97 protein-coding genes, 2 tRNA genes, 3 rRNA genes and 1 pseudogene (2 of these 103 cut by a window edge) are annotated in these 115,343 nt (G+C 56.7%); 49 read left to right on the top strand and 54 right to left on the bottom strand.

The window, feature by feature from the left end; translation table 11 throughout:
* The 4 genes in view from FZF21_RS21120 to yiaK are tightly spaced (at most 45 nt apart) and all read right to left on the bottom strand, a layout consistent with a single transcriptional unit that may run on beyond the window.
* Positions 1-606 carry the 5' end (the start) of an MFS transporter gene (locus FZF21_RS21120; RefSeq protein ID WP_022652031.1) on the bottom strand. 714 nt of this gene lie to the left of the window's left edge, so the window shows 606 of its 1,320 coding nt (coding positions 1-606); its start codon is at positions 604-606; its stop codon lies off the left edge, out of view.
* A 45-nt stretch (positions 607-651) separates the two neighbouring features.
* Positions 652-1,578 carry a DUF4862 family protein gene (locus FZF21_RS21115; RefSeq protein ID WP_048219336.1) on the bottom strand — a complete coding sequence of 309 codons (927 nt, stop codon included), beginning with the start codon at positions 1,576-1,578 and terminating at the stop codon, positions 652-654.
* A gap of 26 nt (positions 1,579-1,604) precedes the next feature.
* Positions 1,605-2,072 (bottom strand): YhcH/YjgK/YiaL family protein, encoded by a 468-nt coding sequence (locus FZF21_RS21110; RefSeq protein WP_015572753.1) that lies wholly within the window; start codon positions 2,070-2,072, stop codon positions 1,605-1,607.
* 10 nt (positions 2,073-2,082) lie between these two features.
* Entirely contained in the window at positions 2,083-3,081 is a 999-nt protein-coding gene (gene yiaK, locus FZF21_RS21105; RefSeq protein WP_015572752.1) for a 3-dehydro-L-gulonate 2-dehydrogenase, read from the bottom strand.
* Between the two features lie 224 nt (positions 3,082-3,305).
* Between yiaK and yiaJ the strand changes: the two genes are divergently transcribed.
* Positions 3,306-4,124, top strand: a complete 819-nt coding sequence (gene yiaJ / locus FZF21_RS21100) for an IclR family transcriptional regulator YiaJ (protein WP_015572751.1) — start codon at positions 3,306-3,308, stop codon at positions 4,122-4,124.
* Positions 4,125-4,127: 3 nt separating this feature from the next.
* Complete coding sequence (locus tag FZF21_RS21095) at positions 4,128-4,583, top strand: 4Fe-4S dicluster domain-containing protein (RefSeq protein WP_023295598.1); 456 nt, start codon at positions 4,128-4,130, stop codon at positions 4,581-4,583.
* Between the two features lie 7 nt (positions 4,584-4,590).
* Here FZF21_RS21095 and avtA read toward each other — a convergent pair whose 3' ends face one another.
* Both avtA and FZF21_RS21085 read right to left on the bottom strand, forming a co-directional pair.
* Positions 4,591-5,844, bottom strand: a complete 1,254-nt coding sequence (avtA, locus tag FZF21_RS21090) for a valine--pyruvate transaminase (protein WP_015572749.1) — start codon at positions 5,842-5,844, stop codon at positions 4,591-4,593.
* 190 nt (positions 5,845-6,034) lie between these two features.
* Positions 6,035-8,065, bottom strand: coding sequence for an alpha-amylase (locus FZF21_RS21085; protein WP_149121151.1), 2,031 nt, complete (start codon positions 8,063-8,065; stop codon positions 6,035-6,037).
* Between the two features lie 314 nt (positions 8,066-8,379).
* Between FZF21_RS21085 and FZF21_RS21080 the strand changes: the two genes are divergently transcribed.
* Positions 8,380-9,204, top strand: coding sequence for a protein bax (locus FZF21_RS21080; RefSeq protein ID WP_023295596.1), 825 nt, complete (start codon positions 8,380-8,382; stop codon positions 9,202-9,204).
* A 35-nt stretch (positions 9,205-9,239) separates the two neighbouring features.
* Here the strand turns inward: FZF21_RS21080 and xylR are convergent, their stop codons facing one another.
* The 4 genes from xylR to xylF form a co-directional block, all read right to left on the bottom strand.
* Positions 9,240-10,418, bottom strand: coding sequence for a D-xylose utilization transcriptional activator XylR (gene xylR / locus FZF21_RS21075; protein WP_003860152.1), 1,179 nt, complete (start codon positions 10,416-10,418; stop codon positions 9,240-9,242).
* Between the two features lie 33 nt (positions 10,419-10,451).
* Positions 10,452-11,633 carry a xylose ABC transporter permease XylH gene (gene xylH / locus FZF21_RS21070; protein ID WP_017693799.1) on the bottom strand — a complete coding sequence of 394 codons (1,182 nt, stop codon included), beginning with the start codon at positions 11,631-11,633 and terminating at the stop codon, positions 10,452-10,454.
* Positions 11,611-13,152, bottom strand: a complete 1,542-nt coding sequence (locus FZF21_RS21065) for a xylose ABC transporter ATP-binding protein (RefSeq protein WP_015572746.1) — start codon at positions 13,150-13,152, stop codon at positions 11,611-11,613. Before FZF21_RS21065 ends, xylH begins: the two co-directional genes overlap by 23 nt.
* Before the next feature lie 72 nt (positions 13,153-13,224).
* Positions 13,225-14,217, bottom strand: coding sequence for a D-xylose ABC transporter substrate-binding protein (gene xylF / locus FZF21_RS21060; RefSeq protein WP_006808602.1), 993 nt, complete (start codon positions 14,215-14,217; stop codon positions 13,225-13,227).
* Between the two features lie 371 nt (positions 14,218-14,588).
* Between xylF and xylA the strand changes: the two genes are divergently transcribed.
* Entirely contained in the window at positions 14,589-15,911 is a 1,323-nt protein-coding gene (gene xylA, locus FZF21_RS21055) for a xylose isomerase (RefSeq protein WP_026080557.1), read from the top strand.
* Between the two features lie 59 nt (positions 15,912-15,970).
* Positions 15,971-17,425 carry a xylulokinase gene (xylB, locus tag FZF21_RS21050; RefSeq protein WP_032669007.1) on the top strand — a complete coding sequence of 485 codons (1,455 nt, stop codon included), beginning with the start codon at positions 15,971-15,973 and terminating at the stop codon, positions 17,423-17,425.
* 52 nt (positions 17,426-17,477) lie between these two features.
* Here xylB and FZF21_RS21045 read toward each other — a convergent pair whose 3' ends face one another.
* On the bottom strand, positions 17,478-18,473 hold the full coding sequence (locus FZF21_RS21045; RefSeq protein WP_047736592.1) for an acyltransferase: 996 nt from the start codon (positions 18,471-18,473) through the stop codon (positions 17,478-17,480).
* Positions 18,474-18,657: 184 nt separating this feature from the next.
* Between FZF21_RS21045 and FZF21_RS21040 the strand changes: the two genes are divergently transcribed.
* The 3 genes from FZF21_RS21040 to glyS all read left to right on the top strand — a co-directional run bounded on the left by FZF21_RS21040 (position 18,658) and on the right by glyS (position 22,114).
* Complete coding sequence (locus tag FZF21_RS21040; protein WP_017693801.1) at positions 18,658-18,963, top strand: YsaB family lipoprotein; 306 nt, start codon at positions 18,658-18,660, stop codon at positions 18,961-18,963.
* A gap of 160 nt (positions 18,964-19,123) precedes the next feature.
* Entirely contained in the window at positions 19,124-20,035 is a 912-nt protein-coding gene (gene glyQ / locus FZF21_RS21035) for a glycine--tRNA ligase subunit alpha (RefSeq protein WP_003860141.1), read from the top strand.
* Positions 20,036-20,044: 9 nt separating this feature from the next.
* Complete coding sequence (gene glyS / locus FZF21_RS21030) at positions 20,045-22,114, top strand: glycine--tRNA ligase subunit beta (protein WP_047736595.1); 2,070 nt, start codon at positions 20,045-20,047, stop codon at positions 22,112-22,114.
* Positions 22,115-22,259: 145 nt separating this feature from the next.
* Here the strand turns inward: glyS and fadA are convergent, their stop codons facing one another.
* Together fadA and fadB are read right to left on the bottom strand one after the other, a co-directional pair.
* Positions 22,260-23,423 carry an acetyl-CoA C-acyltransferase FadA gene (gene fadA / locus FZF21_RS21025; protein WP_000416981.1) on the bottom strand — a complete coding sequence of 388 codons (1,164 nt, stop codon included), beginning with the start codon at positions 23,421-23,423 and terminating at the stop codon, positions 22,260-22,262.
* Positions 23,424-23,432: 9 nt separating this feature from the next.
* The gene (gene fadB / locus FZF21_RS21020) at positions 23,433-25,622 is read right to left on the bottom strand and encodes a fatty acid oxidation complex subunit alpha FadB (RefSeq protein WP_023295588.1); all 2,190 of its coding nucleotides are present in this window, start codon (positions 25,620-25,622) and stop codon (positions 23,433-23,435) included.
* Positions 25,623-25,812: 190 nt separating this feature from the next.
* Here fadB and pepQ point away from each other — a divergent pair, with 190 nt between their 5' ends.
* From pepQ to birA, 11 genes are all read left to right on the top strand, one after another.
* Positions 25,813-27,144 (top strand): Xaa-Pro dipeptidase, encoded by a 1,332-nt coding sequence (pepQ, locus tag FZF21_RS21015; RefSeq protein WP_149121393.1) that lies wholly within the window; start codon positions 25,813-25,815, stop codon positions 27,142-27,144.
* Positions 27,144-27,758 carry an IMPACT family protein gene (locus FZF21_RS21010; RefSeq protein WP_015572737.1) on the top strand — a complete coding sequence of 205 codons (615 nt, stop codon included), beginning with the start codon at positions 27,144-27,146 and terminating at the stop codon, positions 27,756-27,758. The genes pepQ and FZF21_RS21010 overlap by 1 nt, the downstream gene beginning before the upstream one ends.
* A gap of 41 nt (positions 27,759-27,799) precedes the next feature.
* The gene (gene trkH, locus FZF21_RS21005; RefSeq protein WP_006808591.1) at positions 27,800-29,251 is read left to right on the top strand and encodes a Trk system potassium transporter TrkH; all 1,452 of its coding nucleotides are present in this window, start codon (positions 27,800-27,802) and stop codon (positions 29,249-29,251) included.
* 10 nt (positions 29,252-29,261) lie between these two features.
* Positions 29,262-29,807 (top strand): menaquinone-dependent protoporphyrinogen IX dehydrogenase, encoded by a 546-nt coding sequence (hemG, locus tag FZF21_RS21000; protein ID WP_045329192.1) that lies wholly within the window; start codon positions 29,262-29,264, stop codon positions 29,805-29,807.
* 355 nt (positions 29,808-30,162) lie between these two features.
* Positions 30,163-31,704, top strand: a 16S ribosomal RNA gene (locus FZF21_RS20995).
* A 70-nt stretch (positions 31,705-31,774) separates the two neighbouring features.
* A tRNA-Ile gene (locus FZF21_RS20990) sits at positions 31,775-31,851 on the top strand.
* A gap of 36 nt (positions 31,852-31,887) precedes the next feature.
* Positions 31,888-31,963, top strand: a tRNA-Ala gene (locus tag FZF21_RS20985).
* A gap of 180 nt (positions 31,964-32,143) precedes the next feature.
* Positions 32,144-35,048 (top strand): 23S ribosomal RNA (locus FZF21_RS20980).
* A gap of 65 nt (positions 35,049-35,113) precedes the next feature.
* A 5S ribosomal RNA gene (rrf, locus tag FZF21_RS20975) occupies positions 35,114-35,229 on the top strand.
* Together the 16S, 23S and 5S rRNA genes with 2 tRNA genes alongside form the textbook arrangement of a ribosomal RNA operon.
* Before the next feature lie 134 nt (positions 35,230-35,363).
* On the top strand, positions 35,364-36,392 hold the full coding sequence (gene murB, locus FZF21_RS20970) for a UDP-N-acetylmuramate dehydrogenase (RefSeq protein WP_045329254.1): 1,029 nt from the start codon (positions 35,364-35,366) through the stop codon (positions 36,390-36,392).
* Positions 36,389-37,351 (top strand): bifunctional biotin--[acetyl-CoA-carboxylase] ligase/biotin operon repressor BirA, encoded by a 963-nt coding sequence (gene birA / locus FZF21_RS20965; protein ID WP_017384195.1) that lies wholly within the window; start codon positions 36,389-36,391, stop codon positions 37,349-37,351. The genes murB and birA overlap by 4 nt, the downstream gene beginning before the upstream one ends.
* Positions 37,352-37,386: 35 nt before the next feature.
* Here the strand turns inward: birA and bcsG are convergent, their stop codons facing one another.
* The 3 genes from bcsG to bcsE are packed head-to-tail and all read right to left on the bottom strand — an operon-like array spanning position 37,387 to position 40,812.
* Positions 37,387-39,066: a cellulose biosynthesis protein BcsG gene (gene bcsG / locus FZF21_RS20960; protein WP_017693804.1), complete on the bottom strand. Its 1,680-nt coding sequence runs from the start codon at positions 39,064-39,066 to the stop codon at positions 37,387-37,389.
* Complete coding sequence (gene bcsF / locus FZF21_RS20955; protein ID WP_006808586.1) at positions 39,059-39,253, bottom strand: cellulose biosynthesis protein BcsF; 195 nt, start codon at positions 39,251-39,253, stop codon at positions 39,059-39,061. Before bcsF ends, bcsG begins: the two co-directional genes overlap by 8 nt.
* Positions 39,250-40,812 carry a cellulose biosynthesis c-di-GMP-binding protein BcsE gene (gene bcsE / locus FZF21_RS20950; RefSeq protein ID WP_063946323.1) on the bottom strand — a complete coding sequence of 521 codons (1,563 nt, stop codon included), beginning with the start codon at positions 40,810-40,812 and terminating at the stop codon, positions 39,250-39,252. The genes bcsF and bcsE overlap by 4 nt, the downstream gene beginning before the upstream one ends.
* A gap of 174 nt (positions 40,813-40,986) precedes the next feature.
* On the opposite strand from bcsE, the pseudogene bcsR reads away from it, so the two are divergent.
* The 9 genes and pseudogenes from bcsR to FZF21_RS20905 form a co-directional block, all read left to right on the top strand.
* Positions 40,987-41,183 (top strand): annotated as a pseudogene (gene bcsR, locus FZF21_RS20945) (cellulose biosynthesis protein BcsR); the annotation flags it as partial.
* A gap of 3 nt (positions 41,184-41,186) precedes the next feature.
* Entirely contained in the window at positions 41,187-41,939 is a 753-nt protein-coding gene (gene bcsQ, locus FZF21_RS20940) for a cellulose biosynthesis protein BcsQ (RefSeq protein WP_003861177.1), read from the top strand.
* On the top strand, positions 41,936-44,551 hold the full coding sequence (bcsA, locus tag FZF21_RS20935) for a UDP-forming cellulose synthase catalytic subunit (RefSeq protein WP_149121152.1): 2,616 nt from the start codon (positions 41,936-41,938) through the stop codon (positions 44,549-44,551). The genes bcsQ and bcsA overlap by 4 nt, the downstream gene beginning before the upstream one ends.
* Before the next feature lie 10 nt (positions 44,552-44,561).
* Positions 44,562-46,985: a cellulose biosynthesis cyclic di-GMP-binding regulatory protein BcsB gene (gene bcsB, locus FZF21_RS20930; RefSeq protein ID WP_072051080.1), complete on the top strand. Its 2,424-nt coding sequence runs from the start codon at positions 44,562-44,564 to the stop codon at positions 46,983-46,985.
* Positions 46,986-46,991: 6 nt separating this feature from the next.
* Entirely contained in the window at positions 46,992-48,098 is a 1,107-nt protein-coding gene (bcsZ, locus tag FZF21_RS20925; protein ID WP_017384189.1) for a cellulose synthase complex periplasmic endoglucanase BcsZ, read from the top strand.
* Positions 48,080-51,562 (top strand): cellulose synthase complex outer membrane protein BcsC, encoded by a 3,483-nt coding sequence (gene bcsC / locus FZF21_RS20920; protein ID WP_023304597.1) that lies wholly within the window; start codon positions 48,080-48,082, stop codon positions 51,560-51,562. Before bcsZ ends, bcsC begins: the two co-directional genes overlap by 19 nt.
* Positions 51,563-51,682: 120 nt before the next feature.
* The gene (hmsP, locus tag FZF21_RS20915) at positions 51,683-53,689 is read left to right on the top strand and encodes a biofilm formation regulator HmsP (RefSeq protein WP_045329243.1); all 2,007 of its coding nucleotides are present in this window, start codon (positions 51,683-51,685) and stop codon (positions 53,687-53,689) included.
* A gap of 159 nt (positions 53,690-53,848) precedes the next feature.
* Positions 53,849-55,135, top strand: a complete 1,287-nt coding sequence (gene dctA, locus FZF21_RS20910) for a C4-dicarboxylate transporter DctC (RefSeq protein WP_015571524.1) — start codon at positions 53,849-53,851, stop codon at positions 55,133-55,135.
* Between the two features lie 222 nt (positions 55,136-55,357).
* Positions 55,358-56,848 carry a pitrilysin family protein gene (locus tag FZF21_RS20905; protein ID WP_006808577.1) on the top strand — a complete coding sequence of 497 codons (1,491 nt, stop codon included), beginning with the start codon at positions 55,358-55,360 and terminating at the stop codon, positions 56,846-56,848.
* Positions 56,849-56,910: 62 nt separating this feature from the next.
* Here FZF21_RS20905 and FZF21_RS20900 read toward each other — a convergent pair whose 3' ends face one another.
* Positions 56,911-57,840, bottom strand: a complete 930-nt coding sequence (locus tag FZF21_RS20900) for a sugar kinase (RefSeq protein ID WP_017384186.1) — start codon at positions 57,838-57,840, stop codon at positions 56,911-56,913.
* Positions 57,841-58,070: 230 nt separating this feature from the next.
* On the opposite strand from FZF21_RS20900, the gene pdeH reads away from it, so the two are divergent.
* On the top strand, positions 58,071-58,844 hold the full coding sequence (pdeH, locus tag FZF21_RS20895; protein ID WP_017384185.1) for a cyclic-guanylate-specific phosphodiesterase: 774 nt from the start codon (positions 58,071-58,073) through the stop codon (positions 58,842-58,844).
* A gap of 65 nt (positions 58,845-58,909) precedes the next feature.
* Positions 58,910-60,952: an AsmA family protein gene (locus FZF21_RS20890; RefSeq protein ID WP_015571520.1), complete on the top strand. Its 2,043-nt coding sequence runs from the start codon at positions 58,910-58,912 to the stop codon at positions 60,950-60,952.
* A gap of 510 nt (positions 60,953-61,462) precedes the next feature.
* Here FZF21_RS20890 and FZF21_RS20885 read toward each other — a convergent pair.
* The 3 genes from FZF21_RS20885 to FZF21_RS20875 form a co-directional block, all read right to left on the bottom strand.
* Complete coding sequence (locus FZF21_RS20885; RefSeq protein WP_045328534.1) at positions 61,463-62,785, bottom strand: MFS transporter; 1,323 nt, start codon at positions 62,783-62,785, stop codon at positions 61,463-61,465.
* A 260-nt stretch (positions 62,786-63,045) separates the two neighbouring features.
* The gene (gene yhjD, locus FZF21_RS20880; RefSeq protein WP_023295574.1) at positions 63,046-64,071 is read right to left on the bottom strand and encodes an inner membrane protein YhjD; all 1,026 of its coding nucleotides are present in this window, start codon (positions 64,069-64,071) and stop codon (positions 63,046-63,048) included.
* Between the two features lie 50 nt (positions 64,072-64,121).
* Complete coding sequence (locus FZF21_RS20875) at positions 64,122-65,021, bottom strand: LysR family transcriptional regulator (RefSeq protein ID WP_017384184.1); 900 nt, start codon at positions 65,019-65,021, stop codon at positions 64,122-64,124.
* A gap of 119 nt (positions 65,022-65,140) precedes the next feature.
* Here FZF21_RS20875 and FZF21_RS20870 point away from each other — a divergent pair, with 119 nt between their 5' ends.
* Positions 65,141-65,899 carry an SDR family oxidoreductase gene (locus tag FZF21_RS20870; RefSeq protein ID WP_023304593.1) on the top strand — a complete coding sequence of 253 codons (759 nt, stop codon included), beginning with the start codon at positions 65,141-65,143 and terminating at the stop codon, positions 65,897-65,899.
* Positions 65,900-66,073: 174 nt separating this feature from the next.
* A complete protein-coding gene (locus tag FZF21_RS20865; RefSeq protein ID WP_032104620.1) occupies positions 66,074-66,676 on the top strand; it encodes a response regulator transcription factor in 603 nt (200 codons plus the stop codon).
* On the opposite strand, the gene FZF21_RS20860 is transcribed toward FZF21_RS20865, so the two are convergent.
* Together FZF21_RS20860 and FZF21_RS20855 are read right to left on the bottom strand one after the other, a co-directional pair.
* Complete coding sequence (locus tag FZF21_RS20860; RefSeq protein ID WP_015571514.1) at positions 66,655-66,993, bottom strand: lysozyme; 339 nt, start codon at positions 66,991-66,993, stop codon at positions 66,655-66,657. The genes FZF21_RS20865 and FZF21_RS20860 overlap by 22 nt on opposite strands.
* A gap of 77 nt (positions 66,994-67,070) precedes the next feature.
* Positions 67,071-67,604, bottom strand: a complete 534-nt coding sequence (locus FZF21_RS20855; protein ID WP_047736849.1) for a GNAT family protein — start codon at positions 67,602-67,604, stop codon at positions 67,071-67,073.
* Positions 67,605-67,750: 146 nt separating this feature from the next.
* Here FZF21_RS20855 and FZF21_RS20850 point away from each other — a divergent pair, with 146 nt between their 5' ends.
* Positions 67,751-69,337 (top strand): STY4199 family HEPN domain-containing protein, encoded by a 1,587-nt coding sequence (locus FZF21_RS20850; RefSeq protein ID WP_047736852.1) that lies wholly within the window; start codon positions 67,751-67,753, stop codon positions 69,335-69,337.
* Between the two features lie 57 nt (positions 69,338-69,394).
* Here FZF21_RS20850 and FZF21_RS20845 read toward each other — a convergent pair whose 3' ends face one another.
* From FZF21_RS20845 to FZF21_RS20830, 4 genes are all read right to left on the bottom strand, one after another.
* On the bottom strand, positions 69,395-71,044 hold the full coding sequence (locus tag FZF21_RS20845; RefSeq protein ID WP_015571511.1) for an alpha,alpha-trehalase: 1,650 nt from the start codon (positions 71,042-71,044) through the stop codon (positions 69,395-69,397).
* Between the two features lie 241 nt (positions 71,045-71,285).
* Entirely contained in the window at positions 71,286-71,573 is a 288-nt protein-coding gene (locus FZF21_RS20840; RefSeq protein WP_015571509.1) for a hypothetical protein, read from the bottom strand.
* A gap of 171 nt (positions 71,574-71,744) precedes the next feature.
* Entirely contained in the window at positions 71,745-73,097 is a 1,353-nt protein-coding gene (gene gorA / locus FZF21_RS20835) for a glutathione-disulfide reductase (protein WP_017384179.1), read from the bottom strand.
* 70 nt (positions 73,098-73,167) lie between these two features.
* Positions 73,168-74,010 (bottom strand): 23S rRNA (adenine(2030)-N(6))-methyltransferase RlmJ, encoded by an 843-nt coding sequence (locus FZF21_RS20830; protein ID WP_006808562.1) that lies wholly within the window; start codon positions 74,008-74,010, stop codon positions 73,168-73,170.
* A 208-nt stretch (positions 74,011-74,218) separates the two neighbouring features.
* On the opposite strand from FZF21_RS20830, the gene prlC reads away from it, so the two are divergent.
* Together prlC and rsmJ are read left to right on the top strand one after the other, a co-directional pair.
* Positions 74,219-76,261 (top strand): oligopeptidase A, encoded by a 2,043-nt coding sequence (gene prlC / locus FZF21_RS20825; RefSeq protein ID WP_017693817.1) that lies wholly within the window; start codon positions 74,219-74,221, stop codon positions 76,259-76,261.
* Positions 76,262-76,268: 7 nt separating this feature from the next.
* Complete coding sequence (gene rsmJ / locus FZF21_RS20820; protein ID WP_017693818.1) at positions 76,269-77,021, top strand: 16S rRNA (guanine(1516)-N(2))-methyltransferase RsmJ; 753 nt, start codon at positions 76,269-76,271, stop codon at positions 77,019-77,021.
* 91 nt (positions 77,022-77,112) lie between these two features.
* Here rsmJ and uspA read toward each other — a convergent pair whose 3' ends face one another.
* Complete coding sequence (gene uspA, locus FZF21_RS20815; RefSeq protein WP_003861223.1) at positions 77,113-77,550, bottom strand: universal stress protein UspA; 438 nt, start codon at positions 77,548-77,550, stop codon at positions 77,113-77,115.
* Between the two features lie 283 nt (positions 77,551-77,833).
* On the opposite strand from uspA, the gene uspB reads away from it, so the two are divergent.
* On the top strand, positions 77,834-78,169 hold the full coding sequence (gene uspB / locus FZF21_RS20810) for a universal stress protein UspB (RefSeq protein WP_003861224.1): 336 nt from the start codon (positions 77,834-77,836) through the stop codon (positions 78,167-78,169).
* 54 nt (positions 78,170-78,223) lie between these two features.
* Here the strand turns inward: uspB and pitA are convergent, their stop codons facing one another.
* Positions 78,224-79,723 carry an inorganic phosphate transporter PitA gene (gene pitA / locus FZF21_RS20805; protein WP_017384176.1) on the bottom strand — a complete coding sequence of 500 codons (1,500 nt, stop codon included), beginning with the start codon at positions 79,721-79,723 and terminating at the stop codon, positions 78,224-78,226.
* A 228-nt stretch (positions 79,724-79,951) separates the two neighbouring features.
* On the opposite strand from pitA, the gene FZF21_RS20800 reads away from it, so the two are divergent.
* Positions 79,952-81,148 (top strand): NAD(P)/FAD-dependent oxidoreductase, encoded by a 1,197-nt coding sequence (locus FZF21_RS20800; protein ID WP_047736853.1) that lies wholly within the window; start codon positions 79,952-79,954, stop codon positions 81,146-81,148.
* 30 nt (positions 81,149-81,178) lie between these two features.
* Here the strand turns inward: FZF21_RS20800 and FZF21_RS20795 are convergent, their stop codons facing one another.
* Together FZF21_RS20795 and FZF21_RS20790 are read right to left on the bottom strand one after the other, a co-directional pair.
* Positions 81,179-82,123, bottom strand: coding sequence for a hydroxyacid dehydrogenase (locus FZF21_RS20795; RefSeq protein WP_047736856.1), 945 nt, complete (start codon positions 82,121-82,123; stop codon positions 81,179-81,181).
* Positions 82,123-82,815 (bottom strand): ribonuclease activity regulator RraA, encoded by a 693-nt coding sequence (locus FZF21_RS20790; RefSeq protein ID WP_022649701.1) that lies wholly within the window; start codon positions 82,813-82,815, stop codon positions 82,123-82,125. The genes FZF21_RS20795 and FZF21_RS20790 overlap by 1 nt, the downstream gene beginning before the upstream one ends.
* Before the next feature lie 169 nt (positions 82,816-82,984).
* Here FZF21_RS20790 and FZF21_RS20785 point away from each other — a divergent pair, with 169 nt between their 5' ends.
* The gene (locus tag FZF21_RS20785; RefSeq protein WP_032674096.1) at positions 82,985-83,722 is read left to right on the top strand and encodes an IclR family transcriptional regulator; all 738 of its coding nucleotides are present in this window, start codon (positions 82,985-82,987) and stop codon (positions 83,720-83,722) included.
* A 36-nt stretch (positions 83,723-83,758) separates the two neighbouring features.
* Here the strand turns inward: FZF21_RS20785 and FZF21_RS20780 are convergent, their stop codons facing one another.
* Positions 83,759-85,093 (bottom strand): MFS transporter, encoded by a 1,335-nt coding sequence (locus FZF21_RS20780; protein WP_047736860.1) that lies wholly within the window; start codon positions 85,091-85,093, stop codon positions 83,759-83,761.
* A 328-nt stretch (positions 85,094-85,421) separates the two neighbouring features.
* Here FZF21_RS20780 and FZF21_RS20775 point away from each other — a divergent pair, with 328 nt between their 5' ends.
* On the top strand, positions 85,422-86,447 hold the full coding sequence (locus FZF21_RS20775; protein ID WP_015571505.1) for a TerC/Alx family metal homeostasis membrane protein: 1,026 nt from the start codon (positions 85,422-85,424) through the stop codon (positions 86,445-86,447).
* A gap of 83 nt (positions 86,448-86,530) precedes the next feature.
* On the opposite strand, the gene FZF21_RS20770 is transcribed toward FZF21_RS20775, so the two are convergent.
* The 3 genes from FZF21_RS20770 to FZF21_RS20760 form a co-directional block, all read right to left on the bottom strand.
* On the bottom strand, positions 86,531-87,190 hold the full coding sequence (locus tag FZF21_RS20770; RefSeq protein WP_075208012.1) for an HAD family hydrolase: 660 nt from the start codon (positions 87,188-87,190) through the stop codon (positions 86,531-86,533).
* A 106-nt stretch (positions 87,191-87,296) separates the two neighbouring features.
* Positions 87,297-88,091 (bottom strand): SDR family NAD(P)-dependent oxidoreductase, encoded by a 795-nt coding sequence (locus FZF21_RS20765; RefSeq protein WP_017384097.1) that lies wholly within the window; start codon positions 88,089-88,091, stop codon positions 87,297-87,299.
* Positions 88,092-88,123: 32 nt separating this feature from the next.
* Positions 88,124-89,005, bottom strand: a complete 882-nt coding sequence (locus FZF21_RS20760) for a LysR family transcriptional regulator (protein ID WP_032649778.1) — start codon at positions 89,003-89,005, stop codon at positions 88,124-88,126.
* Positions 89,006-89,104: 99 nt separating this feature from the next.
* Here FZF21_RS20760 and FZF21_RS20755 point away from each other — a divergent pair, with 99 nt between their 5' ends.
* The 8 genes from FZF21_RS20755 to arnF all read left to right on the top strand — a co-directional run bounded on the left by FZF21_RS20755 (position 89,105) and on the right by arnF (position 97,281).
* A complete protein-coding gene (locus FZF21_RS20755; RefSeq protein WP_047736862.1) occupies positions 89,105-89,611 on the top strand; it encodes a phenolic acid decarboxylase in 507 nt (168 codons plus the stop codon).
* Positions 89,612-89,935: 324 nt separating this feature from the next.
* On the top strand, positions 89,936-91,075 hold the full coding sequence (gene arnB / locus FZF21_RS20750; RefSeq protein ID WP_023304576.1) for a UDP-4-amino-4-deoxy-L-arabinose aminotransferase: 1,140 nt from the start codon (positions 89,936-89,938) through the stop codon (positions 91,073-91,075).
* 1 nt (position 91,076) lies between these two features.
* Entirely contained in the window at positions 91,077-92,060 is a 984-nt protein-coding gene (arnC, locus tag FZF21_RS20745) for an undecaprenyl-phosphate 4-deoxy-4-formamido-L-arabinose transferase (RefSeq protein ID WP_017693824.1), read from the top strand.
* Positions 92,057-94,039 carry a bifunctional UDP-4-amino-4-deoxy-L-arabinose formyltransferase/UDP-glucuronic acid oxidase ArnA gene (gene arnA, locus FZF21_RS20740; RefSeq protein WP_015571500.1) on the top strand — a complete coding sequence of 661 codons (1,983 nt, stop codon included), beginning with the start codon at positions 92,057-92,059 and terminating at the stop codon, positions 94,037-94,039. The genes arnC and arnA overlap by 4 nt, the downstream gene beginning before the upstream one ends.
* Positions 94,036-94,938: a 4-deoxy-4-formamido-L-arabinose-phosphoundecaprenol deformylase gene (gene arnD / locus FZF21_RS20735; protein ID WP_045142170.1), complete on the top strand. Its 903-nt coding sequence runs from the start codon at positions 94,036-94,038 to the stop codon at positions 94,936-94,938. Before arnA ends, arnD begins: the two co-directional genes overlap by 4 nt.
* Positions 94,935-96,578 carry a lipid IV(A) 4-amino-4-deoxy-L-arabinosyltransferase gene (gene arnT, locus FZF21_RS20730; RefSeq protein WP_015571498.1) on the top strand — a complete coding sequence of 548 codons (1,644 nt, stop codon included), beginning with the start codon at positions 94,935-94,937 and terminating at the stop codon, positions 96,576-96,578. Before arnD ends, arnT begins: the two co-directional genes overlap by 4 nt.
* A complete protein-coding gene (gene arnE / locus FZF21_RS20725; RefSeq protein WP_015571497.1) occupies positions 96,578-96,901 on the top strand; it encodes a 4-amino-4-deoxy-L-arabinose-phosphoundecaprenol flippase subunit ArnE in 324 nt (107 codons plus the stop codon). Before arnT ends, arnE begins: the two co-directional genes overlap by 1 nt.
* Positions 96,898-97,281 carry a 4-amino-4-deoxy-L-arabinose-phosphoundecaprenol flippase subunit ArnF gene (arnF, locus tag FZF21_RS20720; RefSeq protein WP_149121153.1) on the top strand — a complete coding sequence of 128 codons (384 nt, stop codon included), beginning with the start codon at positions 96,898-96,900 and terminating at the stop codon, positions 97,279-97,281. Before arnE ends, arnF begins: the two co-directional genes overlap by 4 nt.
* Here the strand turns inward: arnF and acpT are convergent.
* From acpT to FZF21_RS20620, 20 genes are all read right to left on the bottom strand, one after another.
* Positions 97,253-97,846, bottom strand: coding sequence for a 4'-phosphopantetheinyl transferase AcpT (gene acpT / locus FZF21_RS20715; RefSeq protein ID WP_149121154.1), 594 nt, complete (start codon positions 97,844-97,846; stop codon positions 97,253-97,255). The genes arnF and acpT overlap by 29 nt on opposite strands.
* A 2-nt stretch (positions 97,847-97,848) precedes the next feature.
* Positions 97,849-99,078, bottom strand: a complete 1,230-nt coding sequence (locus FZF21_RS20710) for a beta-ketoacyl-ACP synthase (protein ID WP_017384107.1) — start codon at positions 99,076-99,078, stop codon at positions 97,849-97,851.
* Positions 99,075-99,806: a 3-ketoacyl-ACP reductase FabG2 gene (locus FZF21_RS20705; protein WP_026094333.1), complete on the bottom strand. Its 732-nt coding sequence runs from the start codon at positions 99,804-99,806 to the stop codon at positions 99,075-99,077. The genes FZF21_RS20710 and FZF21_RS20705 overlap by 4 nt, the downstream gene beginning before the upstream one ends.
* Positions 99,800-100,276, bottom strand: a complete 477-nt coding sequence (locus FZF21_RS20700) for a 3-hydroxy-fatty acyl-ACP dehydratase (RefSeq protein WP_094314641.1) — start codon at positions 100,274-100,276, stop codon at positions 99,800-99,802. Before FZF21_RS20700 ends, FZF21_RS20705 begins: the two co-directional genes overlap by 7 nt.
* On the bottom strand, positions 100,273-101,439 hold the full coding sequence (locus tag FZF21_RS20695; RefSeq protein ID WP_017384110.1) for a beta-ketoacyl-[acyl-carrier-protein] synthase family protein: 1,167 nt from the start codon (positions 101,437-101,439) through the stop codon (positions 100,273-100,275). The genes FZF21_RS20700 and FZF21_RS20695 overlap by 4 nt, the downstream gene beginning before the upstream one ends.
* A 1-nt stretch (position 101,440) precedes the next feature.
* Complete coding sequence (locus FZF21_RS20690) at positions 101,441-102,019, bottom strand: DUF3261 domain-containing protein (RefSeq protein ID WP_149121155.1); 579 nt, start codon at positions 102,017-102,019, stop codon at positions 101,441-101,443.
* The gene (locus FZF21_RS20685) at positions 102,016-104,337 is read right to left on the bottom strand and encodes an MMPL family transporter (protein ID WP_149121156.1); all 2,322 of its coding nucleotides are present in this window, start codon (positions 104,335-104,337) and stop codon (positions 102,016-102,018) included. Before FZF21_RS20685 ends, FZF21_RS20690 begins: the two co-directional genes overlap by 4 nt.
* Entirely contained in the window at positions 104,306-104,911 is a 606-nt protein-coding gene (locus FZF21_RS20680; RefSeq protein ID WP_063931884.1) for an outer membrane lipoprotein carrier protein LolA, read from the bottom strand. Before FZF21_RS20680 ends, FZF21_RS20685 begins: the two co-directional genes overlap by 32 nt.
* Entirely contained in the window at positions 104,908-105,330 is a 423-nt protein-coding gene (locus tag FZF21_RS20675) for a thioesterase family protein (RefSeq protein WP_006812302.1), read from the bottom strand. The genes FZF21_RS20680 and FZF21_RS20675 overlap by 4 nt, the downstream gene beginning before the upstream one ends.
* A gap of 3 nt (positions 105,331-105,333) precedes the next feature.
* Entirely contained in the window at positions 105,334-107,025 is a 1,692-nt protein-coding gene (locus FZF21_RS20670) for a glycosyltransferase (RefSeq protein ID WP_149121157.1), read from the bottom strand.
* The gene (locus FZF21_RS20665) at positions 107,016-107,366 is read right to left on the bottom strand and encodes a hydroxymyristoyl-ACP dehydratase (RefSeq protein ID WP_017693835.1); all 351 of its coding nucleotides are present in this window, start codon (positions 107,364-107,366) and stop codon (positions 107,016-107,018) included. The genes FZF21_RS20670 and FZF21_RS20665 overlap by 10 nt, the downstream gene beginning before the upstream one ends.
* Positions 107,353-108,699, bottom strand: a complete 1,347-nt coding sequence (locus FZF21_RS20660; protein WP_064489879.1) for an AMP-binding protein — start codon at positions 108,697-108,699, stop codon at positions 107,353-107,355. The genes FZF21_RS20665 and FZF21_RS20660 overlap by 14 nt, the downstream gene beginning before the upstream one ends.
* The gene (locus FZF21_RS20655) at positions 108,692-109,291 is read right to left on the bottom strand and encodes a hypothetical protein (RefSeq protein WP_017693837.1); all 600 of its coding nucleotides are present in this window, start codon (positions 109,289-109,291) and stop codon (positions 108,692-108,694) included. The genes FZF21_RS20660 and FZF21_RS20655 overlap by 8 nt, the downstream gene beginning before the upstream one ends.
* Positions 109,263-109,514 (bottom strand): acyl carrier protein, encoded by a 252-nt coding sequence (locus tag FZF21_RS20650; protein WP_003861262.1) that lies wholly within the window; start codon positions 109,512-109,514, stop codon positions 109,263-109,265. The genes FZF21_RS20655 and FZF21_RS20650 overlap by 29 nt, the downstream gene beginning before the upstream one ends.
* 11 nt (positions 109,515-109,525) lie before the next feature.
* A complete protein-coding gene (locus FZF21_RS20645; RefSeq protein ID WP_003861263.1) occupies positions 109,526-109,783 on the bottom strand; it encodes a phosphopantetheine-binding protein in 258 nt (85 codons plus the stop codon).
* Positions 109,764-110,579 carry a lysophospholipid acyltransferase family protein gene (locus FZF21_RS20640; RefSeq protein ID WP_032649758.1) on the bottom strand — a complete coding sequence of 272 codons (816 nt, stop codon included), beginning with the start codon at positions 110,577-110,579 and terminating at the stop codon, positions 109,764-109,766. The genes FZF21_RS20645 and FZF21_RS20640 overlap by 20 nt, the downstream gene beginning before the upstream one ends.
* Positions 110,576-111,298, bottom strand: coding sequence for a beta-ketoacyl synthase chain length factor (locus FZF21_RS20635; protein WP_017384119.1), 723 nt, complete (start codon positions 111,296-111,298; stop codon positions 110,576-110,578). Before FZF21_RS20635 ends, FZF21_RS20640 begins: the two co-directional genes overlap by 4 nt.
* Positions 111,299-111,423: 125 nt before the next feature.
* Positions 111,424-112,473 (bottom strand): AI-2E family transporter, encoded by a 1,050-nt coding sequence (locus FZF21_RS20630; protein ID WP_149121158.1) that lies wholly within the window; start codon positions 112,471-112,473, stop codon positions 111,424-111,426.
* 135 nt (positions 112,474-112,608) lie between these two features.
* Positions 112,609-113,166 carry a DcrB family lipoprotein gene (locus tag FZF21_RS20625; protein ID WP_003861272.1) on the bottom strand — a complete coding sequence of 186 codons (558 nt, stop codon included), beginning with the start codon at positions 113,164-113,166 and terminating at the stop codon, positions 112,609-112,611.
* 72 nt (positions 113,167-113,238) lie between these two features.
* Entirely contained in the window at positions 113,239-113,904 is a 666-nt protein-coding gene (locus FZF21_RS20620; protein ID WP_003861274.1) for a 7-cyano-7-deazaguanine/7-aminomethyl-7-deazaguanine transporter, read from the bottom strand.
* A 169-nt stretch (positions 113,905-114,073) separates the two neighbouring features.
* Between FZF21_RS20620 and tusA the strand changes: the two genes are divergently transcribed.
* A complete protein-coding gene (gene tusA / locus FZF21_RS20615) occupies positions 114,074-114,316 on the top strand; it encodes a sulfurtransferase TusA (RefSeq protein WP_017693840.1) in 243 nt (80 codons plus the stop codon).
* 233 nt (positions 114,317-114,549) lie between these two features.
* On the top strand, positions 114,550-115,343 hold the 5' portion of the coding sequence (locus tag FZF21_RS20610; protein WP_047056087.1) for a TRAP transporter substrate-binding protein. Its footprint extends 178 nt past the window's final position; only the first 794 of its 972 coding nucleotides appear in the window; it begins with the start codon at positions 114,550-114,552; the stop codon falls past the right edge of the window.

The raw sequence follows: 115,343 nt of genomic DNA, 5'->3' as shown, positions 1-115,343 counted from the left end.
TGCTTCCTGCGGTCGGTCGTAGACGGTGAACGCCCACAGCACCAGCACAACAACGGACATCAGACCTTCAATAATGAACAGCCAGCGCCAGTCGAGAGCGGTAATAATCCAGCCCGACAGCGGGGCGGTGATGATCCCGGCGATGGGCACGAACATGATCACAATCGCGTTGGCGCGGCCGCGCTCGGCATCCGGGAACCAGTTACTGATCATCGTGAGCACAACGGGCAGCATCCCACCTTCCGCCACGCCGAGTAAGAAGCGCAGCACCAGCAGCTGATACTGGTTGGTCACAAGCCCGGTCAGAACCGAGATCACCGCCCAGGCAACCAGCGACCAGCCGATAAACTTCTTACCGCTGCCGTGCACGGCAATTTTGCCGCCGGGAACTTGCAGGAACAAATAGCCGATAAAAAAGATCCCCCCCGCCAGGCCCGCCATCGTGGCGGAAATGCCCAGCTCTTCATCCATACCGCCGGGCATCGCAAAAGCTATATTTACGCGGTCCATATAGGAAATAATGCAGGCGATAAGAATAGGGGGAATGATCCTTAGCCAGCGCTGGCGCGGAATGTCCGCGTGTAGAGCATTTGAAGAAATATTCATAGTTAATATCTCATTGAAGGTAACCGGAAAATGTATTCTTTATTTTTATTGTGACGCTTTATTCATAGCGCTAATGCCGTCGCGCAAAATAGCGATGCGATGGCTGACGTCAGCATTAGCATTTATTTCCAGTAATTTAATACCGGAGAATTTCAATGTTGCGGCGCTCGCCGCAGTAAACAGCGTTTTTACATGTTCAGTGGACATGAGACTGTCGGCGCAGAACGAAGAAAACGGCGCGTGCAGATCCTGCCATTCTCCATACTCACCGTGAGGGGTCGTGCCCGAAAACATCAGCGCCCCCAGCTTCCCGGCAGCGAGTGCCGCCTGAACATGTTCCAGCGGAAGGGCGGTGTTGCGACCTTCGATGGCCGAACGTGCCCAGTTGATACAGACGCTGATATCGGTCTCTTTCACTACCTCCAGCACCTGCTCTAAGGGCAAGAACCCTTTACGCGGCGCCGGGCCATTCATCGCATCACAGTGTTCCAGCACCAGATCGCAGCCCCAGTCCCAGCTCGCGATTTCCCGTACTGAGCGGGAGAATGCTTCTGTCGCTTGCTCGACAGAATCATTACCCGCCTGCGGTGCGGCCTGCATTTCCAGAGCGATCACTTTCCCGGGAAAGCGGGTATTAACGGCATCAATCTTTTGATGCAGATGGCGGTAATATTCAATACACGCTTTACGCTGTTCTTCGTCCGCGGACGCCAGGCCAAACGCGCCGTTGCTGCCGCGGCGGCGCATGGTTTCCATAACGGCTGTGACAACGATCTGCCAGTCGCCCGGCGTATGACAAAACAGCCATTCATCACCAAACGGATGGAGGTTTTCAAGGCAAGGTTGTTCCAGCCCGCGAATATTTGGCGTGTCGGAAAGTTCCCGCCAGAAGGCGTGTTCTTCCTGCTCCCCTTTCTGGTGAAACGAAGGTGCGCAGGGGTACGCACCAATAATAAAACCGGTGTTGGTCATTTCGCATTCCTGTATTTATCAGAAAATTAATCTAATTCGCTGATGGCCACTTTCACCACAATTTTACGAATTGCGGATCCCTTGTTTTTAATACAGGCAGGACGATGAACATCCTGCGGGAAAAATATGGCGTAACTGCCAGGTATCATTTCGATAAATGACTCATGTTCGCTGTCGTGATAAAAAATAATATCCCGTTGCTCCAGCAATGATTCGCTGATTTTGTTATTCCCGGTATCAATAGCAATACCGATTTTTTCTTCGCCCCAGGCCAGAAACTGGATATCCAGATAGCGGCGATGGACTTCAGGGCGGTTCTCGTGTTGTTCCTTTGTGGTGAGGTCGAGAACCTGGGCAAAAATGTTGCGGCCTTCAATTTCGATCACGCCCGGCGCCAGGGTGGTGAAATCCGTGGTACGCAGAAAATTAAGCGCCTTTTCTATCGCCAGCGGCAGGCGACATGGATTTGGCTGTGCAATATGTCCGAATATCATGACCCACTCCTTACAGAGACTGGATTTTCGCCCACACACTGTCGTCAACCGTGATGCCGTTGCGGCGATTCTCCTCCAGCAGGCGTGTGAACTCATGGCCTGGCAGACGGACGGCGACATTTTCATCAGCGCGTTCTGCGGTGGTGATGAAGTCCATGATGCGCTGTAGTTTGGCATCGCGGGTTGGACCGTCGATCAGGCGATCCACTTCGATGGCGATAAAGATCTGCGATACGCCGTATTCGTCGCTGTTGTCCTGGGTCACTTCCGCGACGGACGCGCCGTCAGAGAGCAGGGTGGCGATCATGTCGAGCACAATCGACAAGCCGGAACCTTTCCAGTAGCCCATGGGCAGAATGCGACGGTTTTTCTCAATCACGCCCGGCTCTCTGGTCAGATTGCCTTCATCGTCAAAGCCGCCGTCGACCGGTAATTCGCGTCCGGCCAGGCGATTCACCTCCAGCATGCCGTAGGAGAACATCGACATCGACATATCGACCATGGTGATTGGATTCGACGGGATAGCGACGATCAGCGGGTTTGTGCCGATGCAGCATTCTTTTGATCCCCACGCGGGCATCACGGCAATAGAGTTGGTCCAGCAGATGCCGATATAGCCTTTCTCCGCCGCCTGCCAGCCGTAGCTGCCGCCGCGCATCCAGTGGTTAGCGTTACGCAGCGCCACCAGGCCGATCCCGTGATCGGACGCCAGCTCGGTAGCACGGTCCATCATCTTCTTCGCCGTCAGGTTGCCGATGGAACGCTGGGCATCCCACTGTTCGATGGCACCTAATGTCGTTACGCGTTTCGGCTGGGCGTCAGGGATGATGTCGCCTGCGTCAAGCTGCTGAATAAATCGCGGGAAGCGGTTGACGCCGTGTGAATAAACGCCGGACTCCGTGGTGCGGGCGAACATCTCGGCGCAGGCGTCTGCGGTATCCGCTTTTACACCGCGATCGAGCAGAACCCGATTGAACGCCGCTTTCAACTCTTCGAAGGTCACTTTCATCCCTGTTCTCCTGTTTTTTTAGGGGCAAGTGCGAGTGCTTTTTTATCGCTAAATTTCACTATACGAAATCTGATTTCAAATATAACGATCAAATTTTGTCAGATCAACGACATTCACGTTTTTCAAAATCGATTAAAATCAAATGGTTGTGTTTTTTCTGTTGAGATCGTGAACTAAACCACACTTTGCGCTACCATCAGGGCGCGATAAACAGGAGCCATTTGATGAGCATAAAAGAGAGCGAAATGACGCAAGAAAAAGAGAGGCCAGCAGGTAGCCAGAGCTTGTTTCGCGGCCTGATGCTGATTGAAATCCTCAGTAACTATCCGAACGGGTGTCCGCTTGCGCATTTATCAGAACTGGCGGGGCTGAATAAAAGCACCGTGCACCGGTTATTGCAGGGGTTGCAGTCGTGCGGGTACGTGACGCCGGCGCCGGCGGCAGGGAGCTATCGTCTGACCACCAAATTTATCGCCGTCGGGCAAAAGGCGCTTTCATCGCTCAATATTATTCACGTGGCGGCGCCGCACCTCGAGGCGCTGAACATTGCCACCGGCGAAACGGTCAACTTCTCCAGCCGTGAAGATGATCACGCGATCCTGATTTATAAGCTTGAGCCGACAACCGGTATGCTGCGCACGCGCGCATATATCGGCCAGCATATGCCGCTCTATTGTTCTGCGATGGGCAAAATCTATATGGCGTTTGGCCATCAGGATTACGTGGCGAGCTACTGGGAAAGCCACCAGGAACAGATCCAACCTTTGACCCGCAACACCATCACCGAACTGAGCGCGATGTATGATGAGCTGGCGGAAATTCGCGATCACAGTATGGCGATGGATAAAGAAGAGAACGAACTGGGTGTGTCATGTATCGCCGTGCCGGTCTTTGATATTCACGGGCGCGTGCCCTATGCCATCTCCATTTCGCTGTCGACGTCGCGCATGAAGCAGGTGGGTGAGAAAAACTTGCTAAAACCGCTGCGTGACACGGCGGAAGCTATCTCGAAAGAACTGGGGTTTAACGTGCGCGAGGCGTAACTGATGAACCGATTTATTCTGACGGATCCAGAAAAATGTATCGGGTGCCGCACCTGTGAGGTGGCGTGCATGATGTCGCATCAAAGCAGCGCCACGCCAGAAGCGCTTACGTCACGGATCCGCGTGGTTAAGGGGGGTACCTTCACCACGGCCGTGGGCTGCCACCAGTGTGAAGATGCGCCCTGCGCGAATGTCTGCCCGACGGGGGCCATTCACCGTGCTGCGGGAGCCTGGCTCGTTGAGCAGGCTCGCTGTATCGGCTGCAAAAGCTGTATGGTGGCGTGCCCGTTCGGGGCAATGCAGGTTCGGGTCGTGGAAGATCGCGTTCAGGCGCTGAAATGTGATTTGTGCGCGCATCGCGAGGGCGGTCCCGCCTGCGTCGAAGCCTGTCCCACCCACGCGCTGCGCTGCATAGACCCCGCCAGATTACGCGCGGAACGGCTGCGTAATCTGGCCTGAGGTTTTATTAACCGGCTTCGCGCCAGGCGTTCTCAATCTCTTCGGCGAGAATTTTCACACCCGCTTCGATTTTTTCCGGGTCCGGGACGTAGTTCATGCGCATGCACTGGTGCGTGTGCGGCCACGGCTTATCCAGCCCCGGGAAGAAGTAATCCCCTGGCACCATCAGTACGCCACGTTTTTTCAGACGCTGATAAAGCAGCTCTGTCGTAATGGGCAGATCCTTAAACCACAGCCACAGGAAAATTGCCCCTTCCGGTTTATGGATCAGGCAGCGTTCTTCCGGTAAGTAGCGGCGAAGGATGGCAATAGTTTCCTGAACGCGCTGAGAGTAAAACGGCTTAATCACCTCATTCGACAGGCGCAGCAGGTCGTTACGCCTGATCATCTCGCACATCATCGCCGGGCCGATGCCGCCAGGAGAAAGGCTAATAATGCCGTTCATGTTGGTAATGGCGGTGATGATTTTCTCGTTAGCAATGATAATGCCGCAGCGGCTGCCCGGCAGGCCCAGCTTGGAGAGGCTCATGCAGAGGATGATATTCGGGTTCCATAGCGGACGCGCTTCGCTGAAGATGATCCCCGGGAACGGTACGCCATAGGCATTATCGATCACCAGCGGGATGCCGTGCTGATTCGCCAGCGCATCCAGCTTCATCAGCTCGTCGTCGGTGATCACGTTGCCCGTCGGGTTGGTGGGACGTGATACGCAGATCATGCCCGTCTCTTCACCGATATGCAGATGTTCAAAATCGACGTGATATTTGAACTGGCCCTCTGGCAGCAACTCGATATTCGGACGTGCGGAAACAAACAGGTCTTCTTCGAGGCCGGCATCGGCATAGCCGATATACTCCGGTGCCAGCGGGAACAGCACTTTTTTCGTGGTGCCGTCGGCGCGGCGTCCGGCGAACAGATTGAATAAGTAGAAAAACGCGCTCTGACTGCCGTTTGTCAGTGCAATATTCTGTGGTTCGATATCCCAACCCAGCGCTTCCCGCAGCATTGCCGCCAGAAGCGTCAGTAGTTCTGTTTTACCCTGAGGGCCGTCGTAATTACATAGCGCATCGGTTGCTTTACCGTTTTCCAGCATCTCTGCCAGCAGCGTCTGGAAGTAGGTGTTCATCTCCGGAATTTGAGCCGGGTTTCCGCCACCAAGCATGATAGCGCCTGGGGTGCGCAGCCCGTCGTTGAGGTCCTCCATCAGGCGGGTAATGCCTGAATGGCGGGTAAATTTGTCGCCGAATAGTGAAAACGTCATAGCAGGTGATCTGTCGGGCTTAATATGAAAGGCAGTAACCATAACGCCAGCACCGTGTTGGTGCAAATCGGCGAATGTGGTCGGATTTGTTGTTTTATGTGGTAGGTTTGTATTTGTGTGGTGAATTGTTCTGGTGAACGCCCCTCACACCGGCCCTCTCCCCCTGGGGAGAGGGTTAGGGTGAGGGGGTCTATTGATTACCCGCCCACACCACCATCACCTTATCGCCCTTGTGCTCGCGCACAAAGCCGTAGCCCTCTTTCATTGACAGCGTTGTTTGCTTGCCTTCACCCACCGCCGGATGACGGGCGCGGAACTGCCCCAGAAGCTGCCAGTGGGCGACAGTTAACGCCTGTTTACCCGTGACGTCCTGCCAGTTCATATCCGAACGGGTTCCCTGTAGCGGATCGGAGCCCGTCGGGCCGAATGGACGCTCTGATTCATCGCCGTAATAGATCTGGACGCTTCCCGGTGCCAGCAGCAGTAACTCAGCGGCGCGCTGGCCCCCTTCACGGAACAGACGCGTATCATGGGAGGAGAGATAGCTCAGCACATTAAAACTTTGCAGCTTTTCTGCCATTTGCTGCCAGGTCAAATCCATATCGGCCAGACAGTCCACCGCTTTCGCCGCCTGCTCCTGATAGTCAAAGTTGATCATCGCATCGAAGCCGTGGCGGTAATAATCGCTCTGCATCACGCCGTGGCCCCAGGATTCACCGGTCATCCAGAATGGCGCATTGTCGAGTTTTTTGTCCGGGTTGGCGGCTTTCCACGCGGCCAGCGCCTGGCTGGCCTGGTTTTTCAGTTGCTGCCAGGCTTCAGGCTCAACGTGCTTAGCGGTATCGACCCGGAAGCCGTCGATGCCGTAGTCACGTACCCACTGGCTGAGCCAGTGGGTCAGGTAATCTCGCGGCGTGAAATTCGTCATCACTTTCGCGTTGGTGTCGGGCTTGTGTTGATAAAAGTTCGGCAAACCTGACGGGATCTTAGATTCCGTTTTCAGATCCGGCAGGAAGGCCAGCGACATGGTCAGATCGTCAAAGCCCGGGTTGTCATAATCACCGATATCGGTACGGATCCATTTTTTACCCCACCATTTTTCCCATGCGGCTTTGTCACTGAAGTTGATGTAATCGTTGAAGCTGTGCCAGCTTTGACCGGCGCCTGGCTTCCAGTCAGTCCAGCGCTCGCCGAGGGTTTTTTTCAGCTCATCGCCCTGCAAATAGAGCGCGCCAAACTGATACTCCTGCATATCTGCAAGCGTCGCATAACCCGCGTGGTTCATGACAATGTCAAACAGGACGCGGATACCGCGCCTGTGCGCGTCGTCGACAAGCTGGCGTAAATCATCTTCGCTGCCCATGTTGGCGTCGAGTTTCGCCCAGTCCTGAGTGTAATAGCCGTGATAGGCGTAGTGGGGGAAATCCCCTTTGGTGCCGCCGCCAACCCAGCCGTGGATTTGCTCCAGCGGTGAGCTTATCCAGAGCGCATTCACGCCCAGTTGCTGAAGGTAATCCAGTTTGCTGGTAAGCCCTTTCAGATCGCCGCCGTGGAAAGTACCAATCTCCTGCATACCGTCTTTATGGCGGCCATAGCTGTTGTCGTTGGTGGGGTCGCCATTTACGAAGCGATCGGTCAGCACGAAATAGACGGTGGCGTTTTGCCAGCTGAATGGCGCGGGTTTGTCCGTCTCGGCGCGCTCAAGCAGCAGCAGGCCATTGCTGTTGGCGGCTGGCTGAAGAATTACTTTGCCGTTTTGAACGGTCGCGGTCTGTTTGCTGTAAAAATCACGCACCACCGTGCCTTCCGGAAAGGTGTTAACGACATCGATCGTGAGCGGTTTGCCGTCCCACTTCGGGCACTGGCGGGTAACGTTTGCGACAGGCTGTGGCGCCGCACTTTGTACCGTCAACATCAGCGTCGGCGTTCCCGAGCGCGTATCAATACGCATCTGATAAACGCCGTCACGGAATAACCGCCACTGCGGTGGGGTCCCTTCGCAGGGTTTGAGCGACAGCATCTCGTTGAGTTTGTTGGCACCTGTCGGCTGCCAGCACGCGTTATCAAGACTCAACGTCAGCGGGCGGGTACCCTTCGCAAGCGTTGCCTGGCTGGTAAAGACGCCGGTACCTTCAGCGCTAAACGCGTTAAATTCCGGCGATGACCAGTCGGCATGCGCGAATGCGGGTAACATCAGAACAGCTAATGCAGTGCGTTTCATTCCATTTTCCTGTCGCGGCATTTTTGACCAGTGTGCCACTCGGCTCAGGGGAAAAACTCCTCCTCTGAGGCTTTCTGCCAGGAGGACGCGAAGGGATGAGTGATCCCGCGCAAAATTAGGCAGTTATCTGCGATATCGCGCACATTTTTCCAGTGCTGGTGATTTAATGAGCATGTTCCGGATGACATAGTTTCGGAATTGGACTATTTGTATACGTGCTCTTGAGGACTATTTTTGGTATGATTTGAGATTCCGCTCTCAAATTTTTGAAGAAAATAAGGTGTTGGAATGTTTATATCCGACCAGGAGACCTAATGATATCGACTCCCATTCGACGATATGGGGCCGCGATACTCATGTTACTCACCATGGCATTTTCAGGTGAGGTGCTTGCAAAGACGCACGCGGATACAACGAGTAAGAAAGCCCACGTAATAAAGACGACAAGCAGTAAGGTTAGCAGTAAACAAGAGTATTCTCGCAATAGTGCAAAGAGTAGTTCACTTCCTGATTTGCGAAAATACCCTTCCGGGACACCAAGGAAAAAAGCGTTTCTCCGGACGGTAATGCCTTACATTAAAAGTCAAAATGCCGCGATTACTGCGGATCGTAACTGGCTGATCTCCAAACAGTACGATAGCCGCTGGTCGCCGTCTGAGCGCACTCGCCTGAAAGACATCGCCAAACGCTATAAAGTGAAGTGGAGCGGGAACACGCGTCGTGTGCCGTGGAACACTCTGTTAGAGCGTGTGGACATTATTCCAGGCAGTATGGTCGCGACAATGGCCGCCGCCGAAAGCGGTTGGGGCACCTCGAAGCTGGCGCGCAACAACAACAATCTGTTTGGCATGAAATGCGCAAAAGGTCGTTGTACTAATGCACCCGGCAAGGTGAAGGGCTATTCACAGTTTGAATCGGTGAAAGATTCCGTGAATGCCTATGTGGTGAACCTGAACACCCATCCGGCCTACTCCTCGTTCCGTAAGTCACGCGCTCAGCTGCGTAAGGCGGATCAGGAAGTAACGGCTACGGCGATGATCCACAAGCTGAAAGGTTATTCCACTCAGGGACAGCGTTATAACAATTACCTGTTCTCCATGTATCAGGATAACCAGCGTCTGATTGCCGCACATATGTAATGAAAAACGCCTTCCCCTGGAAGGCGTTCTTTTTTCTAGAGCAGGACTTCACTGTACCGTTCCCGGTACTCCTTCGGCGTGGTGTCATACTCTTTTCTGAACACCGAATAGAAATACTGAAGCGACGGATAGCCGCACATCTGTGAAATCTCGTTGATCGACAGCGAGGTGGAGATCAGCAGACTGCGCGCTTTCTCCAGCTTTTCCGCATGGATCACGGCGTGAATCGTCTCACCGACTTCCTCTTTGAACCGCTTCTCCAGATTCGAACGTGAAATGCCGACCGAATCGAGCACCTGATCGACCTTAATCCCTTTGCAGGCATGATTGCGAATGTAGTGCATCGCCTGAATCACGGCCGGATCGTTTAAGGAGCGGTAGTCAGTTGAGCGACGCTCGACCACGCGAACGGGCGGAACCAGCAGACGCTGGAGCGGCAGGGATTCGTTGTCTAACAGTCTGTGCAGCAGCTTTGCGGCCTGATAGCCCATCTGACGGGTACCCTGAGCCACGGATGAGAGCGCCACGCGCGACAGATAGCGCGTAAGCTCTTCGTTATCAATACCAATCACGCACAGCTTTTCAGGCACCGGAATATGCAAATGTTCGCACACCTGTAATACGTGGCGGGCGCGGGCGTCCGTCACGGCGATAATCCCTGTCTGGGGTGGCAGCGTTTGCAGCCAGTCAGCCAGGCGATTTTGTGCGTGCTGCCAGTTTTCTGGCGCGGTTTCCAGCCCCTGATAAACGACGCCGCGATATTTCTCCTGGGCAACCAGCTGGCAGAAGGCATATTCACGCTCCATCGCCCAGCGCTTTCCGCTGGTGGCGGGCAATCCGTAAAACGCAAAACGATGTACGCCTTTCTCCTTTAAATGGAGGAAGGCGGTCTCGACCAGAGCATGGTTATCCGTGGCGATATAGTGAACGGGGGGGTAATGTTCCGGTGTATGGTAAGAGCCGCCAACGCCCACGATAGGCACGTCGACGCCACTCAGCAACTGTTCAATCACGGGGTCGTCAAAGTCAGCGATGACCCCATCTCCCAGCCAGTCTTTGATGTTCTCCAGACGGGTACGAAAATCTTCTTCGATGAAAATATCCCATTCGGATTGCGACGCCTGCAAATATTCGCCAACCCCTTCAACCACCTGCCGGTCATAGGCTTTGTTGGCATTGAATAACAACGTAATGCGGTGACGCTTTTCAAACATGGCTCATTTCCCAAATTAGTCACGATAGTGTTATCAGGCGCGCCGCTTGGTGGCAGAGTCCATCCAGACTGCCAGCAAAAGAATGGCACCCTTGACGATATACTGCCAAAACGTCGGCACGTCCATCATACTCATCCCGTTATCCAGCGAAGCCATAATAAATGCGCCCATCACCGCCCCCGCCACGCTGCCAATGCCCCCGGCGAGGCTGGTCCCGCCAATCACGCAGGCGGCGATGGCGTCCAGCTCGGCAATGTTACCCGCAGACGGGGAGCCCGCCCCCAGTCGCGAACTGAGGATCAGCCCCGCGATGGCCACCATCAGGCCGTTGATGGCAAAGACGGCGAGTTTGGTGCGTTCTACGTTGATACCAGATAAACGCGCGGCTTCCAGATTGCCGCCGATGGCATAAATACGGCGACCGAATGCGGTACGTGTGGCCATAAACATCCCACCTAACAGCAACAGCGCCAGCAGCAGAACGGGCGTTGGGACACCGCGATAATCGTTTAACAGCCAGATGGCCCCCAGCACAATCACCGCAGTAAGCGCCTGACGGCCGACAACCGAGGTTGAGGCAGGCGAGGTCAGCCCCAGCGCCTGGCGACGCATGCGTCCTCGCCATTGCCACGCGACAAACGCCATCAGCCCAACCACGCCGATCGTAAAACCGACGCCATCAGAGAGGTAGCTTTGGCCAATCTGGGACATCGAGGCGCTGGTCGGGGAGACGGTGGTGCCGTTGGTGATCCCAATCAGAATGCCGCGGAAGGCCAGCATCCCCGCTAAGGTGACGATAAACGACGGGACTTTACGGTAGGCCACCCACCAGCCATTCCACGCCCCCAGCAGCAGACCCAGCACCAGCGTGACCGCAATCGTCAGCGGCAGCGGCCAGCCTAGCCAGACGTCAAAAATTGCCGCCACGCCGCCGAGCAGACCCATCATCGACCCTACCGACAGGTCAATTTCCGCTGAGATAATCACAAAGACCATCCCCACCGCCAGGATCCCGGTGATGGCGGTCTGACGCAGCAGGTTAGAGACGTTACGTGCGCTTAAATAGGAGCCATCGGTCATCCAGGTAAAGAACAACATGATCACGATAATGGCGGCAATCATTACAAAAACTTGCAGATTCAGCGATTTAAGTCCTGCGAACGCACCGGGCGTCGGAACAGCGACTTTAATATCAGACGGGTTGCTTTTCGACATGGCGTTCGCTCCTTAAGGCAGCTTCCATCACCTGCTCTTGCGTCAGGTTTTGGTTGTTCAGGTTGGCTTTGAGTTTCCCTTCATGCATGACCAGCACGCGGTCGCTCAGCCCCAGCACTTCAGGCAATTCGGACGAGATAACAATGACGGCAATCCCTTGCTGTACAAGCTGGTTGATCAACTTGTAGATTTCATACTTCGCGCCGATATCGATCCCGCGGGTGGGTTCGTCCAGAATTAAAATGCGCGGATTAAGCAGCAGGCAGCGCGCCAGAATCGCTTTCTGCTGGTTGCCGCCGCTCAGGCGTCCTATCGCCAGCTCCGGCGAGGAGGTTTTCACCTTGAGCCGGGCAAGCGACTGGAGAATACACTGCTGTTCTGCGGCATCATCCAGGCTGCTCAGCGCGCCGGAAAACTGGCTGAGCGCCGCCAGCGTGATATTTTTTCCCACCGCCATTACCGGCACGATGCCGTCTTTTTTGCGGTCTTCTGGCACCATGGCAATGCCCTTAGCAATAGCCTGCTGGCAGTTGTCGATTTTTACCGGCTGACCGTCGATATAAATTTTGCCTTCCCAGCGCCCCGGCCAGACGCCAAAGAGACACTGCACGGCCTCGGTTCTTCCCGCACCCACTAAACCCGCAATGCCGAGAATTTCGCCGCGGTGCAGCGAGAAGGAGAGGTTATCCACGCGCTTGATATGGCGGTTAACGGGATGCCACGCCGTCAGGTTTTCCACGCGCAGGAGCTCTTCGCCGATGGTGTGCGGTTCGTTGGGATACAGCGCGGTGAGTTCGCGACCCACCATCATGGTGATGATGTCATCCTCGCTCATGCCTTCTGCTTCACGCGTGCCGATGTGCTGCCCGTCGCGGATGACGCAGATGGTGTCGGAAATGGCTTTCACCTCATTGAGCTTGTGCGAAATATAGATGCAGGCGATACCGTGGTTTTGCAGATCGCGGATGATATTGAGCAGTACGGCGGTTTCCTGTTCGGTGAGTGAGGCGGTTGGTTCGTCGAGGATCAGCAGGCGCACCTGTTTGTTCAGCGCCTTGGCGATCTCGACCAGCTGCTGCTGGCCTAAACCTAAGTCGCCCACGCGCGTATCCGGTGAGATAGCCAGGCTCACCTGAGCCAGCAGTTTTTCGCAGCGCAGCGTCATGGTGTCGTAATCCAGTACGCCGTGGCGTGAGAGTTCGGCACCGAGAAAGATATTTTCCAGCACGGTAAGGTGCTTCACCAGCGCCAGCTCCTGGTGAATGATAGCGATGCCTTTACGTTCGGTATCGCGAATGTGCGTGGCCTGGAGCACCTCACCGGCAAAAACGATTTCGCCCTCGTAGCTGCCGTGCGGGTAGATCCCGCACAACACTTTCATCAGCGTGGATTTTCCCGAGCCATTTTCACCGCACAGCGACATCACTTCGCCGGGATTCAGCCGCAGGCTTACGTTATCGACTGCTTTCACCGCCCCGAAGGCTTTGGTGATGCTTTTCATTTCAAGTAAATAAGACATAACTGCTCCGCATAGCCCAACAGATGAACAGGGCAGGTCAATGCGCCCCTGCCGGGCAGGGGCTGCGCTGGATTACAGTTCACTCTTCTTATGGAAACCGTCTTTCACCACGGTGGCGTCAATATTCTCTTTGTTGACTTCGATAGGGGTAAGCAGGCGAGCAGGTACGTCTTTCAGGCCGTTATTTAACGTCGCGTCTGCTTTAGGTTGCTGGCCATTGCCCAGCTCAACGGCAATTTCGGCGGCCGTATTGGCAAGCTCGGTAATGGGCTTATACACCGTCATGGTCTGGGTACCCGCGATGATGCGTTTTACACCCGCAAGGTCGGCGTCCTGTCCGGAAATAGCGACTTTCCCGGCCAGTCCCTGCGCGCTCAGCGCCTGAATGGCGCCACCCGCAGTGGCATCGTTAGAGGCCACCACCGCATCGATTTTGTTGTTATTTGCGGTCAACGCGTTTTCCATAATTTTCAGCGCGTTTTCCGGTAACCAGCCGTCAGCCCACTGGTCGCCGACGACTTTAATTTTGCCCTCGTCGATATACGGCTTCAGCACTTTCATTTGTCCCTGGCGGAACAGTTTGGCGTTGTTATCCACAGGCGAGCCGCCCATCAGGAAATAATTCCCCTGAGGCACTTTTGCGACCAGGCTTTTAGCCTGTAATTCGCCCACCTTTTCATTGTCGAACGAAATATAATAATCAATATCGGCATTATTAATCATGCGGTCATAAGCCAGGACTTTTATCCCTTCCTGTTTCGCTTCTTTCACCACGTTGCTTAATACCTGGCCGTTATACGGGATAATGACCAGCACATCGACGCCACGGTTGATCATATTCTCGATTTGCGACATTTGCGTCTCTTCGTTGCCGTTAGCGGACTGAACGAACACCTCCGCGCCGAGAGATTCCGCTTTTTTAACAAAGATATCGCGATCTTTTTGCCAGCGCTCCAGGCGTAAGTCATCAATCGCCATGCCGATTTTGACCTCTTTGGCATGTCCGGCAAAGCTTGCAAGCAGGAGAGTAGTGCAGAGCGTTAGGGTCAGGTTCTTTATCTTCATAATTATTAGGCCTTTTTGTAGGGGTATGTGTAGCTGAGATAAAAGAAACGTTCACTGCTGAGACGCAGCAAATTTTTAACGTGGAAAGGCCTGCTGGCAATTACAGATTTTTATCTTCTCATTACGATATTTGGTTTATTTCTGAATTTATGACCGCGATCGGATTTTAAAAAGCGTAACCTATTAATTACATTTGATTCTGGAATGCGCGCCGAAAAATAGTTTGTCTGCACATTATTTTGCGAGCCAGCGCACAATTGCGCATTATCTCAATAGCAGTGTGAAATAACGTAATTGAGCAACCTCCAATGTCTATTCACTATTACTCCAGAAGCAAGACCACGCCGCATACCCTGATTATGGAGCTCAATATGCAAGCTTATTTCGACCAACTCGATCGCGTTCGTTTCGAAGGCACGAAAACGACCAATCCTTTAGCATTTCGTCACTACAACCCGGATGAGCTGGTGCTGGGTAAGCGCATGGAAGATCACTTGCGCTTTGCCGCCTGCTACTGGCACACCTTCTGCTGGAACGGTGCCGATATGTTCGGCGTGGGCTCTTTTGACCGTCCATGGCAACAGCCGGGCGAGGCCATTGAGCTGGCGAAGCGTAAAGCCGACGTCGCGTTCGAGTTCTTCCATAAGCTGAACGTGCCGTACTACTGTTTCCACGATGTGGACGTGTCGCCGGAAGGGGCATCGCTGAAAGAGTATCTGAACAATTTCGCGCAGATGGTCGACGTACTGGCTGAAAAACAGCAGCAAAGCGGCGTGAAGCTGCTCTGGGGTACGGCTAACTGCTTTACCAATCCTCGCTATGGCGCGGGTGCGGCAACCAACCCGGACCCGGAAGTCTTCAGCTGGGCGGCAACCCAGGTCGTGACCGCGATGAACGCCACGCATCAGCTGGGCGGTGAGAACTATGTACTCTGGGGCGGTCGTGAAGGCTATGAAACGCTGCTGAATACCGACCTGCGTCAGGAGCGTGAGCAGATTGGTCGCTTTATGCAGATGGTTGTGGACCACAAACACAAAATCGGTTTCCGCGGCACGCTGCTGATTGAGCCAAAACCACAGGAGCCAACCAAGCATCAGTATGATTATGATGTCGCCACCGTGTATGGCTTCCTGAAGCAGTTTGGTCTGGAAAAAGAGATCAAAGTGAATATTGAGGCTAACCACGCTACCCTGGCGGGCCACTCGTTCCATCACGAAATTGCCTCTGCGATTGCGCTGGGCATCTTCGGCTCTGTCGATGCTAACCGTGGTGATCCACAGCTGGGCTGGGATACCGACCAGTTCCCGAACAGCGTGGAAGAGAATGCGCTGGTGATGTACGAGATCATCAAAGCGGGCGGTTTCACCACCGGCGGCCTGAACTTCGACGCCAAAGTGCGTCGCCAGAGCACCGACAAATACGATCTGTTCTACGGGCATATTGGCGCGATGGACACCATGGCGCTGGCGCTGAAAGTAGCGGCCCGTATGATTGAAGACGGTGAGCTGGATAAGCGCGTGGCGAAGCGCTACAGCGGCTGGAACAGTGAGCTGGGCCAGCAAATTTTGAAAGGTCAGTTATCGCTTGCGGAGATCGCGAAGTACGCTGAACAGCATCAGCTTGCGCCGCAGCATCAGAGCGGCCATCAGGAGCTGCTGGAAAACCTGGTCAATCACTACCTGTTCGATAAATAACAGCATCCAGGCCCGGTAAGCGCAGCGCCACCGGGCATTTTCGTCAAAGGAGCCACCACATGTATATCGGGATCGATCTTGGCACGTCGGGGGTGAAAGCCATCCTGTTAAGCGAGCAGGGCGATGTATTAGCCACGCAGACTGAAAAGTTGCAGGTTTCACGTCCGTATCCGCTTTGGTCGGAACAAGATCCGGAGCAGTGGTGGCAGGCGACAGAGCGTGCGATGAAAGCCTTAGGCGAGCAGCATAGCCTGCGCGACGTGAAAGCGCTGGGCATTGCCGGGCAAATGCATGGCGCAACGTTGCTGGATAGTCAGCATCGCGTTCTGCGCCCGGCTATTCTCTGGAACGATGGCCGCTGTGCGGAAGAGTGCGCGATCCTTGAGGAGCGTGTGCCTGCGTCCCGCGAAATTACGGGCAACCTGATGATGCCCGGTTTTACCGCGCCAAAACTCCTGTGGGTGCAGCGTCATGAGCCTGAGATTTTTCGTCAGGTGGCGAAGGTTCTGTTGCCGAAAGACTACCTGCGTTTTCGCATGACGGGGGATTTTGCCAGCGACATGTCTGACGCCGCGGGCACGATGTGGCTCGACGTGGCGAAACGGGACTGGAGCGAGGCGATGCTGGATGCCTGCCAGCTGACGCGCGACCATATGCCTGCGCTGTTTGAAGGCAGTGAAATCACGGGCGCTTTGCAGCCTTCTGTTGCTGAACGCTGGAACATGCCAGCCGTACCTGTCGTCGCCGGCGGCGGCGATAATGCGGCGGGTGCGGTCGGCGTGGGGATGGTCGAGGCAGGGCAGGCCATGCTCTCGCTCGGCACTTCCGGCGTCTATTTTGCCGTCAGTGACGGGTATCGTAGCAACCCGGGAAGCGCCGTACACAGCTTCTGCCACGCGTTGCCGGGTAAATGGCATTTGATGTCGGTGATGCTGAGCGCGGCTTCCTGCCTTGACTGGGCGGCAAAGCTAACCGGAATGGCGGACGTCCCGGCGCTTATCACAGCGGCACAGCAGGCAGATGATAATGCCGGTGCGGTCTGGTTTTTACCGTACCTTTCCGGCGAGCGGACGCCGCATAACAACCCGGAAGCGAAAGGGGTGTTCTTCGGTCTTACCCATCAGCACGGCCCGGCAGAGCTTGCGCGCGCGGTGCTTGAAGGCGTTGGCTATGCTCTGGCGGACGGAATGGATGTCGTGCATGACTGTGGACTGACGCCATCCAGCATTACGTTAATTGGCGGCGGTGCACGAAGCAGCTACTGGCGGCAAATGCTTTCCGATATCAGCGGGTTGCAGCTGGACTATCGTACGGGAGGCGATGTCGGCCCGGCGCTCGGTGCGGCACGGCTGGCGCAAATTGCGCTGAACCCGGATAAACCACTGCACCAGCTTTTGCCCCAGCTGCCGCTTGAACGGCAGCATCGTCCTGATGCGAAAAATCATGCTCGCTATGCTGAAAGACGAGACGTGTTCCGCAAAATCTATCAGCAGCTTTTGCCGCTAATGTCATAAACAGGAGCCGGGTGGCGCTAACGCTTACCCGGCCTACCAGCCTTCAACCGGGTTAGCTTACAAACCTGCGCGTATCGATTCTTTGCAGCAACATTGACAGCAGCAGGCTGACAACCAGCGTAACGGTAAATATCCAGACAATATCCAGCACCGGCCAGCTTTTAAGCTCAACGCCGCGGGTGCGCAGGGCGTGGATCACCAGCGCGTGAAAACCGTAAATGCCCAGCGAGTGGCGAGAGATAAACCCCAGCACCGGAAGCGGGCGGGCATTCAGGGTGTTTTTAACCAGCGTCAGCAGAGAGATCGCGCAGATAAAGACCATCGGCCCGCAGTAGAGATACCAGGTATCGGCAAAGTTGCCGCGCCATTGCAGCTCATGCAGCGTCCCGCGAGAGATAATAAACACACCGACGAGAAACGCGGCCGCGCATAGCCAGTTTATTCCTCGCTTTTGCGTCTCCATCATGCCAATGGCGCGCCCCAGCATGCCGTACAGCACGTAATAAAACGTATCCCCGGTGATATAAAGGTTAACGGGCAGCCATTCAAAGCCATCAATTTTCTGTGAAACGGTATTCGGGTTGGCCACGATCCCGATTATTACCATCAAGGCCAGCAGCATTTTACCGCTGACGTTTTTTACCTGAATTAACGGTGACACCAGATAGATAACGATTATCGCGAAGAAAAACCACAGATGATAGAACACCGGTTTTTGCAACAAATTGAGCAGGGAACGTTCAGCGTTAATTGAAGTGAACAGGATGATATAGAGCAGCGAAATGGCGCTGTAAAACAGCAGACAGGAGACAATACGGATGAAATGTCTTGGCTGCGCGCTACGCTCGCCAAAAAAGAGAAAACCGGAAATCATAAAGAACAGCGGGACGCTCACGCGGGAGACCGAGTTCAGAATATTGGCGACATCCCAGTTAACAGGGCTGATACTGTGCGCGTTCGTGACATACCAGGTCGTTGTGTGGATCATCACCACCATCAGACAGGCTATTCCCCGCAGGTTATCAATCCAGTTAATTTTTGACTGCATCAGTTCCTCTGTATTCCTGATAAAAAAAGTGTGACTGCGATTGTGTAAAACTTTTCCCTTGGAAAATTCTGAGTTTAGCCAGGCTAACTTGTAGGGAGCTGGCGAGATTCGCAGAATGACGGACTTTAATCTATAAACGTGTTGCTACTAAAAATAACAGCCACTGACCAGGGCGGTAATAAAAATGATGATGAAGCGTGGGGTGTCACTCTTTCTGCTGCTCTTATTAACAGGATGCAGTGCTTCTGAGGAGATACCTGTCCAAAAAGCGCAGCAGGGGAAAATGAGCCCGGAGCGTTCTCTGAATATGGAACAGCTGTGCAGGGATCAGGCGGCTCACCGCTATAATTCCGAAGCACAAAAAATTCATATAAACGGCTTCGAGCGCTTTCAGGGAAGCTATGAACTGAAAGGCTATACGGCGCGTAAAGAGGGCTTTGTCTGCTCTTTTGATGCAGACGGCCAGTTTTTACATCTCTCAATGCGTTAAATTGCTCGTATAAGCAGCAACCAGAGCCTTCGCAGGTTCTGGCTGTAGGGCTTATTCCCCAATTTTCCCTAAACAACCCCGTTTCGTACTGTATATCTTGCAGCCAGCGGGTATACTGATCCCTTCCATTTAAAACCACACGTATCCAGCACGAAATACTATGCAAAAGTTTGATACCAAGACCTTCCAGGGCCTGATCCTGACCTTACAGGATTACTGGGCTCGTCAGGGCTGCACCATTGTTCAACCTTTGGACATGGAAGTTGGCGCAGGCACCTCACACCCGATGACCAGCCTGCGCGCGTTAGGGCCAGAGCCAATGGCGACCGCCTATGTGCAGCCATCCCGTCGTCCGACCGATGGACGTTACGGCGAAAACCCGAACCGTTTGCAGCACTACTATCAGTTCCAGGTGGTGATTAAGCCATCACCCGACAACATTCAGGAACTGTACCTCGGGTCACTGAAAGAGCTGGGTATGGATCCAACCATTCACGACATTCGTTTCGTGGAAGATAACTGGGAAAACCCAACGCTGGGTGCCTGGGGTCTGGGTTGGGAAGTGTGGCTGAACGGCATGGAAGTGACCCAGTTCACTTACTTCCAGCAGGTTGGCGGTCTGGAATGTAAACCGATTACCGGCGAAATCACCTATGGTCTGGAACGTCTGGCCATGTACATTCAGGGCGTAGACAGCGTTTACGACCTGGTCTGGAGCGACGGCCCGCTGGGTAAAACCACCTACGGCGACGTGTTCCATCAGAACGAAGTGGAGCAATCCACCTATAACTTCGAATACGCGGACGTGGACTTCCTGTTCACCTGCTTCGAGCAGTACGAGAAAGAAGCCCAGCAGCTGCTGGCGCTGGAGACTCCGCTGCCGCTGCCTGCCTACGAGCGTATTCTGAAGGCTGCCCACAGCTTCAACCTGCTGGATGCCCGCAAAGCGATCTCCGTGACTGAACGTCAGCGCTACATTCTGCGTATTCGTACCCTGACCAAAGCCGTTGCAGAAGCTTACTACGCGTCCCGTGAAGCCCTTGGCTTCCCGATGTGCAACCGAAACAAATAAGAGGCGGCCATGTCTGAGAAAACTTTCCTGGTGGAAATCGGCACTGAAGAGCTGCCACCAAAAGCCCTGCGCAGCCTGGCTGAATCTTTCGCTGCGAACGTCACTGCTGAGCTGGATAACGCTGGCCTGGCGCACGGTAAAATTGAGTGGTTTGCTGCGCCGCGTCGTCTGGCGCTGAAAGTGGCAAACCTGGCGGCGTCCCAGCCGGATCGCGAAGTTGAAAAACGTGGCCCGGCCATTGCTCAGGCGTTCGACGCGGAAGGCAAGCCGAGCAAAGCGGCAGAAGGCTGGGCGCGCGGCTGCGGCATCACCGTTGATCAGGCTGAGCGTCTGACCACCGACAAAGGTGAATGGCTGCTGTACCGTGCCCATGTGAAAGGCGAAAGCGCCGAAGCGCTGCTGCCTGACATGATCGCGACCTCGCTGGCAAAATTGCCGATTCCTAAGCTGATGCGCTGGGGCGCGTCCGACGTACACTTTGTGCGTCCGGTTCACACCGTGACCCTGCTGTTGGGCGATACCGTTATCCCGGCGACCATTCTGGGCGTGGCGTCCGATCGCGTGATCCGCGGCCATCGCTTTATGGGCGAGCCGGAGTTCACTATCGACAATGCTGACCAGTACCCGCAGATCCTGCTGGAGCGCGGCAAGGTCATTGCTGACTACGAACAGCGTAAAGCCAAAATCAAAGCGGACGCAGAAGACGCGGCGCGCAAAATTGGCGGTAATGCCGATCTGAGCGACAGCCTGCTGGAAGAGGTGACTTCGCTGGTCGAATGGCCGGTTGTACTGACCGCGAAATTCGAAGAGAAATTCCTGGCCGTTCCGGCAGAAGCGCTGGTTTACACCATGAAGGGTGACCAGAAGTACTTCCCGGTATACGCCAACGACGGCAAGCTGCTGCCAAACTTCATCTTCGTGGCGAACATCGAATCGAAAGATCCGATCCAGATTATCTCCGGTAACGAGAAAGTGGTGCGCCCACGTCTGGCGGATGCCGAGTTCTTCTTCAACACCGACCGTAAAAAACGTCTGGAAGACAACCTGCCGCGTCTGCAAACCGTACTGTTCCAGCAGCAGCTGGGTACGCTACGCGACAAGACCGACCGTATCGCGGAGCTGTCCGGCTGGATTGCCCGTGAAATTGGCGCCGACGTTAACCACGCTACCCGTGCGGGCCTGCTCTCCAAGTGCGACCTGATGACCAACATGGTGTTCGAATTTACCGACACTCAGGGCGTGATGGGTATGCACTACGCGCGTCACGATGGCGAAGCGGAAGACGTGGCGGTAGCCCTGAACGAGCAGTATCAGCCGCGCTTTGCCGGTGACGATCTGCCGTCTAACCCTGTTGCCTGCGCCGTGGCGATTGCCGATAAGATGGACACCCTGGCGGGTATCTTCGGTATCGGTCAGCATCCGAAAGGCGATAAAGACCCGTTCGCGCTGCGTCGTGCTGCGCTGGGCGTGCTGCGAATCATCGTAGAGAAGAACCTTAACCTCGATCTGCAAACGCTGACCGAAGAAGCGGTACGTCTGTACGGCGATAAGCTGACCAACGCGAAGGTTGTGGATGATGTTATCGACTTTATGCTCGGTCGTTTCCGCGCGTGGTATCAGGACGAAGGTTACTCCGTTGATACCATTCAGGCGGTGCTGGCGCGTCGTCCGACCCGTCCGGCAGATTTCGATGCGCGTATGAAAGCGGTATCCCACTTCCGTACGCTGGAAGCGGCGTCTGCGCTGGCCGCGGCCAACAAGCGTGTATCCAACATCCTCGCGAAATCCGACGAAACGCTGAACGAGCGCGTCAACGCTGCAACCCTGAAAGAGCCGGAAGAGATTTCTCTGGCGATGCAGGTTGTGGTGCTGCGCGACAAGCTGGAGCCGTATTTCGCGGAAGGTCGCTACCAGGAAGCACTGGTGGAGCTGGCGGAGCTGCGTGACGTCATCGACGCCTTCTTCGAGAAGGTGATGGTGAACGTGGAAGATAAAGAGCTGCGGATTAACCGTCTCTCAATGCTTGAGAAACTGCGTGAGCTGTTCCTGCGCGTGGCGGATATTTCGCTGCTGCAATAACGTAAAAAACCCGCCCCTGACAGGCGGGAAGAACGGCAACTAAACTTTTTCTCTTCGTAGGCCGGGAAAGCGTAGCGCCTCCCGGCAAAAGCCCGATGGCGCGATGCTTATCGGGCCTACGTTACTTTGAGATACTTTTCCTTATTTACACCCTCTCAAACACCGTCGCGATACCCTGACCCAACCCAATACACATCGTTGCCAGTCCGAACTGGGCATCTTTGCGTTCCATCAGGTTAATCAGCGTGGTACTGATACGCGCCCCGGAACAGCCCAGCGGGTGACCGAGGGCGATCGCGCCGCCGTTGAGGTTAATCTTCTCGTCGATCTGATCCATCAGCCCCAGATCTTTAATGCACGGCAGGATCTGCGCGGCGAACGCTTCGTTCATCTCAAAGAGGTCGATATCACTTGCGCTCAGCCCCGCTTTTTTCAGCGCCAGTTTTGACGCCGGAACCGGGCCGTAGCCCATGATGGAAGGATCGCAGCCCACGACTGCCATCGAACGCACGCGGGCGCGTGGCGTCAGGCCTAATTCGCGGGCGCGGCTCTCGCTCATCACCAGCATCGCGGCGGCACCGTCGGACAGGGCAGACGAGGTGCCCGCCGTTACCGTACCGGTGACCGGATCAAACGCCGGACGCAGGGTAGAAAGCGCTTCGACCGTGGTTTCCGGGCGGATAACTTCGTCGTAGCTGAACTGCTTCAGTACGCCGTCTGCGTCGTGACCGCCGGTTGGGATGATCTCATTCTTAAAGGCACCAGACTGCGTGGCGGCCCAGGCGCGGGCATGCGAGCGCGCGGCAAACGCATCCTGCATCTCACGGCTGATGCCGTGCAGACGGGAGAGCATCTCGGCGGTCAGGCCCATCATACCGGCGGCTTTCGCCACGTTGCGGCTCATGCCTGGATGGAAATCGACCCCGTGGCTCATCGGCACGTGGCCCATGTGCTCCACGCCGCCCACCAGACAGGCCTGCGCATCGCCGGTCATGATCATCCGTGCCGCGTCGTGCAGCGCCTGCATCGACGAACCGCAAAGACGGTTGACGGTGACGGCCGGAACCGAATGCGGGATCTCCGCCAGCAGGGACGCGTTACGGGCGATGTTAAAGCCCTGCTCCAGCGTCTGCTGCACGCAGCCCCAGTAAATATCGTCCAGCGCTGCTGGGTCCAGCGCCGGGTTACGCGCCAGCAGGCTACGCATCAGGTGCGCGGAGAGATCTTCCGCGCGCACGTTACGGAACGCACCGCCTTTTGAACGGCCCATCGGGGTGCGAATCGCATCAACAATGACAACCTTTTCCATTGTGACTCCTTAAGCCGTTTTCAGTTCGCCAACCGGACGGGCTGGCTCAACTGCTGGGTAGTAGGGTTCGTTATGGCGCGCTTTGTTACGCAGCCCTTCCGGCACCTCATAAAGCGGGCCGAGGTGCTGGTACTGCTGAGCCATATCGAGATAGCGGGCGCTGCCGAGCGTATCCAGCCAGCGGAACGCGCCTCCGTGGAACGGAGGGAAGCCGAGGCCGTACACCAGCGCCATATCCGCTTCTGCCGGGCTGGCGATAATGCCTTCTTCGAGGCAGCGCACCACTTCGTTGACCATTGGGATCATCATCCGTGCGATGATCTCATCGTCGGTGAAGTCGCGTTTTGGCTGACTGACGTCGGCCAGCAGGCCATCCACCGCCGGATCTTCTTCTTTCTTCGGTTTGCCTTTGCTGTCTTCTTTATAGCGCCAGAAGCCCAGACCGTTTTTCTGCCCGAAGCGGTTGGCGTCGAACAGGGCATCAATGGCGTCGCGATAATCTTTCTGCATGCGCTGCGGGAAGCCCGCCGCCATCACCGCCTGCGCGTGATGGGCAGTGTCGATGCCGACAACGTCCAGCAGATACGCCGGGCCCATCGGCCAGCCGAACTGTTTTTCCATCACTTTGTCGATTTTGCGGAAGTCTGCGCCGTCGCGCAGCAGCTGGCTGAAACCGGCGAAGTACGGGAACAGCACGCGGTTAACGAAGAAGCCCGGGCAGTCGTTAACCACGATCGGCGTTTTGCCCATCTTGCTCGCCCACGCCACCACTTTGGCGATGGTTTCGTCGGAGGTTTTTTCCCCTCGGATCACTTCGACCAGCGGCATGCGGTGCACCGGGTTAAAGAAGTGCATCCCGCAGAAGTTTTCCGGACGCTTCAGCACGCTCGCCAGTTCGCTGATAGGAATGGTGGAGGTGTTAGAGGCCAGCACGGTTTCCGGACGCACCTTGTCTTCGGTTTCGGCCAGCACCGCTTTTTTCACTTTCGGGTTCTCGACGACCGCTTCAACCACCACGTCCACACGGTCGAAACCGCTGTATTCCAGCACTGGCTGGATGGTGGAGATCACGCCTGCAAGCTTCAGACCATCAATTTTGCCGCGCTCAAGCTGTTTATTCAGCAGCTTGGCCGCTTCGGTCATGCCCAGCGTCAGGGATTTCTCGTTGATGTCCTTCATCACCACCGGCACGCCTTTCCAGGCAGACTGGTAGGCGATGCCGCCCCCCATAATGCCCGCGCCGAGTACCGCCGCGTGTTTTGGCGTTTCAACGTTTTTGGTGAGTTGTTTGGCTTTGCCTTTCACGAACTGATCGTTAAGGAAGATACCAACCAGCGCGCGGGCTTCGTTGGTGTGCGCCAGCGGGACAAAGCTCTGGTTTTCAAGCTTCAGAGCGTCATCACGGCCCAGACGGGCTGCCGCTTCAATGGTTTTCACCGCCGTGATCGGCGCCGGGTAGTGTTTACCCGCCGTCTGCATCACCATGCCTTTGGCGATGGTGAAGCTCATGGTGGCTTCAATTTTGCTGAGCTTTAATGGCTCCAGCTTTGGCTGACGTTTGGCTTTCCAGTCGAGATCACCGTTAATCGCCTGACGGAGGATGGCGATAGCACCCTCAATCAGTTTTTCAGGCTTAACCACGCCGTCCACCAGGCCGATTTTCTGCGCCTGTTCTGCGCCGACATCTTTACCCGCGGCAATGATCTCCAGCGCGCTGTCGGCACCCAGCATGCGCGGCATACGCACGGAACCGCCAAAGCCCGGCATGATGCCCAGCTTGGTTTCCGGCAGGCCGATGCGCAGGTCCGGCGTCGCCAGACGGTAGTCGGTCGCCAGCACGCACTCGCAGCCACCGCCCAGCGCGTAGCCGTTAACGGCGGAAAGGGTCGGGACAGGCAGATCTTCCAGACGATTAAAAACGCTGTTGGCAAAGTGCAGCCACTGGCTCAGCTGTTCTTCGGGCACCAGGAACAGCGACAGGAATTCGGTGATATCCGCGCCAACGATAAAGGCCGCTTTGTTGGAGCGCAGCAGCAGCCCTTTCAAATCTGATTGCTTTTCAAGTACATCCAGCGCCTGGCCAAGACTGGCCACCGTCGCGGTATCAAGCTTGTTCACTGAGCCGGGGGCATCGAACACCAGTTCGGCAATGCCATCTTCCAGCCAGTCTACGTACAGGGTGTCGCCTTTGTAGAGCATGTCGGTCTCCTGAATCCAGCAATTGGATCTGGTCATACCAGATGAAACGGAGTGTGGAATTTATGTTAATAAAATGCAAATTAGTCATTAAGAAATTGCTGCGCTGATCACGGTCGGTGGAAATCACGCAGCCGCAGTGAGGTGTGCTAAGATGCGATGACTTGAGGTCAATAAAACGAAAGGAAGAATGATGGACTCACTGGCTTCGCTTTATAAAAATCATATCGTTACCCTACAGGAACGTACCCGCGATGTACTGGCCCGCTTCAAGCTGGATGCCCTGCTGATCCACTCCGGCGAGCTGATGAATACTTTTCTTGATGACCATGCTTATCCCTTCAAGGTTAACCCGCAGTTTAAAGCCTGGGTGCCTGTCACGCAGGTTCCAAATTGCTGGCTGCTGGTGGATGGCGTGAACAAGCCGAAACTGTGGTTCTACCTGCCGGTCGATTACTGGCACAACGTGGAGCCGCTGCCGACCTCATTCTGGACCGAAGAAATTGACGTGATTGCGCTGCCAAAAGCAGACGGCATTGGCAGCCAGCTGCCAGCGGCGCGCGGCAACATCGGCTACATTGGTCCGGTTCCTGAGCGTGCGCTGGGTCTGGATATTCCGGCAGATAAACTCAACCCGAAAGGCGTGCTGGATTATCTGCACTACTATCGCGCCTACAAGACCGACTACGAACTTTACTGCATGCGTGAAGCGCAAAAAACGGCGGTGAATGGCCACCGTGCGGCGCATGAAGCGTTCCAGTCCGGTATGAGCGAGTTCGATATTAATCAGGCCTACCTGACGGCGACCGGCCACCGTGATACCGACGTGCCGTACAGCAACATCGTGGCGCTGAATGAACATGCCTCGGTTCTGCACTACACCAAACTGGATCATCAGGTTCCGGCTGAGATGCGCAGCTTCCTGCTGGACGCGGGGGCTGAGTACAATGGTTATGCGGCAGACCTGACCCGTACCTGGGCGGCGAATGCGGATACCGATTTTGCGCAATTGATTAAAGACGTGAACGACGAACAGCTGGCGCTGATTGGCACCATGAAGGCCGGAACCAGCTACGTGGATTATCACATCCAGTTCCATCAGCGCATCGCTAAACTGCTGCGTAAGCATCAGATTGTCAAAGACATGAGCGAAGAGGCGATGGTTGAGAACGATCTGACCGGGCCATTTATGCAGCACGGTATCGGTCACCCGCTGGGTTTGCAGGTTCATGACGTCGCGGGCTTTATGCAGGACGATACCGGTACGCACCTGGCGGCACCGTCTAAATATCCTTATCTGCGCTGCACCCGCGTTCTGGCGCCGCGTATGGTATTGACCATCGAGCCGGGCATCTACTTTATTGAATCCCTGCTGGCGCCGTGGCGCGAAGGACAATTCAGCAAGCACTTCAACTGGGAGAAAATTGAAGCGCTGAAGCCGTATGGCGGCATTCGTATCGAGGATAACGTGGTTATTCACGAGAGCAGCATTGAGAACATGACGCGAGATCTGAAGCTGGCCTGATGGAAAGCTGGCTGATACCGGCCGAGCCGGTCACCTTTGTTGAGGAAATCAAGAAAAGCCGCTTTATCACGCTGTTGGCGCATACCGACGGCGTGGAGGCGGCGAAGGCGTTCGTCGAGTCCGTCCGCGCGCAGCACCCCGATGCCCGCCATCACTGTGTGGCGTGGGTCGCCGGGCCGCCAGACGACTCACAGCAGCTTGGGTTTTCTGACGACGGTGAACCGGCGGGTACGGCCGGAAAACCGATGCTCTCCCAGTTGATGGGCAGCGGCGTGGGTGAAATCACCGCCGTCGTGGTCCGCTACTACGGGGGCATTTTGTTAGGCACCGGAGGGCTGGTTAAAGCCTACGGAGGTGGTGTCCAGCAGGCGCTTAATCTGCTGATAACAACCCGCAAAACGCCACTTACGGAATATACTTTGTTATGCGATTACGCCCAGCTATCGGGTATCGAAGCACTGCTTAAACAGTTTAACGGTGTCATCGCACACAGTGATTATCAGGCAATGGTGCAATTACGCGTGGCGCTTCCTCAGGCGGAACTGGCTGCTTTTTCAGCAAAACTCGCTGATTTTAGTCGCGGTTCATTGCAATTACTGCCGATTGAAGAATAATCCCCACCTCACAATTTTGAATACCTAAGGAAGCGGCAGAGATGCATTTTCGTGCCATTACCCGAATCGTTGGATTGCTGGTCATACTTTTCTCCGGGACAATGATCATTCCCGGACTGGTGGCGCTCATCTACCGGGACGGCGCGGGGCGTGCATTTACGCAAACCTTTTTTGTCGCGCTGACGATTGGCTCCCTGCTGTGGTGGCCAAACCGCCGTGAGAAAGGTGAACTGAAATCCCGGGAGGGGTTTCTGATTGTGGTCCTGTTCTGGACGGTACTGGGAAGCGTGGGTGCGCTGCCGTTTATCTTCTCCGAACAACCGAATCTCACCGTCACGGATGCGTTTTTTGAATCGTTCTCCGGATTAACGACCACCGGGGCTACCACGCTGGTGGGGCTGGATTCGCTCCCGCATGCGATTCTCTTTTACCGGCAGATGCTCCAGTGGTTCGGCGGTATGGGGATCATCGTCCTGGCGGTAGCTATCCTGCCCATTCTGGGCGTCGGGGGGATGCAGCTTTACCGGGCGGAGATGCCCGGCCCGCTGAAAGATAACAAGATGCGCCCGCGTATTGCGGAGACGGCGAAAACCCTGTGGCTTATCTATGTCCTGCTGACGGTGGCCTGCGCGCTGGCGCTGTGGTTTGCCGGGATGCCTGCGTTTGATGCCATTGGGCATAGCTTTGCGACTATTGCTATCGGCGGGTTCTCCACCCACGACGCCAGCGTCGGCTACTTCGACAGCCCGACAATCAATACCATCATTGCCATCTTTTTGCTGATCTCAGGCTGTAACTACGGTCTACACTTCTCGTTGCTTAGCGGACGGAGCCTGAAGGTGTACTGGCGCGACCCGGAATTCCGGATGTTTATTGGCGTCCAGCTGACCCTGGTGGTTATCTGTACCCTGGTACTGTGGTTCCACGATGTTTATAACTCGGCGGTCACGACCCTGAACCAGGCCTTCTTCCAGGTGGTATCGATGGCGACAACCGCTGGTTTCACCACGGACAGTATTGCGCGTTGGCCACTGTTCCTGCCGGTGCTGCTGCTGTGCTCTGCGTTTATCGGCGGTTGCGCCGGGTCAACGGGCGGCGGTCTGAAGGTGATCCGCATTCTGCTGCTGTTCAAGCAGGGGAACCGTGAGCTGAAACGTCTGGTCCACCCGAATGCGGTTTACAGTATTAAGCTGGGGAACCGCGCGCTGCCGGAGCGCATCCTCGAAGCGGTGTGGGGATTCTTCTCCGCTTATGCGCTGGTCTTTATTGTCAGTATGCTGGCGATTATCGCCACGGGCGTGGATGATTTCTCTGCCTTCGCCTCTGTGGTGGCAACGTTAAACAACCTGGGGCCGGGGCTGGGCGTCGTGGCGGATAACTTCGCCAGTATGAACCCGGTGGCGAAGTGGATCTTAATCGCCAATATGCTGTTTGGGCGTCTTGAGGTCTTTACGCTGCTGGTGCTGTTTACCCCAACATTCTGGCGTGAGTAAGGAGACTTTGGTGAAAACGTTAATTCTTTTCTCAACGCGTGACGGACAAACGCGTGAGATTGCTTCATATCTGGCTTCTGAACTCAAAGAGCTGGGCATTTATTCTGATGTGGTGAACCTGAATCGCGCAGAGCAGATTGCCTGGCAAGATTACGACCGCGTGGTCATTGGCGCTTCAATTCGTTACGGCCATTTCCATCCGGCGCTGGATCGCTTTGTGAAAAAGCATACGGCGGAGCTCGCTCAACTGCCTGGCGCGTTTTACTCGGTCAACCTGGTTGCCCGTAAAGCGGAGAAGCGTACGCCGCAGACCAACAGCTATACGCGCAAGTTTTTGCTAAGTTCGCCATGGCAGCCCGATATCTGTTCTGTCTTTGCTGGCGCGCTGCGTTACCCGCGTTACCGCTGGTATGACCGCTTTATGATCCGCCTGATCATGAAAATGACGGGCGGGGAAACGGATACGCGTAAAGAAGTGGTTTATACCGACTGGGCCCAGGTCGCCAGTTTTGCCCGTGAAATTGCGCGTTTAACGGACGATGCGCGGGATAAATAAGCGTTGAGTTTGAAAAGTGAGCGAACGGAAAGTTTTTTGTATTTAGTGCTTGTCACTTCAGAAGAACTCCCTATAATGCGCCTCCACTGACACGGAACAACGGCACGCAAGCCGCCGGGTCAGCAGAGAAAAGCAAAACAAACGCTTGACTCTGAAGCGGGAAAGCGTAATATGCACACCCCGCGCCGCAGCGAAAACGAAGCGGCACTGCTCTTTAACAATTTATCAGACAATCTGTGTGGGCACTCAAAGTGACATGGATTCTTAATGTCCTCGGACACTAAATGAATACCAAGTCTCAACGAGTGAACACGTAATTCATTACGAAGTTTAATTCATTGAGCATCAAACTTTTAAATTGAAGAGTTTGATCATGGCTCAGATTGAACGCTGGCGGCAGGCCTAACACATGCAAGTCGAACGGTAACAGGAAGCAGCTTGCTGCTTCGCTGACGAGTGGCGGACGGGTGAGTAATGTCTGGGAAACTGCCTGATGGAGGGGGATAACTACTGGAAACGGTAGCTAATACCGCATAACGTCGCAAGACCAAAGAGGGGGACCTTCGGGCCTCTTGCCATCGGATGTGCCCAGATGGGATTAGCTAGTAGGTGGGGTAACGGCTCACCTAGGCGACGATCCCTAGCTGGTCTGAGAGGATGACCAGCCACACTGGAACTGAGACACGGTCCAGACTCCTACGGGAGGCAGCAGTGGGGAATATTGCACAATGGGCGCAAGCCTGATGCAGCCATGCCGCGTGTATGAAGAAGGCCTTCGGGTTGTAAAGTACTTTCAGCGGGGAGGAAGGCGATAAGGTTAATAACCTTGTCGATTGACGTTACCCGCAGAAGAAGCACCGGCTAACTCCGTGCCAGCAGCCGCGGTAATACGGAGGGTGCAAGCGTTAATCGGAATTACTGGGCGTAAAGCGCACGCAGGCGGTCTGTCAAGTCGGATGTGAAATCCCCGGGCTCAACCTGGGAACTGCATTCGAAACTGGCAGGCTAGAGTCTTGTAGAGGGGGGTAGAATTCCAGGTGTAGCGGTGAAATGCGTAGAGATCTGGAGGAATACCGGTGGCGAAGGCGGCCCCCTGGACAAAGACTGACGCTCAGGTGCGAAAGCGTGGGGAGCAAACAGGATTAGATACCCTGGTAGTCCACGCCGTAAACGATGTCGACTTGGAGGTTGTGCCCTTGAGGCGTGGCTTCCGGAGCTAACGCGTTAAGTCGACCGCCTGGGGAGTACGGCCGCAAGGTTAAAACTCAAATGAATTGACGGGGGCCCGCACAAGCGGTGGAGCATGTGGTTTAATTCGATGCAACGCGAAGAACCTTACCTACTCTTGACATCCAGAGAACTTTCCAGAGATGGATTGGTGCCTTCGGGAACTCTGAGACAGGTGCTGCATGGCTGTCGTCAGCTCGTGTTGTGAAATGTTGGGTTAAGTCCCGCAACGAGCGCAACCCTTATCCTTTGTTGCCAGCGGTTAGGCCGGGAACTCAAAGGAGACTGCCAGTGATAAACTGGAGGAAGGTGGGGATGACGTCAAGTCATCATGGCCCTTACGAGTAGGGCTACACACGTGCTACAATGGCGCATACAAAGAGAAGCGACCTCGCGAGAGCAAGCGGACCTCATAAAGTGCGTCGTAGTCCGGATTGGAGTCTGCAACTCGACTCCATGAAGTCGGAATCGCTAGTAATCGTGGATCAGAATGCCACGGTGAATACGTTCCCGGGCCTTGTACACACCGCCCGTCACACCATGGGAGTGGGTTGCAAAAGAAGTAGGTAGCTTAACCTTCGGGAGGGCGCTTACCACTTTGTGATTCATGACTGGGGTGAAGTCGTAACAAGGTAACCGTAGGGGAACCTGCGGTTGGATCACCTCCTTACCTTAAAGAACCTGCCTTTGCAGTGCTCACACAGATTGTCTGATGAAAAACAGCAGTAAAAAACCTCTACAGGCTTGTAGCTCAGGTGGTTAGAGCGCACCCCTGATAAGGGTGAGGTCGGTGGTTCAAGTCCACTCAGGCCTACCAAATTTGCCTCGCAAATTTGAAGAGGTTGTAAACGATGGGGCTATAGCTCAGCTGGGAGAGCGCCTGCCTTGCACGCAGGAGGTCTGCGGTTCGATCCCGCATAGCTCCACCATCTTTTACTGCGAACACAAGAAAACTTCAGAGTGAACCTGAAAAGGTGCACTGCGAAGTTTTGCTCTTTAAAAATCTGGATCAAGCTGAAAATTGAAACGACACACAGCTCATGTGTGTTCGAGTCTCTCAAATTTTCGCAAGTCGATGGTGAATCGAAAGAAACATCTTCGGGTTGTGAGGTTAAGCGACTAAGCGTACACGGTGGATGCCCTGGCAGTCAGAGGCGATGAAGGACGTGCTAATCTGCGAAAAGCGCCGGCGAGGTGATATGAACCCTTGACCCGGCGATGTCCGAATGGGGAAACCCAGTGCAATCCGTTGCACTATCGTTAACTGAATACATAGGTTAACGAGGCGAACCGGGGGAACTGAAACATCTAAGTACCCCGAGGAAAAGAAATCAACCGAGATTCCCCCAGTAGCGGCGAGCGAACGGGGAGCAGCCCGGAGTCTGAATCAGCTTGTGTGTTAGTGGAACGGTCTGGAAAGTCCGACGGTACAGGGTGATAGTCCCGTACACGAAAGCACACTTGCTGTGAACTCGAAGAGTAGGGCGGGACACGTGGTATCCTGTCTGAATATGGGGGGACCATCCTCCAAGGCTAAATACTCCTGACTGACCGATAGTGAACCAGTACCGTGAGGGAAAGGCGAAAAGAACCCCGGCGAGGGGAGTGAAAAAGAACCTGAAACCGTGTACGTACAAGCAGTGGGAGCCTCTTTATGGGGTGACTGCGTACCTTTTGTATAATGGGTCAGCGACTTATATTCTGTAGCAAGGTTAACCGTATAGGGGAGCCGAAGGGAAACCGAGTCTTAACTGGGCGTTAAGTTGCAGGGTATAGACCCGAAACCCGGTGATCTAGCCATGGGCAGGTTGAAGGTTGGGTAACACTAACTGGAGGACCGAACCGACTAATGTTGAAAAATTAGCGGATGACCTGTGGCTGGGGGTGAAAGGCCAATCAAACCGGGAGATAGCTGGTTCTCCCCGAAAGCTATTTAGGTAGCGCCTCGTGAATTCATCTTCGGGGGTAGAGCACTGTTTCGGCTAGGGGGCCATCCCGGCTTACCAACCCGATGCAAACTACGAATACCGAAGAATGTTATCACGGGAGACACACGGCGGGTGCTAACGTCCGTCGTGAAGAGGGAAACAACCCAGACCGCCAGCTAAGGTCCCAAAGTCATGGTTAAGTGGGAAACGATGTGGGAAGGCACAGACAGCCAGGATGTTGGCTTAGAAGCAGCCATCATTTAAAGAAAGCGTAATAGCTCACTGGTCGAGTCGGCCTGCGCGGAAGATGTAACGGGGCTAAACCATGCACCGAAGCTGCGGCAGCGACACTATGTGTTGTTGGGTAGGGGAGCGTTCTGTAAGCCGTTGAAGGTGTGCTGTGAGGCATGCTGGAGGTATCAGAAGTGCGAATGCTGACATAAGTAACGATAAAGCGGGTGAAAAGCCCGCTCGCCGGAAGACCAAGGGTTCCTGTCCAACGTTAATCGGGGCAGGGTGAGTCGACCCCTAAGGCGAGGCCGAAAGGCGTAGTCGATGGGAAACAGGTTAATATTCCTGTACTTGGTGTTACTGCGAAGGGGGGACGGAGAAGGCTATGTCAGCCGGGCGACGGTTGTCCCGGTTTAAGCATGTAGGCGGAGGTTCCAGGTAAATCCGGTACCTTGTTAACGCTGAGGTGTGATGACGAGGCACTACGGTGCTGAAGTGATAAATGCCCTGCTTCCAGGAAAAGCCTCTAAGCATCAGGTAACACGAAATCGTACCCCAAACCGACACAGGTGGTCAGGTAGAGAATACCAAGGCGCTTGAGAGAACTCGGGTGAAGGAACTAGGCAAAATGGTGCCGTAACTTCGGGAGAAGGCACGCTGATGTGTAGGTGAAGCCCCTGCGGGCGGAGCTGAAATCAGTCGAAGATACCAGCTGGCTGCAACTGTTTATTAAAAACACAGCACTGTGCAAACACGAAAGTGGACGTATACGGTGTGACGCCTGCCCGGTGCCGGAAGGTTAATTGATGGGGTTAGCGGCAACGCGAAGCTCTTGATCGAAGCCCCGGTAAACGGCGGCCGTAACTATAACGGTCCTAAGGTAGCGAAATTCCTTGTCGGGTAAGTTCCGACCTGCACGAATGGCGTAATGATGGCCAGGCTGTCTCCACCCGAGACTCAGTGAAATTGAACTCGCTGTGAAGATGCAGTGTACCCGCGGCAAGACGGAAAGACCCCGTGAACCTTTACTATAGCTTGACACTGAACACTGGTCCTTGATGTGTAGGATAGGTGGGAGGCTTTGAAGCGTGGACGCCAGTCTGCGTGGAGCCAACCTTGAAATACCACCCTTTAATGGCTGGTGTTCTAACGTAGACCCGTTACCCGGGTTGCGGACAGTGTCTGGTGGGTAGTTTGACTGGGGCGGTCTCCTCCCAAAGAGTAACGGAGGAGCACGAAGGTTGGCTAATCCTGGTCGGACATCAGGAGGTTAGTGCAATGGCATAAGCCAGCTTGACTGCGAGCGTGACGGCGCGAGCAGGTGCGAAAGCAGGTCATAGTGATCCGGTGGTTCTGAATGGAAGGGCCATCGCTCAACGGATAAAAGGTACTCCGGGGATAACAGGCTGATACCGCCCAAGAGTTCATATCGACGGCGGTGTTTGGCACCTCGATGTCGGCTCATCACATCCTGGGGCTGAAGTAGGTCCCAAGGGTATGGCTGTTCGCCATTTAAAGTGGTACGCGAGCTGGGTTTAGAACGTCGTGAGACAGTTCGGTCCCTATCTGCCGTGGGCGCTGGAGAATTGAGGGGGGCTGCTCCTAGTACGAGAGGACCGGAGTGGACGCATCACTGGTGTTCGGGTTGTCATGCCAATGGCACTGCCCGGTAGCTAAATGCGGAAGAGATAAGTGCTGAAAGCATCTAAGCACGAAACTTGCCCCGAGATGAGTTCTCCCTGAGACTTTAAGTCTCCTGAAGGAACGTTGAAGACGACGACGTTGATAGGTCGGGTGTGTAAGCGCAGCGATGCGTTGAGCTAACCGATACTAATGAACCGTGAGGCTTAACCTTACAACGCCGAAGGTGTTTTGGCGAAGAGACGAAATTTTCAGCCTGATACAGATTAACAGAATTTGCCTGGCGGCTTTAGCGCGGTGGTCCCACCTGACCCCATGCCGAACTCAGAAGTGAAACGCCGTAGCGCCGATGGTAGTGTGGGGTCTCCCCATGTGAGAGTAGGGAACTGCCAGGCATCAATCAAGTGAAGAGGCCATCCGGAAGGATGGCCTTTTTGCGTTTCTGCACCTGCTTCCTTTCCATAAACAAATCACCTATCCCCCCATATATACGGTAAACTATCCCGGTTTTTGCATCAGGATAGCGTCTATGAATCACTCCCTTAAGCCCTGGAATACCTTTGGTATTCAACGGAATGCTAATCAAATTGTACGTGCCGACAGTGCTCAGCAGTTGCTGAATGCATGGCAAAACGCAACAGAAAACGGTGAACCCGTACTTATTCTGGGCGAAGGAAGTAATGTCCTGTTTCTCGATGATTTTGCGGGGACGGTAATCGTCAATCGCATCATGGGGATTGAGCGTAAAGAGAGCGCTGACAGTTGGCATTTACACGTGGGTGCTGGCGAGAACTGGCACCATCTGGTGCAATATACCCTTGAAAAAGGGATGCCAGGGCTGGAAAACCTGGCTCTGATCCCGGGCTGTGCAGGATCATCTCCTATTCAAAACATCGGTGCCTACGGCATCGAACTGAAACACGTCTGCGAATATGTCGACTGCATCGAACTCGCGACCGGAACGGCGAAGCGCCTGACCGCAGAGCAGTGCCGCTTTGGCTATCGCGACAGCATTTTCAAGCACGACTATCAGGATCGTTTCGTCATTGTGGCCGTTGGCCTGTGCCTGGCGAAAGCCTGGAAACCCGCTCTGACTTACGGCGATCTGACCCGTCTCGACCCGGCTACCGTCACACCGCGTGAGGTATTTGATTCCGTTTGCCACATGCGAATGACCAAGCTCCCGGACCCGAAAGTAAACGGAAATGCGGGTAGTTTCTTCAAAAACCCGGTGATCAGCAGCGAAAATGCAAAAGCGTTTCTCGCCGGCTGGCCAACGGCCCCGCATTATCCTCAGGCGGATGGTAGCGTGAAGCTGGCCGCAGGCTGGCTTATCGATCAGTGTGAATTAAAAGGTACGACTCTTGGTGGCGCTGCTGTTCATCGTCAGCAGGCGCTGGTACTGATCAACCAGTCCAACGCGACAAGTGAGGATATCGTCAACCTGGCGCATCATGTTCGCCAGCGCGTGGGCGAAAAATTCAACGTCTGGCTGGAGCCTGAAGTTCGCTTTATTGGCCGAACGGGCGAAGTGAATGCCGTGGAGACCATTGCGTGAAGGACAATACTATTCCGTTAACTCTCATCGGTATCCTTGCCGATGGCGAGTTTCATTCTGGCGAGCAGCTGGGCGAACAGCTGGGCATGAGCCGTGCTGCGATCAATAAGCATATTCAAACGCTCCGCGACTGGGGCGTGGATGTGTTTACGGTGCCGGGAAAAGGCTACAGCCTGCCGGAACCGATCCAGTTACTGAATGAAGAGGTCATCCGCAGCCAGATTGGGCACGGTAACGTCGCGGTATTGCCGGTCATTGATTCGACGAACCAGTATCTGCTGGATCGCCTGAGCGAGCTGAAATCCGGTGATGCCTGCGTTGCCGAGTACCAACAGGCAGGACGTGGCCGCCGGGGGCGTAAGTGGTTCTCACCATTTGGCGCCAACCTCTACCTTTCCATGTACTGGCGGCTTGAACAGGGGCCAGCTGCGGCCATCGGGCTGAGCCTGGTCATCGGCATTGTGATGGCAGAGGTGCTGCACGATCTGGGTGCCGATCAGGTGCGGGTAAAATGGCCCAACGATCTGTATCTCAACGATCGAAAGCTGGCGGGGATCCTGGTTGAACTGACGGGAAAAACAGGCGATGCCGCACAGATCGTCATTGGGGCGGGACTGAACATGGTGATGCGAAACGTGCAGAACGATGTCGTGAACCAGGCCTGGACCAACTTGCAGGAAGCGGGGATCACCATCGATCGCAATACGCTTGCCGTCCGCATGATCAATGAGTTGCGTAGTTCGCTTACGCTCTTTGAACAAGAGGGGTTAGCGCCATTCCTGTCCCGCTGGGAAAAACTGGATAACTTTATTAACCGACCGGTGAAGCTGCTGATTGGGGATAAAGAGATTTACGGCACATCACGCGGCATTGACGCGCAGGGCGCGTTGCTTCTTGAACAGGATGGCGTGATTAAGCCCTGGGTGGGCGGTGAAATTTCGTTACGAAGTGCGGAGTAACCCTCTCCCCACAGGGGAGAGGGTGTAGCAGGTCATCACTGCGGATACGGCACCCAATCCCCGGCATTCAGTCGGACATAAGGCTTATTCTGATACTGGATCACCACCGCATTGGCGTTTTCCGATACCTCCGCCGTCTGCGGCAGCCCGCTGGTGAGCTGATCCCAGTTCACGCTATCTTCCACAAACAGCTTACCGTCTACAGCGCGAGCAACCAGTTCCGAGATAGCCAGATAGCTGCTTGGCTGGGTGATTTCAATGGGCGCTCCCTGATGCGGCGCCTTCATGCCAAAGAACTTAATCCCGGCCGGAACGTTAGTGATGGACGGGCTTGGGATATCGCGCAGACCAGACACCTGCATCCTGTCGCCTTTCAGCGCCCCTCCGTGTTCTGGTACCACCACCACCATCACTTTGCGACCTGATTTTTCCAGCTCGTTGAAGAACGCGTTCAGCTCGTCAAAGAACTTCTGAGCACGGGCCTTATAATCGGCCGTTTTACTCACGCCGGGATAATGGTTCCCGTCGTGCAGCGGCAGCGTGTTATAGAACGTCGCACTACGTGTCCCTTCCTCTTTGCCGACGGTATCTAACCAGCGCTGAAGCACGGCGGTATCGTCATACACTGGCGAGCCATCAAAGCCCAGCAACGTTACCGGCAGCCCTTTCTGGTCCATCAGCGGGGCCTGCATGCCACCCTGTTCACGCACTTCTTTCAGGAAGTTACCGAACTGACCGTTATGGCCCATCATCAGGTGCTGGGTAAAGCCCAGTTTTGCGAGGTTATCAAACAGATAACACTGGTTAGCTGCCGGCTGGTAGAGGTTCTTATGCGAAGGCTGTCCGCAGCTGGCGCGCAGCAGGCGGATAGCCGCCGGGCCGCTGTACGACGTGGCCGAGTTGAAGTCCTTAAACTGAATATCGAAATGCGACCACAGCGGGTGCGACATCAAACCAGCCGCGTCAACGTCAGCCCAGGACAGAGAACAGATGTTAATGACCAGCAGCTCAAACGGCTGAGCATCGGCAGGCAGCGCGTCCGGGAATTTCGTCTGACGCTTATCTTCCGCAGCGTAAAAACTGGAGAGCCACGCGTTCAGGTTAGTGGATGTCGGCGGTGCAGTCTGCGCAGGAATATCCCCAACCACAGGCGTATCCCCTGCTGTCGCAACGGTCGCGGCGGCGGAACCACCCGTGGTGGTAACGGTTGTTGTCGGCTGACCGGCTGGCCACAGCGAGAAGCTCGGGCCCGTCAGCGTCAGGACGTTAAGCCAGATCATAATCGCGACGACAAACACCGTCACCCGGATCCACTGAGACAGGAACAGCCAGGCGACCAGCAGGACAAATACCGCGCCAATCATCTGCCAGTTAATAAAGCGCTCAACCAGATCGAGCATATAGTCCGCACTGAAACCTGCGACCTGGGAGCCCTGGCTCATGATGCTTTCAGGGCCGGGCAGCCAGGTATCATGCCAGAACAGGGCGAAACCGATGGGGATAGCGACCCAGTGACGTATACGGTGCAGCCTGAAGTTCGGGATTGGCATCAGCAGGAATGCCATAAACACCAGGTTAAGCAGAGGGTGGAAATTAAGATAGCCTGCCCACAGCAGACCAAACTTCACCAGAAAGTAGAAATTCCAGCCGGACAGGCCGCGCCAGTATTGCCAGAGTGGCGAGGGCGCCGAAGAGGTATAGGTAGAATTAGTCATGTTTTCGGTTTGCCTTGACGTTCGGAGCGCGAGTCAGTGTTCCGGCGGGTTTAATATAGCGAGGTTTGACGAACAGTAATCTGACCGTATCGCGAATACGGCGCAGGGAATGGCGTGCATAGTAGCCAAGCGGCAAAAAAATCAGCGCGCACAGAACAACCAGTTGGATGATATCGCTGATATTCATAATGGCGCGCTCTCCTTGTTCTCATCCAGTAAGCGTAGCGGCTCGGGTACCCGTCGCCAGACATGCCCGTCATGTTTCGCGTTCAGAACCGGTTTGGCGCCGCTTGTGACAGGCAACGGTTTGGCCCACTTTTCAGGTGGCAGGGCACGCATCTGGACAAGCTCAGCCGCGATCAGGTTATCTTCAAACCAGACCATACGGTTCGAGAAGATATCCGCGGTAGGAAGCGGGAAGATATGGTTAAGCGCAGTATCCAGATCGTTCACCCGGCAGAAGGAGAGGAACAGCACCAGGCGGTTATCGCCAATGGTCATGATGTCCCCGATACGGTTAGGGCGGCACAGAGTGAGCGCCTGCTCAACGCGAATACCCGGCACGGGGCGCAGGGCAACCATCACCCCTTTTCCGTCTGCCGGTAACAGCGTATTGCTCATCATGTTGCCCACCGCATCGCAGAAGGTGTCCCATTTCTGGTAGCCGCGCAGTTTCATCGGCTGCGTCATTGAAAGCAGGGTGCTGATATCTTCCGGAACATGTCGATTAAACTGCTGGCCCTGGATGCTTTCGATCAGCGTCAGACAGCGCGACAGGGGAGCATTCCACGGAATGACCATATTCGCGCCGCAGCCCAGTAATAAGCGCTCATCGGTGGCGCGCAGGCTGGTATTATTTTCACGCACCACAATTTTTAACGCGCTGCCGCGCTGGCGACGTAATGTGTGAATGTGCCTTGCCAGCGTTTCGATTTGGTTATTCTGGATCAACGAGAAGATAATAGTCGCCGCCTGCGTGGTGCGCGCCTCATCAAATAAGGCTTCATTGGTATCGAACAGTGACCAGTGCTCAGACAGTGCAGGCGCACCTTCCAGTACCGCAATATGGCTCAGAACACGTTTTTCATCACTGCGTGGCTGAACTACCGTCTCTTCCTGTTGAGCAAGATGCCACTCATCCCCGACTTGTTTGAGTGTAAGTTGTTGTCGGGAGCTCACCCCTTTTTCATTGCACCAGAAAGCCACGTCGTAAAGATGGCTGTCGGTCTGGACACGAATACTGGCCAGGCCATAGAGGGAACGGTATTCACTCATTAAAAGTGAAAAAAGCTTGTCATTATTACTGCCTGGGTTAACAACCAATAAGGTGCAATTTTGATTTTTTGCCCATCTGTTGATTCTTCCCAGCCATTTCAGCAGTTTTTCAGACGGGATATTTTGCAGGCCGTTATTAGAGCATTTTAGAATCAGTAAATAGTGTTCAGGAACAATAGAACACTGAATATCGCGGGGTAAAAAGTATAGACTGTCAGCCTCCGCAGGCATGGAAAATAATCGTACTGTCTGGGGTCCACGGTCACTGTCGAGCCTGATGATTGACTTCGGCTCTTCGCCCATCGTAATGACGGCCACGCGGGAATCCTTCCCCTGCGCCGCTATCGTCTGGTTTACCAGACTGATGGCATCTTCATTACGATCCGTATTAACCCACCAGACTCCTCCGACTGGCATGTGGCGCAATTCGTCCCATAATGACTGGATGCCAATAGAAAATATGGAGTCCACGGTGTCCCTCTTTTCGTCGAATTTCTATGTCTCTCAGTTTACTAGCGAAAGCGTAGAAATAAACCTAACATTGAAATTAAAGAACATCAGATTTAGCATGTAAATGAAATTTAATGGGCAGGACGCCTCGCTGCATCTGAATCTTATGATTTTACTCAAAGGGATGAAAAAAGAATGCAAAATAACGAACCCGCAACCCCAGTCGACTCAAGTCTGGGTTACACATTCCAGAACGATTTTTTGGCACTCACGCAGGCTTTTTCTTTGCCTGAAATAGATTACACCGATATTTCCCAGCGTGAACAGTTGGCGGCGGCTATTAAACGTTGGCCGTTATTAGCTGAGTTTGCCCAACAACAATAAGGAAGCCATTGATGGCTGTACTAGGATTACAGGGCGTCCGTGGTGGGGTGGGTACAACTTCCGTTACCGCGGCGCTGGCGTGGTCATTGCAGGTATTAGGTGAATCGGTACTGGTCATTGATGCCTGTTCCGATAATTTGCTGCGCATGTCATTCAATGTCGACTTTACGCATGCAAACGGCTGGGGACGCGCGCTTCTGGACGATAAAGACTGGCGGGATGCGGGTTTGCGTTATACCTCCCAGCTCGATTTGCTTCCCTTTGGTCAATTGACCGAAACCGAGCGCGGGAATGAAGCCGCGTACCAGCGCCTGTTCTCTCGCTTCATCACCGCATTGCAGAGCCTGAAAGAGAGCGGGCACTATCAGTGGATCCTACTGGACCTGCCGCACGGTGCCGCGTCGCTGACCCGCCAGCTGCTGGCGCAGTGCGACCATGTGCTCTCCATCGCGAACGTAGATGCGAATTGTCATATCCGTCTGCATCAGCAGCCGATGCCTGCCAATGCACATATTCTGATCAACGATCTGCGCATTGGCAGCCAGATCCAGGACGATCTCTACCAGGTCTGGCTCCAGAGTCAGCGCCGCCTGTTGCCGATGGTGATCCATCGTGACGAAGCGATGGCGGAGTGCCTTGCGTCCAAACAACCTCTCGGGGAGTACCGTAGCGATTCACTGGCGGCGGAAGAGATCCTGACGCTGGCCAACTGGTGTCTGCTGCACTTTGCTAAACGGCCGGAGCCTGCCGGGAGTTCAGTATGAGCCGCCTGACTAACTGGCTGCTCATTCCGCCGGTCAGTTCGCGCTTAAGTGAACGCTACCGCCATTACCGTCATCACGGCGCCTCGTCGCTGAGCGCTGCGCTGGGCTGTTTGTGGATGATTCTGGCGTGGATGTTCATCCCCCTCGAACATCCCCGCTGGCAACGCATTCGTGCGCGCCACGGTGAACTCTATCCGCATATCAACCCTGACAAGCCGCGTCCGCTGGATCCCGCGCGCTACGCTATTCAGTCCATCTGGCTACTAACGACCTCAACGGGCGCGGAGAAAAAAACGTCCCGCTGGCGCAGCTTCGATCGTGTGCAGAACCTGCGTGAACACTACCACCAGTGGCTTGACCGGCTACCTGACCGGGTGGGCGACAAAACGGGTCATTTAGATAACCACAAAGAGCTCGGGCACCTACACCCGGGCTTGCGGCGTTTTATTCTCGGCGTGGTTGTGGTGTTCTCGCTGATTCTTGCGCTGGTCTGTATTACCCAGCCCTTCAATCCGCTGGCGCAGTTCACCTTCCTGATCCTGCTGTGGGGCGTGGCGCTGCTGGTGCGGCGCATACCAGGGCGTTTTTCTGCCCTGATGCTGATTGTGCTATCGCTGACCGTTTCCTGCCGCTACATCTGGTGGCGATATACCTCAACGCTGAACTGGGACGACCCGGTCAGCCTGGTGTGCGGCTTAGTCCTGCTGTTTGCTGAGACTTACGCCTGGATCGTGCTGGTGCTGGGTTACTTCCAGGTTATCTGGCCGCTGAATCGACAGCCGGTGCCGCTGCCAAAAGACACGACCCAGTGGCCTACGGTTGACCTTTTCGTGCCGACCTACAACGAAGATCTGTCGGTGGTAAAAAACACCATTTACGCCGCGCTGGGTATCGACTGGCCGAAGGATAAAATCAAAATCTGGATCCTCGATGACGGTGGCCGTGCCGAGTTCCGCCAGTTCGCGGACGAAGTGGGGGTAGAGTACATCGCCCGTACCACGCATGAACACGCGAAAGCCGGTAACATCAACAATGCGCTGAAATATGCCAAAGGGGAGTTCGTCTCTATTTTCGACTGCGACCACGTGCCAACGCGCTCGTTCCTGCAAATGACCATGGGCTGGTTCCTGAAGGAGAAAGAGCTGGCGATGATGCAGACGCCGCACCACTTCTTCTCGCCGGACCCGTTTGAACGTAACCTCGGCCGTTTTCGTAAAACCCCGAACGAGGGCACGCTGTTCTATGGACTCGTGCAGGACGGGAACGACATGTGGGACGCAACGTTCTTCTGCGGCTCCTGTGCGGTGATCCGCCGGAAACCGCTGGATGAAATTGGCGGGATCGCCGTCGAGACGGTCACGGAAGATGCGCACACCTCGCTGCGTCTGCACCGTCTTGGCTATACCTCCGCCTACATGCGCATTCCTCAGGCGGCGGGGCTGGCCACGGAATCCCTGTCGGCGCACATCGGCCAGCGTATTCGCTGGGCCCGCGGCATGGTGCAAATTTTCAGGCTCGATAACCCGCTGATGGGTAAAGGGCTGAAGCTGGCGCAACGGCTGTGCTACGTCAACGCCATGTTCCACTTCCTGTCCGGTATTCCACGGCTTATCTTCCTCACTGCGCCGCTGGCGTTCCTGCTCCTTCACGCTTACATCATCTATGCGCCTGCGCTGATGATTGCCCTGTTCGTTCTGCCGCACATGATCCACGCCAGCCTGACGAACTCGAAGATTCAGGGGAAATATCGCCACTCCTTCTGGAGTGAAATTTACGAAACGGTGCTGGCCTGGTACATCGCGCCGCCAACCATGGTGGCGCTGATTAACCCGCATAAAGGGAAATTCAACGTCACCGCGAAGGGCGGGCTGGTGGAAGAGGAGTATGTTGACTGGGTGATCTCCCGGCCCTATATCTTCCTGGTGCTGCTGAATATTGTGGGCGTGATTGTTGGGATCTGGCGCTACTTCTACGGCCCGGAAAACGAAATTCTGACGGTCTTCGTGAGTATGGCGTGGGTGTTTTATAACCTGATTATCCTAGGTGGCGCGGTGGCGGTATCGGTGGAGAGCAAACAGGTTCGCCGTGCGCATCGCGTCGAAATCAGCATGCCAGCGGCCATTGCCCGCGACGATGGACATCTCTTCTCCTGTACCGTTCATGACTTTTCGGATGGCGGTCTGGGTATCAAGATCAACGGTCAGGCGAAGGTGCTGGAGGGGCAGAAGGTCAACCTACTGCTTAAGCGCGGCCAGCAGGAGTATGTCTTCCCGACGCAGGTGGTGCGTGTGGGAGGAAATGAAGTGGGTCTGCAACTGATGCCGCTGACTAAAAAGCAACACATTGATTTTGTGCAGTGTACGTTTGCCCGCGCGGATACGTGGGCTCTCTGGCAGGACAGCTTCCCTGAGGATAAGCCTCTGGAAAGCCTGCTGGATATTCTTAAGCTGGGGTTCCGTGGCTATCGTCACCTTGCAGAATTTGCCCCGTCGTCGGTGAAATTAATTTTCCGGTCACTTACTTCACTGGTTTCCTGGGTCGTGTCGTTCATTCCGCGTCGACCTGAGCGAGATGAAGCGAAGCAGGCGGACCCGGTTATGGCTCAACAATGATGATAACGCGATGAAAACAAAACTTTCCTGGTTATGTGCAGTGGCAATGGGGATGAGTGCGCTCCCTGCAACAGTGGCTAACGCAGCGCCTGATAACGCAGCGACCACGCCCGCGCCAACGGTGCCTGTCGTCGCGCAAGCGACCGATCCGGTTGTGACGGCCGCGCCGGGGCAGACGGAGAACGTTGTCCCGAATCAGCCGACGACGGGGAATACGCTGCCCGCCGACAACCCGGTGGTTGGGCAGGTCATGCCTGGCGTGCCGGGAGCCAGTGCGCCGGTGGTTGCCGAAAATACGCCGTCGCGTGACGTTAAGCTGACGTTTGCCCAGATCGCGCCTCCTCCGGGCAGCATGGTTCTGCGCGGCATCAACCCAAATGGCGGTATCGAATTCGGTATGCGCAGCGATGAAGTCGTGTCGAAAGCGATGCTCAACCTGGAATACACCCCATCGCCGTCGCTGCTGCCGGTGCAGTCCCAGCTTAAGGTCTATCTGAATGACGAGCTGATGGACGTCCTGCCCGTCACCAAAGAGCAACTGGGTAAGAAAACCCTGGCTCAGGTGCCGATTAATCCGCTGTTTATCAGCGACTTTAACCGCGTGCGTCTGGAGTTTGTCGGCCACTACCGCGATGTCTGTGAAAACCCGGCCAGCAGCACCCTGTGGCTGGATGTCGGGCGTAACTCTTCGCTTCAGATGACCTATCAGCCGCTGGCGTTGAAAAACGATCTCTCCGCCTTCCCGGTGCCGTTCTTCGACCCGCGTGATAACCGTCCGCTGAACCTGCCGATGGTCTTTGCCGGCTCTCCCGATGTGACCGAACAGCTGGCGGCCTCTATCGTGGCATCCTGGTTTGGTTCCCGCTCCGGCTGGCGTGGTCAAAGTTTCCCGGTCATGTACGACAAAATGCCGGACAAAAACGCGATCGTGTTTGCCACCAACGCCAAACGTCCGGCTTTCCTGCGTGACCATCCGGAGGTGAAAGCGCCCACCATCGAGATGATCAGCCATCCGGACAATCCGTACGTGAAGCTGTTGGTGATCTTCGGCCGTGATGACAAAGATCTGGTGCAGGCGGCGAAAGGCATTGCGCAGGGGAATATCCTGTTCCGCGGTAACAGCGTTGTGGTGGACGAGGTGAAACCGCTGCTGGCACGTAAGCCTTATGATGCGCCGAACTGGGTACGTACCGACCGGGCCATCACCTTTGGCGAACTGAAAACCTATGAAGAGCAATTGCAGTCAACCGGGCTTGAACCTTCTCCTGTCAGCCTGTCGCTGAACCTGCCGCCGGATCTCTATCTGCTGCGCACCAACGGCATTGATATCAATCTGAACTACCGTTACACCGCGCCGGCGACCAAAGACAGCTCGCGCATGGATATCAGCCTCAACAACCAGTTCCTGCAATCGTTCAGCCTGACCAGCAGCCAGGAGACAAACCGGTTGATGCTTCGTCTGCCTGTATTACAGGGGCTGCTGGATGGCAAAACCGATGTGTCGATCCCGGCGCTGAAGCTCGGTGCGGTGAACCAGCTGCGGTTTAACTTCCAGTATATGAACCCCATGCCGGGTGGATCGGTGGAAAACTGTATTACCTTCCAGCCGGTGCAAAACCACGTGGTGATTGGCGATGATTCCACGATCGACTTCTCGAAGTATTACCACTTTATTGCGATGCCGGATCTGCGTGCCTTTGCTAACGCCAGCTTCCCGTTCAGCCGCATGGCAGACCTCTCTGAATCGATTGTCGTGATGCCAAAAGCGGCCAACGAAGGCCAGGTTACCACGCTGCTGGACACCATGGGCACCGTCGGGGCGCAAACCGGCTTGCCGGCTATCAACGTGACGGTGACGGATGACGGGAGCCAGATCCAGAACAAAGATGCCGATATCATGGTCATCGGCAACATTCCGGACAAGCTGAAAGACGAGAAGCGCGTCGATCTGCTGGTGCAGGCGGCTCAGTCGTGGGTTAACACGCCGCTGCGTCAGACCGAGTTCCCGAGCATCATGCCGGACAGCGGCGATCGTCAGGCCAATATCAGGACGACCGTAAGCTCAACGGGTCCGATGGCCGCGATTGTCGGCTTCCAGTCGCCGTATAACGACCAGCGCAGCGTTATCGCCCTGCTGGCGGACAGCCCGCGCGGGTATGAGCTACTCAACACGGCCATGAACGACAGCGGTAAACGGGCGGCAATGTTCGGTTCCGTCTCGGTGATCCGTGAGTCGGGGGTAAACAGCCTGCGCGTGGGGGATGTCTACTACGTCGGTCATCTGCCGTGGTTCGAACGCCTGTGGTACGCCCTGTCTAACCACCCGGTGTTGCTGGCCGTGCTGGCTGCGCTCAGCGTTGTACTGCTGGCGTGGGTACTGTGGCGTCTGCTGCGAATCATCAGCCGTCGTCGTCTTAACCCGGACCATGAGTAAGCGGTGATGAAAATCTTTCGCGGGTGTGTAGTCGCAGCGTTGATGCTGGCGGCGGCGAATCTTCACGCCGCCTGTCGCTGGCCTGCCTGGGAGACGTTCAAGCAGGATTATATGAGCGAAAGTGGACGCGTCATTGATCCCAGTGACGCGCGCAAAATCACCACCTCCGAAGGGCAAAGCTACGGACTGTTCTTTGCCCTCGCGGCAAACGATCGCAAGGCGTTCGATCTGCTGCTGGCATGGACGCGCGATAACCTTGCCGAGGGAGATTTAACCCAACATCTCCCGGCCTGGCTGTGGGGGAAAAAGGACGACGAAACCTGGGCGGTTATCGACCCTAACTCCGCGTCTGATGCCGATATCTGGATTGCCTGGTCGCTGCTGGAAGCCGGGCGGCTGTGGAAAAATCCCGATTACACGCGCACGGGTAAGGCGCTGTTGACGCGCATTGCCAGTGAGGAAGTGGTGAAGGTGCCGGGGCTGGGTTCTATGCTGCTGCCGGGTAAAGTCGGTTTTGCCGAAGAGAGTGTCTGGCGCTTCAACCCCAGCTACCTACCGCCGCAGCTTGCGAGCTATTTCACCCGTTTTGGCGCGCCGTGGACGACGCTCCGTGAAACCAACCTGCGTCTGCTGCTGGAGACCGCGCCTAAAGGATTTTCCCCGAACTGGGTGAAATACCAGAAAAAGGGCGGCTGGCAGCTGTCGCAGGATGCATCCCTGATCGGCAGCTACGATGCGATTCGCGTCTATCTGTGGGTAGGGATGATGAACGATAACGATCCGCAGAAAGCCCGACTACTGGCGCGTTTCAAGCCCATGGCGACCACCACAATCAAACAAGGCTTGCCGCCGGAGAAAGTGGACGTCGCGACCGGGAAACGCACCGGAGATGGGCCGGTAGGGTTTTCTGCCTCCCTCCTTCCGTTTTTACAAAACCGGGACGCGCAAGCGGTGCAACGCCAGCACGTCGCCGATCGTTTTCCCGATAACAATGCTTATTACAGCTACGTTCTGACCCTCTTTGGACAAGGGTGGGATCAGCATCGTTTTCGTTTCACCGTGCAAGGTGAATTACTACCGGACTGGGGCCAGGAATGCGCACGTTCACACTGAATCTACTCACCTTATCGCTTGGCCTGGCGCTAATGCCCCTGGCCCAGGCCGCCAACTCCCCGCAGCAGAGACAGCTGCTGGAACAGGTCCGTCTGGGGGAATCCACCCAGCGTGAGGATTTAGTGCGCCAGTCGCTCTATCGCCTTGAGCTGATCGACCCCAACAACCCGGACGTGATTGCCGCGCGCTTCCGCTACCTGTTACGACAGGGCGATACGGCGGGCGCGCAAAAAGAGCTGGATCGCCTGAAAGGAATGGCGCCCGATTCCAGTGCCTATCAGTCCTCCCGTACTACCATGCTGCTCTCCACGCCGGATGGTCGCCAGGCCCTCCAGCAGGCTCGCCTGCTTGCCACCACCGGGCACACCCAGGAAGCCATTGCCGCGTATGACAAACTGTTTGACGGTAAGCCGCCCAGTGGCGACATCGCGACGGAGTACTGGAACGTGGTGGCGAAAGAGCCAGCCCGCCGCAACCTGGCCATTAATCAGCTTAAGAAAATAAACGCCAGCAGTCCGGGCAACGTCCCGCTACAGTCCTCGCTGGCACAGCTTTTGTTCCAGAGCGGACGGCGTGATGAAGGGTTTGCGGTGTTACAGGAGATGGCCAAATCGAATAATGGCCGCAGTCAGGCGTCGGACATGTGGTACCAGCAGATCAAAGATCAGCCGGCCAGCAGCGCCAGCGTTACCGCGCTGCAACAATACCTGAGCGTGTTCAGCGATGGCGATAACGTGACGGCGGCGCGCGCCCAGCTTGAAGCGCAGCAAAAACAGCTTGCCGATCCGGCGTTCCGCGCCAAAGCCGAAGGGTTAGCCGCAGTGGATGCCGGGCAGGGCAGTAAAGCGGTAACGGAGTTGCAAAAAGCAGTCAGCGCCAACCACGCCGACAGTGAAGCCGTAGGCGCGCTGGGGCAGGCCTATTCTCAGAAAGGCGATCGCGCGCGTGCGGTTGCGCAGTTTGAAAAGGCGATCGCCCTCGATCCGCAGAGCGATAACCGGGGCAAATGGGACAGCCTGCTGAAGGTCAACCGATACTGGCTGCTGATCCAGCAGGGGGATAACGCCCTGAAAGCCAACAATACGGCCCAGGCCGAACGCTATTACCAGCAGGCGCGCAATATCGACAATACCGACAGCTACGCGGTTCTGGGCCTCGGTGATGCGGCGGCGGCGCGCAAAGATAACGACGCGGCCGAGCGCTATTACCGCCAGGCGTTGCGGATGGACAGCGGCAACAGCAACGCGGTACGCGGTCTCGCCAATATTTATCGCGCGCAGTCTCCGGAGAAGGCGACGCAGTTTATTCAGTCGCTCTCTGCCAGCCAGCGCCGCAGCATTGATGATATAGAACGTAGCCTGACGAACGAGCAGCTGTCAGCCCAGGCCGAACAGCTGGAAAGCGAGGGGAAATATGCGCAGGCCGCAGAAATTCAGCGCCGACGCCTTGCGCTTTCCCCGGGCGACGTGTGGATCACCTACCGACTGTCACGCGATCTGTATAGCGCGGGTCAGCGCAGCCAGGCGGATAACCTGATGCGTCAGCTGGCAAGCCAGAAACCGGGCGATCCGGATCAGGTTTACGCCAGCGGGCTGTACCTGTCCGGTAACGATCAGGACCGGGCGGCGCTGGCGCATCTGAACACGCTGCCGCGCGACAAGTGGAACGGCAACATTCAGGCGCTGGCGGACCGCCTGCAAAGTAACCAGGTGCTGGAAACCGCCAACCGCCTGCGCGACAGTGGAAAAGAGCAGGAGGCGGAAACGTTGCTTCGCCAGCAGCCTCCGTCCACCCGTATCGACCTGACGCTGGCGGACTGGGCTGAACAGCGTGGCGATCATGAGGCCGCGAAAACCGCCTACAACACCGTCCTGCAACGCGAACCGCAGAACGAAGACGCGATCCTCGGCCTGACCGAGGTCTCTCTTGCCCAGGGCAACAAGGACGCGGCGCGCGCGGCGCTGGCGAAACTGCCCGCGGCACAGAACGGCGAACCGCTCTCGATCAATATGCAGCGCCGGCTTGCCATGGCGCAGGCTGGCCTGGGTGATCGTGCCGCGGCAGAAAAGACCTTCAACGCCATTCTTCCACAGGCCAAATCGCAGCCGCCTTCGATGGAAAGTGCGCTGGTGATGCGCGATGCCGCCCGTTTCCAGGCACAAAATGGTCAGCCTAAGCAGGCGCTGGACACCTGGAAAGATGCGATGGTCTCATCGGGCATCACAACGACCCGTCCGACCGATAACGACAGCTTTACTCGGCTCACGCGTAACGATGAGAAAGATGACTGGCTGAAGCGCGGCGTGCGCAGCGATGCAGGCGATCTTTATCGTCAGCAGGATCTGAACGTCACGCTGCAACACGACTACTGGGGCTCCAGCGGCACGGGGGGCTATTCCGACCTGAAAGCGCACACCACCATGCTCCAGGTTGATGCGCCGCTGTCGGACGGACGTATGTTCTTCCGTAGCGATCTGGTCAATATGAACGCCGGTTCCTTTGACACCGACAACGGAACCTACGATCCGACATGGGGTACCTGCGCCGAAACGCCATGTCACGGCAGCACGAACCAGTCGGCCAACGGCGCCAGCGTGGCCGTCGGCTGGCAGAACAAAACCTGGTCGTGGGATATCGGTACAACGCCGATGGGCTTCGACGTGGTCGATGTGGTGGGTAGCCTGAGCTACAGCAACGATTTAGGGCCGATTGGCTACACCCTGAACGCCCATCGCCGTCCGATTTCCAGCTCGGTGCTGGCCTTCGCCGGGCAAAAAGATCCCAATACCGACACCACCTGGGGCGGCGTGCGTGCCACCGGTGGCGGCGTGAGCATGAGCTACGACAAAGGCGAAGCTAACGGGATCTGGTCAAGCCTGAGTGCCGACAGCCTCACCGGGAAGAATGTCGAAGATAACTGGCGCGTCCGCTGGATGACCGGCTATTACTACAAGCTCATCAATCAGAACAACGAACGCCTGACGGTGGGCGTGTCCAACATGCTCTGGCATTACGATAAGGATTTAAGTGGCTATTCGCTGGGCCAGGGCGGTTACTACAGTCCCCAGGAGTATGTGTCGTTCGCCTTACCGGTGAACTGGCGTAAACGCACAGAGAACTGGTCATGGGAGCTGGGCGGCTCCGTCTCCTGGTCTCATTCAAAAACAAAAGATGTGATGCGTTATCCGTTACAGGGGCTGATCCCGGACAATGAGCCAGGCCGTTATACCGATAAAGGTGTAATGGAAACCGGAAGTAGCTCGTCAGGGACGGGTTATACCGCAAGGGCGATTGTTGAACGCCGCGTGACGTCCAACTGGTTTGTCGGACTGGGCGTCGATATTCAGGAAGCAAAAGACTATACCCCGAGCCATGCGCTGCTCTACGTTCGGTATTCTGCCGCGGGCTGGCAAGGTGATATGGACTTACCACCGGAACCGCTGGTGCCTTATGCAGACTGGTGATCGGATTTTTTCTTAATCTAATTGTAAGTCTCTCTTAAAAGTGCAGCTATCGGGTATACTCGGGCGCACCAGGTTTACACCCTGGTGCGCCCTGCGCTTCGAGTTTTGTGGAGAGTCATTTTGCGTGTCAGCCGTTCCTTAACGATCAAACAGATGGCGATGGTGTCTGCCGTCACAATGCTGTTTGTCTTCATCTTCTGCGTCATTTTGCTGTTTCACTCCGTACAGCAGAATCGCTATAACACGGCTTCGCAACTGGAAAGTATTGCCCGCTCGGTGCGGGAACCCCTGTCAGCCTCGATCCTGAAAGGGGATATCCCCGAGGCGGAATCCATCCTGAAGCGCATTCAGCCCGCCGGTATCGTGAGCCGCGCAGATGTCGTGCTGCCGAACCAGTTCCAGGCGCTACGGATGAGCTTTATCCCGGAGCGTCCCGTCCCGATGATGGTGATGCGCCTGTTTGAACTGCCGGTGCAAATTTCCCTGCCTCTCTATTCCCTGGAAAGACCGGCTAACCCGCAGCCGCTGGCCTACCTGGTGCTACAGGCCGACTCGTACCGCATGTATAAATTCGTCATGAGTTGGGTTGCTACGTTAGTGACTACTTACTTACTTTTGACACTAATGCTGAGCGTGGCGCTGACGTGGTGTATCAACCGGTTAATTGTGCATCCGTTGCGCCGCATAGCCCGGGAGCTGAACGACCTCTCTCCACAGGAGCACATGGGGCATCAGCTTCCCTTGCCGCGCCTGCATCACGACGATGAAATTGGCATGCTGGTCCGGAGTTACAATATCAACCAGCAGCGTGTCCTGCGTCAGCAGGAAGAGCTCAGTAGCAACGCCACCCGTTTTCCGGTATCCGATCTGCCAAACAAAGCGTTTTTAATGGCCTTGCTGGAGCAGACCGTCGCCCGCCAGCAGACCACCGCGCTGATGGTGATTGCCTGCGAAACCTTGCAGGACACGGCGGGCGTGCTGAAAGAGAGCCAGCGCGAGATGCTGTTGCTGACGCTGGTGGAAAAGGTGAAATCCGTTCTGGCGCCGCGCATGGTGCTCACCCAGGTCAGCGGCTATGACCTGGTGGTGATCGCGCACGGTGTTAAAGAGCCGTGGCACGCCATTACGCTAGGTCAGCAAGTACTCACTGTCATTAATGAGCGGCTGCCCATTCAGGGTATCCAGCTTCGCCCGAGCGCCAGCATCGGTATTGCGATGTACAACGGGGGGCTGACCGCCGAGCAGCTTTATCGTCGGGCCTTCTCGGCCGCGTTCACCGCGCGCCGGAAAGGCAAAAACCAGATCCAGTTCTTTGATCCGGAGCAGATGGAAAAAGCCCAGCAGCGCCTGACGGAAGAGAGCGACATTCTGACGGCGATGGACAATCGCCAGTTTGCCCTCTGGCTACAGCCGCAGGTCAATTTGCGCACGGGTGAAGTGTTCAGCGCCGAAGCGTTGCTGCGTATGCAACAGCCGGACGGCACGTGGGAGCTGCCTGAGGGGATGATCGAACGTATCGAGTCCTGCGGCCTGATGGTCACCGTCGGCTACTGGGTGCTGGAAGAGTCCTGCCGCCAGCTTGCGGCCTGGCAACAACGGGGCATCACGCTGCCGCTGTCGGTGAATCTCTCTGCGCTACAGCTGATGCACCCGACCATGGTGCCGGAGATGCTCGAGTTGATCCACCGCTACCGCATTCAGCCCCACACGTTGATCCTGGAAGTCACCGAGAGCCGTTGTATCGACAATCCTGACGACGCTGTCGCCATTCTGAAACCGCTGCGTAATGCCGGGATCCGCATTGCGCTGGACGATTTCGGTATGGGGTATTCCGGCCTGCGTCAGCTCCAGCACATGAAAACGTTGCCGGTGGACGTCCTGAAAATCGACAAAACCTTTGTGGAAGGGCTGCCGGAGGATTGCAGCCTGGTACAGGCCATTATTCAGATGGCGCACAGCCTGAATCTGCACGTAATTGCCGAGGGTATTGAAACCGACGCCCAACGTGAGTGGCTGGCTGCGGCGGGCGTGGAGAGCGGACAGGGCTTCCTGTTTGACCGCGCCGTACCGACGGATATCTTTGAGCAACGCTATCTCGCCGACGCTGGCAATAACGCAAAAGTGTAATTTTGTTGCTGGCTTGTGCGAGCCAGCTCAAAGTTCTTAACATTTGTGTTTCAAATTTGAACCCCGTTTATTTCTGTCCTGTTATGTGGGTGTTATTTTAAAGCCGCAGGTTAACCATAACCTTACAAAGCCTGTAGTTTTTCTTTCCAGGGACACCCTATGAAAACCTCACTCTTCAAAAGTCTTTACTTCCAGGTCCTGACAGCCATCGCCATCGGTATTCTGCTCGGTCACTACTACCCGGAGCTGGGCGCGCAGATGAAACCGCTTGGCGACGCGTTCGTTAAGCTCATCAAAATGATCATCGCGCCGGTCATTTTCTGTACCGTGGTGACCGGTATCGCTGGCATGGAAAGTATGAAGGCGGTCGGGCGTACGGGGGCGGTTGCCCTGCTGTACTTCGAGATTGTCAGTACCATCGCGCTGATTATCGGCCTGATAATTGTCAACGTGGTACAGCCTGGCGCGGGCATGAACGTCGACCCGGCCACGCTGGATGCGAAAGCGGTGGCGGTTTACGCTGAACAGGCGAAAGATCAGGGGATTGTTGCCTTCCTGCTGGACGTGATCCCGAGCAGCGTGATTGGCGCGTTCGCCAGCGGAAACATCCTCCAGGTGCTGCTGTTTGCCGTGCTGTTTGGCTTTGCCCTGCACCGTCTTGGCAGCAAAGGCCAGCTGATTTTTAACGTCATTGAAAGCTTCTCGCAGGTGATCTTCGGCATCATCAACATGATTATGCGTCTGGCCCCAATTGGCGCCTTTGGCGCGATGGCCTTCACCATCGGGAAATATGGCGTCGGCACGCTGGTACAGCTGGGCCAGCTGATCGTCTGTTTCTACATCACCTGTATTCTGTTTGTGGTGGTGGTGCTCGGCTCCATCGCCCGTGCGACCGGCTTCAGCATCTTCAAATTTATCCGTTACATTCGTGAAGAGCTGCTGATTGTCCTCGGCACATCCTCTTCGGAGTCCGCGCTGCCGCGTATGCTCGATAAAATGGAAAAGCTGGGCTGCCGTAAGTCAGTGGTGGGGCTGGTTATTCCTACGGGCTACTCTTTTAACCTGGATGGCACCTCGATATACCTGACGATGGCGGCGGTCTTTATTGCCCAGGCCACTAACAGCCACATGGATATCTTCCATCAGATTACGCTGCTGGTGGTGCTTCTGCTCTCTTCAAAAGGGGCGGCGGGCGTAACGGGCAGCGGATTTATCGTGCTGGCGGCCACCATTTCGGCGGTGGGCCATCTGCCGGTAGCGGGCCTGGCCCTGATCCTCGGTATTGACCGCTTTATGTCTGAAGCCCGTGCGTTAACCAACCTGGTCGGCAATGGCGTGGCGACGATTGTGGTGGCGAAGTGGGTGAAAGAGCTGGATCACAAGAAGCTTAACGATACGCTGAATAACCGTACATCTGAGGACAAAACCCCCGGTTTATCCTCTTAATCCCTCATAAATGCCCGTATTCCCTTGTGGGGATGCGGGCACCTGCGCATAATAACCGTTCATACCTGTCATAATTCGACAAGATTTTTTTTGGGTATATTTCACTTCCGCCCGTGACGTTTAGCCGAACACGCTGTCTAATCGGAAGGTTTTCATCGTCATCTTTGAGTGCTCACGTCGCGAGACACTCTCTTTAACCAGGAATGTTGATCAGGGGTTCACATGCAGGGCACAAAAATTCGACTCTTAACCGGCGGTTTGCTGATGATGGCAGCAGCCAGTTATGTGCAGGCAGATGCGCTCCAGCCAGACCCGGCCTGGCAACAGGGAACACTGGCGAACGGTTTCCAGTGGCAGGTATTATCCACTCCGCAACGTCCGAGCGATCGCATTGAAATCCGTCTTTCTGTGAATACCGGCTCCCTCACTGAAAGCACCCAGCAGACCGGCTTAAGCCACTTTATTCCTCGACTGGCGCTCACCCAGAGCGGCAGTTTGCAGGCGGTTCAGGTGCGTTCTTTATGGCAACAGGCCATCGATCCGAAACGCCCGCTGCCCCCGGCTGTGGTCTCCTATGACTACACCATGTTTAACCTGAGCCTGCCCAACAACCGTAACGATCTGCTTAAAGAAGCACTGACCTATCTTTCGGATGCCACCGGCAAACTGGCGATTACGCCTGAGACCGTTAACTATGCGTTGAGCAACAGCGACATGGTGGCGACCTGGCCGACGGATACCAAAGAAGGCTGGTGGCGCTACCGCCTGAAAGGGTCAACGCTGCTTGGCCACGACCCGGCAGAGCCGCTGAAACAGCCGGTTGATGCCGCGCAGGTGAAATCTTTCTACCAGCAGTGGTACACCCCGGATGCCATGACCCTGATTGTGGTGGGCAACGTGGACAGCCGTGCGGTGATAGAACAGATCAACAAAGCATTTGGCGATCTGAAAGGGAAGCGTGAAACGCCCGCCCCTGTTCCTACCTTGTCCCCGCTGCGTCCTGAGACGGTCAGCATCATGACGGATACCGTGCGTCAGGATCGTCTTTCAATGATGTGGGATACGGCCTGGCAGCCGATCCGCGAGTCTTCTGCGCTGTTGCGTTACTGGCGTGCGGATCTCGCGCGTGAAGCGCTGTTCTGGCACGTTCAGCAGACGCTCAGCAAGAACAACGTGAAAGATATTGGCCTGGGCTTTGACTGCCGAGTGCTGTTCCAGCGCGCCCAGTGCGCCATTAACGTGGAATCGCCGGGCGATAAGCTGAATGCCAATCTCGGCGTGGTGGCGAAAGAGCTGGCTAAAGTGCGGAAAGAGGGCCTGTCTGAAGAGGAGTTTAACGCGCTGGTGGCGCAGAAATCCCTCGAATTGCAGAAACTGTTCGCCACCTATGCCCGCGCCGATACCGATATCTTAATCAGCCAGCGCATTCGCTCCTTGCAGAATCAGGTGGTGGATATCGCGCCGGAGCAGTATCAGAAACTCCGTCAGGACTTCCTGAACGGTCTGACCGTGGAGATGCTGAATCAGGATCTGCGTCAGCAGCTGTCGCAGGATATGGCGTTGATTCTGTTGCAGCCGAAAGGTGAGCCGGAATATGACATGAAAGAGTTGAAGGCCACCTGGAACGCCATCATGGCGACGCCGCCGCAGCCAGCGCAAACGGCAGCCGATGATTTACACCAGGATGCGAGCGATATTCCGCAGGGCCAGTAAGCTCTGCGTTCCCTCAGCCCTGAGGGAGAGGGTTAGGGTGCGGGCATCAGCCCGCACAGTCCTTAAGCAGGCATCGCCTCGCGCGGAATAATCGCTCCGCGATACTGAATCACCGTGCTGGCCGTCAAGTGACCGCGCTGCGCCGCCGCTTCCGGCGTTCCCCCCGTCAGACGTACCGCCAGATACCCCGCGCTGAAAGAATCTCCCGCCGCCGTGGTATCGATTACCTTCTCTTTCGCCAGCTTCACCGCCGGCACCTCTGTCACGGCTTCACCTGCAACCGCCACCAGGCAAGACTCCGCCCCACGCTTGATCACCACTTCGCTGACCCCGGCAGCCTGCGTCCGGGCAATGACCTCATCAACCGGTTTTTCGCCCCACAGAGCATCTTCATCATCCAGCGTCAGGAAGGCGATATCGGTGCATTCGAGCATCTGCTGGTAGACCTGCTGCGTCTCTTCGCGGCTGGCCCACAAACGCGGACGGTAGTTGTTATCGAAAATCACCTTACCGCCATTGGCCCGGCATTCGCGCAGCAGTGACAGCAGCTTTTCACGGCTCTCCTGGCTCAGGATCGCCAGGCTGATCCCGCTCAGGTAGAGATAATCGAAGGTCGCCAGTTCTTCGCAAATGGCAGCGGCGGCCTCGCTTTCCAGCCAGAATTTGGCGGCCGCTTCATTACGCCAGTAATAGAAGGTGCGCTCGCCGGTGCTGTCGGTTTCGATGTAGTACAAACCCGGCAGGCGGTTTTCCATTCGCTGGATGAGCGAGGTCCCAACGTTTTCACCCTGCCAGGCTTCCAGCATCTGCTGGCTGAAGCTGTCCGTTCCCAGCGCGGTAACGTAGCTCACGCTCAGCGCGTCGGGGGCGACCTGACGGGCAATGTAAACGGAGGTGTTCAATGTATCGCCACCAAAACCGCGGCTGACTTCCGCGCCTTTCTGGGACAGCTCAATCATGCATTCGCCAATCACGGCAATTTTTTTAGACATAGTCGTGAACCTGAACAAAGTAATTAAGGGTAGTGTGCGCTGTGTGTTTTTTATGGTCAACTATATTAAAACGACGTTCCATTATTTTTTTTGAGCCAGCGCGTATTCCGGCATATTTCTGTCATCTTAATTTCATTTTCCCGGTGAATTGAACATAAAGTTCTCACCTGGCGGGCCGATAACTCAGTGACGAGTCCAGAAAGGCTATCCCATACAACAGGACATCCGAAATGAAGTCAGAGCAGGTTATCCAGCGGCTGAGCACTACGCCTGAGGCAAGTATTGAGAACTTGCAGGAGCATCGCTACTGGCTGCAATGTGAGCGAGCGTACACCTATCAGCCCATCTACCGTACCGACGGTCGGTTAATGGCGATTGAGGTGTTAACGGTCGTCACTCATCCATCGAATCCTTCACAGCGTATTGCACCGGACCGCTATTTTGCGGAGGTTGCCGTGCGTCAGCGTATCGACGTGCTGGAAGAGCAGCTGAGAATGCTGGCGACGAAGCAGGCGTTCTTCGAGCAGCACGGTATTCTGGCGTCGGTGAACGTGGATGGCCCAACCCTGATGGCGTTACGTCAGAACGCGACATTGCAGGCGCTGATTGCCACCTTGCCGTGGATGCGCTTCGAGCTGGTGGAACATGTTCAGCTGCCACAGGACTCCTCGTTTGCCTCGATGTGTGAGTTTGGCCCGCTGTGGCTGGATGATTTCGGTACCGGTATGGCCAACTTCTCCGCCCTGAGCGAAGTGCGTTATGACTACATCAAAGTGGCCCGCGATCTGTTTATCATGCTGCGCCAGACGCCGGAGGGACGGAACCTGTTTACGATGCTCCTGCAACTGATGAACCGCTATTGCCAGGGCGTCATTGTGGAAGGCGTAGAGACGCTGGAGGAGTGGCGCGACGTGCAAAATTCCCCGGCAGCGGCGGCACAGGGTTATTTCCTCTCTCGTCCTGTCCCCATGAATACCCTGGAAAAGGTGATAACCACCCTCTGATCTGCCCGCTTCCCTTTGTCTGAACTATAGTTTTAGAGGCAAGTTCATCAGGAAAGGGGACAACAATGACAAAAACAACCAGGGTGATTTCCTGGACAGCAGGGATTTTCTTGTTGCTGATCGTGGTCTTAATCATCATTATCGCCACGTTTGACTGGAACCGGCTCAAACCGACCATCAACCAGAAAGTCTCAACCGAGCTAAACCGCCCCTTCGCAATACGTGGCGATTTGGGTGTCGTGTGGGAGCGCCAGAAAGAGGAAACCGGCTGGCGAAGCTGGGTGCCATGGCCGCACGTTCACGCCGACGACATCATTCTCGGCAACCCGCCGGACATCCCCGAAGTGACCATGATCCACCTGCCGCGCGTGGAAGCCACGCTGGCGCCGTTAGCCCTGTTAACCAAAACGGTGTATCTGCCGTGGATCAAACTTCAGCAGCCCGACGCGCGGCTGATTCGCCTGTCAGAGAAAAACAACAACTGGACGTTTGATCTCGCCAGCAGCGGCGATAAAGATCAGAATGCGCAGCCCTCTTCGTGGTCTTTCCGCCTCGACAATATTCTGTTCGATCGGGGGAGGATCGCCATTGACGATAAGGTGAGTAAGGCTGACGTGGAGATCCTCGTCGATCCGCTGGGTAAGCCTCTGCCGTTTAGCGAAGTGACGGGCAGTAAAGCCAAAGGCGATGACAGCAAAGCGGGCGATTACGTCTTCGGCCTGACGGCGAAAGGGCGCTACAACGGCCAGCCGCTGACCGGTAAAGGCAAAATCGGCGGCATGCTGGCGCTCAGGAGTGAGGGCACGCCGTTCCCGGTGCAGGCGGATTTCCGCTCGGGCAACACCCGCGTGGCGTTCGTGGGCACGGTTAACGACCCGATGAACATGGGCGGCGTCGACCTCCAGCTTAAGTTTGCCGGGGATTCGCTGGGTGAACTGTACGATTTGACCGGCGTGCTGCTGCCGGATACCCCGCCGTTTGAAACGGACGGGCGCCTGGTTGCCAAAATCAACACCGAAAAATCGTCCGTCTTTGACTACCGGGGATTCAACGGCCGCATCGGCGACAGCGATATCCACGGCACGCTGACCTACACCACCGGTAAACCGCGCCCGAAACTGGAGGGGGACGTTGAATCCCGCCAGCTGCGTCTGGCCGATCTTGGTCCGCTGATTGGCGTAGATTCGGGCAAAGGCACGAAGTCTAAAGAGGTTAAAAAGGACGTTCAGCCTGCGGGTAAAGTGCTGCCCTATGACCGCTTCGAAACCGACAAATGGGACGTGATGGATGCGGATGTGCGCTTCAAAGGACGTAAAATTGAGCATGGCAGCACGCTGCCGCTGAGCAACCTCTCGACCCATATCATCCTGAAAAACGCCGACCTGCGCCTGCAACCGCTGAAGTTTGGCATGGCCGGGGGAACCATCTCATCGAATATCCACCTGGAGGGGGATAAAAAGCCGATGCAGGGAAGGGCGGAGATCCAGGCGCGTCGGCTGAAGCTGAAAGAGCTGATGCCGGACGTGGAGCTGATGCAGAAAACCCTCGGTGAGATGAACGGCGACGCGGATATTCGCGGCACGGGTAACTCGGTAGCGGCGCTGCTGGGTAGCGGAAACGGCAACCTGAAGCTGCTGATGAACGACGGGCTGGTGAGCCGTAACCTGATGGAGATCCTGGGGCTGAACGTCGGGAACTTTATCATCGGGCAAATCTTCGGTGACGACGAAGTACGCGTTAACTGCGCGGCGGCAAATCTGGATCTGGTCAACGGCGTGGCGCGTCCGCAGATCTTCGCTTTCGACACGGAAAACGCGGTTATCAACGTCACCGGTACCGCCAGCATGGCGTCCGAGCAGCTGGATTTAACCATCGATCCGGAAAGTAAAGGCATTCGTATCATCACCCTGCGCTCGCCGCTGTACGTTCGCGGGACCTTCAAAGATCCGCAGGCGGGCGTGAAGGCCGGGCCGTTGATTGCGCGTGGTGCGGTCGCCGCCGCGCTCGCTACGCTGGTCACCCCTGCGGCGGCGCTGCTGGCGTTGATTTCGCCGTCAGAAGGCGAAGCGAATCAGTGTCGGACGATTTTGTCGCAGATGAAGAAGTAGTCCCGTTTCTCCCTCTCCCTGTGGGGAGAGGGGGCTCCAGTAATTTGAAAGCAAAAGCTATAACGTTGCCTCAGAATAACTGAGGGCTTTCAGCGATGCCTCGGTCCGGCTGTAAATCGCTGAGGCGTTTCCTGTAGGCCGGGGCGAGGCGCAGGGATGCGCCGAGAGGGCGGGCTTTACAGGGATGTTACCTCCGCCCGTCCCTGATAAGCCGGAAGGAATAAGCCGAAGGCACCGCGAAGCGGCGATTTTCCGCCGGAAGCCCGGGTCGCCAGGGTGGTGGCGACTGAGCCACCCTGGCACGTTCACCGGTCATGTCGTGACAGAGTAGCAAGGAACATAAAGTGAACGGAATGACCACCAGAGCCGTATGTTCCCCCTCACCCCAGCCCTCTCCCTCAAGGGAGAGGGGGCCGTCTGTGCAGGCATTATTTTGTGGGGAGCCCTCAGCCCTGTGGGTGAGGGCTGAATCGTAGGCCGGGTAAGGCGTAGCCGCCACCCGGCATTCACTTACAGCGCCTGATGCTTCGTCTCGTGCGTCAGCAGCAGCGCAATCAGCGTCAGCGCTGCCATTGCCGCCAGATAGGCACCCACATAGAACAGGCCATAGTTCGCCTGAAGCCATGTGGCGATATACGGAGCCACCGAGGCGCCCAGAATCGACGAAACGTTATAGGAGAACGACGCGCCGGTGTAACGCACTTCAGTCGGAAACAGCTCCGGCAGCAGCGCGCCCATTGGGCCAAAAGTCAGCCCCATCAGGCTCAGGCCAATCAGCAGATACGCCATCACCAGCGCAGGGCTACCTGACCCCAGCAGCGGCGGGAAGACAAACAGCGCGAACAGAATAATCAGCGAGGTGATGACGATCATGCTTGAACGACGGCCAAATTTATCCGCCAGCAGGCCCGCGATGGGCACCATCACACCAAATCCGATGACCGCCATCATCAGCATCCACAGCACTTCGTTACGCGGCAGGCCCAGGCCGACCGGCGCGGCGGCGGTACTGAAGGTCATGGAGTAAACGGTCATGATGTAGAACAGCGTGTAGGTTGCCAGCATGATGAACGTGCCCAGCACGGTCACGCGGAGGTGTTTGGTCAGCAGCGTCCCCAGTGGAACTTTAACCTGCTTTTTCGCCGCGGCGACTTTAGCGAAGACCGGCGTCTCGTGCAGCGACACGCGAACGTACAGGCCAATCAGCACCAGCACGGCAGAGAAGACGAATGGAATACGCCAGCCCCAGTTCATGAACTGTTCATCAGTCAGCAGCCAGGAGAGGAGCAGGAAGGTGCCGTTAGCAAAGAAGAACCCAATCGGTGCGCCCAGCTGCGGGAAAGAGCCATACAGGGCACGTTTGCGCGCCGGGGCGTTTTCGGTCGCCAGCAGTGCCGCGCCGCCCCATTCCCCGCCCAGCCCCAGACCCTGCCCAAAGCGCGCCAGCGCCAGCAGCACAGGCGCCAGAATGCCAATAGTTTCATAGGTCGGCAGCAGGCCGATGGCGACGGTGGAGATCCCCATCGTCAGCAGCGAGGCAACCAGCGTCACTTTACGGCCGACGCGATCGCCAAAATGCCCAAAGACCGCTGAACCAATCGGACGCGCAACGAAGGCGATAGCAAAGGTGGCTAAAGACTGTAGCGTGGCTGCCGTCGGGTCGCCCTGAGGGAAGAAAATATGCGGAAAGACAATGACCGCAGCGGTGGCGTAAATATAAAAGTCGAAGAACTCAATGGCGGTGCCAATCAGCGATGCGACGACGACTTTATTGCGCGAGTTGACCGGAACGTGTTCCGCCCCTTCGTTAAGTGTGGTGGCTGTTGCTTGCATAATATTTTCTTATTTTTGGACGAACGAAGGGCCATATTAGGCATAGCGAAAGCGACATTTCAATCTGTAACAAAGGCGTGGTGTGGTCATAAAAGCAACAAAAAGCGGATAATTTTCAGACCAGCGAAAACACTTCTATGAAATGCTTCACACTTTTTAAATATCAGTCATTAAAACTGGTTTTGCGTTAAATAAAAGTTACGGCCTGGATTTATATGCTGAAATGGCGAATCGGGCTGAAATATCAGCCCGACATGATATCAGCGGTGGGTTTTACCCGGCATGCGCGGGTCATCTTTATACTCTGCCGTGGCGATCCACGCGGCGCAGAACAGCGTCAGGCGAGCGAAGAAATAGAAGAAAGCCATCAGCCCCAGCACCGAACCAAAGGCCGCGCCGGAGGGAGACTTCACCAGCGACGGCAGCGTATAGGTCATCACAATCTTGATCACCTCAAAACCAATGGCGGCAATCAATGTCCCGCGCATCAGCGCCTTCTTGCGCGGACGATGGCGGGGCAAACGCCAGAAGATCCAGAAGAACAGAAGGTAGTTAGCAAAGATAGAAATGGCCAGCCCAATGCCGCGCCAGGCCGGTTTCAGCCATTCAATGTAATCCAGGTACAGCGCGGAGATAATCATCTGCTGCGCGGAACCGGCGACCGAGGTGATGGAGAGCGTAATGACCAGCGCCACCAGCAGCCCAATCAGCGAAATAAAGTCGCGCAGATACTTCACCCATATCTTCTCCTGATCCTGCGGTCTACGCTCCCAGACGTCACGCGACTGGGCGCGAATAGCCTCACGCAGGTTGCCCATCCAGTTCACCCCGGAATAGAGCGCAATCAGCAACCCGACGATACCCACGGTGGTACGCTGCTGCACGGCGGTGTTGATGGTGCTTTTGAGCGTTGCGGCGAGCGTCTGGTCGCTGACGTTGGTCAGGATCTTATTGAAGATGTCCTGCAACAGCGTCGGGTGAGACGCCAGCACAAAACCGGCGGCGGCAAATGACACCATCAGGATGGGGATCATCGACAGGAACGAGAAATAGGTAATCGCTGCGCCAAACTGATTTCCCATGCGGTCGTTAAAGCGCTCAGCGGCGCGTATCAGGTGAGCAATCGCGGGTATCTGCTGAATTTTTTCGGCTATGCCGGTCACGGTGCCCAGCGCTTTGCTGGCCGTTCCAGGCTCTTTCGGCGCTTCAGGTTCGTTATCCATCTTTTTGATGGGTTCATAATCTAAATGTTGAGTCGGTCGTTGCGGGTTATTTTCCGGCGTCACGCGCATTTTCCTTTTCGTTGAGCTGGATGTTACTGAATTATAGCTTGTGACTAGTCGACGTAACCTTTTGTGAGTTCGGTAAGCCACTCCATAAACACATGCACCCGGCGGGAGAGGTTACGGCGGTGGGGATAAATGAGGGAGACGGGCATCGGTTCAGCCCGGTATTGCGGCAGGATCTCAACGAGTTTTTTCGTGCGCAGGGCATCACGTACCCCGACGCGCGGAACCTGAATAATGCCAAGCCCGGCGATACAGGCGGCCTGATAGGTTTCAGTGCTGTTAACCGTCAATACGCCTCCCGTTTTTACCCACTGGGTCGCGCTGCCGTTGTAATACTCAAAACCCTGCGGACGCGTGCCCAGCGTGGCGGAGTAGTGGATGAGGGCATGCGAAGCCAAATCGTCCAGCGTCTCAGGGTAGCCGAATCGCGTCAGATAATCCGGGCTGGCGCAGTTAATCACCGAGAGTTTCCCAAGCGGGCGGGCGATAAGCCCGGAGTCCTTTAAGTTTCCCACGCGAACCACACAGTCAAATCCTTCGCGGATGACATCGACCAGACGATCGCTGCTACTCAGCTCCAGCTCAATGCCGGGAAACTGTTGTAAAAATGCAGGCAGTTTCGGAATGACTACATTTCGCGCAATGGCAACGGGCATATCCACACGTAGCCGACCGCTGATGGTTGAAGGGTCGTGCAGGAACATGCCGTCCAGTTCGTCCAGATTCATCAGCAGATCTTTAGCGCGCTCGTAATAAACCATGCCGTCCTGCGTCAGGCTGACGCGGCGGGTAGTGCGGTGCAGCAGCTGCGTGCCCAGTGCGTTTTCCAGTGCCTGGATCTGTCGCGATACGCTCCCCTTTGGCAGGCTTAACGTCTCCGCCGCGCGGGAAAAACTTTCCAGTTCCGCGACCCGAAGGAAAAGCTGCATTGCGTGTATTTTATCCATAGATGTTGGTCATTGTTGTTATGAATGAAACAGTGAAGCGCTGACGGCACTATTTATTGATTTTCTACCATCTAATAAGCTCTTTCTCAATCTTCATCACAGCCGAAACGAGGTGAATTATGAGTGAACGTATTGCTTTAGTGACGGGCGGTAGCCGCGGCCTGGGGAAAAATGCCGTTTTGAAGCTGGCCGCGGAAGGGACAGGCATCATCCTGACCTGGAACAACAGCCAGCAGGAGGCGCAGGAAGTTGTGCGCGAAATCGAGGGAACAGGTGGAAAAGCGGCAGCATTGCAGCTTAACGTCGGCGATACGGCAAGCTTTTCGCGCTTTGCTCAGCAGGTGAAGGATACCCTCAAACACGTCTGGCAACGTGACACCTTTGACTATTTAGTGAACAACGCAGGCACGGGCTTGTACGCACCCTATACCGAGACGACGGAAGCGCAATTTGATGATGCGCTGAACATTCACTTCAAAGGGCCGTTTTTCCTCACGCAACAGCTGCTGCCGCTCATAAAAGACGGAGGGCGGATCCTGAACGTCTCCAGCGGACTGGCCCGTTTTACTCAGCCCGGTTCAGGCACCTACGCGGCAATGAAAGGGGCGATGGAAGTGCTGACCCGCTATCAGGCAAAAGAGCTTGGTGCGCGTGGAATTTCCGTCAATATCATCGCGCCCGGCGCGATTGAAACCGACTTTGGGGGCGGACGCGTGCGGGATAATGCGGAGCTTAACCAGCTGCTGGCCTCGCAGACAGCGCTGGGACGCGTGGGCCTGCCCGATGATATTGGTGACGCCATTGCGGCGTTGCTCAGTGACAAACTGGGCTGGATGAATGCGCAACGTATTGAAGTTTCAGGCGGTATGTTCCTGTAATGTTCAGTCTTGAGGGGGAGGGAACCCTCTTAAGGAAATCCTTAAAACAGGTATGTCTAAATGCTGGAAGATATAAAGAGAGCTGGGTGATTTGTAACCTCTCCATTCATTGAGTTTTTTCTTAAAAAATGCCTCTGTAGAATCCCCCTTCGCTATTCTCAGAGGAGTAAAACGATGCGAGTAATCATGTTTGACAGGCAGTCATTATTTATTCATGGAGCGATGTACAGTTTGCAGAAGTTAATTCCGAAAATAGAGATGACAGGGGCTCGTCAGACTGATGAATTATGGGCGCAATTATCCGCGTCACCCTCCGCTATCGTCATGATAGATGGGTATTTAATTCGTGATAATGGTGTGGCTTTACTGGAAGAGATTATGGATCGTTTTCCAGCGTCGCGCGTGGTGTTGGTGTTAACGAAAAAAGAGCGACGTTGGGTTGAGCAAATGTTTCAGCGCAACGTGGTGGCGATAGTTCCCCGCAATGCGAATCCCGAACGCTTTTCCGCAGTGCTGGATTCCGTATCGCGTGGAATGGTCTGTTTTCCCGGCGAGTGGCTGAAGCAGCACTCCTCTCAGGATGAACTGGCAGTGTTAAGCGAGCGCCAGCGTGAGGTATTGAAGTTACTGGCGGCCGGAGAGTCCAATAAAGAGATTGGTCGTAATCTCAATATCAGTGCGGCAACGGTAAAAGCCCATCTTGAGACGCTTTTCCGGCGTCTTGATGTCAAAAACCGGACGCAGGCCGCGATGTACTACACCCGGGCGACGGCCTGAAGGATCTTCTCAGGCAGAGGGGACTCTTCCCCAAAACTGAAGAGGGTTAATATCAGGGCGTCATGCTGCTGTTGGGTTAATGGGCGTTTGTTCATTTCCCGCAGCAGCGCCTCACATAATTGAATATCATTAAAAAGCAAATTCTCCGCCTCAATCGGCGTGATGAGACTGTTAAATTTTTCCCACTGGCGAATCACGTGACCATAACCAATAACCCATATACCCTTTTCGTCACGGTATTTCTCCAGGGAAAGACCCTGTTGTTTTTTAATTAATGCGATTGCAGCAGAAGATATCTGCATTGCATAACCCGTCATAAGCGTTTCCTCTTAGTGGCGCGACTATAGAGGAAACGCCGCCGGGGAAATATCCGCCAAATGGCTGTTGATCAGGTTTAACTGAACGGGAATTCCTTTTTCAGTAAACCGAATAGCCAGTCGTTATGCCATTGCCCTGAAAGGAAATAACTCTCACGCAACTCACCTTCCAGTTGAAAACCTGTTTTTTCCAGCAGTCGCCTTGAGGCGATATTTCCCGCCGTCACGGTGGCGGTGAGCCGACGGATATTACCCTTAGTCAGCGCGAAATCACACACAGCCCGCAGAGATTCAAAGCCGTAACCTTTCCCCTGCGCAGAGGGCGCAAAGAGAAAACCGACTTCAGCACAATCTGCTTCCCGGTGCACATAGCCGGTTACGCCCAGCGGCGTCTGGCTGGCCGTCTCACGCACCACAAGGCAGAGCCAGTGCGAGCTGCCCGGCATCCACGGCAACAGACGAGACTCAAAGGCTTCCCGAATGTCCGCCTCGCTACGCGCAGGGGCGACAAAACGCATCACCTCAGGATTTTGCTGTAGCGACAGAAAAAAGGGCCAGTCTTGCTCTTGCAGCGGCGAGCAGGTGAGACGCGCGGTGGTTAAGGCGGGCATGACGATCCTCCGGAGGCATTGCAAATGATTATAAGGTTGTCACTTTATTTCAACAGAAAGTCAGGTATGTTTAACCTCATATAAATAAAAAGAAAAACGACTTTTAATGCCGCTTTAGCGGTACTCATTGTCTCTCAAGGAAAACAATGATGATTAGCTCATCGCATCATACCCGCGAACAGTTTGAACACTGTCTGGCGGCGATCCGTCAGGCGTCTGTTGAAATTTTACTTCTGTTGAATGTACATGTTTCTGAAGGAAAAGATCCACGCTGGTTTCTGGAGCAACTGGATAGCGCCCGCCTGGGGCTGGGCGGGTGGGGCGCCGTAGCCAGGAAGCTGAATCTGAATGATGCGGAAATGACGGCCTTTACGCTGCAATTACGCTTGCTTCAGCAGCGTGTTCCCCAGTATGAAAGCGGGCAGGATGTCAGCGAAAATCAGCTGATTGCGGCGATGCGCTTCGTCACCTCCCTTGAATATCTGCGTCTGCAACAGCCCCTCCTGACCTACGATACCGGGAGTGTGCCAGAGAAGGAGAGCCAGCTTCAGGCGCAGAAACAGGTGCGTGCCATTGAGCTGATGATTAAAGGGCTGATACAGCAGGCGTGGCCCGATCCGGTGCGGCTGAATAATCATCTTAAGACCTTGTTTAACGCTGAACGCGTGCGTCGCTGGCTGAAAAACGGTGAGATTAATGATGTTCTGAGCGGCATGTTGTTCAGCGAACTGGCCCAGCTGCTGGTGGATAAAAAAGAATTTAGCCGCTACTACGCGCCGCTGTTTAACGCTCCGGACATGCTGACGCTGCTGGTAGAGCCCCGCAAAACCCTGCAAACCTTCCTCGAAGATATTCGACAAATCCGCAACAGCATCACCGTGCAGCAGCCGTTAAGCGGGGCGCAAATCCAGCTGCTCGACTGCTATTACACGCAGATCACCCGCTCCGTTCAGCGCGCGTTTGAGGAAGGGCGGACACGCGTTAACCCGGCGGCGCTGATGGCGGTGGACGAAAGCGAGCTGCACGCGTTCTGGGAAAAGGCGCAAAAAATGGACCGCACCACAGGCGGCGATCTTTTTGAAGTGCGCGACAGTATAGAAAAACCGACTCAGCGCGCCGCGCGTACGCCAGAGCAGCGCGAACAGCTGATTTCCGGCGTGCTGTGGGGAGCGGTTGGCGTGATGGTTATCGCGATTGTCGTGGGGGGATTCTGGCTGGTGACCAGCAGTAAACCGCAGCCGGCTGTGGCCAGTACGGCATCTCCCGCGCAGGTGCAGGAGATGCGCGAAACGCCTTCCTCACGCGAGACGTTAACCCGCATGGGTGTTACCTGGGATGAGAATAATTTCCGCTCGGCCATCAATCGCAATGACACCCGCGTGGCGCTCCTGTTTTTGCAGGGCGGGATGGACTGGAAAATGTCATGGACGGAGGAGGCGTTGTCGGCAGGCTACGACGATGTACTGGAAGTAATGTTGCGCTACCGCCTGCAAATGACAGAGCAAAAGCCCTGCCGACGCTTTATTAATACGCTTAGCCATGCGATGGCGAACGGCGAATCGCTGACGCCTATGCGTAAGCAGTACCTGGAAGCATTCTGTACCGTTCCCGCGGTGGTGAAACGCCAGCAGCACGACGCCGATATGGCAACGCGCCGCGCGAAGACGCAGCCCGATGCCAGCACAAAAAAATGGCAGTCCATCCAGACTGCCATTTATGAAGTGATCCGCTGATTATTTTTCCCCCTCACCCTGCCCCTCAGGGGAGAGGGGCAAGGTTAGGGGTGAGGCTCAGGGCTCCCCATACAGCCCAATCAACCGCCGCACCACGCCATTCGTCCAGCCGAAGCCATCCTGCAACGGATACTCACCCCCGCCACCTTCGCGTGGCGTGCTGCTGGCGATGTGGTACTTCTCAATCAGCTTATGATGGGTTTTGTAGTAATGGTTCACCGTGTGCAGCCAGCTCCAGGCGATCTCATCTCCCAGCGAGTCGTTGCCGTACTGCTTGAACCCCTGGATCGCCATCCACTGGAGCGGCGCCCAGCCGTTCGGCTTATCCCACTGCTCCCCGGTTTCATATTCGGTGGCGAGAATACCGCCCGGCGTGAGCAGACGGGCTTTAACGGCATCGGACAGCCGTTCAGCCTGCTCATGCGTCGCCATGCCCACATACAGCGGCACAATGCTGGCCGCAGAGAACAGCGCCAGGGCTTCACGCCGCCAGTCGTAATCACGATAACAGCCGTTCTCTTCGTCCCACAGATAGCGGTTCACCGCCGCGCGCCGGTCGCTGGCTTTCTGGCGGAACAGATCAGCCGTCTCTTTATCCCCTTTCGACGCGGAGATATTGGCGATAGCGCTCTCCAGTTTGAACAGGAATGCGTTCAAATCAATGGGGATAAATTGTGTCGTGCGGATGCTGGCCAGCCGCGCAGGATCGCGCAGCCAGCGGGATGAGTAATCCCATCCTGAGGCTGCCCCGGCGCGCAGGTCGCGATACACCTCGTTCGGCGGACGACCGGAATGACGGGCGGTTTCCACGTCCTCAATCCACGATTCATCTCGCGGCGTGTCGCGATCGTCCCAGTAGCGGTTGAGCAATGAGCCATCCGGCATGCGTACCGCACTGCGATAGGCCTGATTGAGCAGCAGCGATTCCGCCCCGTCCATCCAGAAGGCGTACTCCATCTTAAGATGCTCAAGATAGCGCTTCGCCCCGCGCACGCCGTCCTCTTCAAACAGCTCCACCATCAGGGCAAAAACGGGCGGCTGTGAGCGGCTGAGATAGTAGGTACGGTTGCCGTTCGGGATATGGCCGTAGCGCTCAATCAGCCAGGCGAAGTTATCGGCCATACATTTCAGCAGATCGTTACGACCGCTTTCAGCAAGCCCCAGCATGGAGAAGTAAGAGTCCCAGTAGTAGGTCTCACTGAATCGCCCGCCGGGCACAATATAGGCCTGCGGCAGCGCCAGCAGCGACGACCACGGGATGTGATCCTGCGGTTCGCGCGTCAGCACCGGCCACAGATTATCAATATGTTCTTTCAGGGACAGGCCGGGGTCAGAGACGTACTCTTTGCTGTAGTCCTCCGGCAGCCAGAAGTGATTCTCCACAAAGCGCGCCAGGTCAAAATCACGGTGACGACGCACCTTGCGATAGCGGATCAAAATATCCAGCGGATCCATCTTCGGCGCGCAGTCGGGAAAGGTTTTGCTGTCCGCAAACAGCCGCGACGACTGGACGTGTTCAAACAGTTCAAGGTAGCGGTCTGCGGGCGTAAGGGCATCGGACGCCGGCAGTCCTTCAATCATTTCCGGTTCCGGCTCTGCCTCGATCATCTCATCCAGTTTTAACTCACAGGGATCGGTTTCGTAGCGCAGCTCTTCTGCAATCTCGAACTCGATATCCTCGGCAGTCTGTAGTTTCTGGTTGAACATGGTGTTCAGGACCTCCGGTTTTTGTCGTAACAAATACGGGTTTTTCCCGGCTATCTTTTAAGCGTAGACATTCGCTTCGGTTAATGCGGTGCGAAGTGTGCGGTAGATCACGCTTTCAAAATGGATTTAAACACGCTGAAAGTCAGATATCCCTTTGATTATGAAATTATTAAATCAGAATCTTTGGAAACAGAGCAGGAATAAAATTCAGAGCATTCGGTATTCTGCATATAAGCACGGATTAATGTGCCTGACGCGCATCGCCCTGAAGGCTGTTGGCGGTTTGATTGGCTTTCTGGCTGGCGCCTTCGCTTTTATCCATCGCCTTGCTGGCCGCTTTTTCCGCATGGGCGGCGCTGTACGCAGCCAGATGGGAAATCACGATGGCGTAAATGCTCATTAACGACACCCACAGAATGCTGTTTTTCCACCACAGCAGGGTAGGAATCGTCAGTATCGCCCATACCAGCGCGAGAACAAGGTGCATTTTGGCCATCAGTTTTGCGGTGATCTTTACGTGCATTTTCATATCTCTAATCTTTTTCCGTAGTAACAGGCGAACGCGTAGCGCTTTCTAAGATTAGTTAATTCCACCGCAGGTAGCGGGTTATTTTGTTACCGTTTGTACAGCCGTTGGGTTTACCTGCCCAGGGCATAAAAAAACCGGCCAGCTGGCCGGTTTTGTTGCGGATCAGACCGATCAGCGCATGGTCACAAACTCTTCCGCCGCAGTCGGGTGGATCGCCACGGTGTTATCGAAGTCTTTCTTCGTTGCGCCCATCTTCAGCGCCACCGCGAAGCCTTGCAGGATCTCGTCCATGCCGAAGCCAATGCCGTGGATGCCGACGATCTTCTCTTCCGGGCCCACGCAGACCAGCTTCATGCGGCACGGCTGACGGTGCGAGGTGACCGCGGTATACATCGCGGTAAACGCCGATTTATACACTTTCACCTGGTCATCGCCGTACTGCTCACGCGCCTGCGGCTCGGTTAAGCCGACGGTACCGATTGGCGGGTGGCTGAAGACCACGGTCGGGATGTTGCTGTAGTCCAGATGTTCGTCCGGCTTGTTATTAAACAGACGCTCGGAAAGACGACGCCCCGCCGCCACGGCAACCGGCGTCAGCTCTACGGCGCCGGTGTTATCACCGACGGCATAAATGCCCGGTACGCTGGTGTTCTGGAATTTATCAACGACAATGTAGCCTTTTTCATTGGTTTTCACCCCGGTTGCGGCCAGATTGAAGTTGTCGGTGGCCGGTTCACGACCAATCGCCCAGATCAGGCAATCAACGGTCTGGCTGCGACCATCTTCCAGCTCCAGAGTCAGGCTACCGTCCGCATTTTTCACCACCGCTTTTGGCACGGCGTTGGTGTGCAGGGTTGGGCCTTCGGCGTTCATCACCTCGACCAGCGTGTCGACGATCAGCGGGTCAAAGCTGCGCAGCGGCGCGTGTTTACGCACGAACAGGTGCGCTTCCGCTCCCAGGCCGTTAATCACGCCGGCCAGCTCAACCGCGATGTAACCTGCGCCCACAATGGCAACGCGTTCTGGCAGAGCAGGCAGCTCGAAGAAACCGTCGGAGTCGATACCGTATTCCGCGCCCGGAATGTTCGGGTGGCTCGGACGGCCACCGGTGGCGATCAGGATGTGATCGGCGGTGATCGTCTCGCCGTTCACTTCGATCGTCTTCGCATCCACGAAACGGGCGAAGCCGCGGATCACGTCGACGTTATTCTTGCCCAGTACGTTATCGTACGAGGTGTGAATACGGTCGATGTAGGCGGTACGGCTGGCGATCAGTTTATCCCAGTCGAAGTGGTTGATGGTGGTGTCAAAGCCGTAGTCCGGGCCATACATATGGATAGCTTCACGGATTTGCGCGGCATGCCACATCACTTTCTTCGGTACACAACCCACGTTCACGCAGGTGCCGCCGAGTTCTTTGGCTTCAATCAGCGCACACTTCTGGCCGTACATGGCTGCACGGTTGATGGAGGCGATGCCGCCGCTGCCGCCGCCGATTGCGATGTAGTCATAATGCTTAGTCATAGCGTTGTCCTTAATCGTGAATTGCCGCGATTGTATACCTGAAATCAATAGTTTCCACCGATGGCTGCGATTACTCCGGCACGATCCAGCTCACGGTGGCGTGACCCGTACCGGCTGGCACCAGCGTTTTGTGCAGCCACGGCAGCACGTTGTTCATCTGTGCTTCGAGCTTCCACGGCGGGTTAATGACGATCATGCCGGACGCGGTCATGCCGCGCTGGTCGCTGTCAGGGCGCACCGCCAGCTCAATTTGCAGGATTTTACGAATGCCGGTCGCTTCGAGGTCTTTGATCATGCGTTTAATTTGCGCGCGCAGCACTACCGGATACCACAGGGCATAGGTGCCGGTCGCAAAGCGTTTGTAACCTTCGTTAATGCCGGTCACCACCGCCTGATAGTCGGTTTTGATTTCGTACGGCGGGTCGATCAGCACCAGGCCGCGACGGGAAACCGGCGGCAGTTTGGCTTTCAGCTGCTGGTAGCCATCGGCTTTGTCGACGCGGGCGCGGTTATCTTTCTGAAACTCAGAACGCAGCAGCGGGAAGTCGCTCGGGTGCAGCTCTGTCAGCTGAAGGCTGTCCTGCTCGCGCAGCAGCTGGCGGGCAATCAGTGGTGAACCCGGGTAGTAACGCAGCTGGCCGTTGCGGTTGAAGTGATTCACCACGCCAATGTACGGCTCCAGCTCGGCAGGCAGATCGTCCTGCTGCCAGATACGCGCAATCCCTTCCAGATATTCACCAGTACGCTCGGCATGCTCGCCGCTCAGCTGATAACGGCCCGCGCCCGCGTGGGTGTCCAGATAAAGGAACGGTTTATCCTTTTCTTTAAGCGATTCGATGATCAGGCTCTGAACGGTATGTTTGAGGACGTCGGCGTGGTTGCCTGCGTGGAAGCTGTGGCGATAACTGAGCATGGGTAATGATATTCCGCTGAATTGACGATTTGCCACAGTTTACAGCAGAACGGCACAGATTACCCGCAGGCCCGGTAAGCGCAGCGCCACCGGGCGTTTTTCGACAACCTTCGGCATTGAAATCCTCTACACTTAACCCCATTACTGAAAACAATATGCACAGCGCCGGATGCGCGCTTCATTCATCTATTTCAACAGGACAGCGTTTATGACCAATCCATTACTGACGCCTTTTTCGTTGCCACCGTTTTCTAAAATCCTCCCTGAGCATGTGGTTCCGGCCGTTACCCAGTCGCTGAACAACTGCCGTGCGGCGGTAGAAAACGTGGTCGCGCAGGGCGTGCCGTACACCTGGGAAAATCTGTGTCAGCCGCTGGCCGAAGTGGACGACGTGCTGGGGCGTATCTTCTCCCCGGTGAGTCACCTGAACTCGGTGAAAAACAGCCCGGAGCTGCGTGAGGCCTACGAACAGACCCTGCCGCTGCTCTCTGAGTACAGCACCTGGGTCGGTCAGCATGAGGGGCTCTACAAAGCCTACCGCGACCTGCGCGACGGCGACCACTATGCCGAACTGAACACGGCGCAGAAAAAATCGGTCGATAACGCCCTGCGTGATTTCGAACTGTCCGGGATTGGCCTGCCAAAAGAAAAACAGGTGCGCTACGGCGAAATCGCCGCGCGCCTGTCCGAGCTGGGCAACCAGTACAGCAACAACGTCCTCGACGCCACCATGGGCTGGACGAAGCTGATTACCGATGAATCTGAACTGGCGGGTATGCCGGAAAGCGCGCTGGCGGCGGCAAAAGCCCAGGCCGAAGCGAAAGAGCAGGAAGGCTTCCTGTTAACGCTGGATATCCCAAGCTATCTGCCGGTGATGACCTACTGCGACAACCAGGCCCTGCGCGAAGAGATGTACCGCGCCTACAGCACCCGCGCCTCCGATCAGGGGCCGAATGCCGGTAAGTGGGACAACAGCCCGGTGATGGCGGAGATCCTCGCTCTGCGCCACGAGCTGGCACAGCTGCTGGGCTTCGACAGCTACGCGGATAAATCCCTCGCCACCAAAATGGCTGAGAACCCACAGCAGGTGCTCGACTTCCTGACCGATCTGGCGAAACGCGCCCGTCCTCAGGGTGAAAAAGAACTGGCTCAGCTGCGCGCCTTTGCGAAAGCGGAGTTCGGCGTGGACGAGCTTCAGCCGTGGGATATCGCGTACTACAGCGAAAAACAGAAACAGCACCTCTACAGCATCAGCGACGAACAGCTGCGTCCGTACTTCCCGGAAAACAAAGCCGTTAACGGCCTGTTCGAGGTGGTGAAACGCATCTACGGCATTACCGCGAAAGAGCGTACCGACATCGACGTCTGGCATCCGGACGTGCGCTTCTTCGAGCTGTATGACGAGAAAAACGAGCTGCGCGGCAGCTTCTATCTGGATCTTTACGCGCGAGAAAACAAACGTGGCGGGGCGTGGATGGACGACTGCGTGGGCCAGATGCGTAAAGCGGATGGTTCCCTGCAAAAACCGGTCGCCTACCTGACCTGTAACTTCAACCGCCCGGTGAGCGGCAAACCTGCGCTGTTTACCCACGATGAAGTGATCACCCTGTTCCACGAGTTCGGTCACGGCCTGCACCACATGCTGACCCGCATCGAAACCGCTGGCGTCGCCGGTATCAGCGGTGTGCCATGGGATGCGGTCGAGCTGCCAAGCCAGTTTATGGAAAACTGGTGCTGGGAGCCGGACGCGCTGGCATTTATCTCCGGCCATTACGAAACGGGCGAACCGCTGCCGAAAGAACTGCTGGATAAAATGCTGGCGGCGAAAAACTACCAGGCGGCGATGTTCATCCTGCGTCAGCTGGAGTTCGGCCTGTTCGACTTCCGCCTGCACGCCGAGTTCAGCCCGGAGCAGGGGGCGAAAATCCTCGAAACCCTGGCTGAGATTAAAAAGCAGGTCGCGGTTATTCCAGGCCCGACCTGGGGACGCTTCCCGCACGCGTTCAGCCATATCTTCGCAGGCGGGTACGCCGCAGGCTACTACAGCTACCTGTGGGCCGACGTGCTGGCGGCAGATGCCTTCTCGCGCTTCGAAGAAGAGGGGATTTTCAACCGCGAAACCGGTCAGTCGTTCCTTGATAACATCCTGACGCGCGGCGGTTCAGAAGAGCCTATGGAGCTGTTCAAACGCTTCCGTGGCCGCGAGCCGCAGCTGGATGCGATGCTGGAGCATTACGGAATCAAAGGCTGATTGCTACGTGAAGATCTGCTTAGTAGATGAAACAGGCGCCGGGGACGGCGCCTTATCTGTTCTGGCGGCCCGCTGGGGGCTGGAACATGATGAAGACAACCTGATGGCGCTGGTGATGACGCCGGAACATCTGGAGCTGCGCAAGCTCGATGAGCCAAAGCTTGGCGGGATTTTTGTCGATTTTGTCGGCGGCGCGATGGCGCACCGGCGTAAGTTTGGCGGCGGTCGCGGTGAAGCGGTGGCCAAAGCGGTCGGCATTAAAGGCAGCTATCTGCCGGACGTGGTGGATGCCACGGCGGGGCTGGGGCGCGATGCCTTTGTGCTGGCGTCTGTCGGCTGTCGGGTGCGGATGCTGGAGCGTAATCCGGTTGTCGCCGCGCTGCTCGACGACGGGCTGACGCGGGGCTACGCGGACCCGGAAATCGGCCCGTGGTTGCAGGAACGTTTGCAACTTATTCATGCCTCCAGCCTGACGGCGCTGACCGATATCACCCCGCGCCCGCAGGTAGTCTATCTCGACCCCATGTTCCCGCATAAGCAGAAAAGCGCGCTGGTTAAGAAAGAGATGCGGGTGTTTCAGTCTCTGGTGGGGCCAGATTTAGATGCCGATGGCCTGCTGGAGCCGGCTCGTCAGCTGGCGACGAAGCGGGTGGTGGTGAAGCGGCCGGACTATGCGCCGCCGCTGGCGGACGTTGCGACCACTAACGCGGTGACCACGAAAGGGCATCGGTTTGATATTTATTCGGGAACGCCAGAATAAAAAAGCCGGGTGGCGGCTTCGCCTTACCCGGCCTACATTCAGTGCCGCTTGTAGGCCCGGTAAGCGTTAGCGCCACCGGGCTTTTTTGCACTTACTCGTCTTCTTCGTCACGCAGTGGAACAATCAGCATATCCACGTGTACGGTGTTAATCAGCTGGCGCGCGGAAGACATCAGCTTGCTCCAGAAGTCCTGGTGATGACCGCATACCACCAGGTCCATATCGTATTTCTTAATCGCATCAACCAGCACCTGGCCCAGATCGCCACTACCGCTTAAGGTTTCAGTGATTGGATAGCCCGCGTTGGTAGAAAGCTCGCTCAGCGCGTGGTGAGTCTCTTCGGAGATGCGTTTCTGCATATCGCCGAGATTCACGTCGATCAGACCGGTGTAGAGGTCGGAGTAATTCACATCAACGTGAATCAGCGAAACTTTCGCGTTGTAGGGACGTGCCATGGATACTGCTTTATCAACCAGCACTTTACTCTCCGGGGAGAGGTCTACCGCGATGAGAATGTGTTTGTAAGCCATAGTGTTACTCCTTCCTTAAGTTATCGATGACTAAATGGGAAAGCCGTCGTCTGATGCTTTCATTACGGCCCAGTTAAACATATTTTTCAAGCTTTGGTGTTGATAACGATTAACCTTGTGGCAAAAAAATTAACGGATCTCCTACACTATTTAATGAGCCGTTCGGATATTAAAACGCGAACCGGATCGACTTTTGGTCATTCTTTCACTGAACTGTCTGTCAGGGCATTGGGGTGCGGTAGCTCAGGAGCCTTGCTTCGTGGGCGGACGCCGGGGAGGATGTATGATTAGCACCGTCGCATTGTTTTGGGCGTTATGCGTGGTTTGCATAGTGAATATGGCGCGCTACTTCTCATCGTTACGTGCGCTGTTAGTGGTACTTCGTGGTTGCGATCCGTTGCTTTATCAGTATGTGGACGGTGGAGGGTTCTTCACCTCGCACGGACAGCCCAGCAAGCAGATGCGTCTGGTGGGGTATATCTACTACCAACGCTACCGCGATCACCACGATGAAGAGTTTATCCGTCGCTGCGAGCGCCTGCGTCGTCAGTTCATTTTGACCAGCGCCCTGTGTGGCCTGGTTGTGGTGAGTATGATTGCGCTGATGATTTGGCACTGAGCATAAAAAAAGCGGGCCAGTTTCCTGACCCGCTTTTTTGTCGCCTTCAGCCAATTAAATCAGCTTCAGCGAAATCCAGTACAGACCGCCAGACAGCAGGATGGACGCCGGGAGGGTGAACACCCAGGCCATCAGGATGTTGGTCACGGTTTTACGCTGCAAACCGCCGCCGTCAACAATCATGGTACCTGCCACGGACGAAGAGAGTACGTGGGTGGTTGAGACTGGCATACCGGTGTAGCTCGCCAGACCGATAGATACCGCTGCCGTCATCTGCGCGGACATACCCTGCGCATAGGTCATGCCTTTCTTACCGATCTTCTCGCCGATGGTGGTCGCCACACGACGCCAGCCAATCATCGTACCGATACCCAGCGCCAGTGCGACCGCCATGATGATCCAGATTGGCGCGTACTCAATGGTGTTGAGCATATCGCCTTTCAGTTTCTTCAGCAGACGTTGGTCGTCAGCATTAACCTCTGGCAGCTTCGCGACTTTATCGGTCACGTCGGAGATACAGAGCATGATGCGACGCAGTTGACCACGCTGTTCAACAGCCAGTTTGTCATAGCTTTCGATATCGGCCAGCATGCCTTTCGCACGTTCCAGCGCGTTAATCGCGTTTGCCGGATGGCAATGGAACTCGCCCGGTGCCGTCGTTGCGCCTGACTCCGGAGAAGGAATCAGCTGGTCCACGCCGGTCGCTTTCTTCAGCAAATCAGGATGCTGCTGGAAGTAAGTCTCAACGTTGTTTACCGCATCACGGGTACGGGTGATTTCGTAACCGGAGGCGTTCATGTTAACCACGAAGCCCGCCGGTGCGACGCCAATCAGAACCAGCATCACCAGGCCGATACCTTTCTGACCATCGTTCGCGCCATGAGAGAAGGCGACGCCAATAGCGGAAATGATCAGCGCGATACGCGTCCAGAACGGCGGCTTTTTCTTGCCGTCTTTCTTCTCACGCTCTGCTGGCGTCAGATGGATACGCGCACGTTTTTTCGTGTTGCTCCAGTAGCGACGCAGGATGAAAATCAAGCCACCCGCCACCACCAGACCGACGATAGGGGAGATGATCAGAGAGCCGAAAATGCCGATAACTTTCGGGATGTTCAGCGCATCAACGACGGAGGTCCCGGTCATCAGGGCATTGGTTAACCCGATACCGATAATCGCGCCGATGAGGGTGTGAGAGCTGGATGCCGGCAGGCCAAAATACCAGGTACCGAGGTTCCAGATAATCGCAGCAAGCAGCATTGAGAACACCATGGCCAGGCCATGACCGGAACTCACGTTAAGCAGCAGATCCGTTGGCAGCATATGCACAATGGCATACGCAACGCTCAGTCCGCCCAGGAGGACACCAAAAAAGTTAAATACCGCCGCCATCACGACCGCAAGCTGCGATCGCATTGCGCGAGTGTAGATAACCGTTGCTACTGCGTTTGCAGTGTCGTGGAAGCCGTTGATCGCTTCGTAAAACAGCACAAAAACCAGAGCAAGCAATAATAAAAGCCCGGTATGTAAATCCAGGCCGGCAAACAAATGTAGCATAGGACGTTACGCCATTTTGAGGACATGAACGCGGCGCATTATCCAGGACAAATGCGCAACGGGCAAAGTGAAATATAGACTTTTTTTGACATACCACCTGATTTGAGAAATGTGCCTGAAAGGATAATCTTTAAATATCAATGAAATGGCTTTGTAATATCTTTTTACGCTGGTGCGACCACTGAGGAAACTTTACAATCCGCGGCAGTTAACGAAGAGGATTTTGACGTGGAAAGGTTTGATGCCGTAGTAATTGGCGCCGGTGCGGCGGGTATGTTTTGTGCGGCGATGGCCGGACAAGCGGGTCGTCGCGTGCTGCTGCTGGATAACGGAAAAAAGCCTGGCCGCAAGATCCTGATGTCTGGCGGCGGGCGATGCAACTTTACTAATCTTTATGTCGAGCCTGCGGCCTATTTGAGCCAAAACCGTCATTTTTGCAAATCTGCGCTGGCGCGCTACACCCAGTGGGATTTTATCGAGCTGGTGGGTAAACACGGTATCGCGTGGCATGAGAAGACGCTGGGGCAGCTGTTCTGCGACGACTCCGCGCAGCAAATTGTCGATATGCTGGTGGCCGAGTGCGAAAAAGGCGGCGTAGTTATGCGCCTGCGCACCGAAGTGCTGGACGTCGCCCGTGACGAGGAAGGCTACACGCTGCAACTCAACGGTGAAACCGTCAGCGCCGATAACCTGGTGATCGCCAGCGGCGGCCTCTCGATGCCGGGTCTGGGCGCCTCACCGTTCGGCTATAAAATCGCCGAGCAGTTTGGCCTGAAGGTACTGCCCACCCGCGCCGGGCTGGTACCGTTCACGCTGCATAAGCCCCTGCTGGAACAGCTTCAGACGCTCTCCGGCGTGTCTGTGCCGTCGGTCATTACGGCCGAAGACGGCACGGTGTTCCGCGAAAATCTGCTCTTTACCCATCGCGGACTCTCGGGCCCGGCGGTATTGCAGATCTCCAGCTACTGGCAGCCGGGGGAGTTTGTCTGCGTAAACCTGGTGCCGGACTGCGATCTGGACGTCTTCCTCAACGAGCAACGCGCTGCGCACCCGAATCAAAGCCTGAAAAATACCCTGGCGATGCAGCTGCCGAAGCGTCTCGTGGAGTGCTTGCAGGTATTAGGGCAAATTCCGGATGTCGCGCTCAAGCAGCTCAACAGCCGCGAGCAGGAAGCGCTGGTGGAGACGCTGACGAACTGGCGCGTACAGCCAAACGGCACCGAAGGCTACCGCACGGCGGAAGTGACGCTGGGCGGCGTGGATACAAACGAACTCTCATCCCGCACGATGGAAGCCCGCAACGTGCCGGGTCTTTATTTCATTGGTGAAGTGATGGACGTGACCGGCTGGCTCGGCGGGTATAACTTCCAGTGGGCGTGGGCCAGTGCCTGGGCATGCGCGCAGGCACTCGCTGAGGGTAAATGACAAGCGGGCGCGGTCATTCATCATTGCATTTTAGGGGCTGACGGCGTCGTCAGTCAGGCGTACAATCTCCAGAATATTGCTGGCGGCCACGGTTCCCATCTTGATGTATGACGCTGCGCTGACGCCGCCAATATGCGGCGAAATGATGACGTTATCGACGGTCTGCCACAGGTTCGGGGCGGTCAGCGGCTCGCTGGTAAAGCTGTCGAGTGCCGCGCTGTGCAAGGTTCCATCCTTTAGCGCGTGTAACAGGGCTTCATCGTTAATTAACCCGCCGCGCGCCGTGTTCACCAGAATCGCGTTACGTTTACAGTGCGCGAGCGTGTCTGCGTTGATCATTCCTCTGTTGTCGTCAGTGAGCGGGCAATGCAGGGAGATAACATCGGCACGGGATAAAAGGTCGGGTAAGGTGTTTGCCCGTTCACAACCAGAAGGCATCGTTTTAGCGTAAGGATCATACGCCACAACCTGCATGCCGAATGCCTGCCCCACCAGCGCAACCCGCGAGCCAATCGCCCCCAGACCGATAAGCCCCAGCGTCCTGCCTTCCAGCTCGATCGATTTGTGCGTGGCTTTATCCCAGTGCCCGTCACGCAGGCGTTTATCAAGGGTGACCACGGATTTGGCACAGGCAAGAATCAATGCCCAGGTATGTTCTGCAACCGCTGCCGCATTGGCGCCAGGGGCAGAACGAACGGCGATATTACGCGCCGCTGCCGCTGGCTGGTCTATCACGTCAATGCCGCTTCCGTGTTTCGATATAACCTGTAATGCAGGGGCTGCATCCATGATCCTTGCGGTTATTTTGCCGTAACGCACCAGGATGGCCACAGGATTGTGCCGTTCGCACAGCGTAACCAGCTGATCTTCAGTGGGCTGATGACCGGCATACACCACGTCAAAGTCTCGCAGCATGTTGACAGCCTGGTCCGCCAGGTCGCATCCCGTGACCAGTACAACGCGTTTGCCTTCCATTACAATGTCTCCCCGTCAGATAACATGCCCGCCTTACGCAGCGCGTCGTTAAGCCAGTGTGGACGTAAATCACCCTCACGAATAGCAGCAAGACGACGGGTCTCTGTTTCGAGTTTCCCTTTGGCCATGGCGATAACGGCCTGTACTTCATCACGCGGGATCACCACCACGCCGTCGATATCCGCGACCACCAGATCCCCGGCTCGTACCGTTGCGCCAGCGATTGAGATGGGGTGATTAACCCGGCCAGGAATTGATTTTGTCGGGCCACAGGGGTTAAGACCGGCGGCGAAGACGGGGTAGTGCCCTTTACTCAGGGTATCGGCATCACGTACCGCCCCGTCAATGATGATGCCCGCAATACCGCTTGCCTGGGCCTGCGTCGCCATAATCTCACCGAGCAGCGCACAGGTCAGGTCGCCTTTCCCGTCAACAACCAACACATCGCCAGGCTGTGCTACGGCCATTGCGGCATGGATGGCCAGATTATCTCCCGGGCGCACCTCCACGGTGACTGCCGGGCCCGCAACGGCCATGTGAGGCGCGAGCGGTTTGATACGACCATGCAATGTACCGCGGCGACCGGCAACATCCGCCAGAATGGCGGCCTGATATTCGGCAGCCTGGTGAACCTGTTCAGCCGATACGCGTTCGACCTGACGATTAATCAATGATTTTTCAGAAACGGACATATATGCCTCCATATTGTTTTACTGTGTACAATGCAGGTGTACAATACAAAACAACTATAGCGGTGTTGCTTTCCCTTTAGCCAGATCTGCGATGGCGTTTGTGATGTAAACACGAAGTGACTCACAAAAATTGAGGTACACTCACTGCCGAGCAGAAAAGGAGATGATGATGGGTAACGAAGGCGTTGTAGCGGTCGAAAAGGCGCTGGCTTTACTGGATTGCTTCCGTCCCGGCGATGAGAGCCTGACGCTGACCGCGCTGGCGCAGCTATCGGGTTATCACAAAACCACGGTTTACCGGTTAATGAATTCGCTTGAGCGAATGAACTATGTCGTCAGGCATGATGACGGCAATTATGCGCTTGGCCCACGTCTGCTTTACCTTGGCAAACTTTACGAACAATCTTTCCATCTTTCCCGGGTGGTGCAGCCTGAGCTTCAGGCGTTATCACAGGCCTCTCAGGAGAGCGCCAGCTGGTATGTGTTAGAAGGCGGGCAACGTCTGTGCCTGTTCCGGGCAGAAGCATCGCACGGGTTGCGTCACAGCAATCTGCCGGGTACTCAGTTTCCGCTGGACGATTCTGCCATCAGTAAAGTGCTTCGCCACTGGGGCCTTAATGACGCGCTGCCAGAGGGGGAGCCCGCTGTTCCACTTTATACCGCAGGCGCCCGTGACCCGCATACCGCGGCGTTCGCGATGCCCGTCTTCGGCGTCAATGACAAGCTGATTGCGGCGCTGGCGTTGACCGGGCCCATCTCCAGACTGACTGAAGATCGCCGTGAACAGGGGATCAGCCAGCTAATGCATGCCACCGCCAGCCGCCTGTCGCAGAAAATGGGGGCCAGTAAGCCTTTCTGCCAGCAGTTTTATGGGGAAACGCAGGATACTGCGGAAGAGAGTCTCTAAGTATAAAGCGGGACGTGCGTCCCGCTTTAGTTGTGTCTAATGGGTGATCTGCTTTTCATGCAACGGAGCATTGCGGGCCTGGCGTCCCATCACCAACACCGCGATACCCCCCGCGACGCATAACGCCGCCAGAGGAAGCATGGCCAGCGTGTGGCTACCCGTCCGTTCGTTGATAACACCGTAAGCGTTGACCATCACCGCGCCGCCGATAAGGTTAGCGATGGCGCCAATTGCAGCCAGCCCCGCAGCCGCCGACGTGCTGCTCATCCAGCCTGACGCCAGCGCCCAGAAAGGCCCCTTCATTGAATACGCCCCTATCAGCATGATGCTCAGGATAACAATGGTGGCGGAAAGAGAGACGCTGACAAAGGCGGCAAATACGCCTGCGGCAATCATGAAAAGGGTCAGAGCGGTATGCCAGCGGCGTTCATTGGTTCGGTCAGAACTGCGTCCCCACACAATCATCAGTACGGATGCCAGACCGTAAGGAATGGCATTGAACAGACCCGTCTCCAGATTATCAAGGTGGAACGATTTCAGCAGCTGCGGTGACCAGACGCTGATGGTGGTGCCCGCTGATGACGCGCCTGCGTAAATCAGCGCCAGCAGCCAGATTTGACGATGCCTGAGCAGCTGCCATGTCGTCTGGTGTCCGATATTTTTTTGCTGTTGACGCTCGGTTTCAAGCGTCGTTTCCAGCCACTTTTTCTGTTCCGCGTTAAGCCAGTTAGCCTGGTGCGGACGATCGCGAAGAACAAACCAGGCGGCAATACCCAGCAGGACGGCGGGTAAACCTTCAATGATAAACAGCAGATGCCAGCCGCGCAGACCCAGCCATCCATCCAGCGACAGAATCAATCCGGACAGCGGCGAGCCGATAAAATTGGCCAGCGGGATCGCGACCATAAAGGACGCGATAATTCGCGCACGGTAGCGGGAAGGGATCCACCAGGTCAGAAAGAGTACGACGCCGGGGAAGAAGCCCGCCTCAGCAGCACCCAGCAGAAAACGCACGATATAAAGCGACGTCGTGTTTTGTACCAGTGCCATACACATGGACACCACCCCCCAGCTGATCATAATGCGGGGGATCCACAGACGTGCGCCAACTTTCTGCATTGCCAGATTGCTTGGAACTTCAAACAGAAAATACGCCACGAAATAGAGGCTACTGGCGAAGCCAAACGCCGCTTTGCTGAGACCGAGATCCTCATTCATCTGTAGCGAAGCCATGCCGATATTGCCGCGATCGATAATAGAGACCAGATAACTGACTATCAGAAACGGGAGGATACGCCAGATCACCTTGCGCATAGTCTCTCTTTCTATGTCCTCAGTGGCGGCAGCGCCATTACGAATATGTTCTGTCATGTGTTCCTCGCAGGGTCTGTTCTTTGTTTTATCAGGTACAACTCGGTTTTATTAAACAAAACCACTATAGCGTCGGCGCCTTCTTTTTATCCAGTTAATGGAAGGTTTAAATGATGTAAATAAGACGTGACTCACAGTTAACGGGCTTTACGTCATGAGCCGAAACGACAGATGCGCCACCCCCCGTTGTGAGGTAAAGTACACACCTTGCGCAGCCACAGAGCTGCGGTTTTGTGGGGTATAGGCGAATAACACGTCCCCCCATTCTCACTTCTGGTTTACGCCAGCCTGCATGGTGTTGTGGTTTGTTTTCTTAAAAGGGTTGTCTATGTCTGCTGCTCATCTCGGTTTCCCGACGGAAACCGTTGTTGTCTTCGTGGTGATGGCCGTTGGGGCGATGTTTATCGACCTCTTCATGCACCGTCACGATAAACCGATCTCGCTGAAAAGCGCGGTCATGTGGTCCATCTTCTGGGTCATGATGGCGATGGCCTTCGCCGGATTCTTATACGTGCACCACGGCGCGGAGATGGCCAGTCTGTTCCTGACCGGCTATGCGCTGGAAGAGGTGCTCTCCGTCGACAACCTGTTTGTGATGATGGCGATCTTCGCCTGGTTTGGCGTGCCGGATAGATATCGTCACCGCGTGCTCTACTGGGGCGTGCTCGGGGCGATTGTGTTCCGTGGTATTTTTGTTGCCATTGGCACCAGCCTGCTGAGCCTGGGACCGTATGTTGAGGTCATTTTTGCGCTGGTCGTCGGCTGGACGGCGGTGATGATGCTGAAACGCAATGAAGAGAGCGATGAAGTAGAAGATTACTCCAACCATCTGGCGTACCGCCTGGTGAAACGCTTCTACCCGGTGTGGCCAAAAATCAGCAGCCATGCGTTTATCCTGACCCAGAAAGAGGTGGATGCCGAACTGGAGAAACCTGAAAACAAGGATGTGATGGTAGGCCGCGTGAAGAAGGCGAAGCGCTACGCGACGCCGCTGCTGCTCTGCGTCGCGGTGGTGGAGCTGTCCGACGTGATGTTCGCCTTCGATTCCGTACCCGCAATCATTGCCGTCAGCCGTGAGCCGCTGATCATCTACAGCGCAATGATGTTCGCGATCCTCGGCCTGCGTACCCTCTACTTCGTGCTGGAAGCGCTGAAGCAGTATCTGGTGCATCTGGAGAAAGCGGTGGTGTTACTGCTGTTCTTCGTGGCGTTCAAGCTGGGGCTGAATGCGACCGACCACTTCTGGCATCACGGTTATAACATCGGCGCCACGGCAAGCCTGTTTGTGGTGCTGGGGGTACTGGCGCTGGGGATTATTGCGAGCGTGATGTTCCCGGGAAAACGTGAGGCCTGATGTACCGCCCGGTGGCGCTTCGCTTACCGGGCCTACGACTGGGATGTAGGCCGGGTAAGGCGTAGCCGCCACCCGGCAAAAGGCTACTTTATTGGTGAATTTCGGCGCTTGCTCGGATGATGAAAATGCCGCCAGTGTGGATCCTGCGCCGCCGCCAGCAACTCGTGGTCGCCACGCGTGTCGCCCCAGGCGCGCAGGTGATACGCGTTCAAATCCCCATACACCTTCTCCAGCCTCGCCACCTTCTGGGCACAACGGCAGTTGTGGCCGGTGATCCGCCCGGTCAGCTTGCCGTCTTTCACTTCCAGCTGCGTGCCAATCAGCTTAATGCCGAGCTTATCGGCCCACGGCTGCAATACCAGCGCCGGGGAAGCAGAGCAAATCGTCACTTCCGCACCGGAATTGACCTCGTTGGCGACGGCCAGCACACCTTCCGGGCGCATCAGCTTGTTCCAGTATTTTTCACAGAAGGCTTCCGCCTGCTGACGTAACCAGTGCTCATCCACCCCCGTCAGGAAGGTTTTGATCAACACCTCTTTCAGCTCATCTCGCGTCAGCTTGCGGCGCACACAGTGCAGCGTAGGCAGGGCCATGCGCACCAGTCGGCCAGCAAAGTAGCGCTTGCCAAAGGCAAAGCGCAGGAACGGGATAAAACTGTCGTGGTGCGTCAACGTACCATCAAAGTCAAAGACAGAGAGCACGCTGGACTTCGCCACGGCTTCGTCGGCAATCATATTGGTCATAAATACGTCTTAGCTGAAATACACATTCTGTTCACTAGTTTACCTGCTTTACCTTCACAGTCCTTATATCAGGTCGCATTTTTTCCTGAACCTGTGGCCTGACGGGTCAAACAATGTCATCCACCACGCCGCCGTCAACGCGCAGCGCCGCGCCGGAAGTCGCGGAGGCCTGCATGGAACAGACATATACCACCATATTTGCCACTTCTTCCACCGTGGCGGCGCGCTGGATCACCGAGCTGGGGCGATTCGCCATCACGAACTCTTTCGCCAGCTGTTCCAGCGATTTACCGGTTCTTTCGATCTCGTCTTTCATCATCGCGGCAAAACCGTCCGACATTGTCGGGCCCGGCAGCACGCTGTTCACCGTCACGCCACTGCCTGCCACGAACTTCGCCAGACCGCGCGCCAGCGAGAGCTGGGCGGTTTTTGTCACGCCATAGTGGATCATATCCGCAGGAATATTGCAGGCCGATTCTGACGAGATAAACACTACCCGACCCCAGCCCTTTTGTACCATGCCGGGCAGCAGGGCACGGGAGAGGCGCACGCCGGACATCACGTTGGTCTGCCAGTAGCGTTCCCAGGTCTCGTCGTCGGTGGAATAAAAATCCTGCTGGCCATAGATCCCGGCGTTATTCACCAGAATATCGACGTGCGAGGCGACCCTGAGCAGTTCGTCAACGCCCTCCTGCGAGCTCAGATCGGCGATGGCGGCACGGACCTGTACGCCAGGCACCACCTGCTGTAGCGCCTGAATGCCTTTGTTCACCGAGTCGACGCTGCGTCCGTTCACGATCACTTCCGCACCGCTCTCCGCCAGCCCGCGGGCGATGGCAAACCCAATACCGCCGGTGGACGCGGTCACCAGCGCCACTTTCCCCGTTAAATCAATTTTCATCATTTGCTCCTTGTCATCTTATGGTTCAAAACTTAAAGCGTAGCAGTTGACGATGACGGCTCCTGTTTAAAAAGGCGCAACAGCGTCTCAACCTGCTCGTCCAGCGGGCTGAGGGAGCGTTTGACGATGAGGTGCAGCGGCGTGGCGCGACGTACGCCGTGGCTGAGCGGCAGCGTTTTAAGGATGCCCTGCTGGAGCGGGGTCTGAATGCGTTCTTCCGGTAACCAGCCGTATCCAACCTGATACATCACCGCTTCGATCGCGGCATCGATGGTGGAGAATGTCCACGACTCCCCGGTGGGGTGAGCGGTGGGCTGGCTGTCTGCGATCTGAATGCGCGGCCACGGTCGTAGCATCTCGTCGTTAAGCGGTGTATCCAGCGCAAACAGCGGGTGCGCGTGATGCGCGACGGCAACAAAATCGATATTCATCAGCCATTCGCCCAGGCCGGTAATGTCCTGGCGGCGGGTTAAGACCATCACGTCGGCTTCATCATTGAGCGCATCCGCGCGGCTGTTTTCCAGCACCTCGGTAAGCCGCACCTGCGTTTGCGGGTACAGCTGCTGAAACTGGCGCAAAATCGCGAACAGCCGGCTGCGCGGAAAAATACTGTCTACCATCAGGTCGATACGGGTTCGCATCCCGCTGCGCAGGGTCGCAGCGCGCGTTTCAACATAGGCGAAGGCTTTCAGCAGCGGTTTAACCTGATTCAGCAACAGCTCACCCGCCGGTGTCAGCACGGCACGCCGTCCCTCTGTCATCAGGAGCGCCACGCCCAGCCGCTCCTGCAACAGCGACAGGTTATAGCTGACCGAGGACTGGCTGCGGTGGGTCTCTTCCGCCGCCTTAGCGAAGCTGCCAGCCTCGATGACTCTCTCCAGCAAGGCCCACTGTTCGAGCGTCGTCTTGTGCATAATTAATCTAAATTTTGGATGAATTTGATTCAAGCATAGCGTTATTTATTCATTTTTTGAAGGGGTACGATCGTCTCATCAAAACAAAGGAGACATCGTATGAGCACCTTCGATAAACATGATTTAAGCGGCTTCGTCGGCAAACATCTTGTATATACCTACGATAATGGCTGGAATTACGAAATTTACGTTAAAAACGAAAACACCCTGGACTACCGTATTCACAGCGGTCTGGTGGGCAACCGTTGGGTGAAAGATCAGCAGGCCTACATTGTTCGCGTTGGGGAGAGCATCTATAAAATTTCCTGGACGGAGCCAACCGGTACCGACGTGAGCCTGATCGTGAACCTGGGAGACAGCCTGTTCCACGGCACCATCTTCTTCCCGCGCTGGGTCATGAATAATCCGGAAAAAACCGTCTGCTTCCAGAACGATCACATTCCACTGATGAATAACTACCGTGATGCCGGGCCAGCGTATCCAACCGAAGTGATTGATGAATTTGCCACCATCACCTTCGTGCGCGACTGCGGTGCGAATGACGACAGCGTTATTGCGTGCGCGGCCAGCGAGTTGCCAAAAAACTTTCCTGATAATTTAAAATAAGCGCGACAATTAACTAAAAAGAAAAGTTCCCGACTCATTTCATATTTATTGGAAATGGTCGGGGATTTTTTTATTTGTTGATGTTTGGTTTAGATAATTGACTTTAATACGGTGAGCGGAATCACATAATAAATAATTCATAATTACTTAACCTATTGTTTAATAATAAATTTATATCAATTCATTCCTCCTTTTTATCACCATCTTAATTTTTCCCTAAGAAATGAACGTTACCTTGAGATGAGTTTATGGTTCGTTGAAATAAACGCATCGGCATTTGGTTAATATCAAAAAGTTGCCATGCATAACTCAAGGAAATTAATAATGCGTGATTTTTTGCCTTTTTCCCGGCCCTCAATGGGCGCGGAGGAAATCGCCGCGGTCCAGGAGGTAGTAACCTCCGGCTGGATCACCACCGGGCCGAAAAATCAGATGCTTGAAGAGGCGTTCTGTACGCTGACGGGAAACCGTCATGCGATTGCCGTCTCCTCTGCCACGGCGGGGATGCACGTCACCCTGATGGCGATGGGGATTGGTCCCGGCGATGAGGTGATTACGCCCTCCCTGACCTGGGTATCGACGCTGAATATGATCGTGCTGCTGGGTGCCATACCGGTGATGATCGACGTCGACAGAGACACGCTGATGGTGACGCCTGAAGCGGTCGACGCCGCCGTTACGCCTCGCACCAAAGCCATTGTGCCGGTTCATTATGCGGGTGCGCCGTGCGATATTGACGCCATCCGCGCCGTCGGTGAACGTCACGGTATTCCTGTCATTGAAGACGCGGCCCATGCCGCCGGAACGTACTACCACAGCCGTCATGTGGGCTGGCGGGGCACCGCAATTTTCTCCTTCCACGCCATCAAAAACATGACCTGCGCCGAAGGTGGGCTGGTGGTGACGGATGACGAGCAGCTGGCGCAAAACATCCGTAGCCTGAAGTTCCACGGTCTGGGCGTTGATGCCTATGACCGCCAGACCCATGGCCGCGCGCCGCAGGCCGAGGTCATCACCCCGGGTTTTAAATACAACCTCGCGGATATCAACGCCGCGCTGGCGCTGGTGCAGCTCGGCAAGCTGGGCGAAGCCAACAGGCGCCGTCGCGACATTGCCGACCGCTATCGGCTTGAACTCTCGGATACCCCTTTCCAGCCGCTGCGCATTCCGTCCTGGCCGCATCTGCACGCCTGGCACCTGTTTATCATTCGCGTGGATGAGGCCCGGTGCGGCCTCTCGCGTGATGCCCTGATGGCCGCGCTGAAGGAGCAGGGCATCGGTACGGGCCTGCATTTCCGTGCGGCACATACGCAAAAATACTACCGCGAGCGTTTCCCTGATGTGTCGCTTCCGAACTCTGAATGGAACAGCGCGCGTATTTGTTCTCTCCCTCTTTTCCCGGACATGACCCATGACGACACAACCCGCGTCATTACCGCGCTCCATCAGCTTGCAGGACATTGATATGTTCAGTGCGCCGCCTGTACAAAAAGTTTCCGTGGTGATCCCGGTCTATAACGAGCAGGAGAGCCTGCCGGAACTGATCCGCCGCACGACTGCCGCCTGCGAGACGCTCGGCAAAGCTTATGAAATTCTGCTGGTGGACGACGGCAGCAGCGACGACTCCGCGCGGATGCTGACCGACGCCGCGCAAGCGGAGGGCAGCCACATTGTTGCCGTACTGCTCAACCGTAACTACGGCCAGCACTCGGCAATTATGGCCGGGTTCAGCCACGTTACGGGCGATCTGGTGATCACCCTGGATGCTGATCTGCAAAACCCGCCGGAAGAGATCCCGCGTCTGGTCGCCAAAGCCGACGAAGGCTACGACGTGGTCGGCACCGTGCGGCAAAACCGCCAGGACAGCCTGTTCCGTAAGCTGGCGTCTCGCACCATCAACCGTCTGATCCAGCGCACCACCGGTAAAGCGATGGGCGACTACGGCTGCATGCTGCGCGCCTATCGCCGCCACATCGTCGACGCCATGCTGCACTGCCACGAGCGCAGCACCTTCATTCCGATTCTGGCGAACACCTTTGCCCGTAAAGCGACGGAGATCCCGGTGCTGCACGCCGAGCGCGAGCACGGGGAGTCAAAATACAGCTTCATGCGTCTGATCAACCTGATGTACGACCTGATCACCTGCCTGACCACCACGCCGCTGCGCCTGTTGAGCGTGTTCGGCAGCGTTATCGCGCTGGCCGGGTTTGCGCTTTCCGTTCTGCTGGTCGTTCTGCGGCTGGTCTTTGGTCCCCAGTGGGCGGCGGAAGGGGTCTTTATGCTGTTTGCCGTGCTGTTCACGTTCATTGGCGCCCAGTTCATCGGTATGGGTCTGCTGGGTGAGTACATTGGCCGTATTTACAACGATGTTCGCGCGCGTCCGCGCTATTTTATTCAACGTGTTGTCCGTCAGGAGCACCTGGCATCTCAGGAGGAAAACCACCCATGAAAACCGTCGTCTTTGCCTATCACGATATGGGTTGCACGGGCACGCAAGCCTTGCTGGACGCAGGCTTCGACATTACCGCCATCTTCACCCATCCGGATGTTGCCGGGGAAAACCACTTCTTCGGCTCGGTGGCGCGTATTGCGGCTGAACACGGTATTCCGGTTTACGCCCCGGACGATGTGAACCATCCGCTGTGGGTGGATCGCATTCAGAAACTCGCGCCGGACGTGATTTTCTCTTTCTACTACCGCAATCTGCTTTGCGACGACATCCTGAGCGTGGCGACAAAAGGCGCATTTAACCTGCACGGCTCGCTGCTGCCTGCCTACCGTGGCCGTGCGCCGCTGAACTGGGCGCTGGTTAACGGTGAAACGGAAACCGGCGTAACGCTGCACAAAATGGTACGCCGTGCCGATGCGGGCGGTATCGTGGCACAGCTGAAAGTGGGCATTGGCGCTGATGAAACGGCGCTGGAGCTGCACCACAAGCTCTGCATCGCCGCGCAAAGCCTGCTTCGCGACGCGCTGCCGACGATCCGTCAGGGGACTTTTACCGAAACCGCGCAGGACGAAAGCAAGGCAAGCAGTTTTGGTCGCCGCACGCCGGAGGACGGGCGACTGGACTGGGCGAAACCGGCGCGTCAGCTGCATAACCTGGTGCGCGCCGTGACCGACCCGTGGCCGGGCGCGTACAGCTTCGCCGGGGTCAGTAAATTTATCGTCTGGAAATCCCGCGTGCGTGAGGACATTCCGGCGGCAAAACCGGGCACCGTCATCTCCGTCTCTCCGCTGATTGTGAGCTGCGGCGAGCAGGCGCTGGAGATCGTCACCGGACAAACGGATAACGGGCTGTACGTGCAGGGGGCGCAGCTGGCGCAGTCTCTTGGGCTGGTGGCGGGGGCGCTGATCACCAGCGCGCCGGTGGTGGCGATCAAACGCCGCACGCGCGTCTTAATCCTCGGCGTGAACGGGTTTATCGGTAACCATCTGACCGAACGGCTGCTGGAAGACGACAATTACGAGATCTACGGTCTCGATATCGGATCCGATGCGATCGGTCGATTCCTCACTAATCCCCGTTTCCACTTCGTTGAAGGGGACATCAGCATCCATTCCGAATGGATCGAGTACCACATCAAAAAATGTGACGTGGTGCTGCCGCTGGTGGCGATTGCCACCCCGATTGAATACACCCGTAACCCGCTGCGCGTGTTCGAACTCGATTTCGAAGAGAACCTGAAGATTATCCGCGACTGCGTGAAATACGATAAGCGCATCATCTTCCCGTCGACGTCGGAAGTGTACGGCATGTGTACCGACAATAACTTCGATGAAGACACCTCCAGTCTGGTGGTCGGGCCGATTAACAAGCAGCGCTGGATCTACTCCGTCTCCAAGCAGCTGCTGGATCGCGTGATTTGGGCCTACGGCGAGAAAGAGGGGCTACGCTTTACCCTGTTCCGTCCGTTTAACTGGATGGGGCCGCGCCTGGACAACCTGAACGCCGCGCGTATCGGCAGCTCCCGCGCCATCACCCAGCTGATCCTCAACCTGGTGGAAGGTTCGCCCATTAAGCTGATTGAAGGTGGCAAACAGAAACGTTGCTTCACCGATATCAGCGACGGTATTGAAGCGCTGTTCCGCATCATCGAAAACAAAGACGGCCGCTGTAACGGAGAGATCATCAACATCGGTAACCCGGACAACGAAGCGAGCATCCGCGAGCTGGCGGAAATGCTGCTGGCAAGCTTTGAACGTCACCCGCTGCGCAGCCAGTTCCCGCCGTTTGCCGGTTTCCGCGAAGTGGAGAGCAGCAGCTACTACGGCAAGGGTTATCAGGACGTTGAGCACCGCAAGCCGAGCATCCGCAATGCGAAGCGCTGCCTGAACTGGACGCCGACGGTGAAGATGGAGCAGACCATTGATGAAACGCTCGACTTCTTCCTGCGCACCGTGGAGCTGTCGGAACAGGCATCATGAAAAAGGTCGGTTTACGCATTGACGTCGACACCTTTCGCGGCACGCGCGAGGGTGTGCCGCGGCTGCTGGAGTTGCTGAGCAAACACAACGTGCGCGCGACGCTTTTCTTCAGCGTCGGGCCAGACAATATGGGGCGTCACCTGTGGCGCCTGGTTAAACCGGCCTTTCTGTACAAAATGCTGCGCTCGCGCGCGGCATCGCTCTACGGCTGGGATATCCTGCTGGCCGGAACCGCATGGCCCGGCAGGCGCATCGGCGCGGAAAATGAAACGATCATCTGCAAGGCCGCGCAGCATCATGAAGTGGGGCTGCACGCCTGGGATCACCATGCCTGGCAGGCCTGGGCGGGCGTGTGGGATATCCCCCGCCTGGCGCGTGAGGTTGAGCGCGGCGTGCTGGAGCTGGAAGCCATTACCGGCCAGCCTGTGCGCTGTTCCGCCGTGGCGGGATGGCGGGCCGACCAGCGCGTGGTGAAGGCCAAAGAGCGCTTTGCCTTTCGCTACAACAGCGATTGCCGGGGCACCGGACCGTTTTTACCGCTGCTGGGGGAAAACCGAACCGGCACGGTGCAGATTCCGGTCACCCTTCCGACGTGGGATGAAGTGGTCGGGCGCGAGGTGAGTGCCGACAGGTTCAACCGTTACATTCTGGATGCGATGCACCGCGATGCCGGTACGCCGGTTTATACCATCCATGCCGAAGTGGAAGGCATTGCGTATCAGCAGGATTTTGACGCGTTGCTTGCGCTGGCGGCGCAGGAGGGCATTCAGTTCTGCCCGTTAAGCCAGCTGTTGCCGGAGGATCCTGGCACGCTGCCCCTGGGAAAAATCGTCCGTCGTGAAATGGCTGGCCGGGAAGGCTGGCTTGGCTATCAACAAACCGTGAGCCCGGCACTATGAAAACAGCCCGCTATGGCCTGACGCTTCTCGCCCTGTTTGTCGTTTACTACCTCCTTCCGGTCAACCTTCGCCTGTTATGGCAGCCAGATGAGACGCGCTATGCGGAAATCAGCCGCGAAATGCTGGCCTCCGGCGATTGGGTGGTCCCGCATTTCCTCGGGCTGCGTTACTTTGAAAAACCCATTGCCGGTTACTGGGTGAACAGCATCGGGCAATGGCTATTTGGACACACCAATTTTGCCGTTCGCGCGGGGGCGATATTCTGCACCGGGCTGACGGCGCTGCTGGTGATCTGGCTGGCCTGGCGTCTCTGGCAGGATAAGCGGGTGGCGATCTTCTCCGGCCTGATCTTCTTAACCCTGTTCCTGGTCTATGGCATCGGCACCTACGCCGTGCTGGATCCCATTATCACCCTCTGGCTGGTGGCGGCTATGTGCAGCTTCTGGCTGGCTTCGCAGGCGAAAACGATAGCCGGAAAAGCGGGGGGCTACATTCTGCTGGGGCTGGCCTGCGGCATGGGCGTCATGACCAAAGGCTTCCTGGCGCTGGCGGTACCGGTGATTGGCGTGCTGCCGTGGGTGATTGCGCAACGACGCTGGAAGGAGGTGCTGGTTTTCGGCTGGCTGGCGATCCTCAGCTGCGTACTTATCGTCCTGCCCTGGGGGCTGGCAATCGCTCAGCGTGAACCCGATTTCTGGCGTTACTTCTTCTGGGTGGAGCATATCCAGCGCTTTGCCCGGAGCGATGCCCAGCATAAAGCGCCGTTCTGGTACTATCTGCCGTTCCTCATCGCGGGAAGTCTGCCGTGGCTGGCGATGCTGCCGGGCTCGCTGCGCCTGGGATGGCGAGACAGAGAAAACGAGAGGGCGGGGCTTTATCTGCTGGGCTGGATAGTGATGCCGCTGCTGTTCTTCAGCATCGCCAAAGGCAAGCTGCCGACCTATATCCTGCCGTGCTTTGCGCCGCTGGCGATCCTGATGGCGCGCTACGCCTGCACCGTCGCCGAAAAAGCGTTACGTATTAACGGTGGGATCAATATCGCGTTTGGCGTGCTTGGCATGCTGGCGGCGCTGGTGGTATCGCCATGGGGGCTTGCTAAACATCCGGTCTGGACACCGGTCGAATTGTACAAAGTCTTCTGTGCCGTGGTGGCGTTTCTGGTCTGGGCCTCGGTGGGCTGGTTTACCCTTAAAAATCCGCAGCGCTGGTGGCTGGCGGCGCTTTGCCCTGCCGGGCTGGCCCTGCTGGTGGGTTTTGCGATCCCGGACCGGGTAGTGGATTCCAAACAGCCGCAGTCGCTGGTGGATTCCGTTCGCGAGCCATTGCAGATGAGTAAATTCGTCCTGGCGAACAACGTTGGTATAGCCTCCGGGCTGGCGTGGGAGCTTCAGCGTAATGACATCATTTTGTATGGGCAGAGCGGTGAGCTGAAATACGGCCTGGATTATCCGGACGCTAAGGGGCGTTTTGTGAGCAAAGATGATATCGCGCACTGGCTTGAAGCGCATCGTCAGCAGGGACCGGTGTCGCTGGTGATCCTGCTGTCGAAAAACGACGACCTGGCCCGCGCCGGGCTGCCAAAACCGGACAACCTGACGATTCAGGGGCGTCTGGCTTACCTGCAATATCTGCCGCAGTGATGGCCTGGATCTGGCTGGTGCTGGCAAGCCTGTTGAGCTGCGCAGGTCAACTGTGCCAGAAACAGGCGACCCGGGCAGGCGGCGGTCAGCAGGTCGCCCTGTGGCTTGGGCTGGCCCTGCTGATGCTGGGTGGCGGGATGGTTGCCTGGCTGGTGGTATTGCAGCATCTGCCCGTCGGGGTGGCGTACCCCATGCTGAGCCTTAACTTTGTCTGGGTAACGCTGGCGGCAAAAATCGTCTGGCATGAGCCTGTCCCGCTACGTCACTGGCTGGGCGTCGGGTTGATTATCGTCGGGGTTATTTTGCTGGGAGGAAGCCTGTGAACGGTACGTGTTGGGCGTTATGCAGCGTAGTGTTAGTCAGCGTGGCGCAGCTGCTGCTGCGTCATGCGATGGTAACGCTGCCCCCGATGGGCGACGCTTTCTGGGCAGCCCTCTGGCATATAGCCCCCGGTACGGGCGCGCTGATGCTGGGGCTGACAGGCTATTGCGCCTCAATGGGCTGCTGGTATCTGGCATTGCATCGTATGGCGCTCAGCAAAGCGTATGCCTTGCTGAGCCTCAGTTACATCCTGGTGTGGAGTGCTGCAATTTTACTGCCCGGCTGGGGAGAATACTTTTCCTGGCGCGGGCTGGCGGGCGTCGGCTTGATTATACTCGGTGTGCTGGTCATTTTTATGCCGCAGAAATACCGGAGTAAGTAACCGCTTCCGCCGTTAAGGTGAAAGGCGTAGTGGTACAGACCGCCAGGCTCAGCGAGCCGAAGCGTAGCTGACTGACCGGGAGGGCCTGGGCGGTGCTGTCAATACTGACAATCTGCCACGCGCTGCCGCCACGCTGTTTGACGATCGCCTCTTTGCGCGTCCAGATGCGCCAGAATGCGGAAAGCTGCTCTTCCGGCGCTTCACGTTCCAGCTCGTCATGTTCGGTGAGGCTGAAAACGGCATTCGCCAGCGCCTGCCAGTTTTCCCGCGGGCGGATCACTTCGATATCGCAGCCCACTTCACCTTCATCGCTCATCAGCAGGGCAATGTCGTCCCCGCTGTGGCTCAGGTTAAACCACAGAGGATGGCCGTTAGCGAAGGCCGGTTTTCCCTGCTCGCCGTAAATTATCTCGGGAAGCGGTGAGGGGGATAAGGTTCTGGCGAGCAGCGTCCGGCCTGCAAGCCAGGAAGCGTGTCGTGCACCCTGAGGTGCCATGTCTGCGAGCGTTGACGCCAGCGGGTCCGCGCTAAGGGTGGAGATCTTTCCCAGTACAAACTGGTACATAGTTACGCCCAGCGTTTAATGATTATCGAGGTATTGATGCCGCCAAAGGCAAAGTTATTGCTCTGAATAAATTCGCAATCAATCGGGCGGGTTTCCCCCATAATATAATCTAAAGCGCCGCATTGCTCATCCGGTTGTCTTAAATTGAGCGTTGGCGTGAACCAGCCCTCCCGCATCATGTGCAGACTCAGCAAGGCTTCCAGCGCGCCGCAGGCACCCAGGGTATGGCCGAAATAACTCTTTAAGGAAGAGATGGGCACGCTGTCGCCGAAAATGGCGGCGGTCGCCTGACTTTCGGCGATATCCCCGCGATCGGTTGCCGTGCCGTGGGCAGAAATGTAGCCAATCTCCTGAGGGCCAAGGCCCGCCATCGCCAGCGACTGCGCCATACACACCTGCATGGTTTCACGCTGGGGCTGGGTGATGTGCGCCGCATCGCAGTTGGTGGCAAAGCCCACGATCTCGCCATAGATTGTCGCCCCGCGCGCTCTGGCGTGATCCAGCGCTTCCAGCACCAGCGTGCCCGCCCCTTCGCCAATCACCAGGCCATCGCGCTGAACGTCAAACGGCGACGGCGTGGTTTTTGGCGCGTCGTTACGCTGGCTTGTGGCAAACAGGGTATCGAAAACCGCCGCTTCCGACGGGCACAGCTCTTCCGCGCCGCCTGCCACCATCACCGTCTGGTAGCCGTGACGAATCGCTTCCCAGGCGTAGCCAATCGCCTGGCTGCCAGAGGTACAGGCGCTCGAGGTGGGGATCACCCGTCCGCGCAGGCCAAAGAACAGCCCGGTATTCACCGCCGTGGTGTGCGGCATCATCTGCACGTAGGTGGTGCCGGTGATGTTGTGGGTGTGCTTTTCGGTGAGCATAGAGGCAAACTCGCTGACCGGCCCGGTGCTGCCGGTCGACGAGCCGTAGGCGATGCCGGTCTGACCGTTGGTCAGCACCGCGTCGTCGATCAGTCCCGCCTGCTCCAGCGCCAGCTCGGTGGCGCGGGTAGAGAGCAGCGACACCCGGCCCATGGCGCGAATGCGCTTACGGGTATAGTGAGCGGGGAGAGTGAAATCTTCAATCGGCGCGGCGAGCAGGGTTTGCAGGCCGTCATACGCCTGCCACTCCGTCATGGTACGCACCGCATTTTCATACTCGCGCAGACGGCGCGAGATGGTCGGCCAGTCCTCGCCGAACGCGGTGACGCCGCCCATGCCCGTAATCACTACCCGGCGGGTCATAGCATGCCTCCGTTAATCGAAATCACCTGACGCGTCACATAGCCTGCTTTATCCGACATCAGGTAACTCGCCAGCCCGGCGACCTCCTCGGCCTGGCCCATACGCTGCATCGGGATCATCGACATCGCCGCGTGCAGTGCGGCTTCGTCCATCTCGATCATGCCGGTATCGATCAGCCCCGGCGCGATGCAGTTGACGGTGATTTTGCGTTTTGCCAGCTCGGTGGCGAGCGCTTTGGTGGCGCCGATGATCCCGGCTTTCGCCGCGCTGTAGTTCACCTGCCCACGGTTGCCCATAATGCCTGACACCGACGACAGGGTGATGATCCGCCCGCCCTTGCGGGTGCCGATCATCGGCATAATGCAGGGATGAATGACGTTATAAAAACTGTCGAGATTGGTGTGGATCACGCTGTCCCAGTCATCGTCGCTGAGCGCCGGAAAAGCACCGTCGCGGGTAATACCGGCGTTACTGACCACGCCATACCACGCGCCGTGGTCAGCGATCTCCTGTTCCAGCACCGTGCGGCACTGCTCGCGGTTGCCCACGTCGAAGGTGAGTAAACGGCCCGCGCCGCCTGCCTGGACAATCGCTTCCAGCGTCTCCTGCGCGCCCGCTTCATCACGATGGTAATGCACGCCGACGGTGAAACCGTCCGCCGCAAGCTGAAGGGCGATAGCGCGGCCAATGCCTTTGCTGGCGCCAGTGACCAGTACGGATCTCATGATGGTGTTCCCTGGTTGAAAAGTGTGGTTAATTCATCCTCGCTCGGCTGGAAGGTGTTCACGCGGCCCGTGGCGAGGGAGACATTATCCGCATGAATGGCGCACTCGAAGCTGCCAAAGCGTTCATCCTGCATCAGACGTTCGATGGTGATGGTCAGCGTGCAGCCTGCGGCAAAATGCCCTGCGTCGCACACCAGCTCGCGCGCGCCCAGCACCATGCCCAGCGCACAGTGCGGCAGCCCTTTTTGCATCCGGTGCCATTCAGACCAGACGCCCACGGTCTGGGCCATCAGCTCCAGCGCAAACCAGCCAGGCAGGTTGCCGTCCGCGTCCAGGAACGGAGCCAGAACGCCCCGATCGTTCACCGTCACGCTGCAAACGGCGCGGTCATCGGTGACGTTTTCCACACTCTCAAGCAGCAGCATCGGCGTGTCGTGAGGAAGATAATCCCCGGGAGGTAAGTAGCGCATCATACCCTCCCCAGCAGAAGGCTGGCGTTGTTGCCGCCAAACGCAAAGGAGTTTGACAGGATCGCCGGTTTATTCAGCGGTGCGCTCTGGTGCAGCAGGCCGAAGGCGGGCAGGGTGTCGTCTGGCGCGTAGCGGGAAAAATCCTGCGGCGGCAGCGGCAGATCTCGGGTCAGGATCAGCCAGCTCAGGGCGGCCTCGGTGATCCCCGCTGCGCCCAGCGTGTGGCCGGTAAGATGTTTCGTGGAGCTGCACGGCACGCGGTCGCCAAAGAGATCGTGGATCACCTGCGCCTCAATGCGATCGTTCAGCGGCGTGGCGGTGCCGTGCAGGTTGATATAGCCGACGTCCGCCGCCGTCATGCCCGCCTCGTTCAGCGCCTGGTTGATGGCGCGGATCGCACCTTCGCCCTGCGGATGCGGGGCGGAAATATGGTACGCATCGCTGGATTCCCCCGCGCCCAGGAGCGCAACCTCGCCCGGCTCGCGGGTCAGCACCATCAGTGCCGCCGCTTCGCCAATGGTGATCCCCCGACGGTGGCGGCCAAACGGTTCGCACAGGGTTGGGGAGAAGGACTCCAGGCTGTTGAAGCCGTTGACCGGCATGCGGCTCAGGCTGTCGGCCCCGCCGACGATGGCGACGTCCACCAGCCCGGCGTCAATCAGGCGACGACCGCTGACGATCGCCCGCGCGCTGGAGGAGCAGGCGGTTGAGATGGTATACGCCGGGCCGTCCAGCGCAAGCCAGCGGGCGAGAAAGCGCGACGGATCGCCCAGCTCCTGCTGCGGATATTGCCACTGCGGGCTGCTCTCGCCGTTTTGCGCGCGGCGCACGTACTCATCACCCTCGTCCAGCCCGGAGGTGCTGGTGCCCAGCACAACCGCCACGCGGTCGCGCCCTACGCGCGCAATGGCCGCATCGACGGCGGGCCGGATTTGCGCCAGCGCCGCCAGCAGCAGCTGGTTGTTACGGCTGCGATGGGCGGAAAAAGACTCGGGGACAGGGGGTAGTTCACCCTCCACACCTCCCAGCACGGCCTCGGGTAAGCCCTGTAGCCAGCCCGCACGCTGGCGCATCCCGGGGGCCACGCCAGCGATCAGGTTTGCCGCTATTTCATCAGCCGAGTTGCCGAGCGCGTTGACCATGCCAACGGCAGAAAGGTAAATCATCTCAGTCACCCAGATATTGAATGGTGATGTGGTAGTGAAAAGCGTGCTGCACAATGCTAATCGGTTCGCGCCTGCCGTTACGGTTCAGGTAGACAATTTCCGTGACCAGTTTGCCCTCGGGGTTGCGCAGTTCGCGTCTGGTGTCAGTATCGTTCAGCGTCCAGCCTTTCGGCAACTGCGGCTGCCAGGCGCTGAGTGGCCAGTGGCTCAGCATCACGTCGGCCAGCACCTGGCTGGCTGGCGGCAGCTGCGGCATCACAACCGACTGTTCGGTGTGGATCCCGGTGTTGTCGTAGGTGGCGAGGAACAGGCGGATCCCGACGGAAGAGAGGCCGGCAAGCGTCACTTTATTTCCGTCGGCGTTCAGCATCACCAGCAGCGACTGGGTCTGGCCTTTAAAACTGCCGGTAAGCAACTGCTGCGCGCGGATGGCAGGCGTGATGCCCGGCGGGGGCAGCGTGACGCGGGTGCCGGGCTGGAGCCAGGCCTGAGGGCGCGCGTCATCGCGGTTCGTCGTATGGCTACACCCCGCCAGCAACAGGGCCATCATCACTGCCGCCAGGCGAATGAAACGGGTCATGGTAAGTTCTCTTTGTTAGACGGCATCGCCAGCGGGGCGAGCAGGAACGCGGTGAAGATACCGCTCACCAGCACAATGCCAAAGCTGCTGATGGCCTGAGTGGTGCTGAACACCAGCATCCCCAGCGTCAGCAGGGTAGTCATCATGGCGAGGGTAATCGCCAGCATGGAGGTCAGCGGCGTGCCGCGCGGGTTGCTGAAAAACAGCGTGTAGTTAATGCCAATGCCGAGGACCAGCACCAGCGCCAGCAGGGAAAACAGGTTCACCGGATGGCCCGTCACGGCCAGCGCCGCCAGCCCGCCGCCCAGCGACAGCACGGACGGCACCAGCGCCACCAGCCCTTTTCGCCAGCCGAGGCGTAGCATCGCGCCGCAGGCAATCACCGCCAGCGCCACGCCCAGCAGCCCCGTCAGCAGCGAGCGGTAGAGCGCAAACAGGCTGTCGAAGCTGGCCTTACGGTCAACCCAGACGACCCCGGGATGGCGGGCGGCCAGCTCACCGAGCGCGGCGCTGTTTCTGACGCCATCGACCGGGACCAGCACACCGCTTTTGCCGTCCGGCAACGTCAGCCACAGCAAACGCCAGCCCTCGCTGGCCGGGCTGGCGAGCCATGCTTCCACGCTGACAGGCATGGCGTTCAGGTTCGGTGGGACGGCGTTCAGCCCCGTGCTTTGCAGCATTTTCATCACCGTCGGTGCGGCGTTACGCAGAAGATGCAGATCGCTGTTCTGCCGCGCCAGCGAGTTCAGCGGCAGGGTGCGCCAGCGGGTTAATTCACCGGCTTTTTGCGCCTGCGCCAGCGCCGGGGTAAACGCCTCCAGCCGCTCCAGCGTTTCCTGAGCCGACGCGCCGTACACCACGAACCACTTCTGATCGACATTTTGCCCGGTCAGGGCGGTGATGGTTTTTTCCTGCGCCAGAATGTCCTGCGGCAGCGCCTGAAGCCGGGCGATATCGTCATCCACCCGCAGGCTGGCGATCCCGATGGCGGAGAGCAGCGCCAGCGCTACCGGCAGCCCGACAGAGAGGGGTTTACTGTCGCGCCAGGCGTTCAGCCAGCGCTGCATCATCCCTCTCAGGGGGACCGGGCGGACCGGCATGCCCCGACATAACCACGGATGCCAGAACATTACCGTCAGGCACGAGGCGCTCAACCCTGCGGCGGCGAACACCGCCATCTGACGAATGCCGGGGAAGGGGGCCAGCATCATGAAGAGATACGCCACGACGGTGGTCAGCAGCGCCAGCAGCAGCGCGTTACGTACTTTCGCCAGGCTTTGCCAGGGCGAGTGTTCCGCGCCGTGCACCATCCGCTCCGTGAGGTAGTAAATCGTATAGTCCGCCGAGATGCCGATGATGCTCATGCTCATCACCAGCGTCATCAGGTGCAGTTCACCGAACAGCAGCAGCGTCACGACCGTCCCCGCCAGCGCGCCGATGGCAATGGAGAGCAGGCTCAGCAGCAGCGGACGCACGGAGCGAAACACCGACACAATCAGCAGGATCACCCCGAGCACCGTGGCGACGCCAAGCGTGGAAATATCGTTTTTAGCCTGTTGGCTGGCGTAATCGCTGTAGAACACCGTCCCGCGCGAGAGCAGCTGCGCCTGTGGATACTGGCTTTTCAGCGTCTGCTGCAACGCGTTAAGGGTGGTCACCAGCTGGTGGGTTTGCTGCATATCAAACGATGAGCCCGCCAGCTCGCCGTGCAGCAGATACCAGTAGTTCCCGGCCGCATCTTTTGTCACCAGCCAGCCGTCCATCAGCTGCATCTTCTGGCTGTTTTTCGCCAGCGCGAGCTGCGCGCCGCGCATCAGCATCAGCGGATCGTTTTGCAGCTCCTTGCCGCTCACGCCGGAAAAGGCGGAGTAGAGCTGGGACAGGATCCACTGGGCCTGTGCTTGACCGCCGTTTTGCAGGCGGGCGCGGGTGGCCGGATCGACCAGGCCATTGCGGTGTTGCCAGAAGAAATCTCCCCAGGCCTGTTGCCCGGCGGCATCCAGCGGACCTTTTACGACACTCAGCGCCTGGCTGCGTTGCAGCAGGGTTAACCACTGCTGCGCCACGCGCGGGTCCGGCTGTTTGCCGGGGCTGACCAGCCAGATGAGCTGGCGGTCGAGGCGCTGCATAAATCCGTCGTTGAGAGCGGGAGGGATCGCGCCGAGCGTCTGTTTCGGCAGCATGGCGAGCACGCTGCTGTTCAGCCGCGCGCCGGGCAGCAGCGACAGCAGCACGCCCAGCAGGATCAGGCATACCGCGGCCCACAGCAGCGCCGGGCGCAGGGCGTTACGGTGCGGCAAAGCGCTGGCGTTCTGCATCGGTCAGGCGGGCGGGCGTCAGTTGGTGGCGGGAGAGGGCGATATCCGTCGTGTCGCCCTGCTTATCGTTCAGGCGAATGGATTCCAGATAGATCGCGCCCTTCAAATCAAGGGTAGAGAAAATCTTGTCCAGCGGCGTGGTGACGGGCGTCAGCACCAGCGACCAGCGGCCTTCGCCCAGGTCTTTGAAATCGACGCGGAAGTTCTCTTCCAGCACCTTGCGGTCGGCCTCGAACAGCGCCCGCAGCAGATGGTTGAACTGGAACATCTGCGGGTTAGTGTCGGCGGTAATGGTCTGCGGCGACTGACCGTTGACGATCTGCACCATCCGTTTGTCATCCAGCAGCAGCGTCATCGGGAACGGCGCTTTTTGATCCCACAGCAGGCCATTGTCACGGGCGATCAGCATCTCCCCCTGCGAGCGCAGGGGCTGAGGCATGTCCTTGATCGTGCGGGTCTGTTCGAAGTGTGCGCGTACCACTGGTTGCTCCGCAAACCGCTGTTGCAGTTCATCCAGCGTGATCGCGTTCACCAGCGGGCTTACCAGCAGCGCGAGTAGCGTTATCCATTTCATGGCGCGATCCCCATGCGTTCGAACAGAATGGCCGGGCTGACAAAGCACATCTCCCGGCTTGCTTCTTCCACCGCCACCTGAATCGTGTAGCCGGTGGTGGTGCGTTTCCCGGTTTGCGCGTCGAAGATTTGATAGGCGATGCGCAGACGGTTTTCAACCTCTTCAATGTGGGCGCGGACGCGAATGCGCTGCTCGAAGGTCACCGCGTCGCGGTATTTCACCCGGGTATCCACCACCGGCCAGACGTAGCCGGACGCTTTCATCTGGCGATAGCCGTAATCAAACTGGTTGAGCAGCGCTTCGCGGGCAATCTCAAAGTAGCGGAAGTAGTTGCCGTGCCACACCACGCCCATCATATCGACGTCGTGGAACGGAACGGTGATTTCAACTTCAGCCGTAAAGCGGGGATCGGTCAGCACCCTTTACTCCTTCTCGTTGACCTCTGGCAGCTGCCAGAAATCGAAAAAATTAAACCAGTCGAGCGGCGACAAGAGCGCGTAATGCTCCAGCCGCTGCGCATAGCGGTCGACGGTCTGCTGTAGCGCCTGCTGGCGTTCGCCGCGCGGCAGCAGCAGCGGGTCGGCAAACGGCTCGCAGTGCAGGGTCAGCTTTCCCTGCTGACAGAGGGCAAAAATCAGCACCACCGGGCAGCGCAAAATGGACGCCAGGATAAACGGCCCCTGCGGGAACGGCGCGGGCTGGCCCATAAATTCGCTCCATATCACCCGCCAGCTACCGCCGCGCTGCGGGGTGACGGCGATGCGATCGCCCACGATCGCCACCCATTCGCCGCGATCCAGCTTCTCTTTAATGAGGATCGCAGTCTCCGGGCCAATGTCGGTGACCGGCATCAGGTGAATGCCCGCCTGCGGCGCCATCTCCTCCATCACCTGCTTAAAACGTCTGGCGTTGTCGCTAAAGACCAGCGCGTTGATGGTTTTTGCCCCTTCGCGCTGGGCCAGCGCCCGGCAGGCTTCCACATCGCCAAGATGCGACGCGAGCAGCAGTTTGCCCTGAGGATCGTCGAGCCCCAGCGCCTCCTGCGCGCCTGGCGCAAAGACCAGATCGCGATGGAGTTTCATTTCGCCGCGCCAGCTGGCCACTTTATTCAGCATGGCATGACCGAAGCGCAGGAAGTGGGAAAAACTGTTAAGCCGCGCGAGGGGCGGCATTTGCCGCTGTGCCATCACCGTTTTAACCCGCGCCAGCCACTGCTGCGACGCCTGACGCGCAGAGCGGGCGGTCAGCCAGTAGACGGCGGTAACCGGCCACAGCAGGGCGGTAAACGCCTTACGCCCCAGCAACTGCCAGACGCGCAGCATCAGGCGCATGCCCCATAATCCTTTTACCTCCTGCTGCTGCGCCCAGTGCTGCGAGCGGCGACGCATCAGCAGGGAAGGAATGCGCGGCAGCATGCCGAGAAACAGACGGGTATGCATCAACGAGATGCGCACGTTGTCTTTCAGGGCATCGAAATGGGATACCCCGTCCGGCGGATAGGTTACGCGGGTGGGCAGAAAATAGCTGGTGTTGCCCTGCCAGTAGAGGCGCACCATCACTTCGGTATCAAAATCCATTCGCCTGCCGAGCGGCGTGGTTGCTGCAAGGCGCAGAACCGGGGCTATCGGGTAAACGCGAAACCCGCACATACTGTCTTTCAGTTGCAGGGAGAGGGTTTCAATCCAGACCCAGACGTGCGTTATCCAGCGCCCGTACAGGCGCGAACGGGGGATTGAGTCATCGTAAACGGGCTGCCCGGAAATGAGCGCATCGGGATGACGCCCGGCCAGCGCCAGCAGTTTGGGAATGTCCTCGATAGCGTGCTGGCCGTCAGCGTCCACCTGAACGGCGTGGCTGAAGCCGCGATCGGCGCAGGCTTTCAGCCCCTGCATCACCGCCGCGCCTTTGCCGCTGTTTTCGGCCAGCCGCAGCAGTGTCATCTGCGGACGATCCGCCGCCAGCGCTTCAAGCGTGCGGCGCGTGGTTTCATCGCTGCCGTCGTCCACCACCAGACAGGGCAGATCGAAAGGCGCCAGGCGCGCCAGCACCGAAGCCATCATCGCCCCGTGGTTGTAGCAGGGGATCAGCACGCAGGGACGGAAGGTTACTGACATAAGCGAATCTTCCCGCTGCTGGCGGTGTGGCGCTCGTTACCCGCATGGCGCTGGTAGCTAAAGGTCAGCAACTGGCGTTCAGGCTGCCAGGCAAGGAGCAGCGTGACCGTGTTCTCCGGCAACAGCGGGGCGGCGAACTTCACGTTCTGAATACTGTGAAAACGGTAGCCCGACGCCAGCGCGGCGGCGTAATGCATCACCCAGTCGAGCTGCGCCACGCCCGGCAGCAGCGGCTGTACGGCGAAATGTCCCTTAAACCAGAGCAGGTCAGGATCAAGATAAAAGGTTATCTCCAGATGCTGTGGATCGGGCTGGAGGCGCCCGATTTCAGGGATCTTCATGAAACAACTCCTGTAGCTGCGCAGTCACGCGCTTGTTCATGCTGTTGACCGGGATTTCATCAACGATCCGCCAGTAGCGCGGTACGGCAACCGGTTCAAGCCAGGGGCGAAGGGCGCGTCGCCAGGCGAGCTCCTGCGCTGTTTTGCTCTGTTCGTGTTGCTGACGCACCGCTTCATTCAGCACCAGCAATACGCCAATGCCCTGACGCCCGCCGCGCGTCACCGTCAGCGCGGCGGCCTCGCGGATGCCGTCCAGCGCCAGCAGGCGGTGCTCAATGTCATCGAGTGAAATGCGCTTATCTTCAATTTTGACCACCCGACCACGACGCCCGACGAGGCTGAACTGCCCGTCAGCCGTGAAGTGCAGGATATCATCCAGCACGATTCCCTCCGCCTCGGGGATCAGCGGCGACGTCACGCGATCGCCGTGAAACGCCACGCCGGGGAAAGGCTGCCAGCGCGTGCTTTCCTCCTGACGGTAGCGCCAGGCCATTACGCCCGTTTCCGTGCTGCCGTATATTTCATCCGGCCAGACGTTGAGCCAGGCCTGAACCGCGGCGACCTCCTGCCAGGGCAGCGCGCCGCCGGCGGAGACGAGCAGGTTGACGGGGGGCGGCGTCAGCGACGCGTCCAGCCGCTTGAGAAACGCCGGACTGCTGATGAAAAGGTAGCGTTTATCGTCGGGAAGGGCAGAGAGCTGCTCGGCATAGTTGAGCAGGCTGGCATGCAGCGGCAGGCCGAGCGCCATGGGTAAGACAACACGAAACGTCAGGCCATACAGGTGGTGCAGCACCACGGAAGCCACGACGTGACAGCCCGCCAGACGCTCGCCAAAATGCGCCGCCAGCAGACGAGCCTCACGATCAAGGCTGACCACCGGCTTACTTACCCGCTGCGGCGTGCCGGTCGAGCCGGAGGTGTAAAGCTCGATCGTGCGCGTCTCACCGATGGCTGGCAGCGGTGAAAAGGGATGGCCTGCCCGCTGCGCGGAAGCCACCCGCAGCTGTCGCCCCTGAAAATCGAGCGTGGTGTCGCTCAGGACGCCGCTGAACAGCGCCCGCTGTTCGTTAAGCTGCGCCGCCCGGCTGTGCCCGGGGAGGACCGGCGTTTTACCCGCATGCAGCGTCGCCAGCAGCGCGACAATAAACAGATAACCGTTTTCGATGCACAACGCCCAGCGTTCGCCATCTTCACGACGCAGCGTGTCGACCAGCTGAGTGACGTCGTGGCGCAGATCGCCAAGCGTCCAGAGGCGGTCGTCCTGCCAGGCGACAGGGGTGTTGTCAGGGCGGGGCGCACTGAGCCACTGGCTAAGCGGAAGAGGGTTAAGCATCGTTTTTCATCACCCGTTGTCGCACCAGCCACTCGCCAGCCATCAGCGTGCCCATCAGGAGATAGGCAATCATCCCATTCCACAGCGTCCACAGACGGATATCGGCGTGTAATACGGTAAACAGCGCGATCGCCCCGTTGATAATAAAAAAGCCGCACCAGACCTGGGTAACCCGGCGCGTGTAACGTACCCCGACGGGGGAGAGATCCGGTTCACGCAGGCGCGCCAGCCGTTCAACGACAGGCATTGCCGTCCACAGCGAACCGCCAAACACCACCAGCATCACCAGATTCACCACCACCGGATATAACAGCACCCACTGGTGAGCGTGCAGGACGTAGCTCGCCGCGCAAAGCGCTATGCCGGCCAGCGCCACGCTCACGAACAGATAACGCAGGGGGCCGCCCTGCCGACGGGCCTGGCAGACGCGCAACAGCAGCACCAGCGCCATCACGGGCAGTATCCCGTGCAGGCTATTATTCGCCAGCCCGAAGCCGATCAAAAACGGCCATGCCAGCAGCATCAGCCCCGTCAGGGCGGGAAGAACTGGAATCGAACGCACGTTACGCGTCGCGCTGAAGCTGTTCCACAACGTCCACGACGTCCTGCACCGTGCGCACCGCTTTGAAGGTTTCGGGCTTGATTTTATGGCCCGTTTTCTTTTGCAGGTGCACCACCATATCGACGGCATCAATGCTGTCGAGGTCCAGATCCTCGTAAAGACGTGCCTCAGGGGTAATATCCTCTGGGGCGATTTCAAACAGCGTAATAAGAAGCGCAGAGACTTCCTGATAAATCGTTTGTTGTTCTGTCATAGCGGTCATTCTCAGGCGCGTTGTTGATGGATAAAAGCCGCGAGCGTGGCAACGGAATAGAAGTGCTGACGCATCTCGTCACTTTCGGCAGAAAGCACTACGCCGTACTGATTTTTTACCGCCAGACCCAGCTCAAGGGCGTCGATTGAGTCCAGACCGAGGCCGTCGCCAAAGAGCGCGGCGTCTGTATCAATATCCTCTGGGGTAAGTTCTTCCAGATTCAGCGTAGAGATAATGAGATTCTTAATTTCAAGATAGAGCGCTTGCATCTTTCGTTCCTGACAAAGATTGAAGACCGGTTGTTAATTGATGCTGCATATGCCGGTTTAACTGCCTTGCTGCCAGCGCGGGTTCGTGCTGACTCGCATCATAAAAATCATGAATGTTGATGCGTTCGCGAACATCCACGGTGAAAACAGGTTTGTTGGGGGGCACGTTATACCAGCTGCTCTGTTTATCCAGCATCCGTTCACTACAGTGGATCACCACCACGCGCACGGCGCTGTTGCAGCGAACGGCGATATTCGCCGCCCCACGTTGCAGGGTCATGGCTTCCCCCACCCGGGTGCGGGTGCCTTCAGGGAAGATAAGCAGGGTGTCGCCCTGGGCCAGACGCAGCTGGCTTGCGGCAAGCAGCGTGTCGGCTTCGCTGTTAATCAGATAGTCAGCCGCGCGGATCACGCCGCTGACGAACGGGTTACGCAGCAACGCGCTTTTCACCAGACAGTCGGTTTCGTTCATCACCGACGCCAGCAGAACGTAGTCCAGCAGCGAGGGATGATTCGCAATCACCAGACAGCCCCGCTCGGCGCGCAGAACGTCCAGGTTGTTGAAACGGTAATCCAGTACCCCTGCACCGCGTACCACCGCGAGGAACAGGCGAAAACTGGCAGAAATAGTGCGGCGTGCCAGGCGGCGACGTTGAGTGCGGTCGCGCTGGAAAATCAGCAGCAGGTTAAACCACACCAGCGACAGCGTCAGCCCGCCGAGGCCGAACAGGACGAAGCACAATCCGGTCATCAGCATCCGCCATATCCGATCGAGGCGGGAACGTAACCCTCTCATTGGCGCGTCCATTGCCACAGCAGGCGCTCGCCCGGCAGGGTAAACTGGCGCTCGTCCCGCAGGTAATGGCGCAGGAACTGGAGGCTTTGCGGCAGCGCGGGCTCTTCAGGCGTGCGGTTGACGTGCGTTTCACAGCTGAGCGTATTTCCCGCCTCAATCACCAGCGCCAGCGCGTAGGGCCAGACGGGCATCTGCGGCGGCAGCCCGGCGTGATAAAAATCAGGCAGCAGACCGTCGAAATCCACCAGCAACACGCGGGAGTAGCCCGCATGCAGCAGGCTCAGCACGTCGCACAAGCTCTGCTGGAAGGTATCCATACCGGCGGAAACCGACGAAGAGACAACAGGCTGACGCGCGGCGATAGTGAGATTGCCGACCGCCGAGTTGTGTACCGACATGGCAAAATCGGTGGGGGAAACGGGCTGTTCTGCCGCCAGGGCCTGGAGAATACGGAAATTGCGCTCCAGCTCCCCATGACGGCTGCTGTAGACGACGGCATCGATGCGGTGTTTGCGCAGCATCATCAGGCCAAGATCGACGGCCAGCCTGCTGCCTGAATTCAGGCGGCGGGCGGTCATCATCGGCAGATCGGTCAGTTTCGCCAGCGGTGCAGCGGGATCGATGGCGTCAGACCGGCGTGACCATGCCTGCCATTCGTCGGCATCGCTGAGTCCTGGCGCTCTTGCCTGCCAGTCGATAAGGGTAAGTGTAAATTTCATCTACGCGCGTCCGCGATAAACCTGTTTCTGTGACTTTTTCTTCGCCAGCGCGATTTGCTGCGCACATCGTACAATGTTGTCGTCGCGCTGGCGAATAAACGTCACTTTTGACCCTTTCCACCCGGTTATCCCGGCAAACGGCTTTTTGGCCGACCCGGACCCAGAAGAATGGCGAGTTTACTGCCTCCTTTCGTGGTTTCCATCCAGATTTTACAGACGCTGGTGAGCGGCACGGAGAGCAGCATGCCCACCGGACCCAGCAGCCATCCCCAGATCAGTAACGATAAAAACACCACCATCGTCGACATGCCCAGACGGTGGCCCATCATGCGCGGCTCGAGAATGTTACCCAGCACCATATGCACGACAAGGAACAGCGCTCCTACCAGCATGCACTCATAAAAACCGTTAAACAGGAACGCCTGGATGATCGGCGGAACGGCGGAAAGCACCGCGCCGATATTGGGTACGTAGTTCAGTAAAAACGCCAGCACGCCCCACATCAGCGCGAACTGCACATCCAGCAGTACCAGCCCCAGCCAGACGATCACGCCGGTCCACAGGCTTAACAGCGTTTTCAGCGCCAGATACTTGGATACGCCCTTCAGCGCGCGGTGCAAGCCGGCAATGTGGATCTGAGGATTGTTCAGGGCAAAACGCAGTTTATACGGCACGTGGCGCACTTCGAACAGCATAAACACCACCGTCATCACCAGCAGCAGAATGCTGGCCATTGCCCCGGAAAGCCCGGTCATCAACGTGGTGGCGTAGGTCATCACCTTCTCGGAATCCATCCGACGCAGCATCCGTTCCGGTGAGATATGCAGATTCACGAACGGCAACGTGCGCTGAAGATCGACCAGCTTGCGCGTCAGCTCTTTATTGTACTGCGGCAGCATGGTGGAAAATTCGCTCAGCGAGGCGGCGAGCACGCCGAACAGCGCCGTCAGGACAACCAGCATCACCATCACCACGATGGTAATCGCGACCGGGCGGCTGATGCCCCGGCGTAAAAACCATGTCACTAGTGGGTTGAGCACAATGGCGAAAAACAGCGCCAGCAGAAGCTGAACAATGATATCCGCCGCCGCGTGGATACCCGCAAGGATAACCACCAGGCAGGCAAGTTTTAATAAAATATGAAGTCCGGCTTTGTCGGGCGGGCTGGCAGTCATAAGAATTCCTTTTTCCGGGGGGCGTGTTAATTGTAGTGCGCCGGATGGGCTTCGTCTGGCGTGTTAGTCTGAAAGTCGTGGCAAAAAAATGGCCCCCGGCGCAAGCGACGGAGGCCACGGCATCCTGGTGAACGATTACTGGATCACAAGGGTGTTAATGATGTTTTCAGCGGCGGTCTGCGCTTTCTGCTGATTGTCTGCCGGCAGGGTGATCTGCATGGTCAGCAGTTTATTGTCCACCTTGCCGAGCACCACGGAGGAGTACGCGGTCTGGCCTTTGGCAGAGATGATGCTGTCCAGCTGTTGCAGCGTGTGGCCTTTCAGTTCAACAGACTTGTTGGTGACCACCTGAAGCTGCGGGTCGCGGCTGCGCTGCTGATCTTCCAGGCGTTTGGCCAGCACGCCCAGATCTTCGCTGGTATCGTCACCGACGATCACAATCACCGCTTTTTGGCCGGTGGCATCGGAATAGACGTGCATATTGTTCGCCTGGGTACCCAGCTTACCGCTCTGGTCGGTCATGTCCGCAGGCAGAGAGAAACTGAGTTTGCCATCCATCAGGCTCACCGGCTGACCGGTGGCGTTGCTTTCTGCTGACGCGCCCTGAGCAGGCGTTTTGGTGTCGCTGTTATCACAGGCTGCAAGGCCAACAACCAGCAGGCCAATCCCGACATATTTAACCAGATTGCGCATTGACTTCTTCCTTTCGATAAACGGCCATAACGGCTCATTCGTTCATCTTATCACAACTGATAAAGCGAACCCTTAACCTGCCTGCAATGCGGAGATTTCAGATTTATCCGCCAGCCTTTTCAGCAGCATATTCAACAGCACGCCGTACATCGGCAGGAAGAAAACCAGGCTGATAAGCACCTTAAAGGCGTAGTCCACCAGAGCGATTTCCATCCAGTGTTCTGCCATGAAGGCGTCCGGGCTGCGCCAGAAGGCGATGAAGAAGAAGGCCAGCGTATCGCTCACGTTACCGAACAGCGTGGAGGCCGTTGGTGCCATCCACCAGCGATGGTTTTGACGCAGGCGGTTAAACACGTGGACATCGAGGATCTGCCCCAGGGCATAAGCCATAAAGCTGGCGGTGGCAATACGCGCGACGAACAGGTTGAAGTGCGTCAGCGCTTCGAAGCCCTGCCAGCTGCCCATGTAAAACAGCGAGGAGATGGCGTAGGAGACAAACAGTGCCGGGATCATCACCGCAAAAATAATCCGCCGCGCCAGCGGTGCGCCAAAAATACGCACGGTTAAATCCGTGGCAAGGAAAATAAACGGGAAACTGAACGCGCCCCAGGTGGTATGGAAACCAAAAATGGAGATGGGGAGCTGTACCAGATAGTTACTGGAGATGATCACCAGCAGATGAAATAGCGAAAGCCAGAACAACGCCTTGACGCGCTGCGATTGTGTAAAGGAGTTCATATTGTACCTTTTTGATTAATATTTGGGGTGAGGGAACCCAATAAAGCCGCCGCATGATACTGCTTTGACGACACTTTGCAATGGCTAATTTTCACGCAATCGTTAACCTGGTTTGCATTGGCGATAGCGGGGCGTAAACTACAGCCGTTTTTACCTGAACGAGAAGAAAATGACCGACCTGTTTTCCAGCCCAGACCACACGCTTGATGCTCAGGGCCTCCGCTGCCCGGAGCCGGTAATGATGGTGCGCAAAACCGTGCGCAACATGCAGACCGGCGAAACGCTGCTGATCGTCGCCGATGACCCGGCTACCACCCGTGATATCCCCGGCTTTTGTACCTTTATGGAACATGAACTGGTGGCGCAGCAAACCGAGACCTTGCCGTACCGGTATTTGATTCGTAAGGGGTAAGTGCGGCCTGATGCCCGGCGGCGCTTCGCTTGCACGGGCCTACGGGTGTAGTAGGTCGGGTAAGGCGCAGCCGCCACCCGACAAGTACTCATCACAATTTCGAACCATCGTTTCAAAATTTCGCGCTTTTGTGAGGCGCTTCACCCTCCCTTTTCCAGCCGTAGTCTAATTTTTAAGCGTCAAAAACTAAAACATCGTTTTAACGCTTATCTCACTACCCTGGAGTTGACTCAATGAAAACGACCCTCAAGCCGTTACTGGCCGCGCTGTGCCTGTCTGCTTTTGCCTGCTCCGTTTCTGCCCAGACCATCAAAGCCGCCGATGTGCATCCCGAAGGCTACCCGAACGTGGTGGCGGTTCAGCACATGGGTGAAAAACTCAAACAACAAACCGATGGCAAGCTGGAGATTAAGGTCTTCCCCGGCGGCGTGCTGGGGGATGAAAAGCAGATGATTGAGCAGGCGCAGATGGGGGCGATCGACATGATCCGCGTCTCTATGGCGCCGGTGGCTGCCATTCTGCCGGATATCGAAGTGTTTACGCTGCCCTACGTATTCCGCGATGAAGACCACATGCACAAGGTGATCGACGGGGATATCGGCAAGCAGATCGGCGACAAACTCACCGCCAACCCGAAATCGCGTCTGGTCTTCCTTGGCTGGATGGATTCCGGCACCCGTAACCTGATCACCAAAGAGCCGATCGTCAAACCGGACGATCTGAAAGGGAAGAAAATCCGCGTGCAGGGCAGCCCGGTGGCGCTGGCCACGCTGAAAGCGATGGGGGCGAACTCGGTGGCGATGGGCGTCAGCGAGGTTTACAGCGGCATGCAGACCGGGGTGATCGACGGCGCGGAGAACAACCCGCCAACCTTTATCGCCCACAACTATATGCCGGTCGCCAAAAACTACACGCTGAGCGGCCACTTCATCACCCCGGAAATGCTGCTCTATTCCAAAGTGAAATGGGACAAGCTCAGCGCTGACGAACAGCAAAAGATCCTGGCGCTGGCCCGCGAAGCGCAGTT

It is taken from the genome of Enterobacter sp. LU1 (assembly GCF_008271405.2).
Taxonomy (GTDB): Bacteria; Pseudomonadota; Gammaproteobacteria; order Enterobacterales; family Enterobacteriaceae; genus Enterobacter; species Enterobacter hormaechei_C.
This window is presented reverse-complemented; position numbering and strand designations above follow the sequence as displayed.

Bases quoted from the DNA above. Each gene is read 5' to 3' on its own strand.
- FZF21_RS20630 (WP_149121158.1), bottom strand. From the start codon at position 112,473: ATGACTGCCAGCCCGCCCGACAAAGCCGGACTTCATATTTTATTAAAA.
- FZF21_RS20775 (WP_015571505.1), top strand. From the start codon at position 85,422: ATGTCTGCTGCTCATCTCGGTTTCCCGACGGAAACCGTTGTTGTCTTC.
- dctA (WP_015571524.1), top strand. From the start codon at position 53,849: ATGAAAACCTCACTCTTCAAAAGTCTTTACTTCCAGGTCCTGACAGCC.
- uspA (WP_003861223.1), bottom strand. From the start codon at position 77,550: ATGGCTTACAAACACATTCTCATCGCGGTAGACCTCTCCCCGGAGAGT.
- FZF21_RS20870 (WP_023304593.1), top strand. From the start codon at position 65,141: ATGAGTGAACGTATTGCTTTAGTGACGGGCGGTAGCCGCGGCCTGGGG.
- xylR (WP_003860152.1), bottom strand. From the start codon at position 10,418: ATGTTTGAAAAGCGTCACCGCATTACGTTGTTATTCAATGCCAACAAA.
- trkH (WP_006808591.1), top strand. From the start codon at position 27,800: ATGCATTTTCGTGCCATTACCCGAATCGTTGGATTGCTGGTCATACTT.
- FZF21_RS20710 (WP_017384107.1), bottom strand. From the start codon at position 99,078: ATGACCCGCCGGGTAGTGATTACGGGCATGGGCGGCGTCACCGCGTTC.
- FZF21_RS21040 (WP_017693801.1), top strand. From the start codon at position 18,658: ATGATGATGAAGCGTGGGGTGTCACTCTTTCTGCTGCTCTTATTAACA.
- FZF21_RS20865 (WP_032104620.1), top strand. From the start codon at position 66,074: ATGCGAGTAATCATGTTTGACAGGCAGTCATTATTTATTCATGGAGCG.
- FZF21_RS20780 (WP_047736860.1), bottom strand. From the start codon at position 85,093: ATGACAGAACATATTCGTAATGGCGCTGCCGCCACTGAGGACATAGAA.
- glyS (WP_047736595.1), top strand. From the start codon at position 20,045: ATGTCTGAGAAAACTTTCCTGGTGGAAATCGGCACTGAAGAGCTGCCA.
- FZF21_RS20850 (WP_047736852.1), top strand. From the start codon at position 67,751: ATGATGATTAGCTCATCGCATCATACCCGCGAACAGTTTGAACACTGT.
- arnT (WP_015571498.1), top strand. From the start codon at position 94,935: ATGAAAACAGCCCGCTATGGCCTGACGCTTCTCGCCCTGTTTGTCGTT.
- FZF21_RS21085 (WP_149121151.1), bottom strand. From the start codon at position 8,065: ATGAAACGCACTGCATTAGCTGTTCTGATGTTACCCGCATTCGCGCAT.
- arnA (WP_015571500.1), top strand. From the start codon at position 92,057: ATGAAAACCGTCGTCTTTGCCTATCACGATATGGGTTGCACGGGCACG.
- FZF21_RS20690 (WP_149121155.1), bottom strand. From the start codon at position 102,019: ATGACCCGTTTCATTCGCCTGGCGGCAGTGATGATGGCCCTGTTGCTG.
- arnB (WP_023304576.1), top strand. From the start codon at position 89,936: ATGCGTGATTTTTTGCCTTTTTCCCGGCCCTCAATGGGCGCGGAGGAA.
- bcsQ (WP_003861177.1), top strand. From the start codon at position 41,187: ATGGCTGTACTAGGATTACAGGGCGTCCGTGGTGGGGTGGGTACAACT.
- FZF21_RS20790 (WP_022649701.1), bottom strand. From the start codon at position 82,815: ATGTCCGTTTCTGAAAAATCATTGATTAATCGTCAGGTCGAACGCGTA.
- FZF21_RS20670 (WP_149121157.1), bottom strand. From the start codon at position 107,025: ATGTCAGTAACCTTCCGTCCCTGCGTGCTGATCCCCTGCTACAACCAC.
- FZF21_RS21095 (WP_023295598.1), top strand. From the start codon at position 4,128: ATGAACCGATTTATTCTGACGGATCCAGAAAAATGTATCGGGTGCCGC.
- FZF21_RS20905 (WP_006808577.1), top strand. From the start codon at position 55,358: ATGCAGGGCACAAAAATTCGACTCTTAACCGGCGGTTTGCTGATGATG.
- bcsF (WP_006808586.1), bottom strand. From the start codon at position 39,253: ATGAATATCAGCGATATCATCCAACTGGTTGTTCTGTGCGCGCTGATT.
- FZF21_RS20635 (WP_017384119.1), bottom strand. From the start codon at position 111,298: ATGAAATTTACACTTACCCTTATCGACTGGCAGGCAAGAGCGCCAGGA.
- FZF21_RS21010 (WP_015572737.1), top strand. From the start codon at position 27,144: ATGGAAAGCTGGCTGATACCGGCCGAGCCGGTCACCTTTGTTGAGGAA.
- FZF21_RS20875 (WP_017384184.1), bottom strand. From the start codon at position 65,021: ATGGATAAAATACACGCAATGCAGCTTTTCCTTCGGGTCGCGGAACTG.
- FZF21_RS20795 (WP_047736856.1), bottom strand. From the start codon at position 82,123: ATGGAAGGCAAACGCGTTGTACTGGTCACGGGATGCGACCTGGCGGAC.
- bcsC (WP_023304597.1), top strand. From the start codon at position 48,080: ATGCGCACGTTCACACTGAATCTACTCACCTTATCGCTTGGCCTGGCG.
- arnC (WP_017693824.1), top strand. From the start codon at position 91,077: ATGTTCAGTGCGCCGCCTGTACAAAAAGTTTCCGTGGTGATCCCGGTC.
- gorA (WP_017384179.1), bottom strand. From the start codon at position 73,097: ATGACTAAGCATTATGACTACATCGCAATCGGCGGCGGCAGCGGCGGC.
- FZF21_RS20785 (WP_032674096.1), top strand. From the start codon at position 82,985: ATGGGTAACGAAGGCGTTGTAGCGGTCGAAAAGGCGCTGGCTTTACTG.
- pepQ (WP_149121393.1), top strand. From the start codon at position 25,813: ATGGACTCACTGGCTTCGCTTTATAAAAATCATATCGTTACCCTACAG.
- FZF21_RS20680 (WP_063931884.1), bottom strand. From the start codon at position 104,911: ATGAAATGGATAACGCTACTCGCGCTGCTGGTAAGCCCGCTGGTGAAC.
- FZF21_RS20755 (WP_047736862.1), top strand. From the start codon at position 89,105: ATGAGCACCTTCGATAAACATGATTTAAGCGGCTTCGTCGGCAAACAT.
- bcsG (WP_017693804.1), bottom strand. From the start codon at position 39,066: ATGACTAATTCTACCTATACCTCTTCGGCGCCCTCGCCACTCTGGCAA.
- FZF21_RS20640 (WP_032649758.1), bottom strand. From the start codon at position 110,579: ATGAGAGGGTTACGTTCCCGCCTCGATCGGATATGGCGGATGCTGATG.
- FZF21_RS20890 (WP_015571520.1), top strand. From the start codon at position 58,910: ATGACAAAAACAACCAGGGTGATTTCCTGGACAGCAGGGATTTTCTTG.
- FZF21_RS20885 (WP_045328534.1), bottom strand. From the start codon at position 62,785: ATGCAAGCAACAGCCACCACACTTAACGAAGGGGCGGAACACGTTCCG.
- xylA (WP_026080557.1), top strand. From the start codon at position 14,589: ATGCAAGCTTATTTCGACCAACTCGATCGCGTTCGTTTCGAAGGCACG.
- FZF21_RS21110 (WP_015572753.1), bottom strand. From the start codon at position 2,072: ATGATATTCGGACATATTGCACAGCCAAATCCATGTCGCCTGCCGCTG.
- FZF21_RS20665 (WP_017693835.1), bottom strand. From the start codon at position 107,366: ATGAAGATCCCTGAAATCGGGCGCCTCCAGCCCGATCCACAGCATCTG.
- FZF21_RS20770 (WP_075208012.1), bottom strand. From the start codon at position 87,190: ATGACCAATATGATTGCCGACGAAGCCGTGGCGAAGTCCAGCGTGCTC.
- FZF21_RS20625 (WP_003861272.1), bottom strand. From the start codon at position 113,166: ATGCGCAATCTGGTTAAATATGTCGGGATTGGCCTGCTGGTTGTTGGC.
- FZF21_RS20760 (WP_032649778.1), bottom strand. From the start codon at position 89,005: ATGCACAAGACGACGCTCGAACAGTGGGCCTTGCTGGAGAGAGTCATC.
- arnD (WP_045142170.1), top strand. From the start codon at position 94,036: ATGAAAAAGGTCGGTTTACGCATTGACGTCGACACCTTTCGCGGCACG.
- FZF21_RS20685 (WP_149121156.1), bottom strand. From the start codon at position 104,337: ATGCAGAACGCCAGCGCTTTGCCGCACCGTAACGCCCTGCGCCCGGCG.
- FZF21_RS20840 (WP_015571509.1), bottom strand. From the start codon at position 71,573: ATGAAAATGCACGTAAAGATCACCGCAAAACTGATGGCCAAAATGCAC.
- FZF21_RS20650 (WP_003861262.1), bottom strand. From the start codon at position 109,514: ATGACAGAACAACAAACGATTTATCAGGAAGTCTCTGCGCTTCTTATT.
- bcsZ (WP_017384189.1), top strand. From the start codon at position 46,992: ATGAAAATCTTTCGCGGGTGTGTAGTCGCAGCGTTGATGCTGGCGGCG.
- avtA (WP_015572749.1), bottom strand. From the start codon at position 5,844: ATGACGTTTTCACTATTCGGCGACAAATTTACCCGCCATTCAGGCATT.
- xylB (WP_032669007.1), top strand. From the start codon at position 15,971: ATGTATATCGGGATCGATCTTGGCACGTCGGGGGTGAAAGCCATCCTG.
- FZF21_RS20845 (WP_015571511.1), bottom strand. From the start codon at position 71,044: ATGTTCAACCAGAAACTACAGACTGCCGAGGATATCGAGTTCGAGATT.
- acpT (WP_149121154.1), bottom strand. From the start codon at position 97,846: ATGTACCAGTTTGTACTGGGAAAGATCTCCACCCTTAGCGCGGACCCG.
- FZF21_RS21115 (WP_048219336.1), bottom strand. From the start codon at position 1,578: ATGACCAACACCGGTTTTATTATTGGTGCGTACCCCTGCGCACCTTCG.
- glyQ (WP_003860141.1), top strand. From the start codon at position 19,124: ATGCAAAAGTTTGATACCAAGACCTTCCAGGGCCTGATCCTGACCTTA.
- FZF21_RS20660 (WP_064489879.1), bottom strand. From the start codon at position 108,699: ATGCTTAACCCTCTTCCGCTTAGCCAGTGGCTCAGTGCGCCCCGCCCT.
- bcsB (WP_072051080.1), top strand. From the start codon at position 44,562: ATGAAAACAAAACTTTCCTGGTTATGTGCAGTGGCAATGGGGATGAGT.
- FZF21_RS21045 (WP_047736592.1), bottom strand. From the start codon at position 18,473: ATGCAGTCAAAAATTAACTGGATTGATAACCTGCGGGGAATAGCCTGT.
- FZF21_RS20765 (WP_017384097.1), bottom strand. From the start codon at position 88,091: ATGAAAATTGATTTAACGGGGAAAGTGGCGCTGGTGACCGCGTCCACC.
- FZF21_RS20855 (WP_047736849.1), bottom strand. From the start codon at position 67,604: ATGCCCGCCTTAACCACCGCGCGTCTCACCTGCTCGCCGCTGCAAGAG.
- FZF21_RS20645 (WP_003861263.1), bottom strand. From the start codon at position 109,783: ATGCAAGCGCTCTATCTTGAAATTAAGAATCTCATTATCTCTACGCTG.
- fadA (WP_000416981.1), bottom strand. From the start codon at position 23,423: ATGGAAAAGGTTGTCATTGTTGATGCGATTCGCACCCCGATGGGCCGT.
- FZF21_RS20860 (WP_015571514.1), bottom strand. From the start codon at position 66,993: ATGACGGGTTATGCAATGCAGATATCTTCTGCTGCAATCGCATTAATT.
- xylH (WP_017693799.1), bottom strand. From the start codon at position 11,633: ATGTCGAAAAGCAACCCGTCTGATATTAAAGTCGCTGTTCCGACGCCC.
- tusA (WP_017693840.1), top strand. From the start codon at position 114,074: ATGACCGACCTGTTTTCCAGCCCAGACCACACGCTTGATGCTCAGGGC.
- pitA (WP_017384176.1), bottom strand. From the start codon at position 79,723: ATGCTACATTTGTTTGCCGGCCTGGATTTACATACCGGGCTTTTATTA.
- yiaK (WP_015572752.1), bottom strand. From the start codon at position 3,081: ATGAAAGTGACCTTCGAAGAGTTGAAAGCGGCGTTCAATCGGGTTCTG.
- bcsA (WP_149121152.1), top strand. From the start codon at position 41,936: ATGAGCCGCCTGACTAACTGGCTGCTCATTCCGCCGGTCAGTTCGCGC.
- FZF21_RS21065 (WP_015572746.1), bottom strand. From the start codon at position 13,152: ATGTCTTATTTACTTGAAATGAAAAGCATCACCAAAGCCTTCGGGGCG.
- FZF21_RS20700 (WP_094314641.1), bottom strand. From the start codon at position 100,276: ATGATGCGCTACTTACCTCCCGGGGATTATCTTCCTCACGACACGCCG.
- FZF21_RS20620 (WP_003861274.1), bottom strand. From the start codon at position 113,904: ATGAACTCCTTTACACAATCGCAGCGCGTCAAGGCGTTGTTCTGGCTT.
- xylF (WP_006808602.1), bottom strand. From the start codon at position 14,217: ATGAAGATAAAGAACCTGACCCTAACGCTCTGCACTACTCTCCTGCTT.
- arnE (WP_015571497.1), top strand. From the start codon at position 96,578: ATGGCCTGGATCTGGCTGGTGCTGGCAAGCCTGTTGAGCTGCGCAGGT.
- fadB (WP_023295588.1), bottom strand. From the start codon at position 25,622: ATGCTCTACAAAGGCGACACCCTGTACGTAGACTGGCTGGAAGATGGC.
- yiaJ (WP_015572751.1), top strand. From the start codon at position 3,306: ATGAGCATAAAAGAGAGCGAAATGACGCAAGAAAAAGAGAGGCCAGCA.
- FZF21_RS20830 (WP_006808562.1), bottom strand. From the start codon at position 74,010: ATGCTCAGTTATCGCCACAGCTTCCACGCAGGCAACCACGCCGACGTC.
- pdeH (WP_017384185.1), top strand. From the start codon at position 58,071: ATGAAGTCAGAGCAGGTTATCCAGCGGCTGAGCACTACGCCTGAGGCA.
- murB (WP_045329254.1), top strand. From the start codon at position 35,364: ATGAATCACTCCCTTAAGCCCTGGAATACCTTTGGTATTCAACGGAAT.
- uspB (WP_003861224.1), top strand. From the start codon at position 77,834: ATGATTAGCACCGTCGCATTGTTTTGGGCGTTATGCGTGGTTTGCATA.
- FZF21_RS20695 (WP_017384110.1), bottom strand. From the start codon at position 101,439: ATGATTTACCTTTCTGCCGTTGGCATGGTCAACGCGCTCGGCAACTCG.
- prlC (WP_017693817.1), top strand. From the start codon at position 74,219: ATGACCAATCCATTACTGACGCCTTTTTCGTTGCCACCGTTTTCTAAA.
- FZF21_RS20900 (WP_017384186.1), bottom strand. From the start codon at position 57,840: ATGTCTAAAAAAATTGCCGTGATTGGCGAATGCATGATTGAGCTGTCC.
- FZF21_RS21080 (WP_023295596.1), top strand. From the start codon at position 8,380: ATGATATCGACTCCCATTCGACGATATGGGGCCGCGATACTCATGTTA.